The sequence below is a fragment of the Streptomyces sp. NRRL WC-3618 genome (assembly GCF_001280005.1).
Lineage (GTDB): Bacteria > Actinomycetota > Actinomycetes > Streptomycetales > Streptomycetaceae > Streptomyces.
The window spans coordinates 1-102,727 of sequence record NZ_LGDW01000248.1 but is presented as its reverse complement, the minus strand read 5'-3'; the positions used below and the strand labels follow the sequence as shown (position 1 = coordinate 102,727).

Annotated in this window: 93 protein-coding genes, 2 tRNA genes, 3 pseudogenes and 1 riboswitch; of the genes and pseudogenes, 70 read left to right on the top strand and 28 right to left on the bottom strand. The window is 69.9% G+C overall.

All coding sequences use genetic code 11. The features are described from left to right. Nucleotides 1-145: 145 nt before the first annotated feature. The 3 genes from ADL01_RS21920 to ADL01_RS21910 form a co-directional block, all read right to left on the bottom strand. A complete protein-coding gene (locus ADL01_RS21920; RefSeq protein WP_053743737.1) occupies nucleotides 146-883 on the bottom strand; it encodes a hypothetical protein in 738 nt (245 codons plus the stop codon). A gap of 743 nt (nucleotides 884-1,626) precedes the next feature. Continuing rightward, nucleotides 1,627-3,831 carry a transposase gene (locus tag ADL01_RS21915; RefSeq protein WP_053743736.1) on the bottom strand — a complete coding sequence of 735 codons (2,205 nt, stop codon included), beginning with the start codon at nucleotides 3,829-3,831 and terminating at the stop codon, nucleotides 1,627-1,629. Continuing rightward, nucleotides 3,828-4,520, bottom strand: coding sequence for a TnsA-like heteromeric transposase endonuclease subunit (locus ADL01_RS21910; protein ID WP_234354746.1), 693 nt, complete (start codon nucleotides 4,518-4,520; stop codon nucleotides 3,828-3,830). The genes ADL01_RS21915 and ADL01_RS21910 overlap by 4 nt, the downstream gene beginning before the upstream one ends. 452 nt (nucleotides 4,521-4,972) lie before the next feature. Here ADL01_RS21910 and ADL01_RS21905 point away from each other — a divergent pair, with 452 nt between their 5' ends. Next, on the top strand, nucleotides 4,973-5,935 hold the full coding sequence (locus ADL01_RS21905; protein WP_053743735.1) for a GlxA family transcriptional regulator: 963 nt from the start codon (nucleotides 4,973-4,975) through the stop codon (nucleotides 5,933-5,935). A gap of 10 nt (nucleotides 5,936-5,945) precedes the next feature. Next, nucleotides 5,946-6,581, top strand: a complete 636-nt coding sequence (locus ADL01_RS21900; protein ID WP_053743734.1) for a DJ-1/PfpI family protein — start codon at nucleotides 5,946-5,948, stop codon at nucleotides 6,579-6,581. Here the strand turns inward: ADL01_RS21900 and ADL01_RS21895 are convergent. Then, nucleotides 6,568-7,332 carry an enoyl-CoA hydratase/isomerase family protein gene (locus tag ADL01_RS21895; protein ID WP_053743733.1) on the bottom strand — a complete coding sequence of 255 codons (765 nt, stop codon included), beginning with the start codon at nucleotides 7,330-7,332 and terminating at the stop codon, nucleotides 6,568-6,570. The genes ADL01_RS21900 and ADL01_RS21895 overlap by 14 nt on opposite strands. A gap of 243 nt (nucleotides 7,333-7,575) precedes the next feature. Here ADL01_RS21895 and ADL01_RS21890 point away from each other — a divergent pair, with 243 nt between their 5' ends. After that, nucleotides 7,576-8,094 carry an ATP-binding protein gene (locus ADL01_RS21890; RefSeq protein ID WP_053743732.1) on the top strand — a complete coding sequence of 173 codons (519 nt, stop codon included), beginning with the start codon at nucleotides 7,576-7,578 and terminating at the stop codon, nucleotides 8,092-8,094. Nucleotides 8,095-8,100: 6 nt separating this feature from the next. Here the strand turns inward: ADL01_RS21890 and idi are convergent, their stop codons facing one another. Both idi and ADL01_RS21880 read right to left on the bottom strand, forming a co-directional pair. Then, nucleotides 8,101-8,697: an isopentenyl-diphosphate Delta-isomerase gene (gene idi, locus ADL01_RS21885; RefSeq protein WP_053743731.1), complete on the bottom strand. Its 597-nt coding sequence runs from the start codon at nucleotides 8,695-8,697 to the stop codon at nucleotides 8,101-8,103. Between the two features lie 231 nt (nucleotides 8,698-8,928). Further along, nucleotides 8,929-9,867, bottom strand: a complete 939-nt coding sequence (locus ADL01_RS21880) for a cation diffusion facilitator family transporter (protein WP_053743730.1) — start codon at nucleotides 9,865-9,867, stop codon at nucleotides 8,929-8,931. 286 nt (nucleotides 9,868-10,153) lie between these two features. Here ADL01_RS21880 and ADL01_RS21875 point away from each other — a divergent pair, with 286 nt between their 5' ends. The 20 genes from ADL01_RS21875 to ADL01_RS21785 all read left to right on the top strand — a co-directional run bounded on the left by ADL01_RS21875 (nucleotide 10,154) and on the right by ADL01_RS21785 (nucleotide 31,318). Beyond that, a complete protein-coding gene (locus tag ADL01_RS21875) occupies nucleotides 10,154-11,986 on the top strand; it encodes a DUF5941 domain-containing protein (RefSeq protein ID WP_053743729.1) in 1,833 nt (610 codons plus the stop codon). Then, entirely contained in the window at nucleotides 11,983-12,735 is a 753-nt protein-coding gene (locus tag ADL01_RS21870; RefSeq protein WP_053743728.1) for a sugar phosphate nucleotidyltransferase, read from the top strand. The genes ADL01_RS21875 and ADL01_RS21870 overlap by 4 nt, the downstream gene beginning before the upstream one ends. After that, nucleotides 12,723-13,784 (top strand): iron-containing alcohol dehydrogenase family protein, encoded by a 1,062-nt coding sequence (locus ADL01_RS21865; protein WP_053743727.1) that lies wholly within the window; start codon nucleotides 12,723-12,725, stop codon nucleotides 13,782-13,784. The genes ADL01_RS21870 and ADL01_RS21865 overlap by 13 nt, the downstream gene beginning before the upstream one ends. Then, the gene (locus ADL01_RS21860) at nucleotides 13,762-14,544 is read left to right on the top strand and encodes a CDP-alcohol phosphatidyltransferase family protein (protein ID WP_078960684.1); all 783 of its coding nucleotides are present in this window, start codon (nucleotides 13,762-13,764) and stop codon (nucleotides 14,542-14,544) included. The genes ADL01_RS21865 and ADL01_RS21860 overlap by 23 nt, the downstream gene beginning before the upstream one ends. Nucleotides 14,545-14,579: 35 nt before the next feature. Continuing rightward, nucleotides 14,580-15,425 carry a glycosyltransferase family 2 protein gene (locus ADL01_RS21855; protein WP_053743743.1) on the top strand — a complete coding sequence of 282 codons (846 nt, stop codon included), beginning with the start codon at nucleotides 14,580-14,582 and terminating at the stop codon, nucleotides 15,423-15,425. A 99-nt stretch (nucleotides 15,426-15,524) separates the two neighbouring features. After that, the gene (locus tag ADL01_RS21850; RefSeq protein ID WP_053743726.1) at nucleotides 15,525-16,454 is read left to right on the top strand and encodes an ABC transporter permease; all 930 of its coding nucleotides are present in this window, start codon (nucleotides 15,525-15,527) and stop codon (nucleotides 16,452-16,454) included. Beyond that, nucleotides 16,447-17,226, top strand: coding sequence for an ABC transporter ATP-binding protein (locus tag ADL01_RS21845; protein ID WP_053743725.1), 780 nt, complete (start codon nucleotides 16,447-16,449; stop codon nucleotides 17,224-17,226). Before ADL01_RS21850 ends, ADL01_RS21845 begins: the two co-directional genes overlap by 8 nt. Before the next feature lie 383 nt (nucleotides 17,227-17,609). Then, nucleotides 17,610-18,512 carry a squalene synthase HpnC gene (gene hpnC / locus ADL01_RS21840; protein ID WP_053743724.1) on the top strand — a complete coding sequence of 301 codons (903 nt, stop codon included), beginning with the start codon at nucleotides 17,610-17,612 and terminating at the stop codon, nucleotides 18,510-18,512. Continuing rightward, a complete protein-coding gene (gene hpnD / locus ADL01_RS21835) occupies nucleotides 18,509-19,459 on the top strand; it encodes a presqualene diphosphate synthase HpnD (protein WP_053743723.1) in 951 nt (316 codons plus the stop codon). The genes hpnC and hpnD overlap by 4 nt, the downstream gene beginning before the upstream one ends. Beyond that, nucleotides 19,459-19,599 (top strand): DUF6380 family protein, encoded by a 141-nt coding sequence (locus ADL01_RS47845; RefSeq protein ID WP_405774487.1) that lies wholly within the window; start codon nucleotides 19,459-19,461, stop codon nucleotides 19,597-19,599. Before hpnD ends, ADL01_RS47845 begins: the two co-directional genes overlap by 1 nt. Beyond that, nucleotides 19,596-21,014, top strand: coding sequence for a hydroxysqualene dehydroxylase HpnE (gene hpnE, locus ADL01_RS21830; RefSeq protein WP_053743722.1), 1,419 nt, complete (start codon nucleotides 19,596-19,598; stop codon nucleotides 21,012-21,014). The genes ADL01_RS47845 and hpnE overlap by 4 nt, the downstream gene beginning before the upstream one ends. 62 nt (nucleotides 21,015-21,076) lie before the next feature. Then, nucleotides 21,077-22,150, top strand: coding sequence for a polyprenyl synthetase family protein (locus ADL01_RS21825; RefSeq protein WP_053743721.1), 1,074 nt, complete (start codon nucleotides 21,077-21,079; stop codon nucleotides 22,148-22,150). Nucleotides 22,151-22,264: 114 nt separating this feature from the next. Next, nucleotides 22,265-24,262, top strand: a complete 1,998-nt coding sequence (shc, locus tag ADL01_RS21820) for a squalene--hopene cyclase (RefSeq protein WP_053743720.1) — start codon at nucleotides 22,265-22,267, stop codon at nucleotides 24,260-24,262. Next, entirely contained in the window at nucleotides 24,262-24,897 is a 636-nt protein-coding gene (locus ADL01_RS21815) for a 1-hydroxy-2-methyl-2-butenyl 4-diphosphate reductase (protein WP_053743719.1), read from the top strand. The genes shc and ADL01_RS21815 overlap by 1 nt, the downstream gene beginning before the upstream one ends. 5 nt (nucleotides 24,898-24,902) lie before the next feature. Beyond that, on the top strand, nucleotides 24,903-25,925 hold the full coding sequence (hpnH, locus tag ADL01_RS21810; protein ID WP_053743718.1) for an adenosyl-hopene transferase HpnH: 1,023 nt from the start codon (nucleotides 24,903-24,905) through the stop codon (nucleotides 25,923-25,925). Nucleotides 25,926-25,929: 4 nt separating this feature from the next. Further along, complete coding sequence (gene ispG / locus ADL01_RS21805) at nucleotides 25,930-27,087, top strand: flavodoxin-dependent (E)-4-hydroxy-3-methylbut-2-enyl-diphosphate synthase (protein WP_053743717.1); 1,158 nt, start codon at nucleotides 25,930-25,932, stop codon at nucleotides 27,085-27,087. 41 nt (nucleotides 27,088-27,128) lie between these two features. Beyond that, the gene (gene dxs, locus ADL01_RS21800) at nucleotides 27,129-29,060 is read left to right on the top strand and encodes a 1-deoxy-D-xylulose-5-phosphate synthase (RefSeq protein WP_053743716.1); all 1,932 of its coding nucleotides are present in this window, start codon (nucleotides 27,129-27,131) and stop codon (nucleotides 29,058-29,060) included. A gap of 23 nt (nucleotides 29,061-29,083) precedes the next feature. Further along, nucleotides 29,084-30,493, top strand: coding sequence for an aspartate aminotransferase family protein (locus tag ADL01_RS21795; protein WP_053743715.1), 1,410 nt, complete (start codon nucleotides 29,084-29,086; stop codon nucleotides 30,491-30,493). A 64-nt stretch (nucleotides 30,494-30,557) separates the two neighbouring features. Then, a complete protein-coding gene (locus ADL01_RS21790; RefSeq protein ID WP_053743714.1) occupies nucleotides 30,558-31,199 on the top strand; it encodes a helix-turn-helix domain-containing protein in 642 nt (213 codons plus the stop codon). Further along, on the top strand, nucleotides 31,196-31,318 hold the full coding sequence (locus tag ADL01_RS21785; RefSeq protein ID WP_053743713.1) for a DUF6126 family protein: 123 nt from the start codon (nucleotides 31,196-31,198) through the stop codon (nucleotides 31,316-31,318). The genes ADL01_RS21790 and ADL01_RS21785 overlap by 4 nt, the downstream gene beginning before the upstream one ends. A gap of 18 nt (nucleotides 31,319-31,336) precedes the next feature. On the opposite strand, the gene ADL01_RS21780 is transcribed toward ADL01_RS21785, so the two are convergent. Then, nucleotides 31,337-32,134, bottom strand: a complete 798-nt coding sequence (locus tag ADL01_RS21780; RefSeq protein ID WP_053743712.1) for a tyrosine-protein phosphatase — start codon at nucleotides 32,132-32,134, stop codon at nucleotides 31,337-31,339. A 170-nt stretch (nucleotides 32,135-32,304) separates the two neighbouring features. Between ADL01_RS21780 and ADL01_RS21775 the strand changes: the two genes are divergently transcribed. The 3 genes from ADL01_RS21775 to ADL01_RS21765 all read left to right on the top strand — a co-directional run bounded on the left by ADL01_RS21775 (nucleotide 32,305) and on the right by ADL01_RS21765 (nucleotide 36,849). After that, complete coding sequence (locus tag ADL01_RS21775; protein ID WP_053743742.1) at nucleotides 32,305-34,410, top strand: alpha-galactosidase; 2,106 nt, start codon at nucleotides 32,305-32,307, stop codon at nucleotides 34,408-34,410. 303 nt (nucleotides 34,411-34,713) lie between these two features. Continuing rightward, nucleotides 34,714-34,873: riboswitch (cyclic di-AMP (ydaO/yuaA leader) on the top strand. A gap of 3 nt (nucleotides 34,874-34,876) precedes the next feature. Then, complete coding sequence (locus ADL01_RS21770; protein WP_053743711.1) at nucleotides 34,877-35,854, top strand: M23 family metallopeptidase; 978 nt, start codon at nucleotides 34,877-34,879, stop codon at nucleotides 35,852-35,854. Nucleotides 35,855-36,063: 209 nt separating this feature from the next. Further along, a complete protein-coding gene (locus ADL01_RS21765) occupies nucleotides 36,064-36,849 on the top strand; it encodes an SGNH/GDSL hydrolase family protein (RefSeq protein WP_053743710.1) in 786 nt (261 codons plus the stop codon). A gap of 122 nt (nucleotides 36,850-36,971) precedes the next feature. Here the strand turns inward: ADL01_RS21765 and ADL01_RS21760 are convergent, their stop codons facing one another. Together ADL01_RS21760 and ADL01_RS21755 are read right to left on the bottom strand one after the other, a co-directional pair. Next, nucleotides 36,972-37,586 carry a TetR/AcrR family transcriptional regulator gene (locus tag ADL01_RS21760; RefSeq protein ID WP_199834884.1) on the bottom strand — a complete coding sequence of 205 codons (615 nt, stop codon included), beginning with the start codon at nucleotides 37,584-37,586 and terminating at the stop codon, nucleotides 36,972-36,974. A gap of 119 nt (nucleotides 37,587-37,705) precedes the next feature. Continuing rightward, the gene (locus tag ADL01_RS21755; protein ID WP_053743708.1) at nucleotides 37,706-38,896 is read right to left on the bottom strand and encodes a Glu/Leu/Phe/Val dehydrogenase dimerization domain-containing protein; all 1,191 of its coding nucleotides are present in this window, start codon (nucleotides 38,894-38,896) and stop codon (nucleotides 37,706-37,708) included. Between the two features lie 206 nt (nucleotides 38,897-39,102). On the opposite strand from ADL01_RS21755, the gene ADL01_RS21750 reads away from it, so the two are divergent. Then, entirely contained in the window at nucleotides 39,103-40,332 is a 1,230-nt protein-coding gene (locus tag ADL01_RS21750) for an MBL fold metallo-hydrolase (protein ID WP_053743707.1), read from the top strand. Nucleotides 40,333-40,593: 261 nt separating this feature from the next. On the opposite strand, the gene ADL01_RS42385 is transcribed toward ADL01_RS21750, so the two are convergent. Next, nucleotides 40,594-40,983 carry a signal peptidase I gene (locus tag ADL01_RS42385; protein WP_078960682.1) on the bottom strand — a complete coding sequence of 130 codons (390 nt, stop codon included), beginning with the start codon at nucleotides 40,981-40,983 and terminating at the stop codon, nucleotides 40,594-40,596. 573 nt (nucleotides 40,984-41,556) lie between these two features. On the opposite strand from ADL01_RS42385, the gene ADL01_RS21740 reads away from it, so the two are divergent. From ADL01_RS21740 to ADL01_RS21680, 13 genes are all read left to right on the top strand, one after another. Beyond that, on the top strand, nucleotides 41,557-41,796 hold the full coding sequence (locus ADL01_RS21740) for a phosphopantetheine-binding protein (protein WP_053743705.1): 240 nt from the start codon (nucleotides 41,557-41,559) through the stop codon (nucleotides 41,794-41,796). 311 nt (nucleotides 41,797-42,107) lie between these two features. Further along, nucleotides 42,108-43,403, top strand: a complete 1,296-nt coding sequence (locus ADL01_RS21735) for an MFS transporter (RefSeq protein ID WP_078960680.1) — start codon at nucleotides 42,108-42,110, stop codon at nucleotides 43,401-43,403. Beyond that, nucleotides 43,400-44,260, top strand: coding sequence for an isocitrate lyase/phosphoenolpyruvate mutase family protein (locus ADL01_RS21730; protein ID WP_053743703.1), 861 nt, complete (start codon nucleotides 43,400-43,402; stop codon nucleotides 44,258-44,260). Before ADL01_RS21735 ends, ADL01_RS21730 begins: the two co-directional genes overlap by 4 nt. A gap of 85 nt (nucleotides 44,261-44,345) precedes the next feature. Continuing rightward, the gene (locus ADL01_RS21725) at nucleotides 44,346-45,164 is read left to right on the top strand and encodes a transketolase (protein ID WP_199834883.1); all 819 of its coding nucleotides are present in this window, start codon (nucleotides 44,346-44,348) and stop codon (nucleotides 45,162-45,164) included. Next, entirely contained in the window at nucleotides 45,157-46,080 is a 924-nt protein-coding gene (locus tag ADL01_RS21720) for a transketolase family protein (RefSeq protein ID WP_053743701.1), read from the top strand. Before ADL01_RS21725 ends, ADL01_RS21720 begins: the two co-directional genes overlap by 8 nt. Then, nucleotides 46,077-47,810, top strand: a complete 1,734-nt coding sequence (locus ADL01_RS21715) for a thiamine pyrophosphate-binding protein (RefSeq protein WP_078960679.1) — start codon at nucleotides 46,077-46,079, stop codon at nucleotides 47,808-47,810. Before ADL01_RS21720 ends, ADL01_RS21715 begins: the two co-directional genes overlap by 4 nt. Further along, nucleotides 47,803-49,104: a condensation domain-containing protein gene (locus ADL01_RS21710; protein ID WP_053743699.1), complete on the top strand. Its 1,302-nt coding sequence runs from the start codon at nucleotides 47,803-47,805 to the stop codon at nucleotides 49,102-49,104. The genes ADL01_RS21715 and ADL01_RS21710 overlap by 8 nt, the downstream gene beginning before the upstream one ends. A gap of 34 nt (nucleotides 49,105-49,138) precedes the next feature. Beyond that, nucleotides 49,139-50,050, top strand: coding sequence for a phytanoyl-CoA dioxygenase family protein (locus ADL01_RS21705; RefSeq protein WP_053743698.1), 912 nt, complete (start codon nucleotides 49,139-49,141; stop codon nucleotides 50,048-50,050). Further along, complete coding sequence (locus ADL01_RS41090) at nucleotides 50,037-52,532, top strand: amino acid adenylation domain-containing protein (protein ID WP_063783562.1); 2,496 nt, start codon at nucleotides 50,037-50,039, stop codon at nucleotides 52,530-52,532. The genes ADL01_RS21705 and ADL01_RS41090 overlap by 14 nt, the downstream gene beginning before the upstream one ends. Then, nucleotides 52,523-53,530, top strand: a complete 1,008-nt coding sequence (locus tag ADL01_RS21695; protein ID WP_053743697.1) for a zinc-dependent alcohol dehydrogenase — start codon at nucleotides 52,523-52,525, stop codon at nucleotides 53,528-53,530. The genes ADL01_RS41090 and ADL01_RS21695 overlap by 10 nt, the downstream gene beginning before the upstream one ends. Continuing rightward, nucleotides 53,527-54,606, top strand: coding sequence for an N-acetyl-gamma-glutamyl-phosphate reductase (argC, locus tag ADL01_RS21690; RefSeq protein ID WP_053743696.1), 1,080 nt, complete (start codon nucleotides 53,527-53,529; stop codon nucleotides 54,604-54,606). The genes ADL01_RS21695 and argC overlap by 4 nt, the downstream gene beginning before the upstream one ends. 5 nt (nucleotides 54,607-54,611) lie before the next feature. Then, nucleotides 54,612-55,793 carry a phosphoglycerate kinase gene (pgk, locus tag ADL01_RS21685; RefSeq protein WP_234354747.1) on the top strand — a complete coding sequence of 394 codons (1,182 nt, stop codon included), beginning with the start codon at nucleotides 54,612-54,614 and terminating at the stop codon, nucleotides 55,791-55,793. After that, complete coding sequence (locus ADL01_RS21680) at nucleotides 55,783-56,910, top strand: iron-containing alcohol dehydrogenase (RefSeq protein ID WP_053743694.1); 1,128 nt, start codon at nucleotides 55,783-55,785, stop codon at nucleotides 56,908-56,910. Before pgk ends, ADL01_RS21680 begins: the two co-directional genes overlap by 11 nt. Nucleotides 56,911-57,027: 117 nt before the next feature. On the opposite strand, the gene ADL01_RS21675 is transcribed toward ADL01_RS21680, so the two are convergent. Both ADL01_RS21675 and ADL01_RS21670 read right to left on the bottom strand, forming a co-directional pair. Next, nucleotides 57,028-58,248, bottom strand: a complete 1,221-nt coding sequence (locus tag ADL01_RS21675; RefSeq protein ID WP_053743693.1) for a metallophosphoesterase — start codon at nucleotides 58,246-58,248, stop codon at nucleotides 57,028-57,030. 129 nt (nucleotides 58,249-58,377) lie between these two features. After that, complete coding sequence (locus ADL01_RS21670) at nucleotides 58,378-58,941, bottom strand: dihydrofolate reductase family protein (protein WP_053743692.1); 564 nt, start codon at nucleotides 58,939-58,941, stop codon at nucleotides 58,378-58,380. 80 nt (nucleotides 58,942-59,021) lie between these two features. Between ADL01_RS21670 and ADL01_RS47840 the strand changes: the two genes are divergently transcribed. The 7 genes from ADL01_RS47840 (at nucleotide 59,022) to ADL01_RS21640 (ending at nucleotide 64,533) form a co-directional block, all read left to right on the top strand. After that, the gene (locus tag ADL01_RS47840; protein WP_078960677.1) at nucleotides 59,022-59,318 is read left to right on the top strand and encodes an Hsp70 family protein; all 297 of its coding nucleotides are present in this window, start codon (nucleotides 59,022-59,024) and stop codon (nucleotides 59,316-59,318) included. Beyond that, a complete protein-coding gene (locus tag ADL01_RS21665) occupies nucleotides 59,290-59,904 on the top strand; it encodes an Hsp70 family protein (protein WP_053743691.1) in 615 nt (204 codons plus the stop codon). The genes ADL01_RS47840 and ADL01_RS21665 overlap by 29 nt, the downstream gene beginning before the upstream one ends. A 371-nt stretch (nucleotides 59,905-60,275) precedes the next feature. After that, on the top strand, nucleotides 60,276-62,459 hold the full coding sequence (locus ADL01_RS21660) for an ATP-binding protein (protein WP_199834882.1): 2,184 nt from the start codon (nucleotides 60,276-60,278) through the stop codon (nucleotides 62,457-62,459). A gap of 95 nt (nucleotides 62,460-62,554) precedes the next feature. Beyond that, on the top strand, nucleotides 62,555-62,989 hold the full coding sequence (locus tag ADL01_RS21655) for a roadblock/LC7 domain-containing protein (RefSeq protein WP_053743689.1): 435 nt from the start codon (nucleotides 62,555-62,557) through the stop codon (nucleotides 62,987-62,989). A gap of 2 nt (nucleotides 62,990-62,991) precedes the next feature. Next, the gene (locus tag ADL01_RS21650) at nucleotides 62,992-63,363 is read left to right on the top strand and encodes a DUF742 domain-containing protein (RefSeq protein ID WP_053743688.1); all 372 of its coding nucleotides are present in this window, start codon (nucleotides 62,992-62,994) and stop codon (nucleotides 63,361-63,363) included. Then, complete coding sequence (locus tag ADL01_RS21645) at nucleotides 63,341-63,949, top strand: GTP-binding protein (RefSeq protein ID WP_053743687.1); 609 nt, start codon at nucleotides 63,341-63,343, stop codon at nucleotides 63,947-63,949. The genes ADL01_RS21650 and ADL01_RS21645 overlap by 23 nt, the downstream gene beginning before the upstream one ends. Next, complete coding sequence (locus ADL01_RS21640) at nucleotides 63,946-64,533, top strand: GAF domain-containing protein (RefSeq protein ID WP_053743686.1); 588 nt, start codon at nucleotides 63,946-63,948, stop codon at nucleotides 64,531-64,533. The genes ADL01_RS21645 and ADL01_RS21640 overlap by 4 nt, the downstream gene beginning before the upstream one ends. Before the next feature lie 85 nt (nucleotides 64,534-64,618). On the opposite strand, the gene ADL01_RS21635 is transcribed toward ADL01_RS21640, so the two are convergent. Further along, the gene (locus ADL01_RS21635; protein ID WP_053743685.1) at nucleotides 64,619-66,505 is read right to left on the bottom strand and encodes a DUF2264 domain-containing protein; all 1,887 of its coding nucleotides are present in this window, start codon (nucleotides 66,503-66,505) and stop codon (nucleotides 64,619-64,621) included. Between the two features lie 347 nt (nucleotides 66,506-66,852). Between ADL01_RS21635 and tdh the strand changes: the two genes are divergently transcribed. The 4 genes from tdh to ADL01_RS21615 all read left to right on the top strand — a co-directional run bounded on the left by tdh (nucleotide 66,853) and on the right by ADL01_RS21615 (nucleotide 70,537). Continuing rightward, nucleotides 66,853-67,881: an L-threonine 3-dehydrogenase gene (tdh, locus tag ADL01_RS21630; RefSeq protein WP_053743684.1), complete on the top strand. Its 1,029-nt coding sequence runs from the start codon at nucleotides 66,853-66,855 to the stop codon at nucleotides 67,879-67,881. Nucleotides 67,882-67,909: 28 nt separating this feature from the next. Then, complete coding sequence (locus ADL01_RS21625; protein ID WP_053743683.1) at nucleotides 67,910-69,109, top strand: glycine C-acetyltransferase; 1,200 nt, start codon at nucleotides 67,910-67,912, stop codon at nucleotides 69,107-69,109. A 63-nt stretch (nucleotides 69,110-69,172) separates the two neighbouring features. Next, nucleotides 69,173-70,075 (top strand): LysR family transcriptional regulator, encoded by a 903-nt coding sequence (locus tag ADL01_RS21620; RefSeq protein WP_053743682.1) that lies wholly within the window; start codon nucleotides 69,173-69,175, stop codon nucleotides 70,073-70,075. A gap of 102 nt (nucleotides 70,076-70,177) precedes the next feature. After that, nucleotides 70,178-70,537 (top strand): MmcQ/YjbR family DNA-binding protein, encoded by a 360-nt coding sequence (locus ADL01_RS21615; protein ID WP_053743681.1) that lies wholly within the window; start codon nucleotides 70,178-70,180, stop codon nucleotides 70,535-70,537. Nucleotides 70,538-70,552: 15 nt separating this feature from the next. On the opposite strand, the gene ADL01_RS21610 is transcribed toward ADL01_RS21615, so the two are convergent. Together ADL01_RS21610 and ADL01_RS21605 are read right to left on the bottom strand one after the other, a co-directional pair. Continuing rightward, nucleotides 70,553-71,449, bottom strand: coding sequence for a transketolase family protein (locus ADL01_RS21610; RefSeq protein ID WP_053743680.1), 897 nt, complete (start codon nucleotides 71,447-71,449; stop codon nucleotides 70,553-70,555). 157 nt (nucleotides 71,450-71,606) lie between these two features. Next, nucleotides 71,607-72,332, bottom strand: coding sequence for a transketolase (locus ADL01_RS21605; protein ID WP_053743679.1), 726 nt, complete (start codon nucleotides 72,330-72,332; stop codon nucleotides 71,607-71,609). Nucleotides 72,333-72,469: 137 nt separating this feature from the next. Here ADL01_RS21605 and ADL01_RS21600 point away from each other — a divergent pair. The 4 genes and pseudogenes from ADL01_RS21600 to ADL01_RS42365 form a co-directional block, all read left to right on the top strand. Next, nucleotides 72,470-72,564: transfer RNA gene (locus tag ADL01_RS21600), tRNA-Pro, on the top strand. Between the two features lie 89 nt (nucleotides 72,565-72,653). After that, nucleotides 72,654-72,785 carry a transposase gene (locus ADL01_RS42370; RefSeq protein WP_234354745.1) on the top strand — a complete coding sequence of 44 codons (132 nt, stop codon included), beginning with the start codon at nucleotides 72,654-72,656 and terminating at the stop codon, nucleotides 72,783-72,785. Nucleotides 72,786-72,908: 123 nt separating this feature from the next. Next, nucleotides 72,909-73,826, top strand: coding sequence for a DUF6891 domain-containing protein (locus ADL01_RS21595; RefSeq protein ID WP_053743678.1), 918 nt, complete (start codon nucleotides 72,909-72,911; stop codon nucleotides 73,824-73,826). Then, nucleotides 73,825-74,306 (top strand): annotated as a pseudogene (locus ADL01_RS42365) (transposase); the annotation flags it as partial. The gene ADL01_RS21595 and the pseudogene ADL01_RS42365, both read left to right, overlap by 2 nt. Nucleotides 74,307-74,321: 15 nt before the next feature. On the opposite strand, the gene ADL01_RS21585 reads toward ADL01_RS42365, so the two are convergent. Next, nucleotides 74,322-75,059 carry an SDR family oxidoreductase gene (locus tag ADL01_RS21585; protein ID WP_053743677.1) on the bottom strand — a complete coding sequence of 246 codons (738 nt, stop codon included), beginning with the start codon at nucleotides 75,057-75,059 and terminating at the stop codon, nucleotides 74,322-74,324. Nucleotides 75,060-75,275: 216 nt separating this feature from the next. On the opposite strand from ADL01_RS21585, the gene ADL01_RS21580 reads away from it, so the two are divergent. Continuing rightward, nucleotides 75,276-76,082, top strand: a complete 807-nt coding sequence (locus tag ADL01_RS21580) for a helix-turn-helix transcriptional regulator (protein WP_053743741.1) — start codon at nucleotides 75,276-75,278, stop codon at nucleotides 76,080-76,082. A gap of 7 nt (nucleotides 76,083-76,089) precedes the next feature. Here the strand turns inward: ADL01_RS21580 and ADL01_RS46435 are convergent. Continuing rightward, a pseudogene (locus ADL01_RS46435) lies at nucleotides 76,090-76,278 on the bottom strand (glycoside hydrolase); the annotation flags it as partial. A 184-nt stretch (nucleotides 76,279-76,462) separates the two neighbouring features. On the opposite strand from ADL01_RS46435, the gene ADL01_RS21575 reads away from it, so the two are divergent. Both ADL01_RS21575 and ADL01_RS21570 read left to right on the top strand, forming a co-directional pair. Further along, nucleotides 76,463-78,277, top strand: a complete 1,815-nt coding sequence (locus tag ADL01_RS21575; protein ID WP_078960676.1) for an ABC transporter ATP-binding protein — start codon at nucleotides 76,463-76,465, stop codon at nucleotides 78,275-78,277. A gap of 100 nt (nucleotides 78,278-78,377) precedes the next feature. Beyond that, nucleotides 78,378-81,752 (top strand): pyruvate carboxylase, encoded by a 3,375-nt coding sequence (locus ADL01_RS21570; protein ID WP_053743740.1) that lies wholly within the window; start codon nucleotides 78,378-78,380, stop codon nucleotides 81,750-81,752. 133 nt (nucleotides 81,753-81,885) lie between these two features. Here ADL01_RS21570 and ADL01_RS21565 read toward each other — a convergent pair whose 3' ends face one another. Then, nucleotides 81,886-82,413, bottom strand: coding sequence for an NUDIX hydrolase family protein (locus ADL01_RS21565; RefSeq protein ID WP_053743675.1), 528 nt, complete (start codon nucleotides 82,411-82,413; stop codon nucleotides 81,886-81,888). Between the two features lie 186 nt (nucleotides 82,414-82,599). On the opposite strand from ADL01_RS21565, the gene ADL01_RS21560 reads away from it, so the two are divergent. Genes ADL01_RS21560 through ADL01_RS21530 form a run of 7 tightly spaced genes read left to right on the top strand, consistent with a single transcriptional unit; the run spans nucleotide 82,600 to nucleotide 89,622 of the window. Further along, the gene (locus ADL01_RS21560) at nucleotides 82,600-83,241 is read left to right on the top strand and encodes a helix-turn-helix domain-containing protein (protein ID WP_234354744.1); all 642 of its coding nucleotides are present in this window, start codon (nucleotides 82,600-82,602) and stop codon (nucleotides 83,239-83,241) included. A gap of 52 nt (nucleotides 83,242-83,293) precedes the next feature. Next, nucleotides 83,294-84,628, top strand: coding sequence for a M24 family metallopeptidase (locus tag ADL01_RS21555; protein WP_053743739.1), 1,335 nt, complete (start codon nucleotides 83,294-83,296; stop codon nucleotides 84,626-84,628). Beyond that, nucleotides 84,628-85,608 carry a thiamine pyrophosphate-dependent dehydrogenase E1 component subunit alpha gene (locus ADL01_RS21550; protein ID WP_053743673.1) on the top strand — a complete coding sequence of 327 codons (981 nt, stop codon included), beginning with the start codon at nucleotides 84,628-84,630 and terminating at the stop codon, nucleotides 85,606-85,608. The genes ADL01_RS21555 and ADL01_RS21550 overlap by 1 nt, the downstream gene beginning before the upstream one ends. After that, a complete protein-coding gene (locus ADL01_RS21545; RefSeq protein WP_053743672.1) occupies nucleotides 85,596-86,609 on the top strand; it encodes an alpha-ketoacid dehydrogenase subunit beta in 1,014 nt (337 codons plus the stop codon). The genes ADL01_RS21550 and ADL01_RS21545 overlap by 13 nt, the downstream gene beginning before the upstream one ends. Nucleotides 86,610-86,642: 33 nt before the next feature. After that, nucleotides 86,643-88,004, top strand: coding sequence for an amidohydrolase family protein (locus tag ADL01_RS21540; protein ID WP_053743671.1), 1,362 nt, complete (start codon nucleotides 86,643-86,645; stop codon nucleotides 88,002-88,004). Next, entirely contained in the window at nucleotides 88,001-88,936 is a 936-nt protein-coding gene (locus tag ADL01_RS21535; RefSeq protein WP_053743670.1) for a cupin domain-containing protein, read from the top strand. Before ADL01_RS21540 ends, ADL01_RS21535 begins: the two co-directional genes overlap by 4 nt. Next, a complete protein-coding gene (locus ADL01_RS21530; protein WP_053743669.1) occupies nucleotides 88,933-89,622 on the top strand; it encodes an SDR family NAD(P)-dependent oxidoreductase in 690 nt (229 codons plus the stop codon). The genes ADL01_RS21535 and ADL01_RS21530 overlap by 4 nt, the downstream gene beginning before the upstream one ends. Nucleotides 89,623-89,685: 63 nt before the next feature. Here ADL01_RS21530 and ADL01_RS21525 read toward each other — a convergent pair whose 3' ends face one another. The 3 genes from ADL01_RS21525 to ADL01_RS21515 form a co-directional block, all read right to left on the bottom strand. Then, the gene (locus tag ADL01_RS21525) at nucleotides 89,686-90,168 is read right to left on the bottom strand and encodes a Dps family protein (protein WP_053743668.1); all 483 of its coding nucleotides are present in this window, start codon (nucleotides 90,166-90,168) and stop codon (nucleotides 89,686-89,688) included. A gap of 37 nt (nucleotides 90,169-90,205) precedes the next feature. Further along, nucleotides 90,206-90,448 (bottom strand): WhiB family transcriptional regulator, encoded by a 243-nt coding sequence (locus tag ADL01_RS21520; RefSeq protein ID WP_053743667.1) that lies wholly within the window; start codon nucleotides 90,446-90,448, stop codon nucleotides 90,206-90,208. Nucleotides 90,449-90,557: 109 nt separating this feature from the next. After that, complete coding sequence (locus ADL01_RS21515) at nucleotides 90,558-91,424, bottom strand: alpha/beta hydrolase (protein ID WP_053743666.1); 867 nt, start codon at nucleotides 91,422-91,424, stop codon at nucleotides 90,558-90,560. A gap of 222 nt (nucleotides 91,425-91,646) precedes the next feature. Between ADL01_RS21515 and ADL01_RS21510 the strand changes: the two genes are divergently transcribed. Next, nucleotides 91,647-92,429 (top strand): sulfite exporter TauE/SafE family protein, encoded by a 783-nt coding sequence (locus tag ADL01_RS21510; RefSeq protein ID WP_053743665.1) that lies wholly within the window; start codon nucleotides 91,647-91,649, stop codon nucleotides 92,427-92,429. On the opposite strand, the gene ADL01_RS21505 is transcribed toward ADL01_RS21510, so the two are convergent. Both ADL01_RS21505 and ADL01_RS21500 read right to left on the bottom strand, forming a co-directional pair. Beyond that, a complete protein-coding gene (locus tag ADL01_RS21505) occupies nucleotides 92,430-92,966 on the bottom strand; it encodes a hypothetical protein (protein WP_053743664.1) in 537 nt (178 codons plus the stop codon). 166 nt (nucleotides 92,967-93,132) lie between these two features. Continuing rightward, nucleotides 93,133-93,666: a DUF309 domain-containing protein gene (locus ADL01_RS21500; RefSeq protein ID WP_053743663.1), complete on the bottom strand. Its 534-nt coding sequence runs from the start codon at nucleotides 93,664-93,666 to the stop codon at nucleotides 93,133-93,135. A gap of 85 nt (nucleotides 93,667-93,751) precedes the next feature. On the opposite strand from ADL01_RS21500, the gene ADL01_RS21495 reads away from it, so the two are divergent. From ADL01_RS21495 to ADL01_RS21485, 3 genes are all read left to right on the top strand, one after another. Continuing rightward, nucleotides 93,752-93,825, top strand: a tRNA-Pro gene (locus ADL01_RS21495). A 399-nt stretch (nucleotides 93,826-94,224) separates the two neighbouring features. Beyond that, nucleotides 94,225-95,424: a cytochrome P450 gene (locus tag ADL01_RS21490; protein WP_053743662.1), complete on the top strand. Its 1,200-nt coding sequence runs from the start codon at nucleotides 94,225-94,227 to the stop codon at nucleotides 95,422-95,424. 25 nt (nucleotides 95,425-95,449) lie between these two features. After that, nucleotides 95,450-95,650, top strand: a complete 201-nt coding sequence (locus tag ADL01_RS21485) for a ferredoxin (RefSeq protein ID WP_053743738.1) — start codon at nucleotides 95,450-95,452, stop codon at nucleotides 95,648-95,650. A 699-nt stretch (nucleotides 95,651-96,349) separates the two neighbouring features. Here the strand turns inward: ADL01_RS21485 and ADL01_RS21480 are convergent. Continuing rightward, nucleotides 96,350-96,892, bottom strand: a complete 543-nt coding sequence (locus tag ADL01_RS21480; protein ID WP_324614624.1) for a DUF6194 family protein — start codon at nucleotides 96,890-96,892, stop codon at nucleotides 96,350-96,352. Between the two features lie 17 nt (nucleotides 96,893-96,909). On the opposite strand from ADL01_RS21480, the gene ADL01_RS21475 reads away from it, so the two are divergent. Then, on the top strand, nucleotides 96,910-97,617 hold the full coding sequence (locus tag ADL01_RS21475) for a MerR family transcriptional regulator (protein ID WP_053743660.1): 708 nt from the start codon (nucleotides 96,910-96,912) through the stop codon (nucleotides 97,615-97,617). 265 nt (nucleotides 97,618-97,882) lie between these two features. Here the strand turns inward: ADL01_RS21475 and ADL01_RS21470 are convergent, their stop codons facing one another. From ADL01_RS21470 to ADL01_RS46430, 4 genes and pseudogenes are all read right to left on the bottom strand, one after another. After that, complete coding sequence (locus ADL01_RS21470) at nucleotides 97,883-100,981, bottom strand: RICIN domain-containing protein (protein ID WP_053743659.1); 3,099 nt, start codon at nucleotides 100,979-100,981, stop codon at nucleotides 97,883-97,885. A 123-nt stretch (nucleotides 100,982-101,104) separates the two neighbouring features. Then, nucleotides 101,105-101,365, bottom strand: coding sequence for a hypothetical protein (locus tag ADL01_RS21465; protein WP_053743658.1), 261 nt, complete (start codon nucleotides 101,363-101,365; stop codon nucleotides 101,105-101,107). Beyond that, on the bottom strand, nucleotides 101,365-102,432 hold the full coding sequence (locus ADL01_RS21460) for an aldo/keto reductase (protein ID WP_053743657.1): 1,068 nt from the start codon (nucleotides 102,430-102,432) through the stop codon (nucleotides 101,365-101,367). Before ADL01_RS21460 ends, ADL01_RS21465 begins: the two co-directional genes overlap by 1 nt. A gap of 206 nt (nucleotides 102,433-102,638) precedes the next feature. Continuing rightward, nucleotides 102,639-102,727 (bottom strand): annotated as a pseudogene (locus ADL01_RS46430) (2-deoxy-D-gluconate 3-dehydrogenase); the annotation flags it as partial.

Sequence of the window (102,727 nt, the reverse complement as noted above, 5' to 3'; positions counted from 1 at the left end):
CGAGAGCTACGACGCCGGCCTTCACCTCAGGGCCTCCATGATCTGGATCAACGACCTCATACCGACGACCGGGTGATCACGACCTCACACAGGCCCTAGGGCCCGTTGCAAGAGTTCGGGTGGCGAGGGGAGTCTCGGTATCACGCTATTGCGGTCGCATCAGGTGCAGGTCCTCGCCCCATGCGTCCAGCACCGCGCTGTGTCCAGCGCGCCGGGCCGTTGCCTCGACGGAGGCGAAGAGGCTCCGTTGGAGGGATACGTCGCCCGTTGTCGTGATGCGGTCCAAGGCTTCCAGCAGTGAATTGGCGTCCCAGTCGGGCAGAGGGTATCGGGCGAGTTCCCACTCGAGGTACTTGTTGTAGGGGCGGGGGCGGCGGTCGAGAGCGAAGAGCAGTTCTAGGAGGAATCGGATGCTGTCAGCGGCGTCGAGACGGGCGGCGAGTGGATGTCCGTCGCGGTCGTTCTTGACGGAGCGGTAGAGGGAGTTGGCGTAGGCGTCGAGCCACTCACCGGTGTCCTGGAATGCTTCATCGGCATCGAGCCGTGCTTTGTCGGCCAGGATCTGGGCGATGCCTCCGTCGAGCCTGTCGAGCACGATTTGGGCGCGGGCAAGTCCGTAGCGTTCGAAGCCGGGCATTCCGGCTGCCCGGAAGGCAGCGAGAGGGAGAATGACGAGGTCGAGTTCGGCCGTGCGGTGGCCGGCGAACCGAGCGAGATCCGTCGCCGCACCATCAGCGACGACGACATAAAGGTCGTGGTCAGAGTGCTTGGTCGTCATGCCGTCGTGGGCGTGGGATCCCTTGAGGACGAGACCGACGATGGAGGAGTCGGCTGTGGCGAGTTCGACGAACGCGTCATAGGTGAGGTTCTGCTGAGCGGTCATTTGTGCGATCTCCGATGGGATGGCGACGGATATGCTTGCCAGGGCGACCCCGCCTGCCCGGGGGTCGCCCTCACCGTCCGCGACGGCACTTGGCCGCCGCTCAGAAGATCAGCGCATAGGTGGACCGTATCGCTCAGGCCGGCCGACAGGTACTGAATTTGAGACGGTCTTGAGCACGGCCGGTGTTCGCGTTAGTTGGAACTTGGTCGTGGTGGTTGCCACCCGGTGTCGATACGGAGTGCGAGTTCGTGTGCGTATGCCTCGACCTGGGCGCGGAGAATCGGGTAGTGCCGCGAAGAGGTGGGTCTGGTGAACAGGGCCCATCCGTCGTAGCCGGTCCGGCCGTTGGCCCATCTGCGCCTGATGTCGGCGGGCTGTCTGTCGTGGATGGGGCGGGGCGCCAGCCTGAGATCGCCTTGGGTCGTGCGATACCAGACCATGATCGATGCCAGTTGCCTGTTGGCTTCGTGAGGCTTCCAGTGGGATCGGAATTTCCAGGGGAGTGCCAGGACGGGCGTATAGATGGCTTGCCATGCTTCGGGGCTGAGCTCCCAGTCCTGGAGGGCGAGCCGTCGTTGGCGGTAAGGGATCGGTGGCCGGTTTGCGAGGTCTTCCCCCAGTGCCCGGACTGCCGCTTCGAATGCGTCGGGTCCACCGATTCCAGCCCCCGGCCGTCTGCCGGTCCGCAGGCGAGGGCGGCAGGATGAACCGGGCGGTCTGTGCCGCGCTGGGCGGCGGGCCGGTCACCGGGCGGTCTCGGTGTCGTCGGCCGGCGGCAGCACGAACAGATTCCGGCGGCGCACCTCCTCGCCCAGCCGCGGGGGCGGCTCCAACAGGCCCACGACGGCGGCTTCCCGTTTCCTGCGGCGCTCGGTATCGGTCGCGACGACGGGGTGCTCCCGGCTGGAGGGGCGTTCTGACGGGTTGCGGGGCGAGGACGTGGTGGGGCGGTCCGCGGCAGCGGTCCTGCCCATCTCGCGTTCCCGGGCGATCTCGACCCGCTGGGACTTCGTCAACCGGGTGCGCCACCGTCCGACGGGATGGATCGCCCGCATCAACTCCAGCAAGTGCGGCAGGAGTCCGGCGTCCGTGCGGGGCCGCAGTCCGGCCTGCTCGACATGTTGGAGGAGTTCGGTGACGCGTTTGTCGCCGAACGCCGGGACGACTCCGTCGGGCGGCAGGCCGGTCCAGCGCAACGGGTGCCATGCATGGGTGAGCGGGTCCTGGAAGAAGACGGTGCGGCGGTCGCGGGGCTCGCGGTGGACGATCCACTTCGTCTGACGGGTGCCGCCGCGGCTCGACCGCTGTCCCCGGTAAGGGGCGAGTGCAGGGCCGTCATACCAAAGTCCGCGGATCTTCACCCCGTGCCGCTCGTCGATCTTCCTCACCGCGTGCTCGGGCAGGATCTCGTAGTAGAGCTCGGGGGAAGGGATCTCCAAAGCGAATCCACCCTGGTCGAAAGCCGCCGCGATCAGAGAGTTGGGGCTGTGGTCGCCGCCGGGATCCCAGTGCGGCGCAGACTCGCCGAGCCGGCGCGTCTGCCAGATGCCCACCACCCAGGTGGCGATCAGATGCTCCATCTCCGCGATCGTCAGCACCGCGTCGCCCTCCGGGTCGGCGCCCCGGTCGGCGGCATCGATCCCGGTGTAGCCGGGCAGCTGCTCGAACAGCAGCGAGCGAACACTTCCAAATACGCGTTCGACGGCCTGCTTGTCCGTTGGGCGCAGGATGCGAGCAGGAAGGATGTTGCATCCGAGTCTCTGCTGGACCTGGACCAGATGGTGGTTGCGGTAAACGGACCCGTGATCGGTGGTCACCGTCTCCGGTGCGAAGAACGGCAGCCCGGCCACCTCGTGCCCGGCGAACTCGGCGACCACCGCGGCCGGCAGGCCGGGGTAGGGCCATTCCATCTCCTCGTCCCAGTCGTCCCGCATGGGCAGCGGCAGCATCACATCCCGCAGCAGCATCGCAACGTCGACCGAGGTGTGAGAGACCAGCGTGAGACGGAAAGCGCAGATGGAGTGGGTGTAGACGTCCAGCGCGAGGGTGAGGTGGACCTTCACCGCGTCGCCGAACACGCTCTCCCGGACCATCACCGGCAGCACCGTGGTGTCCAGCGCGACCACCTGGCCCGGCCGGTCGATCAGGACGTGCCCGCCCTGGGTGGGCAGTTCGGCCGACCGGGCATAGCGTTGCCGCTGCCTGCCGGAGCCGAACCACTCGATCCAGACCCGCCGCAGCACCGGGTAACTCGGGACGTGGACCTCGTCGCCGAACTGTTCGCGCACGTACTGCCGGATCTTGCGTTCCCGCGTGCGCATGCTGACCTTGGTCCCGTGCAGGGTCTCCTGCCTCACTGCGTGGATGGCCTCGCGGACTTCGGCGGTGATGCTCGGATGGCCGCCGCTTTCCCGCAGCCACCGCTCGTCCGCGCAGCCGACCAGCCCGTCCTTTCGGCGGGCCCGCTCCCAGCGGATCAACGTGCTCAGGCTGACCTTGTCCAGGGCGAGCAGTTTCGCCTCCTGCCGGTTCATGGCCTTCAGCTCCGCCACCTTTGCCAGCCGTCGCTCGGTCACGGTGGTGGTGTCCGGGGCGTACTCCGGCTTCGGCTCGCCCGGTCCCGGCTTGAGCGGGCCGCCGCTGCGGAAGCCGGTGTTGATCTCCATGAGGTGCGCGAATCGCAGCCGGGCCAGCTCCAGTTGGGTGGGCTTCAGGTCGCCCGCGCTCTTTGGCTGACGCCCCCGGTCGGCGCCGGAGGCGATGGTTCGTGAGGAGGACCGGCAGCGCGGGTGGTTGGCGAGGAAACGGAAGGTGAGGCACTGGCGGCTGCCGTCGTGCCCGACCAGGTGGACGCGTCCCGTGTGGGGTTCCCGCCGTTCGACCTGCCACTCGTCCTCGTCCAGCACCAGGGCGGCACCCACCGACAGATCCAGAGCCGCGGCCGTCATCCCCCCATCTCACCGGACACGATCACCGACTGGTCACCCAGCGGCTCCATCAGATCAAGCCCGACCCGGCGATGCCATAACAAGTGCAGTAGATGGGCCCGGGCCACCGGCGGACAGGCACTGGACTCCGCCAGTTCGCCGAACGTCCGGTGCTCGGCCGCCCCCGCCAGCAGGCCCGGTTCAAGGCCGAGCGGGTCCGACAGTGGCCGCCGGCGCGAGGACAGCCAGTCCAGCGTCACCGGCACGTGCCCTCGCCAGCCGGCCGCCACCGCAAAGTGCCAGCCCCAGGCCCCGGCGAGTTCGGCAGCCGCCGCGAACGACTCCCGATCTTTGTCCTCGATCAGCTCGGCCGGGCGGACATCGACCAGCCACATCCCCGTCCGTGTCAGGACCAGGAAGTCCGGCGTGTGCTCGCGCCGCCCCTGCGTGCTGTGGAAACCGAGCCGCAGCGGCTGCGGCAGGACCTCGATCACCTCGCCGGCGAAGTCCAGAGCCAGTAGTAGCCGGGCCTCCTCCAGACTCTCGAAGCCGTGCAGCCTCCCTGTACTGACCAGGAACTTCAGCCCGGGACGGTGCCGCTGGTCACGACGCCAGGAGAACCACCGCAACGGCCCCAGACCGGTCAAGGCGACCCGCGCCAACTCCCCGACCGGGTACGAAACTTCCTCACCATCTCGTCGCCAGGTCACCGACCACCGCTACTGCCACCCCGGACCGACGTCCAGCCCGGTCCGGCCCCCGGCCTCCGACACCGGCTCCAGCAGCGCGTCCCACCGGCACCGGTGAGACCACAACACAGGCTCCGCCGGTGAGGCTCCCCCATCTGCGCCCGGCTGTACGCCCCCACGCAAGTACGTCACCTCACCAGAGAAACCCAAAGGCGTACGCGACAGCACCGAACTTCGAAGCTGGTGTCAACCAGACCGAAAAACGGGCGAACGTGGCAACAAGAATGACCATTCGGTATCAAGTAGAGCGATCAGCTCAGCTATCCAGCCCAGGCCAGCCCACCACTGCGGTGTCACCTACCTCGAAAAGTCGCAGCAGGACACCGGCCACGGGCCGCCGTACACCCGTGGTGGCAGGAAAGGTGGGAAATTCGTCATTGCGGCCATCGGCAGGGGCCGCCCACACTCGGGGCATGGCGCAGCGAACCGTTCTTGTCGTCCTCTTCGACGGCGTCCAGAGCCTTGATGTCACGGGTCCCGTAGAGGTGCTCGCGGGCGCTTCTCGCCGGCACCCGGGCGGCTATCGCATCCGTACGGCCTCACTGAACGGCGAGCCGGTACGCACCTCCGGCGGCCTCACCCTCGTGCCGGACGGCACGCTCGCCGACGCACCCGCACCGCACACCCTCCTGGTCCCGGGCGGCCCGGGTTCGCGTGCCGCCGATCCGCGCCTGGTCGACTGGCTGCGCCTGCGTGGACCGCGCCCCGAACGGTTGGTCTCGGTCTGCACGGGAGCGATCCTCCTCGCCGCCGCCGGCCTCCTGGACGGCCTGCGCGTGACCACCCACTGGGCGTACTGCGACAGGCTCGCCCGCGACCACCCGGCCGTCGAGGTCGACCCCGAGCCCATCTACGTACGCGACGGCCGGGTGGTGACCTCGGCCGGTGTCACCGCCGGGATCGACCTCGCTCTGGCGCTCGTGGAGGAGGACCTCGGGCGGGACACCGCACTCGCCGTCGCCCGGCATCTGGTCGTCTTCCTGCGCCGGCCGGGGAACCAGGCCCAGTTCAGCGCCCAGCTCTCCGCGCAGACCGCCAGCCGTGAGCCGTTGCGCGAGGTCCAGCACTGGATCACCGAACACCCGGACGACGACCTGAGCGTCGAGACCCTCGCCGCTCGCGCGCGTCTGTCACCCCGGCACTTCGCCCGAGCCTTCCGCACCGAGACCGGCATGACCCCCGGCCGGTACGTCGACCGGGTCCGCCTCGAACACGCCCGCCGCCTCCTGGAGGACACCTCCGACGGCATCGAAAAAGTTTCGCGCGCCAGCGGCTATGGCACCCCGGAGGCCATGCGCCGCGCCTTCGTCAGAAGCCTCGGCACGGCCCCGGCCGAGTACCGCCGTCGTTTCGACCCCGCACCCACCGCCCGCTGAGAGGCACCCCATGCAGATCGCCCTGTTGCTCTTCGACCGCTTCACCGCGCTGGACGCCGTCGGCCCCTACGAGATCCTCTGCCGGCTCCCGCGCGCGGAGACCGTCTTCGTCGCCGAGGTGAGGGGGCCGGTCCGCAATGACAGCGGCTCCCTCGCGCTGATCGCCGACCGCACCCTGGCCGACGTACCGCACCCCGACATCGTCGTGGTCCCCGGTGGGCCGGGTCAGTCCGCGCAGATGGGCAACGAGGCCCTGTTCGGCTGGCTGCGCACCGCCGACGCCACCAGCACCTGGACGACCTCCGTGTGCACCGGCTCCCTGCTCCTGGCCGGCGCCGGACTGCTCGACGGCCGCCGCGCGACCTCCCACTGGCTCGCTCTGGAGCAGCTCACGAAGTACGGCGCCGAACCCACGGGGGAGCGGGTCGTGACCGACGGCAAGTACGTCACCTCCGCCGGGGTCTCCTCCGGCATCGACATGGCCCTCACGCTGACCGGCCGGATCGCGGGCGACGAGCACGCACAGGCCGTACAGCTCGCGACGGAGTACGACCCGCAGCCGCCCTACGACGCCGGCGCCCCGCACAAGGCACCCGCACACGTGGTCGAACGGCTCCGGTCCCGCAGCCGGTTCATCGTGGCGTAGGCACCGTCGGCCCGGTCCAGGAGAAGGCCGGCGGCCGGCGCTCCAGGAACGCGGCGACGCCCTCCGCGGCCTCACCGCTCTCGCGTGCCTGTTCGCCCCAGTACGCGTCCCGGTCGGTGCGGCCGTTCGCGAACTCCTTCGCCGCCGCCTGGGTGAGCCGGGAGCGTGAGGAGAGGAGGCGGGCGAACTCCGCGACCCGCTTGTCGAGTTCACCGCCGGGCAGCACCTCGTCGAGGAACCCGGTGCGCAGCGCCCGTTCCGTGTCGATCAACTCGCCCGAGAACAGCAGGTACTTGGCGGTCGCCGGACCCACCAGGGCCGCCAACCGCCGGGTGGACGACGCCGCGTACACGAGGCCGAGCTTCGCCGGAGGCACCCCGAACAGCGCCCCCTCCTCGGCGAACCGCAGATCGCAGGCCGCCGCGAGCTGCGCCCCGCCGCCCACGCAGTGCCCGCGAATCGCCGCGAGCACCGGCTTCGGAAAGGCCGCGAGCGCGTCCTCCGCCAGCACCGAGAGCCGCTGCGCCTCCTCCGGCGAGCCCTGGAGCGTCGAGATGTCGGCGCCCGCGCAGAACGTCCCGCCCGCTCCGGTGAGCACCAGGACGTGGACGTCCGGATCGGCGGCCAGGCCGGCGAGCAGCGGCGGCAGCGCGCGCCACATGCCGGCCGTCATGGCGTTGCGCCTGGCCGGGTGGCGGATGACGACGGTGGCGATCCCGTCGGCGGCACTGTGGGTCAGCTGCGGCTCCATGGGTCGGATCGTATCCGCCGGTGCCGAACGCCCGGCGGCGGGCGGAACCAAACCCGTACAACCCGAATAGTTCAGGAAGTCGGCGCGGCCTGACCAGACTCGGTCGCGGACGGGCTCATGTCGCGTGCCATCCGTCAGAAGCGTTCGATACGTGCTGACTTCTGTTCAGTTGTCCGCTGCGGGCCCGCCCGTACCAACACTCGTCATGTGGTGACTATCGAGCGCGAGGGCGGCGACCGAACGATGGAGAACGATGGGCGAGAGTCCGACTCACGCCCAGCGGACGACGGCCTGCCCGACAGGGTACCCATGGAGCAAAGACCCCCGGATCCGCTTCCCTACGAGGGGGTGTGGAGGTTCACCGCGCCCGCCGCTGACGCCTCCGTCCCGCAGGCGCGGCACGCCGTACGGGACCTGCTGTACCGCCAGGGCGTGCCAGCCTCGCCGGACCTGGTGGACGGGCTGCTGCTGATCGTCTCGGAACTGGCGACGAACGCCGTCCGGCACGCGGCGGTCCTGTCGCCGACGCTCGCCGTGGAGGTCGCCGTCGGCGCCGAGTGGGTGCGGGTGTCGGTGGAGGACAACCACCCCTACCGCCCCACCGCCCTGGAGACCGACCACGGCAGGACCGGAGGGCGCGGTCTGCTCCTGGTCCGGGAGATCGCCAGGGAGGCGGGCGGAGTGTGCGACATCGAGCACACGGCGAGCGGCGGCAAGGTCGTCTGGGCGGCCCTGCCGCTCACGCCCCCGCAGGTGCTGTAGCGGCCGTCACCAGCCGGCCGAGGGGCCCGTCAGCTCCCGGACCGCCGGGCGGGCCGCGTCCAGCACGGTCATGAACCAGGCCGAGAACGGGTCCTTCGCATGCCGCTCCGCCAGCTCGGCAGGGGTCACATAGGCCGTGTCCCCGACCTCCTCGGGGTCCGGCGCGAGCGGCGCCTGCGTCATCCCGACGAACAGGTGGTTGTACTCCTGCTCCACCAGGCCCGACTCCGGATCGGGGTGGTTGTAGCGGACCGTGCCCGCCTCGGCGAGCAACGACGGGGAGACGCCCAGCTCCTCGTACGTCCGCCGGGCCGCCGCCGCGAAGGGCGACTCACCGGGATACGGGTGGCCGCAGCAGGTGTTGGACCAGACGCCGGGGGAGTGGTACTTGCCCAGCGCGCGCTGCTGGAGGAGCAGGCGCCCCTGCTCGTCGAAGAGGAAGACGGAGAACGCCCGGTGCAGCAGGCCCGGTGGCTGGTGGGCGGAGAGCTTCTCGGCGGTGCCGATCGTCGTGCCGTTCTCGTCGACCAGCTCGAGCAAGATCGCTTCTGCGGTGCCGTTCGACGAACTCTCGTGCGTCGCGGTGGCAGGTGTGATCGGCATACCCATCCTTCGCCTCGGTCTTCGAGCCCCAAGTCTGCCGTACGAATCCGGCACTCCCGGCACTTCGCGGCGACCCCCGCATGTCCGGCGCGAAACCGTTCCGAAGGTGACCGGATAGTCCATCGTGCCCTGTCCGCCGGTGCGGGAACCGCCGTTGAGGGGGGCTCGAAGAAGGGGACGCGGGCGCGCGCCGGACGGCTGCGTTCCGTCAAAGACGCGCGCCGAAGGGGCTCAGAGGCAGAGCTTCGCCTCGTGCTCCGCGTGCCCGCCGGGCTCCAGCTGGAAGGTGCAGTGCTCCACGTCGAAGTGGTCGCCCAGACAGCCCTGGAGCTCGTGCAGCATCTTCTCGTGCCCGATCCCGCTCAGCACGTCCGAACCGACGACCACATGGGCGGACAGCACCGGCATCCCGGAGGTGATCGTCCAGGCGTGCAGATCGTGTACGTCCTCCACGCCGGGCAGCGCCACTATGTGGGCCCGCACCTCCGCCATGTCGACCCCCCGGGGAGCCGCCTCCAGCAGCACGTCCAGGGTCTCGCCCAGCAGCTTCCAGGTCCGCGGGACGATCATCAGACCGATGACGACCGAGGCGAGGGGGTCGGCCCGCTGCCAGCCCGTCGCCATGATGACCACCGCGGAGATCAGCACCGCCAGCGAACCCAGCGCGTCCGCGGCGACCTCCAGGAAGGCGCCGCGCACGTTCAGGCTCTCCTTCTGGCCGCGCATCAGCATCGTCAGCGAGATCATGTTGGCGACCAGACCGATGAGGCCGAAGACGACGGTCGTCCCGCCCTCGGTCTGCACGGGGGTCACGAACCGCTGGATGGCCTCGTACAGGACGTATCCGCCGACGCCGAGCAGCAGCAGGCAGTTGGCGAGCGCGGCGAGGATCTCGGCGCGGGCGAACCCGAAGGTGCGGTTGCCGCTCGGCGGGCGGTTCGCGAAGTGGATCGCCAGCAGCGCCATGCCGAGGCCCAGCGCGTCCGTCGCCATGTGCGCCGCGTCCGCGACGAGCGCGAGCGAGTCGGCGACGACCCCGCCGACGATCTCGACGACCATGACGGTGAGCGTGATGGCCAGCGCGACACGCAGCCGCCCGGTGTACGCCGCGGCCGCCGTTCCCGTGGTCGGTGCGCCGTGCGCGTGTCCGTGATCGTGCCCAGCCCCCATGAAAGCCGCCTCCTGGTGTTCGCGCCGAGTCCCGTTCCGAGAGCAGTCAACTACGGGTGGGGGGTATGTGGCAACGCGGCACTGAACACCGTTGTCATATGCCCTGACCTGCGGAAACGAAAATCATGCCGGTCGCACCGGCGCGGCCGTAAACGGCCGGTGAACACAGGCACGGCCCCATCCGATAGCCTCTGCCGACACTGCCCGGCCACCGTGGGTCAGGGTTTGACCCACCAACATGTACAGGACCGGCGTGCGTGCGTCGGTGTCCAGGGAGTGAGTTCGGTTGCCGACCGCCATCCTCACGGGTCAGCCGTTTCCCGGATCGTCGATCGAGAGCGATCTGCGGTCACTCGGCTTCGACGTGCGGAGCGTGAGCGACGTCGCCGACACCGAGACCGTCCTCGCGGAGTCCTCCTGTCGTGAGCGGGTCGCCGTCGTGGACGCCCGCTTCGTCGGCCACCTCCACGCGCTCCGCCTCGGCCTCACCGACCCCCGCTTCCCGCTCGCCGCGGTACCGGGCGCCGTCACGGCACAGCCCGGCGCCGGCCGTACCGCCCTGACGCGCGTACTGGCCCGGGAGATCTCCGATAGCGGCGACACCCCGAGGACGACCCGCCCGAATGACTCCGCCGTCGCCGTGGACAGCCTCGCCGACCGCATCGCCCTCGCCCTGGACGCCGACGGCGTCGCCGTCCACCGCCCCGAGCTGGGCAGCCTGACCGCCACCGTCCCCGCCGACTCCGAGGCCCGCGACGAGGCGCGACAGGCCGTCGAAGCGGTCGACGACGAGGCCGTACGCCTGAAGTCGGCCGTGAAGTCCCGGGACGGCTTCTTCACCACCTTCTGCGTGAGCCCGTACTCCCGCTACCTGGCCCGCTGGTGCGCCCGCCGAGGTCTCACCCCGAACCAGGTCACCACCGCCTCGCTGCTCACCGCGCTGATCGCGGCCGGCTGCGCCGCCACCGGCAGCCGCGGCGGGTTCGTCACGGCGGGCGTGCTCCTCCTGGTCTCCTTCGTCCTGGACTGCACGGACGGCCAGCTCGCCCGCTACTCCCTCCAGTACTCGACGCTCGGCGCCTGGCTGGACGCCACCTTCGACCGCGCCAAGGAGTACGCCTTCTACGCCGGCCTCGCCCTCGGCGCGGCGCGCGACGGCGACGACGTCTGGGCGCTGGCCCTCGGCGCGATGATCCTGCAGACCTGCCGGCACGTCGTCGACTTCTCCTTCAACGAGGCCAATCACGACGCGACGGCGAACACCAGCCCCACGGCCGCCCTCTCCGACCGCCTCGACGGCGTCGGCTGGACGGTCTGGGCGCGGCGGATGATCGTCCTGCCGATCGGCGAGCGCTGGGCCCTGATCGCCGTCCTCACCGCGCTCACCACCCCCCGGACCACCTTCACCGTGCTTCTCGTCGGCTGCGGCTTCGCGGCGACGTACACCACGGCGGGCCGCGTCCTGCGCTCACTCACCCGAAAGGCGCAACGCACCGAACGGGCGACGCGAGCACTGGCGGACCTCGCGGACAGCGGGCCCCTCGCGGAGCTGCTGGCCCGTGCCGCCCGTGGCACAGCCCACCCCGCCGCCGTCACGGTGGCCCTGTCCGGCGCGGTCCTCGTGGTGAGCTCGGCCACGTTGTGGGGTCCCGGATGGCAGACCGTGCTCTGTGGCCTCGGTTACGTTCTCACGTCGTCCATCGCTGTCCTCAGGCCCCTCGACGGCCCCCTGGACTGGCTCGTCCCCCCGCTCTTCCGGGCCGCCGAGTACGGCACAGTCCTCATCCTCGCGGGCAAAGCGGAGGTAAACGGAGCACTTCCCGCAGCTTTCGGCCTGGTGGCCGCCGTCGCCTACCATCACTACGACACGGTGTACCGCATCCGTGGCAACGCCGGAGCCCCCCCGCGCTGGCTGGTACGGGCGAGTGGCGGGCACGAGGGCCGGACACTGGTGGTCGTCGTACTGGCCGCGCTGCTCAGCGCCTCGCAGTTCGTGGTCGCGCTCACGGTCCTCGCCGTGGCCGTGGCCCTGCTGGTGCTCGCCGAGAGCATCCGCTACTGGGTGACCGCCCACCAGGGCGGCGCGCCCGCCGTACACGACGAAGGAGTACCCGCATGATCGGCCTCGTGCTGGCGGCCGGCGCCGGACGGCGTCTGCGCCCCTACACCGACAGCCTCCCCAAGGCTCTCGTGCCGGTCGGCCCCGCGGGCGACGAGGACGGCCCCACCGTCCTCGACCTCACCCTCGCCAACTTCGCCGAGATCGGCCTCACCGAGGCCGCGATCATCGTCGGCTACCGCAAGGAGACCGTGTACGCGCGGCAGGCGGCCCTGGAGGAGAAGTACGGGCTGCGGCTCACCCTCATCGACAACGACCGCGCCGAGGAGTGGAACAACGCCTACTCCCTGTGGTGCGGCCGGGACGCCCTCGCCGACGGAGTCATCCTCGCCAACGGTGACACCGTGCACCCCGTCTCCGTCGAGCGGACGCTGCTCGCCGCGCGCGGCGACGGAAAGCGGATCATCCTGGCCCTCGACACGGTGAAGCAGCTCGCCGACGAGGAGATGAAGGTGGTCGTGGACCCGGAGAAGGGCGTGCGGAAGATCACCAAGCTGATGGACCCGGCCGAGGCCACCGGCGAGTACATCGGTGTCACCCTCATCGAGGGCGGCGCCGCCGCCGAACTGGCCGACGCCCTGAAGACCGTGTGGGAGACCGACCCCCAGCAGTTCTACGAGCACGGCTACCAGGAACTGGTCAACCGCGGCTTCAAGATCGACGTGGCGCCCATCGGCGAGGTTCCCTGGGTCGAGATAGACAACCACGACGATCTCGCCCGAGGACGGGAGATCGCGTGCCGGTACTGACGAGGCTGATCCCCTCGCCGGTCGTCGTCGACATCCGCCGCGGGGCCCTGAACGATCTGGCGGACGTGCTGTTCGACCAGCGGATCTCGCACTCCGGGAAGATCGCCGTCGCGGTCAGCGCCGGCTCCGGCGCCAAGCTGCGCGCGCGGCTCACCCCCGCGCTGCCCGGCGCGAGCTGGTACGAGGTGGCCGGCGGCACCATCGACGACGCCATCCGGCTGGCCGACGCCATCAAGTCCGGCCACTACGACGCCGTGGTCGGCCTCGGCGGCGGCCGGATCATCGACTGCGCCAAGTTCGCCGCCGCCCGCGTCGGCCTGCCCCTGGTCGCCGTCGCCACCAACCTCGCGCACGACGGCCTGTGCTCTCCGGTCGCGACCCTCGACAACGACGCGGGGCGCGGCTCGTACGGCGTACCGAACCCGATCGCCGTCGTCATCGACCTCGACGTGATCCGCGAGGCACCGGTGCGGTTCGTGCGCTCGGGGATCGGCGACGCCATGTCGAACATCTCCGCGGTCGCCGACTGGGAGCTGGCCGGCCAGGTCAACGGGGAGAAGATCGACGGACTCGCCGCCGCGATGGCCCGGCAGGCCGGCGAGGCCGTGCTGCGCCACCCCGGCGGGGTCGGCGACAACGCGTTCCTCCAGGTACTGGCCGAGGCACTGGTCCTCACCGGTATCGCCATGTCGGTGTCGGGCGACTCCCGTCCGTCCTCGGGCGCCTGTCACGAGATCAACCACGCCTTCGACCTGCTGTACCCCAGGCGCGCCGCCAGCCACGGCGAACAGTGCGGCCTCGGCGCCGCCTTCGCCATGTACCTGCGGGGCGCGTACGAGGAGTCGGCGTACATGGCCGAGGTACTGCGCCGGCACGGGCTGCCGGTGCTGCCGGAGGAGATCGGCTTCACCACGGACGAGTTCGTACGGGTCGTCGAGTACGCCCCGCAGACCAGACCCGGTCGCTACACGATCCTGGAACACCTCGACCTCACGAACGACCAGATCAAGGACACGTACGCGGACTATGTCAAGGCCATCGGTAGCTGAACTACGCCCCGTCGTCCACCCCGAAGGGGTGAAGGACCGGCGCAGCGGCGAGCACTGGGCGGGACGCCTCTACATGCGTGAGGTGTCCCTGCGGGTCGACCGCTACCTGGTGGACACCAGGATCACGCCGAACCAGCTCACGTACCTGATGGTCGTCGCGGGCGGTCTGGCGGGCGCGGCACTGCTGGTGCCGGGCCTCACCGGGGCGGTCCTGGCCGTCGTACTGATGCAGCTGTACCTGCTCCTCGACTGCGTCGACGGGGAACTCGCCCGCTGGCGCAACCAGACCTCCATCACCGGCGTGTACCTCGACCGCGTCGGCCACTACCTGTCCGAGGCGGCCCTGCTGATCGGCTTCGGGCTGCGCGGCGCCGACCTGTGGGACGGCTCCGGGAGCCCCGAGTGGCTGTGGGCGTTCCTCGGCACCCTGGCCGCCCTCGGCGCGATCCTGATCAAGGCGGAGACCGACCTGGTGGACGTGGCGCGGGCCCGCAGCGGTCTGCCCGCCGCGAAGGACGAGCTGGCGGTGCCCCGCTCAGAAGGGCTCGCCATGGCCCGTAAGGCCGCCGCCGCCCTCAAGTTCCACCGGCTGATCGGCGGCATCGAGGCGAGCCTGGTCATCCTCTTCGTGGCGGTCCTCGACCTGTTCGGCGGCGACCTGTTCTGGACCCGCCTGGGCATCGCCGTACTGGCCGGAATCGCCCTTCTGCAGACCCTCCTGCACCTCGTGTCCATCCTCGCGTCGAGCAGGTTGCGGTGAGTACCGGCCCGCGGGTCGGCGCGGTCATCATCACCATGGGCAACCGCCCCGAGGAACTGCGCGCCCTCATCGACTCGATCACCAAACAGGAGGGCGACCCGGTCCAGGTCGTCGTGGTCGGCAACGGCTCACCCGTCCCGGACCTCCCTGAGGGCGTACGGAGCATCGAACTGCCCGAGAACCTCGGCATCCCCGGCGGACGCAACGTCGGCATCGAGGCGTTCGGGCCGGCCGGCGGCGACGTCGACATCCTGATGTTCCTGGACGACGACGGCCTGCTCGGCCACCAGGACACTGCCGAACTGTGCCGCGAGGCGTTCGCCGCCGACCCCGAACTCGGCATCATCAGCTTCCGCATCGCCGACCCCGACACCGGCCTCACCCAGCGCCGCCACGTGCCCCGCCCGGGCACCACGGACCCGATGCGCAGCTCCCGCGTCACCAGTTTCCTCGGGGGCGCCAACGCCGTCCGTACCAAGGTCTTCGCCCAAGTGGGCATCCTCCCCGAGGAGTTCTTCTACGCCCACGAGGAGACCGACCTGGCCTGGCGGGCCCTCGACGCGGGCTGGATGATCGACTACCGGGCCGACATGCTGCTCTTCCACCCCGCGACCGCGCCCTCGCGGCACGCGGTCTACCACCGGATGGTCGCCCGCAACCGGGTCTGGCTGGCCCGCCGCAACCTCCCGGCCCCCCTGGTGCCCGTCTATCTGGGAGACTGGCTGCTCCTCACACTCCTCCGCAGACCCTCCCGCCCGGCGCTCAGAGCCTGGTGGGGCGGGTTCAGGGAGGGCCTGACCGCCCCGTGCGGACCCCGCCGGCCCATCCGGTGGCGTACGGTGTGGCGGCTGACCCGACTGGGCCGCCCCCCAGTGATCTGACAAGCTCTCACCGAGAGCTCCCGCGGGCCGACCGGCTTCCACCACGGCCCGCGCTCTGCCCCGTTCAGCTGCGCATATTGAAGACGAAAGTTTCCATTTGTGAGTGAGACAAAGCATGACGGCGGTGTCGCGGTGAGCGACCGACCGTCACCCGACGACGGCCTCTCCGCGGCCCGGCTCGCGGCGAAGTACGGGCTCGCCGTGAGCGGCGCCCGTCCCCGACTCGTCGAGTACGTCCGCCAGCTCTGGGGACGGCGTCACTTCATCCTCGCCTTCTCGCAGGCGAAACTGACCGCCCAGTACAGCCAGGCCAAACTCGGCCAGTTGTGGCAGGTGGCCACACCGCTGCTGAACGCGGCCGTGTACTTCTTCATCTTCGGCGTGATCCTCGAAGCCGACCGAGGCATGCCCAGTGACGTGTACATCCCGTTCCTCGTCACGGGCGTCTTCGTGTTCACCTTCACGCAGAGCTCGGTGATGGCGGGCGTACGCGCGATCTCCGGCAACCTCGGCCTGGTGCGTGCCCTGCACTTCCCGCGCGCCGCCCTGCCGGTCTCCTTCGCGCTGCAGCAGCTGCAGCAGTTGCTCTTCTCGATGATCGTGCTGTTCGCGGTGTCGATCGGCTTCGGCAGCTACCCCACGATGTCCTGGCTGCTGATCGTCCCCGCGCTCGCACTCCAGTTCCTCTTCAACACCGGCCTCGCGCTGATCATGGCCCGATGGGGCTCGGCGACCCCGGACCTCGCGCAGCTGATGCCGTTCGTGATGCGGACGTGGATGTACGCGTCCGGCGTGATGTTCTCCATCCCGGTCGTGCTGGCCGACAAGCCCCAGTGGCTCGCCGACGCCTTGCAGTGGAACCCGGCCGCCATCTACATGGACCTGATGCGCTTCGCGCTCATCGAGGGCTACGGTTCGGAGAACCTGCCGCCGCACGTCTGGGCGGTCGCGGGCGGCTGGGCCGCGCTCTTCGCCGTCGGCGGATTCGTGTACTTCTGGCAGTCGGAGGAGAGGTACGGCCGTGGCTGACCCGATTCCCGGGGAGAAGATCCCCACCGTCATCGCTGACCAGCTCCACATCGTGTACCGCGTCAACGGCGCCAAGACCGGCAAGGGCAGTGCCACCTCCGCCCTCAGCCGCATCGTCAGACGCGGTGACTCACCCGGCGTGCGCAAGGTCCACGCCGTACGGGGCGTCTCCTTCGTCTCCTACCGTGGTGAGGCCGTCGGCCTCATCGGCTCCAACGGCTCGGGCAAGTCGACTCTGCTGCGCGCCATCGCGGGCCTGCTGCCCGCCGAGAGCGGCCATGTGTACACGGACGGGCAGCCCTCCCTCCTCGGCGTCAACGCCGCCCTGATGAACGACCTCACGGGCGAACGGAACGTCATATTGGGCGGTCTCGCGATGGGTATGACCCGCGAGGAGATCAAGGAGCGCTACCAGGAGATCGTCGACTTCTCCGGCATCAACGAGAAGGGCGACTTCATCACCCTGCCGATGCGCACCTACTCCTCCGGGATGGCGGCGCGACTGCGGTTCTCCATCGCCGCCGCCAAGGACCACGATGTCCTGATGATCGACGAGGCCCTGGCGACCGGCGACCGCTCCTTCCAGAAGCGCTCCGAGGACCGCATCCGGGAGCTGCGCAAGCACGCCGGCACGGTGTTCCTCGTCAGCCACAACAACAAGTCGATCCGCGACACCTGCGACCGCGTCCTGTGGCTGGAACGCGGCGAACTGCGCATGGACGGACCGACGGACGAGGTGCTCAAGGAGTACGAGAAGTTCACCGGCAGGTAGCCGGAACCTTGACCGGTGGTCAGCCGGGCGAATCGGGGCCCCGCCGGAACTGTTCCGGCGGGGCCCCGATTCCGCAAAAGAAACGTCAACTCCGGCCCGCCCCAGGAATCTTGACGCCAATCGGTGTGTTCTTGTGATGCGCCGGACACCCCGACGGACCACGCCGCGTTGTACAACGTAAGCTGTACCGGTGCTGAATCGCGGCAAGTAGGGCGATAACACGCGACACCCGGCATCGGAAACCGCCGTGTGGAGGTCTGGGCGGCGTGTCCGAAATAGTGCCTATTGGGTCCGCAGTGTAGAACGGGAGATGTGACGGCGATGGCTACGGAAACTCCCCAGTACCCCACATCACGTGCCGTCCCCGCCCCGGGCAGTGAACGGTGACGGCTACCGGTCACACGCGCCCCGGTGACCTGGAGCGCGGCACGCTCGACAAGGCCGCGGACGAGAACTTCCCCGTGGCCCCGTTCTTCCTGCCCGCGGCCTGGCGCACCGACCTCATGGCCGTCTACGGCTTCGCCCGTCTCGTCGACGACATCGGCGACGGCGACCTCGCCCCCGGCGGCGCCGACGCCCGGCTGCTGGGCGTCGCCCCCGAGGACGCCGACGACCGGCTCGTCCTTCTCGACGCCTTCGAGGCCGACCTGCGCAGGGTCTTCGACGGCGTCCCGCACCACCCCCTGCTGCGTCGGCTCCAGCCGACCGTGCGCCGCCGCGCCCTCACCCCCGGGCCCTTCCTCGGCCTGATCGCCGCCAACCGCCAGGACCAGCTGGTCAAGCGGTACGAGACCTTCGACGATCTGCTCGCCTACTGCGAGCTGTCCGCCAACCCCGTCGGCCGTCTCGTCCTCGCCGTCACCGGCACCGCGACACCCGAGCGCATCCGTCGCTCCGACGCCGTGTGCACGGCCCTCCAGATCGTCGAACACCTCCAGGACGTCGCCGAGGACCTCGGCCGCGACCGGATCTATCTGCCCGCCCAGGACATGAAGCGCTTTCACGTCCAGGAGCGGGATCTCGCCGTCCCCACGGCGGGCGCGTCGGTGCGGGCACTGATCGCATACGAAGCGGAACGCGCACGTGGCCTGCTGAATGAAGGCACCCCTCTGGTGGGTAGCGTCCACGGCAGGCTGAAGCTGCTGCTCGCGGGTTTCGTGGCGGGGGGAAAGGCGGCGGTCCGAGCGATCGCCGCCGCCGAATACGACGTACTTCCCGGCCCGCCCAAGCCCGGCAGGATCCAGTTGCTGCGCGAGGTAGGCACGACCTTGCGAGGAAAGGGGTGATCCGGAGCGTGGAGTCGCAACCACACGTGTCCGCACCGGTACTCGCCGCCTACAGCTACTGCGAGTCCATCACCGGGCAGCAGGCCCGCAACTTCGCGTACGGCATCAGGCTGTTGCCGACGCCGAAGCGGCGTGCGATGTCCGCCCTGTACGCGTTCTCGCGGCGCGTCGACGACATCGGCGACGGCACGCTGGCCCCCGAGGTCAAGGCGGCGCGGCTGGAGGACACCAGAGCACTGCTGACCCGGGTGCGCGAGGGCGCGGTCGACGAGGACGACACCGACCCGGTCGCGGTCGCCCTCAGTCATGCGGGGACATACTTCCCGATCCCGCTCGGCGGCCTCGACGAACTCATCGACGGCGTCGTGATGGACGTACACGGCGAGACGTACGAGACCTGGGACGACCTGAAGGTCTACTGCCGTTGCGTGGCCGGGGCCATCGGGCGGCTCTCGCTCGGCGTGTTCGGCACGGAGCGGGGCGCGCGCGGTGTGGAACGCGCCTCCGAGTACGCCGACACGCTGGGGCTCGCACTCCAACTCACCAACATCCTCCGGGACATCCGTGAGGACGCCGAGGGCGGGCGGACCTATCTGCCCGCCGACGACCTCGCCAAGTTCGGCTGCTCGGCCGGGTTCAGCGGGTCGACCCCGCCGGAGGGCTCCGACTTCGCGGGCCTCGTCCACTTCGAAGTGCGGCGCGCCCGCGCCCTGTTCGCTGAGGGCTACCGGCTGCTGCCCATGCTCGACCGGCGCAGCGGCGCCTGTGTCGCCGCCATGGCCGGCATCTACCGACGCCTCCTCGACCGCATCGAGCGCGAGCCGGAGGCCGTACTGCGCGGCCGGGTCTCGCTGCCCGGACACGAGAAGGCGTACGTCGCGGTGCGCGGCCTGTCCGGTCTGGACGCCCGGCATGTCTCCCGACAGACCGTCAGGAGGCGTACCTGATGGGCGATTCGGTTCAGGGAACCGGGCCCGCGGCGCAGCGGCGTGCAACCCTCCGGTCGGGGACGGCGTCCCTGACTTCGACGGCTCGACGTGCGGCGTTCGTCCGGCACGGCGGGTGCACAGGGGGGAATGCGCGATGAGCGAGGGTACGCGGGCCGGGGAACGCAGGGACCACCGCGGTGAGAAGACCGCGGTGGTGATCGGCGGCGGGCTGGCAGGCATCACCGCGGCGCTCTCGCTCGCCGACGCCGGGGTCCGCGTCACGCTGCTCGAAGGCAGGCCGCGGCTCGGCGGCCTCGCCTTCTCGTTCCGGCGCGACGGCCTCACCGTGGACAACGGCCAGCACGTGTACCTGCGTTGCTGCACCGCCTACCGCTGGTTCCTCGACCGCATCGACGGCGCGGCGCTCGCACCGGTGCAGGCCCGTCTCGACGTGCCGGTGGTCGACCTGGCGAAGCCCGCGGGACGGCGCCTCGGCAGACTCCGGCGCGACGCGCTGCCCGTACCTCTGCATCTCGGGCGCAGCCTTGCCACGTATCCGCACCTCTCGCTCACCGAGCGCGCCAGAGTCGGGCGCGCCGCACTCGCGCTCAAGGCACTGGACCTCGCGGACCCGGCGCTGGACGCACAGGACTTCGGCAGCTGGCTGGCCGCGCACGGTCAGTCGGAGCGTGCCGTCGAGGCACTGTGGGACCTGGTGGGGGTCGCCACCCTCAACGCGGTGGCCGGGGACTCGTCCCTCGGGCTCGCCGCGATGGTGTTCAAGACCGGTCTGCTGTCCGACCCGGGCGCGGCCGACATCGGCTGGGCGCGTGTCCCGCTGGGCGAACTGCACGACACTCTGGCCCGCAAGGCGCTCGACTCCGCAGGCGTGCGCACCGAAGTCCGTACACGCGTCACCTCCCTCCGACACCTCGAGAACGGCCGCTGGAGCGTGTCGGTTCCCGGCGAGACCCTCGACGCGGACGCCGTCGTGCTCGCCGTCGCGCAGCGCGAGGCGCACGATCTCCTGCCGGCGGGAGCGCTCGACGCCCCCGAACGGCTGCTGGAGATCGGCACCGCACCGATCCTCAATGTGCATGTGGTGTACGACCGCAAGGTGCTGAACACACCGTTCCTCACGGCGCTCGGCAGCCCGGTGCAGTGGGTCTTCGACCGGACCGAGGCATCCGGGCTCGGCGGCGACGGCCAGTACCTGGCGCTGTCGCAGTCGGCCGCGCACGACGAGATCGACGAGCCCGTGGCGTCGCTGCGGGAGCGGTACCTGCCCGAACTGGAGCGGTTGTTGCCCCGCGCGCGGGGCGCCGGAGTACGGGATTTCTTCGTCACCCGGGAGCGGACAGCGACGTTCGCCCCCACCCCAGGCGTCGGGCGGCTGCGGCCCGGCGCCCGCACCAGAAGCCCCGGCCTGTACCTGGCCGGCTCGTGGACCGCCACCGGGTGGCCCGCGACCATGGAGAGTGCGGTCCGCAGCGGAGTCAGTGCGGCCGGCGCCGCGCTGGCCACCCTGGGCCGGCCCCGCCACCACCTCTTCGACGTCGAGGAGGCGGCTTGATGCTCGACCATCAGCACACGGCAGGTCCCCGCACCCCCAGCACCGGAACAAGAGGAGAGACTGTGCCCACTGTGCCCCCGGCCCCGAAGGCCGCTCGAGGGACCGCGGTGGACGTGACCGCGCTCCTGGAGCGCGGCCGGACCCTGGCCACTCCGGTACTGCGGACGGCGATCAACCGTCTCGCGGCGCCCATGGACACCGTCTCCGCTTACCACTTCGGCTGGATCGACGCCCAGGGCAGGCCCGCCGCCGGCGACGGCGGCAAGGCCGTACGCCCCGCGCTCGCCGTGCTGTCCGCCGAGGTCACCGGCGCCGACCCCGAGGTCGGCATCCCCGGCGCGGTCGCCGTCGAACTCGTGCACAACTTCTCGCTGCTGCACGACGACCTCATGGACGGCGACGAACAGCGCCGCCACCGTGACACCGTGTGGAAGGTGTACGGCCCCGCCCAGGCCATCCTGGTCGGCGACGCCCTGTTCGCGCTGGCCAACGAGATTCTCCTGGAACTCGGCACCGTCGAGGCCGGCCGCGCCACCCGCCGCCTGACCACCGCCACCCGCGCCCTCATCGACGGCCAGGCGCAGGACATCTCGTACGAGCACCGCGACCGTGTCACCGTCGAGGAGTGCCTGGAGATGGAGGGCAACAAGACGGGCGCCCTGCTCGCCTGCGCCAGCTCCATCGGCGCGGTCCTCGGCGGCGCGGACGACCGCACCGCCGACACCCTGGAGAAGTACGGCTACCACCTCGGCCTGGCCTTCCAGGCCGTCGACGACCTCCTCGGCATCTGGGGCGACCCGGAGGCCACCGGCAAGCAGACCTGGAGCGACCTGCGCCAGCGCAAGAAGTCCCTGCCCGTCGTCGCCGCCCTCGCGGCGCGCGGCCCGGCCGCCGAACGGCTCGGTGAACTGCTCGCCGCCGACGCGCAGAGCAGCGAGTTCGAGAACTTCTCCGAGGAGGAGTTCGCCGTCCGCGCCGCCTTGATCGAACAGGCGGGCGGCCGGGAGTGGACCGCCGAGGAGGCGCGCCGGCAGCACACCATCGCCGTCGACGCACTGAGCGCCATCGACATGCCCGACCGGGTGCGTGCGCAGTTCACGGCGCTCGCCGACTTCGTCGTCGTACGAAAGAGATGATCACTATCGGCCGAATAAGCCTCGCGTAGTCGCCGGCCGGCGCCGCGTTCAGCGGCGCACCGGCCGACGGCGGACCCACACAGCAGAGACATGCCACTGCACGAAGGGGAAGCCATGACAGCGACGACCGACGGAAGCACCGGGGCCCTGCCGCCCCGCGCTGCCTCGGCCAGCGAAACCGAAACCGGCACCGACGCCCCAGTGGCGGCAGGGGTTCAGGATGCCGCCGCGCATGCCATGAGGCATGCCATCGATCATCTGCTCGCGCGGCAGGACGAGCAGGGCTGGTGGAAGGGCGACCTCGAGACCAACGTCACGATGGACGCCGAGGACCTCCTGCTCCGTCAGTTCCTGGGCATCCGGGACGAACAGACCACCCAGGCAGCCGCGTTGTTCATCCGTGGCGAGCAGCGTGCCGACGGCACCTGGGCCACCTTCCACGGCGGACCCGCCGAACTCTCCGCCACCATCGAGGCGTACGTCGCCCTGCGGCTGGCTGGGGACGCCCCCGAAGCGCCGCACATGGCGCAGGCGTCCGCCTGGATCCGCGACCGGGGAGGCATCGCCGCCGCCCGGGTCTTCACCCGGATCTGGCTGGCCCTGTTCGGCTGGTGGAAGTGGGACGACCTGCCCGAACTCCCGCCGGAACTCATCTACTTCCCGACGTGGATGCCGCTCAACATCTACGACTTCGGCTGCTGGGCCCGGCAGACCATCGTGCCGCTCACCGTCGTCAGCGCGAAGCGCCCGGTCCGCCCGGCGCCCTTCCCGCTCACCGAGCTGCACACCGACCCCGACCTGCCGAACCCGGGCAAGTCCTTTGCTCCGATCGCGAGTTGGGACGGCGTCTTCCAGCGTCTCGACCGCATTCTGCACGGCTACCGCAAGGTGGCGGTGCGCCGGTTGCGCACGGCGGCGATGAACGCCGCCGCCCGCTGGATCATCGAGCGTCAGGAGAACGACGGTTGCTGGGGAGGCATCCAGCCGCCCGCCGTCTACTCGTTGATCGCCCTGCACCTGCTCGGCTACGACCTGGAACACCCGGTCATGCGGGCCGGGTTGACGTCCCTTGACCGCTTCACGGTGTGGCGCGAGGACGGGGCCCGGATGATCGAGGCCTGCCAGTCACCGGTGTGGGACACCTGCCTCGCCGTCATCGCCCTCGCCGACGCCGGCGTGCCCGCCGACCACCCCCAACTGGTCAAGGCCGCCGACTGGATGCTGGGCGAGCAGGTGGTCCGGCCCGGCGACTGGTCCGTACGTCGGCCCGAACTGCCGCCCGGCGGCTGGGCGTTCGAGTTCCACAACGACAACTACCCCGACATCGACGACACCGCCGAGGTCGTCCTCGCACTGCGCCGCGTCAAGCACCACGATCCGAAGCGGGTCGAGAAGGCCATCGAGCGCGGGGTCAACTGGAACCTCGGGATGCAGTCGAAGAACGGTGCCTGGGGCGCCTTCGACGTCGACAACACCAGCACGCTCCCCAACAAGCTGCCGTTCTGCGACTTCGGCGAGGTCATCGACCCGCCGTCCGCCGACGTCACCGCGCATGTCGTGGAGATGCTCGCCGTCGAGGGCATGTCCCACGATCCGCGCACCCGGCGCGGCATCGAGTGGCTGCTCGCCGAACAGGAGCCGGGCGGCGCCTGGTTCGGCCGCTGGGGCGTCAACTACGTCTACGGCACCGGCTCGGTGGTGCCCGCGCTGACCGCCGCCGGCCTGCCCGCCACGCACCCGGCGATCCGGCGCGCGGTGGGCTGGCTGGAGAAGGTCCAGAACGACGACGGCGGCTGGGGCGAGGATCTGCGCTCCTACCACGACAGCGCGGGCTGGAGCGGCCGGGGCGCCTCGACCCCCTCCCAGACGGCCTGGGCGCTCCTCGCCCTGCTGGCCGCCGGGGAGCACGACTCGAAGGCCGTCGAACGCGGCGTCGGGTGGCTCGCGGCGACCCAGCTGCCGGACGGCTCCTGGGACGAGCCGTACTTCACCGGCACCGGCTTCCCCTGGGACTTCTCGATCAACTACCACCTCTACCGCCAGGTCTTCCCGCTCACCGCGCTCGGCCGGTACGTCCACGGGGAGCCCTTCGCCGACGTCAAGGGGGGCTGATGGCCAGGCAGCCCGAGCCGGCCCCGCTGCTGATCGCCTGCGCGCTCGGCATCGAACGGCTCGCCCTGCGCCGGGGCGCACGCGGCGCGGGACCCGTCACCGTGCTGCGTACGGGAATGGGGCCCGAGGCGGCTCGGGCGGCCGTCACCCGGACCCTCGCCGACCCGCTCTTGCGCGACGCGGCGGTCCTGGCCACCGGCTTCTGCGCCGGACTCGCGCCCGGCATGCACCCCGGTGACCTGGTGGTCGCCGAGGAGACCAGGGACCCGCGCGGCGTCACCCGCTGCGTCGGCACGGAACTGCTCGTCAAGGAACTGGTGCGCGCGGTACCCGGGCGCACCGTCCACACAGGGCCGCTCACCGGCTCCGACCATGTCGTACGCGGTCACGAACGGTCGGAGCTGCTCGCGACCGGCGCCATCGCGGTCGACATGGAGTCGGCGGCCACGCTCCTCAGCGCCGTGCGCACGGGCGTGCGCCCGGTTGCGGCCGTACGGGTGGTCGTGGACGCTCCAGAGCATGAACTCGTCCGGATCGGCACGCTTCGCGGTGGAATATCGGCCTTCCGCGTTCTTCGTTCGGTCCTTCCCGCTTTTGTCGAATGGCACCGTTCCTTGCTGCTCCCCAGGAGGTGAGCCAGATGGCCATGCCGCTCCGCCAGACCATCAAGGTCGCTACGTATTTGGCCGAACAGAAAATCCGTAAGCGGGACAAGTTCCCGCTGATCGTCGAACTCGAGCCGCTCTACGCCTGCAACCTGGCGTGCGAGGGCTGCGGCAAGATCCAGCATCCGGCCGGTGTGCTCAAGCAGCGCATGCCGGTCGCCCAGGCCGTCGGGGCGGTGCTCGAATCCGGGGCCCCGATGGTGTCCATCGCGGGCGGCGAGCCCCTGATGCACCCTCATATCGACGAGATCGTGCGGCAGTTGGTGGGCAGGAAGAAGTACGTCTTCCTCTGCACCAACGCCGTGCTGCTGCGCAAGAAGCTGGACAAGTTCACGCCCTCGCCGTACTTCGCGTTCGCCGTGCACATCGACGGCCTGCGGGAGCGGCACGACGAGTCCGTGGCGAAGGAGGGGGTGTTCGACGAGGCCGTGGCCGCCATCAAGGAGGCCAAGAGGCGCGGTTTCCGGGTCACCACCAACTCGACCTTCTTCAACACCGACACCCCGCAGACCGTCATCGAGGTACTCAACTACCTCAACGACGAGCTCCAGGTCGACGAGATGATGATCTCCCCTGCCTACGCCTACGAGAAGGCCCCCGACCAGGAGCACTTCCTCGGTGTCGAGCAGACCCGCGAGCTGTTCAAGAAGGCTTTCGCGGGCGGCAACCGGCGGCGCTGGCGGCTCAACCACTCCCCGCTCTTCCTGGACTTCCTGGAGGGCAAGGTCGACTTCCCGTGCACGGCGTGGGCGATCCCGAACTACTCGCTGTTCGGCTGGCAGAAGCCCTGCTATCTGATGAGCGACGGGTACGTGACGACGTACAAGGACCTCATCGAGAAGACCGACTGGGACTCCTACGGCCGTGGCAAGGACGACCGGTGCGCCAACTGCATGGCGCACTGCGGCTACGAGCCGACGGCCGTCATGGCCACCATGGGGTCCCTGAAGGAGTCCCTGCGCGCCATGCGCGAGACCGTCACCGGAAACCGGGAGTGACGTCGTGACCGCCGTCTCCCTGGGCGTCCCCGAGATGCCGCTCCGCCCGATCGCCGAGCGCCGGGTCACCCGGCGTATCGAGGTCGGGCCGGTGGCGGTCGGGGGCGGGGCCCCGGTGTCGGTGCAGTCGATGACGACGACGCGTACGTCGGACATCGGCGCCACGCTCCAGCAGATCGCCGAACTCACCGCGTCCGGCTGCCAGATCGTCCGCGTCGCCTGCCCCACGCAGGACGACGCGGACGCGCTGGCGACCATCGCGGCCAAGTCGCAGATCCCGGTGATCGCCGACATCCACTTCCAGCCGAAGTACGTGTTCGCCGCGATCGACGCCGGCTGCGCCGCCGTCCGCGTCAATCCCGGCAACATCAAGCAGTTCGACGACCAGGTCAAGGAGATCGCGCGGGCCGCGGGGGACCACGGCACGCCGATCCGGATCGGGGTCAACGCGGGTTCGCTGGACCGGAGGCTGCTCCAGAAGTACGGGAAGGCGACCCCGGAGGCGCTCGTGGAGTCGGCGTTGTGGGAGGCGTCGCTGTTCGAGGAGCACGGCTTCCGGGACATCAAGATCTCGGTCAAGCACAACGACCCGGTGATCATGGCGAACGCCTATCGGCTGCTCGCCGAACGGTGCGACTACCCGCTGCACCTGGGCGTCACCGAGGCGGGTCCCGCCTTCCAGGGCACCATCAAGTCGGCGGTCGCCTTCGGGGCGTTGCTCAGCGAGGGCATCGGCGACACGATCCGGGTCTCCCTGTCCGCGCCGCCGGTCGAGGAGGTCAAGGTCGGCATCCAGATCCTGGAGTCGCTGAACCTGCGGCAACGGCGGCTGGAGATCGTGTCGTGTCCGTCGTGCGGACGCGCCCAGGTCGACGTCTACAAGCTCGCCGACCAGGTCACGGCCGGCCTGGACGGCATGGAGGTGCCGTTGCGCGTCGCTGTCATGGGGTGTGTGGTCAACGGCCCCGGCGAGGCACGGGAGGCCGACCTCGGGGTCGCCTCCGGCAACGGCAAGGGGCAGATCTTCGTGAAGGGCGAGGTCATCAAGACCGTGCCCGAGTCGAAGATCGTGGAGACCCTGATCGAGGAGGCGATGAAGATCGCCGAACAGATGGAGCGTGACGGCGTCGCGTCGGGGGAACCGGCGGTCACCGTGAGCTGAACAGCACGGCTGACGAGTACGGAAGAAGAGGGGGCCCGAGCGTGACGATTCTGGAGAACATCCGGGGACCACGTGACCTGAAGGCGCTGTCCGAGGCGGAACTCGGTGAACTGTCCGACGAGATACGAGAGTTCCTGGTGCATGCGGTCGCCAGGACCGGCGGCCATCTCGGGCCCAATCTGGGGGTGGTGGAACTCTCCATCGCGCTCCACCGGGTCTTCGAGTCACCGGTCGACCGCATCCTGTGGGACACCGGCCACCAGAGCTACGTACACAAACTTCTGACGGGACGTCAGGACTTCTCCAAGCTGCGTGGCAAGGGTGGCCTGTCCGGCTATCCCTCGCGTGAGGAGTCCGAGCACGACGTCATCGAGAACAGTCACGCGTCCACCGCGCTGGGCTGGGCCGACGGGCTCGCCAAGGCCCGCCAGGTGCAGGGCGAGAAGGGGCATGTCGTCGCGGTCATCGGCGACGGCGCGCTCACCGGCGGGATGGCCTGGGAGGCGCTCAACAACATCGCGGCGGCCAAGGACCGGCCTCTGATCATCGTCGTCAACGACAACGAACGCTCCTACTCGCCGACCATCGGGGGACTCGCCAACCATCTCGCGACCCTGCGCACGACGGACAGCTACGAACAGGTGCTGGCCTGGGGCAAGGACGTGCTGCTGCGGACCCCGCTCATCGGCAACACCCTGTACGAGTCGCTGCACGGCGCGAAGAAGGGGTTCAAGGACGCGTTCAATCCGCAGGGCATGTTCGAGGACCTGGGGCTGAAGTACGTCGGCCCGATCGACGGACACGACATCGGGGCGGTGGAGTCCGCGCTGCGGCGCGCGAAGCGCTTCCACGGGCCCGTGCTCGTGCACTGCCTGACGGAGAAGGGGCGCGGCTACGAGCCCGCGCGCTCGCACCAGGAGGACCACTTCCATACCGTCGGGGTGATGGACCCGCTCACCTGCGAGCCGCTCGCGCCCTCCAACGGGCCTTCCTGGACATCGGTGTTCGGCGACGAGATCGTCAGGATCGGGGAGGAGCGGGACGACGTCGTCGCGATCACCGCGGCCATGCTGCACCCCGTGGGCCTCGGCAAGTTCGCCGAGCGGTTCCCCGACCGGGTGTGGGACGTCGGGATAGCCGAGCAGCACGCGGCCGTGTCGGCGGCGGGGCTGGCGACGGGCGGTCTGCATCCCGTCGTCGCCGTGTACGCCACCTTCCTCAACCGTGCCTTCGACCAGCTGCTGATGGACGTCGCACTGCACCGCTGCGGGGTGACGTTCGTGCTGGACCGCGCCGGAGTCACGGGAGTTGACGGAGCGTCACACAACGGTATGTGGGACCTGTCCATCCTCCAGGTCGTACCCGGCCTGAGGATCGCCGCGCCCCGCGACGCTGCCCAACTCCGCGCCCAGCTACGGGAGGCGGTGGCCGTCGACGACGCGCCCACCCTGATCCGGTTCCCCAAGGAGTCGGTGGGGCCGGCCATCGAGGCGGTCGGCCATGTCGGCGGGATGCATGTGCTGCACCGGTCCGAGGAGGCCGCCGACGTGCTGCTGGTGGCGGTCGGCGTGATGGCTCCGGTGTGTCTGCGGACCGCCGAACTGCTGGCGGCGCGCGGCATCAACTGCACGGTCGTGGACCCGCGTTGGGTCAAGCCCGTCGATCCGGCGCTGCCGGGACTGGCCGCCGGGCACCGCATGGTGGCCGTCGTCGAGGACAACAGCCGCGCGTCGGGCGTCGGCGCCGCGGTCGCGCTGGCGCTCGGCGATGCCGAAGTCGACGTACCCGTACGGAGATTCGGCATCCCGGAACAGTTCCTCGCGCACGCCAAGCGCGGTGAGCTGCTCGCCGACATCGGCCTGACACCCGTCGAGATAGCCGGACGGATCAGCGCCGGGCTGGCCGCCCAGGAAGAGCTGTCCCAGGGACTGCCTCAGGGCCTGCCCCAGGGGCAGGCCACGGGGAAGTCTTAGGGGAAATCTTAGGAGAGGCACGAATGACAACCGCTGAACCCGGTTCCCCGTCCGGGGAGTTCGACCTCGGCGCGCTGCTGGCCGAGCGCGGCGCCGAACGCTACGAGCTGCACGCCAGGTACCTCAACCACCAGCTCCCGCGCATGCTGCACACCATCGGCTTCGACAAGGTCTACGAACGGGCCGAGGGCGCGTACTTCTGGGACGCGGACGGCAACGACTACCTCGACATGCTCGCCGGGTTCGGGGTGATGGGGCTCGGCCGCCATCACCCCGTCGTCCGCAAGGCGCTGCACGACGTCCTCGACGCCCAGCTCGCCGACCTCACCCGCTTCGACTGCCAGCCGCTGCCCGGGCTGCTCGCCGAGCGCCTCCTCACCCACAGTCCCCATCTGGACCGGGTGTTCTTCGGCAACAGCGGCACGGAAGCGGTGGAGACCGCGCTCAAGTTCGCCCGGTACGCCACCGGGAAGCCACGCGTCCTGTACTGCGCGCACGCCTTCCACGGCCTGACCACCGGGTCCCTGTCCGTCAACGGCGAGGACGGCTTCCGGGACGGCTTCGCCCCGCTGCTGCCCGACACCGCCGTCCCCCTCGGTGATCTCGACGCCCTGGCACGGGAGGTGAAGAAGGGCGACGTGGCAGCCCTGATCGTCGAGCCGATCCAGGGCAAGGGCGTGCACGAGACACCCCCCGGCTATCTGCGCGCCGCCCAGGAACTGCTGCACCAGCACAAGGCGCTGCTCATCGCGGACGAGGTGCAGACCGGACTGGGACGGACCGGCGACTTCTACGCCTACCAGCACGAGGAGGGGGTCGAACCCGACCTGGTGTGCGTGGCCAAGGCGTTGTCCGGTGGGTATGTGCCGGTGGGCGCCACGATCGGCAAGGAGTGGATCTTCAAGAAGGTCTACTCGTCGATCGACCGCGTCCTCGTGCACTCGGCCAGCTTCGGGGGCAACGCCCAGGCCATGGCGGCGGGACTTGCCGTGCTGTCGGTCATGGAGAACGAGCAGATCGTCGCGGGCGCCCGGGCGACAGGGGAGCTGTTGAAATCCCGGCTGGCGGCGCTGGTCGACAAGTACGAGCTGCTGGCCGACGTACGCGGCCGGGGTCTGATGATCGGCATCGAGTTCGGGAAGCCCAAGTCTCTGGCGCTGCGCGGTCGTTGGACGATGCTCCAGGCCGCCCGGAAGGGGCTGTTCGCGCAGATGGTCGTCGTACCGCTGCTGCAACGGCACCGGATCCTGACGCAGGTCTCCGGCGACCACCTGGAGGTGATCAAGCTGATTCCGCCGCTGGTCGTGGGGGAGCGGGAGGCGGACCGGTTCGTGGACGCCTTCACCGCCGTGATGGACGACGCGCACGGCGGGAGCGGGCTGATGTGGGACTTCGGGAAGACCCTGGTCAAGCAGGCGGTGGCCAACCGATAGGACCGCTTTTGCCTCTGAGGCAAGAAAGTTGCCTCAGAGGCAAGCCTGCGGCTGAATGGAAGGCATGAGCTTTCCCGAAGCCGAACCGGTGCGGACGCCCGGAGAGGCCACCGAGCCGGTCGAGGATCTCCCCATTCTCGCACCGCGGCTGCGCGTGCTGCGCCGTCGGGCCTCCCTCACCCTGGAGGCCGCCGCCCGTGCCGCCGGGCTGTCGCCCGCACACCTCTCCCGCCTGGAGACCGGGCAACGCCAGCCCTCCCTGCCGATGCTGCTCGGGCTCGCCCGTATCTACGGCACGAGCGTCTCCGAACTGCTCGGTGAGACCGTCGCCGACCGGGACGCCATCGTGCGCGCCGCCGACATGGAGCCGACCGCCGCGGGCGGCTGGTCGTACTGGCAGGCCGGCGCGTCCGGACGCGGCATGCAGGCCCTGCGCGTCCATGTGCCGCACGGGGCCCAGGGCGACATCGTGCGCGTTCACCCGGGCGAGGAGTGGCTGTACGTCCTCACCGGGCGGCTGCGGCTGCGCCTCGGGGACACCGCGCACGTCCTCGCCCCCGGCGACAGCGCGCACTTCGACTCGCTGACCCCGCACCGCCTCGCCGCCGACGGCCCCGACGGCACCGATCTGCTCTTCGTCCACACCCTGCTGCAGAGCCCCACCACCGCTCTCTGCCTCGGCCCGACCACTGGAGTGACGCCATGAAGGACATGGAAGAGAGATTCCCCCGGGCCCTGTGGGTGCGGCTGATCATCTACATCGCGGTCGGGCATCTCTTCGCCGCCTTCATCTTCCTGCTCTTCGAGGTGGGCGCGAAGAAGTAGCGGCCGCGGACGGAGGGTTCAGTCGAGGAACCGCTCCCGCAGCCGCTCCCGTGTCTCGGGGGTGACGCCCAGCCCCCGTTCCAGATAGCGGTCGACACCGCCCCAGGTCTCCTCGACCATCTCCATGGCCGCCGTCAGATACTCGGGGCGGGTGCCGAAGAGCGGGTTGAGCAGCTCCAGGACCTCGGGGCTGTAAGCCTTGGCCGCGGAGCCGTTGCGGCGCACCTTGTAGCGCCGGTGCTGCGCGTCCGACTCCATGTAGTCGGCCACGATCGCGTCGCGCTCCACCCCGACGGCGAGCAGCGTCACCGCGATGGACAGACCGGCGCGGTCCTTGCCGGCCGCACAGTGCATCAGGGCCGGGACACTGTCCTCGGCCAGCGCGTGGAGCATCCGGGAGTGCTCGGCCGTGCGGTCCCTGACGATCTCGCGGTACGAGTTGATCATCCGCTGCTCGCCCTTGCCGTCGGCCAGGGCGCCGCGCAGCTCGTCGAGATCGCCGTCCCGGACCATCTTCCAGAACTCCGCCCCGTGCGCCGGGTCGGACAGCGGGATGTTCACGTTGCGCACGCCCGGCAGCTCGACGTCCGGCCCCTCCAGCTCGATGTCCGCCGCGTTGCGGAAGTCGAAGATCGTGTGCAGCCCGAGGGAGCCGAGAAACACCGCGTCCTCATCGGTCGCGTGGGCGAGATGACCACTGCGGAACAGCCGTCCGGGGGCCACGCGCCGACCGTCGACGGTCGGTAGTCCGCCCACATCACGGAAGTTTCGTACGCCGCCCAGCTCGGGCTCGGTCGACGGGACCTGCTGCGTCACGGGGGCTCCCCTCCCACGCCGCCCCGCGGACGCTGCTCGTCGACGGGCGCGCTTCGACGATACGACATGGGTGAGCAGGCCAAGGAGTTTTCCACAGGCGTTGCCGTCGGGTGCCCGAGCACTGATGATGTTGACGCTTGAGCGCGCCTGTTCGGATCTGTGGGGGCATGATGCTGGAAATCGCCGGAACCGGTCGTACCTGGCTTCTCTCGGGGCCCACGAGCAGTTACGCCGTCCATCTCACCGAGGACGACGAGCTGCTGCACCTGCACTGGGGCCCGCCCATCGCCCTCGCCGACGCGGAGGCGCTCGCCGTCCGGCCCCTGTCGCACTACTGGCCCTTCGAGGCGCCGCTCGACGGCCGTGAGGAATACCCGGTCGAGGGCGGCCCCCGCTTCGTACGCCCCGCCCTGTCCGTGCGGACCGAGGAACGCCGGGGCACCGAGTGGAGCTTCGAGTCGTACGAGACCGAGGGTGGCGCCGAGGGCGGCAACGAGGGGGAGGAACTGCGGCTGCGGTTCCGTGACGCCGGGCTGGCGATCACGCTGCACTACCGGATGCGCCATGACGTGGTCGAGCGCTGGGTGACCCTCACCCATGACGCGCCCGACACCACCGGCCCGCTGGAGCTGCTGCGCGCGGACTCCGCCACCTGGACGCTCCCCGAGCGCGACGGCTGGCACCTCTCCCAGCTGCACGGACGCTGGGCAGCCGAGTCCCGGCTCGTGAGAACGGACCTCACCTACGGTGAGAAGGTCATCGGCAGCCGGCGCGGTCACACCGGGCACCAGCATCTGCCCTGGGTGGCGCTCGACACCGACGCCACCGAGGAGCACGGCGAGGTGTACACGTGCGCGCTCGGCTGGTCGGGGTCGTGGCGGATCGCCGTCGCCCAGCTGCCGGACGCGCGCGTGCAGGTCACCGGCGGTGCCGGATACGACGACTCGGGTCTGCTGCGCCTGGCGTCGGGCGAGTCCTTCACCACGCCCGTCTTCGCGGGGCTGTGGACCGACGCGGGGTACGGCGGGGCCAGCCGGGCGTGGCACGCGTACCAGCGCGCGTACGTCGTGCCGGACGCGGACCGGGACCGGCCGGTGCTCTACAACTCGTGGGAGGCCACCGAGTTCGACATCTCCGAGGAGCAGCAGGGGACGCTGGCCCGGCGGGCCGCAGCGATCGGTGTCGAGCTGTTCGTCGTGGACGACGGCTGGTTCGGGGCCCGCACCAGCGACCGGGCCGGCCTCGGCGACTGGACGCCCAACCCGGACCGCTTCCCGGCGGGGCTGAGGCCGCTCGCCGAGTACGTGCACGCGCTGGGGATGCGGTTCGGCATCTGGGTCGAGCCGGAGATGGTCAACCCGGACAGCGACCTGTACCGGGCGCACCCCGACTGGGTGCAGTTCCAGCCGGGACGCAAGCGGACGGAGTTCCGCAATCAGCTCGTACTGAACCTTGCCCGCGAGGATGTCCGGCAGTACCTCTGGGAGCAGCTCGACGCGATGCTCTCCAGTGCCCCGATCGACTACGTGAAGTGGGACTTCAATCGCTGCTTCACCGACGCCGGCTGGCCCGGTGAGGACTACCCGCAGCGTCTGTGGGTCGACCACGTGCGCGGTCTGTACGCCCTGCTGGACCGGCTGAGGGCGGCGCACCCCGGTGTCGCTTTCGAGTCCTGCTCGGGCGGGGGCGGCAGGATCGACCTCGGGATCCTCGCCCGTACGGACCAGGTGTGGACCTCCGACAACACCGATCCGCTGGACCGCCTCGCGATCCAGGAGGGCTTCAGCCAGATCCACCCGGCGCGGGTCATGGCCGCCTGGGTCACGGACAGTCCGAACACGCAGCTCAACGGCCGGGTCAGCTCGTTGCGGTTCCGCTTCGTGAGTGCGATGGCCGGGGTGCTCGGCGTCGGCGGCGACCTCGCGAAGTGGACGGAGGAGGAGCTGGCCGAGGCCGGACGGTGGGTGGAGCTCTACAAGGAGATCCGGCCCGTCGTGCAGCGCGGCGACCTCTACCGGCTGCGGCGCCCGACCGGTGGACTGAGCGCGGTGCAGTACGTGCTCGGGGACGAGACCGTCGTCCTCGCCTGGCTCCAGGCGCAGCACCACGGCGAGCCGGTACCGGCGCTGCGACTGCGCGGACTCGACCGGTCGGCGACCTATGAATGTCGCGAAACGGGCGAAATCCACCAAGGCGCCGTGCTGTTGCACCACGGCTTGCGCACCGGACTCAAGGGTGACCTTGATGCGGCAGTTATCCGACTGCGTCGCATCTGATGCTTCTGTCCCTTATGGGGCCTTCGTTGCAACTCGCTCCGGAAGGAGGGTCGCTGTGAATCGGGCGAGTGAGCAGCGTCATATTAGTGACCGCGTGTCTCCGTCATGTGCACGTAATTTCAGCGTGTTGTAAGGGAGTTCGCGAGCCGAAAAGATCCAGAATTCACGGACGGTGACCGGGAATTCCGGGAAGGATCAACGGAAACCCGGACACAGGGAACCCGAGGCTTGTCTCCCTGCGTCGTGGTCGCTTACGTTCGCCACCCATCCGGACGGACGCCCAATCCTGCCGCCGCCCGGATCCCGCCTCGAACACCCGACCACGGCAGGAGCGGGGGACCCACAGGTAGAACGCCTGCTCCGGTCTCCGGAACAGGCTAGGGGTCAAGTCACGTCCAGGCGTGACCGGACATCTCCAGTCCGCACCCGACAGCTCACCTCGCAGGCGCCGGAGAAAGAATTCACCATGCCCGCGAAGGGTAAGCACCGCCGTCCGAAGTCAAAGCGTTTCACCCGTTCGATAGCAGTTGCCGGAACCGGCGGCGCGGCTCTCGCCCTGCCGTTGCTGGGAGCCACCGGCGCCCACGCGGCCACGGCGCAGTCCACGACCCAGTCCGTGTCGTCCCTTTCGGGAACAGCCAAGTCCATAGCCGCCGAAGCCGTTTCCGTGAAGACGGAAAAGGCCGCGAAGAGGTCGGGCGGCAGGACTTATTCGGTCCAGGCCGGCGACTGCCTCTCGAAGATCGCCCAGGAGCAGAGCGTCCGTGGCGGCTGGAAGAAGCTCTACTCGGACAACCGCACCGCCATCGGCGCCGACCCGGGCCTGATCCACCCCGGCCTGAAGCTGACGATCGGCAAGAAGGCCGCGTCGACCTGGTCGCACACCTCGACCTCCTCGCCTTCGACGTGGTCCACGAAGTCCTCGACGCCCACGCCGACGGAGACGTCCACGCCGACGCCCACGCCGACGGAGGCGCCCAAGCCGGCCACCGCGACCTCGACAGCGGCCGAGACCACCGACACCGGCAGCTCCAGCGGCTTCAACCTCCCCGTGGAAGGTGCCACCATCGGCACCGGCTACCACGTGGCCGGCAGCATGTGGGCCAGCGGTTACCACACGGGCGTCGACTTCATCGTCCCCACCGGCACCTCCCTCAAGGCTGTCGGCGCCGGCACGGTCGTCTCCGCCGGCTGGGGCGGCGCGTACGGCAACCAGGTCGTCATCCAGCTCGCCGACGGCTACTACGCCCAGTACGCCCACCTCTCCCAGCTCTCCGTCTCGGCCGGTCAGACCGTGACGGCGGGTCAGCAGCTCGGCCTCTCCGGCGCCACCGGCAACGTGACCGGACCGCACCTCCACTTCGAGATCCGCACCACCCCGGACTACGGCTCCGACGTGGACCCGATCGCGTACCTCCGCTCGAAGGGCGTCGCCGTCGGCTGACGCACGCTCACCGCGCGAACATCCACTGAAGGCCGGACCCCGATCCAGGAGTCCGGCCTTCGGCGTCTTCGCGTTATTCCGGATTGACCAATACTTGACGAGTGGCCTATCTCACCGCTAGTCAACCCCTTCCTACGGTCGCGTAGCTCACATCGGAAGGTGAATCATGGGCCGATGTGGCAGACGATTCGAAGAATGACAGCAGAGCAGTGATCGGGTCGTACGTGGCGGTGGGGGACAGCTTCACCGAAGGCGTCGGCGACCCAGGCCCGGACGGGGCGTTCGTCGGCTGGGCCGACCGGTTCGCGGTACTGCTCGCGGACCGGCGCCCGGAGGGCGACTTCCACTACACGAACCTCGCGGTACGCGGCAGGCTCCTCGATCAGATCGTGGCCGAGCAGCTTCCGCAGGCCAGGGAGCAGGCGCCGGACCTGGTCTCCTTCTGCGCGGGCGGCAACGACATCATCCGGCCCGGCAGCGACCCGGACGAGGTCGCCGAGCGCTTCGAGCGAGCGGTGATCAGCCTCACCTCGGTGGTCGGCACGGTCATGGTGACGACCGGCTTCGACACCCGCAACGTCCCGGTCCTGAAGCACATGCGCGGCAAGATCGCCACGTACAACGGGCATCTGCGGGCCATCGCCGACCGGTACGGCTGCCCCGTGCTCGACCTGTGGTCCCTGAAGACCATCCAGGACCGCAGGGCCTGGGACGGCGACCGCCTGCACCTGTCGGCGGAGGGGCACACGCGCGTGGCGCTGCGCGCGGGGCAGGTGCTGGGCCTGGAGATCCCCGCCGATCCGGACCAGCCGTGGCCTGCGCTGCCCCCGCGCGGCACGCTGGAGATCCGCCGCGACGACGTCCAATGGGCCCGCGAGTACCTGGTCCCGTGGATCGGGCGGCGCCTGCGGGGCGAGTCGTCAGGAGACGCCGTGACGGCGAAGGGCCATCTGTCGCCGGACGACATCAAGAGCCGCATCGAGCGAGTCGCCTGACACCCTCCGTCCAGCGCCGGGCGGGCGGGCATTTCAGCCCGTCCGGCGTTTGAGGACAAGGCCCGTTTCAGGGCCGGAGCGGGGGTCCGGGGGCGCAGCCCCCGGTCGACGACCACACCAACTCACCGACCCGAGGTCAACGCCCCCCGCTCAACCCCCAGTTCCCCAGCCAGCGCAGCGTCCACCCATTGCTCGGCCCGCGCCCGCGACACCCCGTCGTACGCCGTCATCTGGACCGCAAGCCCGTCCAGCAGCGCCGTGAGCCGCAGCGCCGTGCCCGTGGGGTCGGGGCACTCGAACTCGCCCGCCGCCACCCCCTCCGCGATGACCTCGGTGATCGCGGCCTTCCACCGCCGGTCCAGGTCGCCGGCGACCTCCCGCAGCGCCGGGTCGCGCAGGGACACCGCCCACCCCTCGATCCACAGCCGCCAGCCCTTGGCCTGCCCGGTCGGCGCGTACCAGCGCACGGCGGACCGCAGTCGGCGCAGCGCCGGGGAACGGCGGCCGAGCAGCTTGCCCAGGTGGGTGAGATCGGCCTCGGCCGCGTACCGGAAGGCGGCGGCGACCAGCTTCTCCTTGGTCGAGAAGTGGTACAGCACCAGCGCGTTGCTCACGCCGAGCACAGCGGCCACGTCGGCGATCCGCACCGCCGCCACGCCCCGCGCCTCGATCTGCTCGATGGCCGCGCGCAGCAACTCCTCGCGCCGCTCGGCCACGCTCAACCGCACTCTCGCCACCCGGCCACACTAATCCGCCGCCGGACACGATGTCGGGGCAGGTCGGGCAATGCCTGTAAACCAAGCCAATACGGCTGGTTCGCAGGCGAGGCCCTCCGTCGGACACCGTCACACCGTCATCACCGGTACCACCCGAACCGCTCCGCGATCACCGGCAGCCGGTCCTCGACGATCGCGTGCGCCGCCGCCCGCGGAGTCGTCCCGTCGGCCTCCGCGCGGGCGAGCACCTGGTCGATCAGGGCGCGCATCGAGCGCCGGGTGTACGCGAACGCCTCCTCGGCGTCGGCACCGATGTCCCCGAACAGCGTCCACCACCACCAGGCGTTCGTCCCGGAGTTGACGACCACGTCGGGCAGTACGACGATCCCGCGCGCGGCGAGCAGTTCCTCGGCCTCCGGCAGCACCGGCATGTTGGCGGCCTCGACGATCCAACGCGCGCCGATCTCCCGCTGGTTCACGGTGTCGACGGCGTACGAGACGGCCGCCGGCACCAGCACCTCCGCCGCCACCGACAGCCAGGCCTCGCCGGACAGTTCGCGGTCGTCGGCCCGCAGCACCGCGCGGTCCACCGTGCCGTACGCGTCCCGGGCCGTGAGCAGCGCCTCGATGTCGAGGCCCGCCGGGTTGGCGATCGTGCCCTTGACGTCGGCGACGGCCACCACCGTGAGTCCCGCGCGCGTGAGGAAGCGTGCCGTGGCCCCGCCCATCGTGCCGAGCCCCTGTACGGCGACCCGCGTCCCGGCGTACGGCACCCGGGCCCGGTCGAGCGCCGCGAGCACGGATTCCGCGACCCCGCAGCCGCCGACCAGCTCGTCGAGGCCGATGCCGTCCACCTCGACCGCGAACGCGTCCGCGAGCCGCTCCCGGGCCGCGTTCTCGTCGTCCAGCAGCGGATAGACGGCCTGGATCGACGACACGAGCCCGGCCTCGGCCGCCGCCCGGTCGACGAGATCCTGGGTGAGGCCCAGGTCCTCGCCGGTGGTCCAGACACTCTCGACGTACGGCCGCATCGCGCGCAGGTAGCGCACCAGCACGCCGTACGCCGCCGGGTCCCGGGGGTCGCAGTCGACACCGCCCTTGGCGCCGCCCAGGGGGACGTAACGGCCCTCGGGGTTGTAGTGCAGGGCCTCTTTCATGGTCATGCCCCGGGCGAGACCGGTGACCTCGTCCAGGGTGCAGCCCTCGCGCATACGCAGCCCGCCGCTGGACACGCCCCGCACCAGTGTGTCCACGACGAGGAAACCCTGACGGCCAGTGAGGTGGTCGGTCCAGGTGAGGGAGAGCAGGGGAGCGTCCTGAGGGGTTGCCATGCGCGCAATATACTGACTCGCCGTTCAGTTGAGTCCGTGGATGCGCCGCACGTGTGCGTGCGGCCACGTCGCGTCGCCTTCCGGAGCCGTTCGGCGTCGGAACCTTGGTCTTTCCTTGGAAAGACCCGGCTGCCCCGCGCATTCCTCCGGAGTGTCGTAGGCGGCGACCATAATGGAAATCCTGACCGACTCCACCTGGAGGTACCGTGACCGGATTTCCCCCTCCGAACTCCAGGCTGCGCGCACTGCGGCCCGAGGCCTTCGGTGCGGACCCGAATGGGGAGCGCCTGGCGCGGATCCGCAGATCGCCGCATTTCGCGGACGGTGTGTTCCAGAACCCCCCGGGCACCCCGAGGCCCGACGGCGCCATGCTCGAGTTCGCCAAGTCCTCCCTGCGTAAGGAGGACCGGGTCGGCCGCGCCCCGGCCGGCACGGTGCCGGTGCACGCCACGACGCTCGCCGACCTCGCCAAGCCTCCCGTCAGCGGTCTCCGGCTGACCTGGATGGGTCACTCCAGCGTGCTCACCGAGATCGACGGACAGCGCGTGCTCTTCGACCCGGTCTGGGGCGAGCGCTGTTCGCCGTTCGCCTTCGCCGGGCCCAAGCGGCTGCATCCGGTGCCGCTTCCGCTGGCCGCGCTCGGCCCGGTCGACGTCGTCGTCATCTCGCACGATCACTACGACCATCTGGACATGCCCACGATCAAGGCGCTGGCCGGCACGGACACGCTGTTCGCGGTGCCCCTGGGGGTCGGCGCCCACCTGGAGCGCTGGGGTGTGTCGGCCGGCCGGCTGCGCGAGCTGGACTGGCACGAGGCGACGAAGGTCGGCGGACTCACCCTGACCGCCACCCCGGCCCGCCACTTCTGCGGCCGTGGCCTGCGCAACACCCAGCACACCCTGTGGGCCTCCTGGGTCGTCGCCGGTGCGGAACACCGCGTCTACCACAGCGGCGACACCGGGTACTTCGAGGGCTTCCGGGACATCGGCGCCGACCATGGTCCGTTCGACGCCACGATGATCCAGATCGGGGCCTACAGCGAGTTCTGGCCCAAGGACCGCACGGACCGCACGCCGCTGCCGGGAGCCTGGCCGGACATTCACATGTCGCCGGCCAACGGGGTCCAGGCTCATCTTGACCTGCAGGGAGGCGGACCGGGCGGGGTTCTGCTGCCGATCCACTGGGGGACCTTCAAGCTGGCGATGCACGCCTGGGCGGAGCCGGGGGAGTGGACGAAGGACGCGGCCGAGGAGGCCGGCCAGGCGGTGGCGCTCCCGCGGCCGGGTGAGCCGTTCGAACCTGCGGGGAAGCTGCCCTCCGACCCTTGGTGGCGTGGGGTGTCCTCTCCTCTCGCTCACCCGTGGCGCCGGCCCCGGTCGACGCAGGCTGCCGCCGAGGCCCCCAGGCACGATCTCGACCTTGCGGGCGATCGATGACAGCGAGCGAGGAAGAGCGGCTCGTCGACTTCGTCCGGGACCCGCGTCAGTGGAACAGGCCCGAGGGCTTCGTGGCGACTTGGAGGACCATCGAGCAGCTCGTCCCTGCGCCTGTCGCGACAGTTCCGGTTCGCGATGTCGGGCTGATGCCCGCCGCGTGACCCGCCAGGCGCTCGGCCCCGCGTCGCCGCTGCCTCCCGCGCCCTGCTCCCGCGCGTAGGAGGCAGCGGCTCGGCATACGGTGGCGGACCGGGACCATGATCAGGTCTGCGGGCGCCCCTGATTCTGCTCTGTCACCGCGTAGCCGGGCACGGACGGCCACCGAACGGTCAGCACCACCGATTCTTCCTCTGCAAACCATGAGTGGTCGACTCCGCGCCCCCATACGACGTAGTCACCTTGCTGCTCCAGAAGGACGTTCCGGCCCGGGAGTTCGACACGGAAGCGCCCACTGATGAGAACAAGGAGAGCTGTGCGTTGCTCACCTTTCACCCACTGCGGGCGTTCATCGCCACGGCGGTGGACACCCCACTTGATCTCCACCGCCTCGCAGTGACGCGGATCGTCGACGTCCTTGAAGTGCCCCAGGAGCCACCCTCGGTCCAGTACCGCATCTTTGCTTGCGTTACCCACGTACACGCTGTCATTCACGTGGCGGGACGCTAGCAGCTGTTCTCGTGCGCGACTTCAGCGCTGTCGAAACAAACCGCGCCTGAAGGGAACCAGGAGGGGCGGAATTCCATCCGAGCCATTGCCGGTGTAATGACCTTCTGGCCATCCATCCGAAGCGATTAGGCCATCATCCCCAAAGCGGACATCGGATTCAAACACCTCCTTCCGTGCAAATGCTTTTTTGCGTTCAGCCAGCCCAACCTTTGCCTGAAGTTTGTTTTCTTGACACCTTCCAGATTTCTGGTCAGGATCGATCTCGACCGGTGGGGGCTTGCCGGCCTGGCGATTGACATTGCAAAGGCTCTTCGTTTGTGGTGCGAATTCGGGGGTGTTAGGAAAAGGGGTGAGCTGTGCGAATCGGACACTTCGGAGCTTATCTGGTGGCTGTCTTGTGTCTGGATTATGCCAGTGGCATCATCTCGCAGTAGCTTCGGTTTACCGTGAACGGTCATTCATGCGATCAATTTCCGTCGGCAGTCCAACCCGAAAGCACGTACACCATCGACCTGGGTACGCACTTGCCCCGGCGGCGGATTCGAGAGGATCGACATATTGAACGAGAGCATTGTCCAAACGCTTTCCCGCCTCTGGGAAGAAGCTCTCGGCGAGCCTGTCACCGATATTGACGCCGATTTCTTCGATCTCGGCGGTGATTCGCTCATGGCGCTGACAATCGCGACCCGCGCGATCGATGCGGGCCTGCCCATGCCGCGTTCCGGAGTTCTTCGGCGGAGCACTGTCAGACAGCTCGCGGAGGCGGTGGAAAAGCCGGAGCTCTTCGAAGAGGTCTGACCGAGGAGTTGCCGCGCAGGGGCGGACCCGCACCGCTACGGGGACTGTGTGTCGGTGGAGAGTGCCGGCAGATCGCGATGGAGCGGAATGCCCGGCCGGGCGAACACGTCCGGGTGGATCTGCTTCCGGCTCAGCACACCGGGCCCCACCGAGCGCTGCCCCCCCCCACAGCATCAACGGCGTGACGGGGTCAGGGCGTTGCCCGAAGTCAGCCTCTTTCGTCCGTCGGTCCGTCCCGGAGCCACCGTCCGCCAGGGAACTCCTCGCGGTCGGCTGATCCGTAACCCTCCCGCTGTGAACGGGGATCCCTCATGCCCAGAAGCCCCCTGCCTGCCACACTCGGCCTATCCCTCGACCTCCTGCGCGACCTGGTCCCCGAGCCTGGCGCGGCCCGCCCGATGGCCGCCCTGACGCTCGCTCAGTCGCTCGGCACAGGTCTGTTCCTCACGTCCAGCGTGATCTTCTTCACCCGGACCGCGGGATTCTCCGCAGACCAACTGGCATTCGCCATGTCGATCGCGGGCGTCTGCGGTTTCCTCTGCTCGATGCCGGTCGGCCGGATCGCCGATCGGTTCGGGGCAGGCGTTCCGCTGGCCATCAGCTACGCGTTGCTCGGCCCCCTGTTCTTCGTCTACCCCTTCGTTGACAACGTTGCCGAGTTCGCTGTCGTCGCGGCCCTGATCGGGGTCTGTGAAACCGGGGCCGGCGGCCCGCTGCGCGGCGCCCTGATCCACGCTCTGTTCGGCAAGGCCAAGGCCTCAGGGGTGCGCGCCCAGATGCGCAGCCTCTTCAATCTCGGCTTCACCGGCGGGGCGGCCATGGCGGGCCTGGCGCTGGCCGACGGCAGCCGATCCGCCTTCATCGCGGTCACCACGGCGAACGCGGTACTGCAGTTGAGCTGTGCCGTCATCGCCTTCCGGCTTCGGCAGCCGGCCGGGACGGAGCCCGCTCCGACGGCGCCCGCCAAACGGTCCTGGGCCGCGATCAGGGACCGGCGCTTTCTGCTCGCGACCGGGCTCAGTGGTCTGCTGGAGTTCTATCTGCCGGTCCTGACGGTGGGCATGCCGTTGTGGATCGTCCACCGGACCGGCGCCCCCGGAGCCCTGACGGCCGTTCTGATCGCGCTCAACACGATCATGGTGGTGCTCTTCCAGAGCGTCGCGAGCAGGGGCTCGGAAACCGTGCATGGCTCCGGTCGCCTGCTCGTACGGGCAGGAGTGCTGCTGGCGGTCGCCTGCGTGCTGTTCGCACTGTCCGGGGGCAGAGGAGCGATCTGGGCCACCGTGTTCCTGGTGCCCTCGCTGATCGCGCTCACCCTGGGCGAGCTGGCCCAGGCATCGGGCAGCTGGGGACTGGCCTTCGCCCTGCCACCCCCCGACCGCATGGGCGAGTACCAAGGCGTGTTCGCTCTCGCGCGGGGCCTCCAGCAGTTTCTGGGCCCCGCTCTCATCACCGTGCTCACGATGAGTCTCGGCGCCACCGGCTGGCTGATCCTGGCCGCGCTGTTCCTCGTCACCGGCCTTGGCGCCGGGTGGGCCTTCACCCGAAACACCCCATTGGACCCGGCGGCATCCCTTGATGTCGCCGTACCGGAGGAGACCTTATGATCCGCAACAGCTACCCGTCGTTCCGGCAGGTCCTGGCCGACAACCCCCTCACCAGGATCGCCGGTGCGCACTCCTCCCTGGGGGGCCGCATCGCCGAGCAGAGCGGCTTCCAGGCCGTGTGGGCGTCGAGCTTCGAGATCTCCGCGGCGCGCTGCCTCCCCGACGCCAGCCTCCTGAGCATGACGGACTATCTGGAGGCGGCCGCCCACATCCAGAAGGCGCTCTCCGTGCCGGTCGTCGCCGACTGCGACACCGGCTTCGGCAACAGCATGAACGTCGCCTACATGGTGGCCGAGTACGAGAGCGCCGGCATCACCGCGGTGAGCATCGAAGACAAGATCTTCCCGAAGATGAACAGCTTCGCCACCGCCGATCACGCTCTGCTGGACGTGAGCGCCTTCGCCCACAAGATCGAGACGGCGAAGAAGGCCCAGCGGACCGACGACTTCTTCGTCATCGCCCGCACGGAGGCGATGATCAGCGGACTCGGTGTCGACGAGGCCCTCGAGCGGTGTAGCGCCTACGCCGACGCCGGCGCGGACGCGGTGCTCGTCCACTCGAAGCAGAAGACCAAGGACCAGGTCCTCGAATTCCTCGGCCTCTGGAACGACCGGCTGCCCGTCGTCGTGGTACCCACCACCTACCCCGACTGGCACGCGGACGACGCCCGGGCCGCGGGTGTCTCGGCCGTCATCTACGCGAACCAGGGGCTGCGCGCGACGATCACCTCGCTGCGCTCCACCTTCCAGTCGATCTACGAGACGGGCCACACCGCTCACCTGGAGGACAACATCTCCGGGGTCAAGGACGTCTTCGACCTCCAGCAGCTCGACGAGTGGCAGCAGCTCGGCGTCTGACAGCCGTATTCCCCCACTCGTATTCCCCCACTGCCCGACGTTCCATCTGACGTTCCATCAGGCATGACCAGAAAGGGACATAGTGTTGTTGCAAGACGTGGCGCTGGTGCGATCTCAGGCGGCGCGGGCCCGCGCGCTCGCGCTGACCACCGTCAGCCAGGCCGGCATCGGCCATATCGGTGCGGATCTGTCCGCCATGGACATCCTGTGCGCCCTCTACTTCGGCGTGCTTCGTGGCGGACCCGACGACGCGGACCGGGACCGGTTCATCCTCAGCAAGGCACACGCCTCCGCCGCCATGTACAGCGTGCTGGCGTTGAAGGGCCTGCTCCTGCAAGAAGAACTGGCGACCTTCGGCGGCCGGAACTCGCGCCTGAGCACCGTGGTTTCCACCCGAGTGCCCGGCATCGAGTTCAACACCGGCTCACTCGGCCACGGCCTCTCCCTCGGCGTCGGCTCCGCACTCGGCGCCCGTATCCAGGGCTCCACCCGACGAACCTTCGTCCTGACCGGCGACGGCGAACTCCAGGAAGGCAGCAACTGGGAAGCCGCCATGCTCGCGGCCTCCCGCAACCTCGACACCCTCGTCGCGGTCGTCGACCGCAACCTCGCCCAAAAAGGCGCCAGCACCGAAGACGTCAACGCCCTGGAACCCCTCGACGAGAAATGGCGCTCCTTCGGCTGGGAGGTACGCACCGTCGACGGACACGACATGCACGCCCTGCTCGACGTGTTCCGCTCCGCGCCGCTCACCGCCGGCAAACCGACCTGCGTCATCGCCTCCACCACCAAGGGCAAGGGCGTGTCCTTCATGGAACGCAACCTCGAATGGCACAGCCGCCGGATCACGCCGGAACTTCTACAGCAAGCGCTCCAGGAGCTTGAGGAGGCCCCCAATGACTGACTGCGCCACCGCGTTCTCCGCCGCCCTGCTCGAGCTGGCACACAAGGACGAGCGGATCTGCGTCGTCAACAACGACTCCGCCGAGACCCACTCCGCACTCGGCTTCCAGGCCGAATTCCCCCACCGCTTCATCGACGTCGGTATCGCCGAACAGAACCTGGTCGGCGTCTCGATCGGCCTCGCCAACAGCGGCTTACGCCCGTTCGTCTACTCCGCCTCCTGCTTCATGGCCTCACGAGCCCTCGAACAGATCAAGAACGCCGCCTACACCAACGCCAACGTTGTCTTCTGCGGCTTCGTCAGCGGACTCGCCTACGGCGCACTCGGCGGCACCCACCACGCCGTCGAAGACCTGGCGTGGATGCGCGCCATCCCCCGTATGAAGGTCCTCGCACCGGCAACCCCCCGCGACACCGTGGCCGCACTCGACGAAGCCCTCACCCACGACGGCCCGGTCTACATCCGGATCGTCAGCAAACTCCACACCCCCGAACTGTTCCCGCCCGACCACACCTTCAGCTTCGGCGGATCAGCCCAGCTGCGTGACGGCACCGACGTCACCCTGATCGGCAGCGGCCTGCTCACCACCAGACTCGTCGAGGCCGCCCACCTCCTCGCCGAGGACGGCGTCGACGCCCGCGTCCTGCACCTGGGCTCCATCGAGCCGATCGACGCCGAGGCCATCGCCACAGCGGCCCGCGAGACAGGCCGACTCGTGGTCGCCGAGGACCACGTCATCAACGGCGGCCTCGGCGGCGCGGTCGCCGAAGTCGTCGTACGCACCACCCCCGTACCCGTCCTGCAGATCGGCATACCGCAGGTCTTCGCCCCCATCGGCCCCGCCGAATTCCTCTACGAGCACTTCGGGCTGACGGCACAGGCACTGGCGCAACGGGTACGGCAGTGGTTGCGATGACCATGCGCGTGGCCGACTACGTGGCCTCCTACCTGCATTCGCTGGGTGTCCGCACCTGCTACAGCCTCTCCGGCACCGGCTCCATCCACCTCGACCACGCCTTCGCCCGGCAGCCCGACCTGCTCTGCGTCTGCGCCCGGCACGAGACCGCGGCCGCCCTGATGGCCACCGGGGCGGCCAAACTCACCGGCGACCTCGCAGTCGCCCTGGTCACCAGCGGCCCGGGCGCGGTCAACGCCCTCGCCGGACTCGTCGACGCCTACGCCGACGGCGTCCCCGTCCTGGTCATCTCCGGCCAGGTCGAAACCCGCCACATCGACGACGACGCCCGGTCCTTCGGCGTCCAGGGATTCGCCGTCGTCAACAGCGCCCGCAACATGACCAAATACGCCGCGGTGGTCGAACAACCCTCCGACATCCGGGCCCACCTGGACCGGGCGGTCCGTGAAGCGCTCGCGGGCCGGCCGGGCCCGGTCTGGCTGGACATCCCGCTCGACGTGCAAGCGGCCCAGATCGACCCGGCGGCCCTGCGCGAGGCACCGTCCGCCGCGGACGAACCGAGGGGCGCTGGTGCGCGGCAGGCCGCCCGGCAGATCATGGCCATGCTGCGCTCCGCCGAACGGCCGCTGGTCATCGCGGGCCAGGGGATCAGGCAGGGCGCGGCCGAGGAGCAGTTCCGGACGCTGATCGAGCGGCTGCGGCTGCCGGTGGTCGCCTCCCGGCTGGGCAATGACCTGCTGCCGTACGACTCGCCGCTGTGGTTCGGCCAGGGGGGCATCCGAGGGCGCCTCTACCCCAACCTGATCATGGCTCAGGCGGATCTGGTCCTCACCCTCGGGTCCAGCCTGTCGACCGCGTTCGTCGGCGAGGACGCCGACAGCTTCAACCCCGACGCGACGGTCGTCGCGGTGGACATCGACCCGTCCCAGTTGAAGAAGAAGGGCGTACGCATCGACTTCCCGGTGTGCATGGACGTACGCGACCTGCTCGACGCGCTGCTCATCGAGTCGGCGGAGTCGACCGAGCCGGCCGCGAGCGAACCCTGGCTGGCCACCTGCGCCGAGCTGAAGGAGGCGCATCCCACGATCGCCGGCGGCGAGCTGCGGGAACCCCTCAACTCGTACCGCTTCGTCGAGCGGCTGGACGCGCACACCGGCCCCGGCCATGTCTTCGTGGTCGACACCGGAAGCGCCTACTACGTGACCGGCCAGACCCTGGAGTTCGCCGCCTCGCAGCGGGAGATCACTTCCGCGGCGTTCCTCAACATGGGCGCGGCGGTACCCATGGCGGTGGGTGCGGCGTTCAGCAGGCCCGACTGTCAGGTGCTGGTGCTCGTGGGTGACGGAGCGATCGAGCTCAACATCCAGGAGCTGGCGACCATCAGTCAGTACTGCCTGGACATCAAGGTGTTCGTGTTGAACAACGGAGGTTACGCCTCGATCCGGGAATCGCACGAAGCCCTGTCCGAGGGCCCCGCACCGGAGGAGCCGGAGGCGCTGGACTTCCGCGTCGTGGCGAAGGCGTTCGGCCTGCCGTACCGCAAGCTGGAGCGCGCCGCCACGCTCGACGCCGACCTCGCCGGGCTGTTGGCGCACCGGGGCCCCGAGCTCATCGAAGTGATGTGCGACCCGAAGCAACTGCTGCTGCGCCCCCTGCGGGCCGACGGCGGCGTACGGGCCCATGACGGCGCCTCCCGCGTACGACCGGTGGGGGAGCTCAATCATGCGTGAGTCGATGCCGGTCTCCTGGAACCAGCGGCACCGCCTGGGCCAGACCCTGGAGGATGCCGAGGGCGGGGTCTTCAACCCCCACCACGCCACCCTCCCCATGGCGTTCACCGGGCCCCTGGACCTGGCCGCCATGAACAGGGCCTGGCACGCCCTGCAGCGGCGCCACCCGGTGCTGCTCAGCGGTTTCGACCTGGACGCCATGGTGTGGCACATCGGGCTGGCCGATCCGGTGGACCTCCAACAACTGGCCACCACCGGGACCGAGGACGCCGATGTGGCGGCTCTGAGGGCGGCCTGCGCGGCCCCCTTCGACCTGGAGCGGGGCCCGATGGCCCGGCTGCTGGTGATGGGCCGCCCCGACGAGGAGACGTACTTCGCCTTCGTCGCCGAACACCTGGTGAGCGACGGGTGGTCGCTCAACGTGCTGATGCGCGACCTGTCGGCGCTCTACGCCGCCGAGCGCGACGGCTCGGGGCTCGAACTGCCGCCCGCCCAGATGACCTTCCCCGACTTCGTCCGGCGACAGAACCGGATGATGGACTCCCCTGACGGGAAGCAGGCCCTGGAACGGCTGGCAGCGAGGCTGAGCGGAGTCGGGGCGATCCCGGTCATGCCGATCTCCGGTTTCAGCGGGCACTCGCCCGTCCGCTACGAGGCGAAGGACGGGTTCAGCCGCCGGTTGCCGCTCGACGTCTGCCAGAGCCTGGGTACGGTGGCCAGGCCGCTGCGGATGACCGCCCTGAACCTCATGCACGCCGCGCTGCACCACTCGCTGTTCACCCTTTCCGGCAGCGAGTCGGTGGCCACCACGCTCTCGACCGCCAACCGGGAGCTGCCCGAACTGCACCAGACCACGGGCTGGCTGGCGAGCAAGGCCGTCCTGACCAGCGAGCCGGGGAGCCGGCCCGACGCGGACGACTTCCTGCGGCACTTCCGCCGGCGGATGCTCGCCACCCTGGACGACGGCCACGTGCCCTGGCCCGCGCTGATCGACCGGATGGACCCGGACGCCGTGGGACGGCAGTCCCGCGTCCCGTACGTCACCTTCAACGCCCGCCCCCTCGGCATGCGCAAGACGGTGGGCACCGTCCAGATGCCCGGAGTGCGGAGCCGGCCGCTGCCGATCTCCGTGGGCTGGCACGACGCCTCGATCGCCACCTTCTGGGTCGAGGACGAGGACGGCGTGACGGCGACCGTCAACTTCAAGACCGACTGGTATGCGCGAGGAGACGTCGAGGCCCTGTGGGACGGCGTCGACGCCCTGCTGCGCACCTGGTCCACCCAGCGCCGCTGACGGCGCGTTCCCTGTTCCGTAGAGAGGATCCCTCATGATGCACGTTTCGACCATGCGCGACTCCACGTTGGTGACGCAGCGCGAGCGCGACTGGAAGCCGCTGACGGAGGAGCAGTTCGAGAGCTACGAGCGCGACGGCTACCTCCACCTCAAGGGCGTCTTCAACCAGGACGAGGTGGCCCGGGGCCTCGAACTCATCGACGACGTGGTCGCCAAGGGCGCCCCGACGATCGAGAACCATGCGAGCTTCACCGACCGCAGCCACACCGTCCGCGTCCGCGACGCGGTCAGCCGCACCGCGGAGATGGACTACTTCCTCGACCACCCCAAGCTGGTCGGGCCCCTGATGACCTTGCTGAACGGCAGCGTCCAGATCCTGGGGACCGAGATATTCGTCCGGTCCTTGCAGGAAGAGGCTCTGGAGTACTGGCACACCGACGGCGGCGAGTACCTGCAGCGGATCCAGCTGACCCCGGGCAGCCCCGGCCTCCAGGTCAAGGCACAGATCTTCTTCACCGACGTCACCGAGTCCCACAGCGGCAACTTCCTGCTGATCCCCGGCAGCCACCGCACGCTGCCCACCAGCAACAACGCGCTGTGCTACATGGAGGAGCTGGACGAGCCGCTGCGCCGCGGTGTGCTGCCGGACAACGCCGTCGAGGTCAAGGCCGCGCCGGGCGACGTACTCCTCTTCCCGTACTCGCTCTGGCACGCCGTGGCGCCGAACACCCACCGTGAGCGCAAGACGTTCATCCTCCGCTACGGCCAGCTGTGGCACCGTCCGCACGACTACTTCAGCCAGCCCCAGGAGATCCTGGACCGCATGTCGCCCCGACTCCGGCGCATGTTCGGCGACTTCGGCGGCGAGGCGCACCCCACCGACTACTACAAGCCGGTCGACCAGGGCGACGTCATGGCCGCCGGAGGCACCTATGGCCAGCGCTGACCCACTGGTCGGCGCCCGCAGCCTGACCGACCTGTTCGCCAGGTCGGTCAGGCTGCGGGGCCAGGCCGCCGCCCTCTCCGAGAGCGGCCGGGAGATCACCTACAGCGAGCTCGACGAGGCGTCGGACGCCGTCGCCGCGCTGCTCACCGACGCCGGGGTGGGCCGTGGTGACCTGGTGGGCGTGCTCCTGGAGCGCTCCCACCGGGTGCCCGGCTGGATCCTCGGCATCCTCAAGGCGGGAGCGGCCTACGTACCGCTCGACCCGACCTATCCCCGCGAGCGGCTGCACTACATGGTCGTCGACGCCCAGCTGAAGATCCTGGTCGGCGACCCGGAGCAGGCGGCCGCCTGCGGGCTCGACGGCGTCGAGGTCATCGACCCCCGCACGCCCGCGCCCCCCGTCACGCCCGCCGGCCCGCCGGACCCCCAGGACCCGGCGTACGTGATCTACACCTCGGGGTCCACCGGGCAGCCCAAGGGCTGTGTCGTGACCCACGCCAACGTGCTGGCGCTCCTCGAAGCCACGCTCCCGCTGTTCGACTTCGGACCGCGGGACCGCTGGTCGCTCTTCCACTCCTTCAGCTTCGACTTCTCCGTCTGGGAGCTGTGGGGGCCCCTGGCCACCGGCGGTACCGCCGTGGTGATTCCCACCGCGGCGGCCCGCGCGACCGAGGACTTCCTGCGGCTGCTGGCCGACGACGGTGTCACCGTGCTCAACCAAGTACCCTCCGTCTTCCGCTTCCTGGCCCGTGAGTACGTCGACTCCGGCGCGCCCGACCTCGCCCTGCGCTATGTGGTCTTCGGCGGCGAGAACGTCGACCTGGACGTCGTCAGGGCGTACACGGACGCAGCCGGGGACCGGGCACCGGAGTTCGTCAACATGTACGGCGTCACCGAGACCACCGTGTTCACCACGGGCAGGACGCTCACCCCCGAGGACCTCGCCGGCGCCGTGCGCTCGCCCATCGGCGTACCGCTTCCCCACCTGTCGGTCCAACTCCTCGACGGGGACCTTGCCTTGGTGCCCGACGGCGAGGCCGGCGAGATGTGGGTGGCCGGCACCGGGGTGACGGCGGGCTATCTGAACCGCCCGGAGCTCACCGCCGAGCGCTTCCGCACGTTCGACGGGGCGCGCTGGTACCGCACCGGCGACCTCGCCCGTCGGCTGCCGGACGGCGCCCTGGAGTACCTGGGACGCAACGACCAGCAGGTCAAGATCCGCGGCCACCGGGTGGAGCTCGCCGAGGTGGAGGAGGCGCTGCGGGCCGACACGGCCGTCCACGACGCGGCCGCCGCGGTGACGTACGACGCCGACGGCACCGCCGTGCTCATGACGCTGGTGGTCCCGGCGGACGACGGCGCTTTCAGCGTCGCCGCGCTGCGCCGCCACGCCCGCGCCACCGTGCCCGCCTACCTGGTGCCCAACCGCTTCCTGCGGGTGGACACGCTGCCGCTGACCCCCTCCGGCAAGCTGGACCGGCGCGCGGTCCAGGAACTCGCCGAAGCCGGCGGCGCCCCGCTGTCCGCGCCCGCCGCCGCACGCACCCGGGTGCTGGTGGTGGACCCCATCCACGAGAGCGCCCTGGCCGAACTGCGCCGCACCTACGACGTCCAGGTCGAGCTGCGGCCTCCGGCCGACCGCCTGGCGCGGCTGGTCGAGGACGTCGAGGTCATCGTGGTGCGCAGCGGTGTGCGCATCGACGCGGACGTCATACGAGCGGCGCGGCGGCTGAAGGTCGTGGCCCGGGCGGGCTCGGGGGTGGACAACATCGACCTCGACGCCGCGGGGGCCGCCGGGGTGGCCGTGTTCAACGTTCCCGGAGTCTCCGCGCCGGCCGTCGCCGAACTGGCCCTGGGGCTCATGCTGTCGGCCGCCCGCCACATCGTCCTGGCCGACCGCCAGGTGCGGGCCGGAGTCTGGAACAAGGCCGCCCTGGCGGGCATTGAACTCGGCGGGAAGACCCTCGGCCTGGTGGGGCTGGGCCAGATCGGCTCGCGCCTCGCCCAGTTGGCGCACGGCTTGGGGATGCGGGTGGTCGCCACCGTCGACCGGGACACGCCCGAGCGCCGGGTGGAGCTGCGTGGGCGGGGAGTCGAAACGGTGGCCCTGGACGAGCTGTTGGCCACCGCCGACGTGGTGTGCCTGGCCGTGCCGCTCACCGACCGTACACACCACCTGATCGACGAGCGCGCACTGCGGGCCATGAAGCGTTCGGCGCTGCTGGTGAACATCTCACGGGGGCCCGTGGCCGACGAGGAGGCCTTGTACCGGGCGCTCACGGACGGCGAGATCGCGGGCGCCGCACTCGACGTGGTGGCCGAGGAGGGCAACCCCGGTCGCCTCGCCGAGCTGGACAACGTCGTGATCACGCCGCACATCGGCGCGATGTCGGCGGACTCCCAGCAGCGCATCGGCCGGATCCTCCTCGACTCGCTGCACGAGGTGCTCGCCGGACGGAAGGTGGCCACCTCATGCCCATGAACAGCGCCGTGCTCACCGAGTACGGGCGTATCGAATACCGGAGCACTCCCGTGCCCGCCGCCGACCGGGAGGAGCTCCTGGTCCGGGTGCTCGCCACCGGCGTGTGCGGGTCGGACCTCGCCACGTACCGGGGCGCGCACCCCTACAAGACCGCGCCGGTCGTCCTCGGCCACGAGCTGTGCGGCGTCGTGGAGCGGGCGGCGGGCGGCTTCGCCGTCGGCGACCTGGTCTGCGCGGCGGCCTACGCGCACTGCGAGAGCTGCGAGCGGTGCGCTCAGGGGCTCACCAACCTCTGCCGGGACAAGCGGAACCTGTGCCACCTGGGGTGGGAGGGATCCTTCGCGGAGTATGTGACGCTCCGGCCACACATGACCTTCGCCCTGCCCCCGGGGCTCGATCCGGAGCTCGGCGCGCTCGTCGAACCGCTCTCCATCGGTCTGCACGCCATCCGGCTGGCCGGCCCGGCGCGGGGGAGAACGATGCGCGTCATCGGATCCGGCAGCATCGGCCTGGCCTGCCTGATCGCGGCACGCCGGCTCGGCTTCACCCGGATCACCTGCACAGACGTCGGCCAGGAGAAGGGCGAGCGCGCCCTGGCTCTTGGCGCGGACGCGTACGCCGACGTCCTCGCCCCGGCCGGGCCGTCCGCCGAGGCGGACGTCGTCGTGGTCGCGGCCGGCCACCCCGACGCGCTCGACGAGGCGGTCGGCGCCGTGCGGGCGGGCGGCACCGTGATCGTGGTCAGCTTCTTCGACGGCCCCGTGCCGCTGGCGGCCAACGCCCTCGTCGGCCGGGAGGTGACGGTCATCGGCTCCTCGTTGTCGACGGCCGCGGACTTCCGCACCGTGATCTCCTGGCTGGCCGCCGGGGAGATCGACCCCCGCCCCATGGTCACGCACCGTTTCGCGCTGGCCGACACCGCCGAGGCCATGAGCCTGATGGCCGAGGGCAAGCCCACCACTGGCAAGATCATCCTTACTCCGCGAGGTGACGCATGACGCTGTGTATCGGCATCGTGGGAGGCACCGGCCACGCCGGCGGCGAACTCGCCCGGCTGCTGCTCAACCACCCCGGCGTCGGCTCCATCACGCCCACGGCCCGGGGCGGGGAGGAGTTCGACCGGGTCCACCCCAATCTGCTCGGCTGCGGGCTGAGCTTCGTCGACGCGGAGGAACTCCGGCGCCGCGCGGACGACCTCGACGTGGTGTTCTTCTGCACCCCGTCGGGCGAGGCGATGCGCTCGGCGGCCTTCTTCCTGGACCGCGGGGTGAAGGTCATCGACGTCAGCGCCGACTTCCGCTTCCGCGACCCGCAGCGGTACGCCGAGGTCTACGGCGCGCCGCACGCCGCCCCTCACCTGCTCGACGAGGCCGTCTACGGGGTGACCGAACTCCACCGCGAACAGGTCGCCGGAGCCCGGCTGGTGGCCAACCCCGGCTGCTACGCCATCACCACCGTGCTCGGACTGGCTCCCCTGCTGTCCAGCGGCCTCGCCGACCTGGACATCCCCGTCCACCTCGCCGCCGTCAACGGCACCACCGGGGCCGGGAACAAGCCGCTCACCGAGATCATGCACGCTGAGGCGTTCGGTTCCATGCTCCCGTACAGCCTCGAAGGGCACCGCCACGCCCCGGAGCTGGAGAATCATCTCGCGCCGCTGGCCGGCCGGGAGTTGTGCGTCGACATGACCACGGCACACGGCAACTTCGCCCGGGGCATCTACATCCAGGCGAGCCTGGCCGTCCGTCCGCAGGAGCGCGAGCGGATCGACCGGGCCGCGCTGCTGGACCTCTACGAGCGCTACTACGCCGACGAGTTCTTCGTCCGAGTCAACAGCGCACCCAAGAAGGCCGGGCTCAACGCCAAGGAGTACGGCGTCTATCCGAGGCTGACCGCCGTCACCGGCTCCAACTTCTGCCACATCGGCGTGGATTACGACGCGGACCGGGGCTTCGTCAAGGTGATCGCCGTGACCGACAACCTCGTCAAGGGCGCGGCCGGATCCGCGATCCAGAACATGAACGTGATGTTCGGCCTCGACGAGCGGACCGGCCTGTGCCAGTACGGGCTGTGAGCACCATGCGGCTGCTGCGCGATCACCCCGTCGTGCCCGGGGAGCGCTGGGTCTACTCTGCCGGGTTCAACGTCGGCCCCGCGCTGACGGACACCGGCCGGATCGACACCGAGCTTGACGACCTGCGCGGCCTGGCCGTGGCGGGCGCCCGGGTCGCGCTCCTCAGCCACCAGGGCAGCGCGAAGGACGGCACGGCCCGGCACCTGGACTATCTGGCCGGGTACCTCGGCCGGTGCCTGGGCCAGGAAGTCCGCTATCTGCCGGCATGCTCCTCACGGCAGGCCCAGAGCTGGGCGGCTGAGCTGCGCGACGGGGAGATCGCTCTGTTCGGCAACGTCCGGCTGGAGGCGGGCGAGGAACGCGGCGACCGCGAACTGGCCGCCGCGCTCGCCCGCCTGGGCGACCGGGTGGCGGTCGGCGGATTCTCCAAAGCACACCGCCGCCACGCCTCCAACGTCGGCATCCTCGCGTTCCTGCCGGGCTACGCGGCCTCCAGTCTCCTGGGTGAGACCGAGCTGCTGCGACCGTGGGCGGCCGGTGGCGGGGCGGCAGGTGGCCGGACGGCAGGTTCGGTGGCCGTGCTGGGCGGCGTCAAGGCGGAGAAGACGGCGGTGGGGCTGGAGAGCCTGACGCGCGCGTACGACGTGGTGATCCCCGGCGGGGCGGTGCTCAACACCCTTCTGGCGGTCAGCGGTCACGCCATCGGCGACTCCGAGCTGGGCACCGAGGCCGAGCGCTGCGCCGCCGTGGCACGCACCGTACTCGGCCGCCGGAACCGGGCTCGCATCCACCTGCCGCGTACGGTCCTGATCGCCGGCCCCGAAGGCGCCACCCGGACGGTGGACGTCGAGAAGGGGGTCCCGGACGGCTGGGCCATCGTCGACTTCGACCTCGAACGGTGGGCGGTGGACGCGGTACGGGAGGCCGACCGGGTCCTGATGGCCGGTACGCCCGGCCGACACGCCGAGGGAAACCACCGTGCGGCGGCAGCGGTGCTCGGCGCCCGTGAACCCGGCGAGCCGCACACCCTGCTGCTCGGCGGCGACACCGTCGCGGAGCTTCCCTGGACCGGTCCCCGGTCCACCGGCGGCGGCTCCGCACTGCACTACCTCGCAGACGGCACCTGCGCCGTCATCGAGGCACTCGAGGACAACCGGAAGAACGGAGTCGGTGACCATGCGGCTTGAGTTCCCCGTACCCACCCACGTGGTCTTCGGGAGCGGCACCCTGGACCAGGTCGGCGCGCTCTCGGCCCAGTGGGGCGGGCACGCGCTGATCGTGTGCGGGCGCACCGCGATGCGCCGCCACGGCTTCCTGGACCGGGCGGCGGACTCGTTGCGCCGGGCGGGCCTGTCGGTGACCGTCTTCGACAGGATCAGCGCCAACCCCCGGTCCGACGAGATCGACGAGGCCGTGGCGCTGGCGAAGTCGCGGTCCTGCGACGTCGTGATCGGCCTGGGCGGCGGCAGCGCCATCGACGCGGCCAAGGCCGTGGCCGTGGCCGGCCCGTACGACACCGTGCGCGACATCATCGGCGAGACGCTCACCGCCTCCCCGTCCGCCCTCCCCGTCATCGCCGTGCCGACGACGGCCGGCAGCGGGTCGGAGGTCACCAAGGGGGCCATCGTCACCGACGTGGTGCGGGGCTTCAAGTCCGGCATCCGGGGCGACGACGTCTTCCCCAAGGTCGCCGTCGTGGACCCGGACCTCACCGCGCCGCTCCCGGTCGCGGTCGCCGTCGAGACCACCTTCGACGCGCTCGCCCACGCGATCGAGGGCTATGTGGCGGCCCGCGCGACCGACGAGAGCCGGTCCCACGCGCGGTACGCGATCGCGCTGATCCGCGACCATCTGCCCCTGGTCGCCGCCGGGAGCAGCAGCCCGCAGATCCGGGAGTCGATGGCCCACGCCGCACTGCTCGGCGGCGTCAACGTCGCCTGCGCGAGCACCTGTCTGCCGCACCGCCTCCAGCAGGCGATGGGCGCGGTCCGGCGGATCGACGTACCGCACGGCAGGGGCCTGGCCCTGCTCTACCCGGCCTGGCTGCGCACCGTCCAGCCGCACGCCAAGGACGGCTTCGCCGACGTCGCCGAGGCCCTGGGTCACCACGACATCCACCAGGCGGTCTCCGGCGTGCTGGCCACGGCGGGGCTGGCGACCGGACTGGAGAGCTGGGGGTTCACCGCCCGCGACATCGACACGTTCGTCGACGGCATCAGCGGAAACCTCGACAACGATCCGACTCCGGACATCGACACCGACCTCATCCGGCACATCTACGCGGACTCCTTCCGCACGCCGTAGGACGCACCAAGGCGGCGGGCACGGTCCGATTCTGACGGCCGGTCACACCGCGAGCCCCCAGCCTGACCTTTGGTCCGGCCGAGGGCTTGCGGAGTCGTACGAATGGTCAGCCCGGTGTTACGGCGAGGTGGACTGCTGTGGGGAGCGGAGTACGAGCAGGGTGATCTCGCTGGGGGCGAAGATGCGGAAGGGCGGGCCCCAGAAGCCGGTGCCGCGGCTGGTGTAGAGGAGGGTGCGGGGGCTGTGGTGGCTGAGGCCGGCGAGGGCGGGCTGGTCGATGCGGACCAGGTGGTGGAAGGGCCAGATCTGGCCGCCGTGGGTGTGGCCGGAGAGCTGGAGGTCGATGCCGGCGGCTGCCGCCCTGTCGATGAACTTGGGCTGGTGGGCGAGGAGCAGGACGGGCAGGTCGGGGTCGGCGCCGTTGAGGGCTCCGGCGAGGTGGGCGCGGTGGCCGGTCAGGCCGGAGGATTCGGCGGTGACGTCGTCGACGCCGGCGACCACGAGGGTGTCGCCTCCGCGTTCGAGCAACAGATGGCGGTTGCGCAGCGGCTCCCAGCCCAGCTCGTCCATCAGGTCGACCCAGCCCTGGGCTTCGCTGTAGTACTCGTGGTTGCCGGTGACGTACACCCGGGCCCGGGTGGCCCGCACGGTGGCGAGGGGGGCGGCCTGGGCACGGCGGCGTTCGGCCGTGCCGTCCGCGATGTCGCCGGTGTGGCAGACCACGTCGGCTTCCAGCGTGTTCACCGTCTCGCACACCCGTGCCGACCAGCGGGCGCGGTCGAGCGGGCCGTAGTGGGTGTCGGTGATCAGGACGACCCGGATACCGTCCAGGCCGGCACCCAGCCGTGGAAGTTGCACGTCGAGTCGGCGCACGCGTGGCACGCGGCGGGCCTCGGCGTACCCCCACGCGAGCAGTACGGCGGTGACGCCGAGGACGGCCCAGGTGACGATCCGGGCCCGGTCCTGACCCTCGCCGACGCCGGCCACGGACAGCGCGAGCCGCAACAGGACGCCGAGCAGAACGGACCAGGTGAACAGAACCCAGCTGGTGCCCAGCAGGGTGTCCCCGACGATCGCCGCCCGGTCCTGCTGACGCCGGCCGTGGCCGCGCGCCATCGCGAGCGGCATCGTGATGAAGCCGAGAAGGAACAGGGCGGTGCCGGGCAGGGTGACGGGCAGGGGCCAGTGCTGGCCCGTGTGCAGGAGCAGCAAGCAGGGCACGGTCCACAGCAGGACGGGGGCGATCAGGGGGAGGTAGCGCATCAGACGGTGCAGTCGGCTCTGCTGAGTCGCCCGCGCCGCACTGCCGGCGGATCGGGTTTCGCTGGCGTCGGTCACGCGTCCCCTCCTTGAGTAACCAGGCTGCCGTTGCGCGCACTGTATCCGGCTGTCCCGAGCCGGTCGGACGGGGACAGGCGCTACGAGATCCTTGCCGCCCGAAGCCCGCGCTGATCCGACGTCGGGCAGTCAGCGCCTGGTCGCGTACCTGGTCAGCATCACGCCGTCAGGAAACGTCCGGGTCTCCACCAGGCTCAGGTTCACCCAGTTGTCCAGGGCCGTGAAGAACGGCGTGCCGCCGCCCACCAGGACCGGATGGGTGACGATCGCGTACTCGTCGATCAGCCCGGCCCGCATGGCCGCTGCGGCGAGTGTGGCGCCTCCGATGTCCATGGGGCCGCCGTCCTGGGCCTTCAGCCGGGCGATCTCGGTGACCGCGTCGTCGGTGACCAGGCGGGTGTTCCAGTCGACCGTGCTGGCCGTCGACGAGAACACCACCTTCGGCATGTTCCGCCAGCGGCGGGCGAACTCGACATGCGCCGGTGTGACGCCGGGCTGCTGGTCGGCGGTCGGCCAGTGGGAGCTCATCGTCTCCCACAGTCTGCGCCCGTACAGCGCCAGGCCCGTCGCCCCCACCCGGTCGGACCACCACTGGAACAGCTCGTCGCTCGGCACGCTCCAGCCGAGGTCGTCGCCGGGCGCGGCGATGTAGCCGTCCAGGCTCTGGTTCATGCCGAAAGTCAGTGTGCGCATGGCGTCAACCTCCCGTGAATCGGGTGACCGGGCAAATCTGTCGCGGTTGGACTGTCGCGTCGTCCGTCTACTGAAGAGCCATGTGCGAATTGGCCGGATATGGAAACCTGACGGTGGGTAAGTTCACGCGGGGCTGTCGCCGCGGCGGCTGGGGGGAGCGCACGGTGGCTCGTGCTGTAGGGATCGACCTTGGTACAACGCATTCTGTGGTGAGTGTCCTCGAAGGCGGGGAGCCGACCGTCATCGCCAACGCGGAGGGGGACAGGTCCACGCCCTCTGTCGTCGCCTTCACGAAGGACGGTGAGGTGCTGGTCGGTGAGGCGGCCAGGCGGCAGGCGGTGACAGACGGTGCTGGAGATCAAGGTCTACGAGGGTGAGCGCGAGATCGCGGCGTACAACAAGATGCTCGCCACGATCCAACTGACAGGTCTGCCTCGGGCGAAGGCCGGCGAGCCTCAGATCGAGGTCGCCTTCGACATCGACGCCAACGGGATCATGGACGTCTCCGCCAAGGATCTGGGCACCGGCGAGGAGCAACGTGTGACGGTCACCGGCGGATCCGCACTGCCAGGGGCCGACCTCGAACGCATGGTGCGTGAGGCCCAGCGGTACGCGGAGCGGGAGTGCCTGCGCCGTGAAGCCGCCGAGACGCGCGACCGGGCCGATCAACTCGTCCACGCCACCGAGAAGTTCGTTCACGACCACGAGGACACGATGCCGGGCGACGTCAGGACCGAGGTCGAGGCAGCGGTCGGCGAGCTCAAGGAAGCCCTGCGGAACGGGGACGACGTGGCCGTCCGCGAGGCCATGCGGAAGGCTGCCGCCGGTGTGGCCGCGGCCTCTCGTACGGCCGATGTCACTCGTACGGCTGATGTGGACGACGCCCGGACCGACACGGCCGGTGACATTCAGGGGGGTGCTGCCGACGGCAGCGGAGAGCCCAGGGTGGTGTCCGGGGGCTGACCGCGAAGGGCGAAAACAGACGACGATCGGACAGTCGTACGGACGGCGAGGGCCGGGGAGCAGGTGGCTTCCCGGCCCTCGCCGTCTGTTCGTGAGCGGCTCTGACCAGGTCTGATCGATTCGGTCCGGCGGGGGAATACGTGTCCGAATGATTTATCGGTCTGCCGTGCGAGGTCTCATACCAGAGCGGGACGCCGTGTGGGGGAGTTTGTCAACTGCCCACCGCACATGATGCCTTGCCGACTACTGTGAGTGGCCGCCGGGCGACACAGGGCCGTTTTCTTCGGCCCCCGACCGGCAATGCGATGGCACACGCCCGAGTCGCGCAGACGCGCGATCCCAGGTCCCGACGCACCAGTACGAGGACGAAGATGTCTCACCTCCGAGCACCGGCCCCCCGCGCAGACCGCCGTGAGGGCGGGCGGCACGGTCGGCCGGTCGCCCGTGCCGTCCCCTCGCTGCCCGAGACCCACATACGGCCGCAACTGATGCGGCTCGCCGTGCTGCCGCCGCTCGCGGTCGCCCTCAGTGCCTGCGCGGCGGTCCTGTTCCTCATCCGCTCCAGCGGGGTGCGGCCCACCCTCACCCTCTTCGCCGTGCTCGCCGGGGCGGTCGGCGTGGCTCTCGTCGGCATCGTGATCGCTCTGGTGGCCGCCGACCGCACCGCCAGATCCGTACGCGAACGCCTCGGTGCCCTGCGCCAGACCAGCGTCCGCGGTGAAGCCGACCTGGGCGCCCTCGTGGAGGCCCTGCGGCGCGGCGACCCCCTGCCGGCCCGCCGGCCGCGTGGTGAACCGGCGGCCGACGCCGACGACTTCGAGCTCCTCGGCGCCGACCTCGCCCGCGCCCACGACGGCGCCGTGACCGCCGTCGTCCAGGCCTCGCAGCTCTCCAGCCAGGCGGGCAGCGAACAGAAGGTCGAGGTCTTCGTCAACCTCGCCCGGCGCCTTCAGTCGCTCGTGCACCGCGAGATCTCCATCCTCGACGAGCTGGAACACGAGATCGAGGACCCCGACCTGCTCAAGGGCCTCTTCCACGTCGACCACCTCGCCACCCGCATCCGTCGCCACGCCGAGAACCTCGCCGTCCTCGGCGGCGCCGTCTCCCGCCGCCAGTGGAGCAACCCGGTCTCCATGACGGAGGTGCTGCGCTCGGCCATCGCGGAGGTTGAGCAGTACTCGCGGGTCAAGCTCGTGCCCCCGATCGACGGCACCCTGCGCGGACACGCCGTCGCCGACGTCATCCACCTGCTCGCCGAACTCGTCGAGAACGCCACCCTGTTCTCCGCCCCGCACACCCAGGTGCTGCTGCGCGCCAACCTCGTGACCTCGGGGCTCGCCATCGAGGTCGAGGACCGCGGCCTCGGTATGCCCGTGGAAGAACAGCACAAGATGAACGCCCTGCTCACCGATCCCGACCAGGTCAACGTGGCCAGCCTGCTCCAGGACGGCCGCATCGGACTCTTCGTCGTCTCCCAGCTCGCCCGCCGGCACGGCATCCACGTCCGCCTGCAGACCAACATCTACGGCGGCGTGCAGGCCGTACTCGTGGTGCCGCAGGGGCTGCTGGGCACGGAGCCGGGACAGGGCGCATCCGGAGTCGTCCCGCAGCCGCGCCTCCAGACGACGCCTCAGCCCCAAAGCCGCGCCCAGGCCCAGATCCACGAGACCGGGGGCATGCGCAGGGTGGCCGAGCCGCCCCAGCAGCGTCCGTCGGCCGCCGGCCACGAGGAACGGCCCCCGGCGCCCCGCCCGCAGACCGGCGGCTCGCCGGCGCGCCGGCCCCAGGCGCCCCGGCCGGCCATACCGGCGCCGAACGGCCGGGGCCCCGCCCCACTGCCCGTACGCGGGGCGCACCCGGAGCGGCCCAACCCGGCGGAGGCGATGCCCGGCATCCGCCCCGACGACCGGCGCACCGTCACGGACAACGTGGCCGCGCCGTCCACGCCCCGCAACAGCGCCGTGCGCGGCACCATGGGCAAGCCCCAACTGCCCCGCCGCCGCGCCCAGGAACACATCGCGCCCCAACTGCGCGGCGGCCCGGCGGCTCCCCGCCCGGAGAGCGACGACGTCGTAGAACACGACCCCGGCCTCATGGCCGCCTTCCAGCGCGGCATCGGGCTCGCCGAGGCCCGCCAACTGGAGGCGGACTACACGGACCCGGCCATCGCGGCGATGGAGAGGGAGTACGAGGCGCGGTACGGAGAGCGGGCGCGCACGGAGGCTGCGGCCTCCGGACAACCGGCGCCCTCGGAACGGACGTACACGAAGCCCGCGTACCCGACCGCCTCGGAGACCGCCCATCAGGAACCGGGGTCCATGGAGCGGATCTCCACGAGGCCACCCGGACCGGGCCTGTCCCCGGTGGCCCCGGACGGGGGCCGCACCGATGCCGCCGCGTACCCCACGGCCCCCAGGGACCACAGGGACTCTCCGGATTCCAGGGCCGTACCGCCCGGGGACACCTCCCCCATACCCGAGGCGCACCGACTGCGCGCGCCCGGCCACGACCTGGACCTCACCACCCGGCACGACGGGAGCGCACCTGCCGGATGACCACCCCCCACAGCACCACCACCCGCAGCAGCACCAGTGCTGCCCCCACCCCCAGCGCTCCCGCAGACCTTCGTACCCCAAGGAGTCGATCCACCATGGCGAGCGATCTGCCGACCGGCCATGTATCCGACCTCGACTGGCTGATGAGCGGCCTCGTCCAGCGCGTACCGCACACCACGAGCGCGGTACTCCTGTCCTGCGACGGACTCGTCAAGTCCGTGCACGGACTCGACCCGGACAGCGCCGACCACATGGCCGCCCTGGCCTCCGGTCTCTACTCCCTCGGACGCAGCGCGGGCATCCGGTTCGGAGACGGAGGTGAGGTCCGGCAGGTCGTCGTCGAACTCGACTCGACCCTGCTGTTCGTCACCACCGCGGGCTCCGGCACCTGTCTCGCCGTGCTCGCGGGCCGGGAGGCCGATGCCGCGGTGCTCGGGTACGAGATGGCGATGCTGGTCAAGAGCGTCCGCCCGTACCTGATGACCGCGCCCCGGCAGTCCGCCGTCGAACCGTCGGCGATGAGGCCTTGAGCGTGACGGCGGCCGGCGACGGGCCCTGGCTCGACGACGCGGCCGGACGGCTCGTGCGCCCCTACACCGTCAGCAATGGCCGGACCCGGCCGTCCACCGCCCTCGACCTCATGTCCCAGGTGATGGCCACCGGGGCCACCCCGCTCGGCTACCTCGGCCCCGAACACGAACAGGCGCTCGAAATGTGCCGGTTGCCCGTGTCGGTCGCCGAGATGGCCGCCCAGCTGAAGTTGCCGGCGGCGGTCACCAAGGTGTTGCTGTCCGACCTCGTCGACTGCGGCGCGCTCACCACCAAACCGCCCGAGTTCTCCCACAACCCCACTGACAGGTCTCTTCTGGAGGCAGTGCTCGATGGACTACGACGACAGCTCTGATCCCTTTCCCACCGCCTTGAAGATCCTGGTGGCGGGAGGGTTCGGAGTCGGCAAGACGACCCTGGTCGGCGCGGTGAGCGAGATCGCGCCGCTCAGCACGGAGGAACTGCTCACCACGGTGAGTGCCTCGACCGACAGTCTCGAAGGCATCGAGAACAAGGTCGAGACCACCGTGGCGATGGACTTCGGTCGCATCACCCTGGATCCGCAACACGTCCTCTATCTGTTCGGCACGCCCGGACAGGAGCGGTTCTGGTTCATGTGGGACGAGCTCTCCGAAGGCGCGCTCGGCGCGGTGATCCTCGCCGACACCCGGCGCCTGGAGGACTGCTTCGCGGCCGTCGACTTCTTCGAACAGCGCGGCCTCGGCTTCATCGTCGCGATCAACGAGTTCGACGGTTCCTACCGCTACGACCCCGAAGAGGTGCGCGCCGCGATCGACCTCGACCCCGCCATCCCGATCGTGCGCTGCGACGCCCGTATCTCCAGTTCGGGAGTGCAGACCCTGCTCACGCTCGTACGGCATCTGCTCGCCCACGCGCCCGCGTCCGCGCCCAGCGCCCACAGTGAGGGAGCCCGCCCATGAGCTACGACCCGCCCCGCCCGGCCGGTCGTCTGCTGCTGACCCCCGAGGACAGCGACGCCCCCGCCCGCACCCGGCGGCTGCACGGACTGGGCCTCGGGGAACGGCCCGAACCTGCCCTGGACGCCTTCGCGGACCGCCTCGCGGAGCTGGTCGGCGCGCCCTACGCGATGGTCAACTTCATCGGCGAGGAGCGGCAGTTCTTCGCCGGGCTCCATGTCCCCGGCGACGCCGACACCGGCAGGCGTCGGGACGCCGGCGCCGACTCCGAGGAGGTGAAGCCGCGCGTGGGCCGCCGGCTGCCGCGCGACCACGGGTTCTGCCCGCATGTGGTGGTCCGGCGCAAGGCACTGGTCCTGGAGGACGTCCGGGACTATCCGCGGTTCGCGGGCAACCCGGTCGTCGACGAGTTCGGTATCCGGTCGTACCTGGGCGCGCCGCTCATCGACACGGCGGGCATGGCGCTGGGCACGGTGTGCGTCGCCGACTTCGAGCCGCGTCCCTGGGGGAGGGCGGGGCTCGAGACGATCAAGGCGATGGCGGCGGAACTGGTCGGGCAGCTCGTGCCGGGGGAAGGCACCCTCTGAGGGAGCCCGATTCCAGGGGGATTCGTTCCCGGGGGACTGCGTCCGCGTCACACGCGCGTCTTCGGCATCGTCGTCATCGCCTTTGTCATACGGAGACCGTCTCGCCGTCCGGGAACATGATCAGGGCGCGGCCCTCCTCCGTCACCGCGCACGACACCGCCTCGCGCAGGGCCTGCGGATGCACGGCGTCCCGGGTCAGCGCGACCAGGGTCACGAACAGCCGGGTCGCTCCCGGGGCTTGGGCCGAGCACCGCAGGTAGGGCGTCGCCGAGTGCGGGCCGAAGGCGTTCGAGTCGACCTCGCGGGCCACGCCCGTCACGTCGTCCCAGCCGTGCAGCGCGACGACCACGCTGGTCAGCCCCGAGCCGGTACGGGTCAGGGCCCAGCCGTCGCCCCGCTCGGCCTCGGGCACGGCGGTGTCGGCCACCGCGTAGCCCCCCTCGCGGACAGCCACGTCGGCCGGTGCCTGGACACGGTGCGCACGGATCTCCCACGAACCGTGCAGCAAGCTCGTCGACTCGACCCGGAACTCCCCATCGACACCGGGGAGTTCGGCTTCGTACCAGGAGGCGGCGACCCGTCCCGAGCAGTGCAGCGGAACGATTCTGCGTCGGCGCGACGCCGTGCCGTCGGGCGCGAGGAGCGCCAGGTGGCCGTCCACGTTCCGCTCCCAGGCCACCGAGCCCGTCTCCGGTGCGGTGGCCGTCGAGTATCCGAACTTGGCGTAGTGCGGATCGTCGTCGGCGGGTCCCTCCATCGGGTTGTGGTCACTGCCGTGGTTGACGAGACGCACGATGCCGTCGTGCCGGGTGCCGTGCAGCAGCCACCCCGGTCCCGGCAGCGCCGTGTACTGGTCCGACTCCTCGACGGGCAGCGGGCGTTCACGGGCGGTCCACACCGCGTGCTCCGGGGGCAGCAGCAGGCCCAGGAAGGCCATGCTCGACCAGTACGGGGATCCCGGCCCCGAGTTCGCCTGGGTCGCGGGCAGAAACGTGCCGTACCAGCCCAGCGGCAGCAGCCCGCGCTCGTCGGGCACCCCGCGCTCCACGAAGTGCGCCACCGCGCCCGAGGCCAGCCGCCGGGTCAGCCCCGGCGCCAGCGGAGTGCACCGGGCCAGCGCGCCCAGCCAGACGGGAGCCGTCGCGGCGAAACGGTACGTCAGGGAGCGGCCCTGGTGGACGGGGGCGCCGTCCGCCCCGAAGAAGTGCGGATAGGAGGTGAGGAACTGAGCGAGCCGACGCCGGTGCACCCGGCCGCGCCCGCCGTCCGCACCGCCCGTCATCCGGCTCCAGAGCAGCGGATACAGATGCAGCGCCCAGCCGACGTGGTAGTCGAACGTACGGCCGTCGCCGTCGCTGTACCAGCCGCCGCCGACATACCAGTCGTCGATCCGGTCGAGTCCGCTGTCGATGTCCTCCTGGCGGTGCGGCGCGCCCACGGAGGCCAGGAACTGCTCGGCGACGACCTGGCACAGCCGCCCGCTGTCGTCCCGGGTGCGGCGGCCCACGAATCCCCACAGCCAGTCGACGATCCGCTCCTGGACGTCCACGTCGAGCCGGTCCCAGATCCAGGGGCGGGTCTCGTGCAGCCCGATGGCGATCGAGGCCGCCTCGGTCATCGGCTGGGAACAGTCGGTGAGTTCGGGCCAGGCCTCGCCGCTGTCACGGTCCGTGCCCGTTGTCAGACCCTGCGCGTAGCGTTCTACGAGACGGGCGTCCACCTCGCCCGCCGCTCCCGCGATCCGGAAGGAGGCCAGCAGAAATGACCGTGCGAAGCCCTCGAGTCCGTCCGACACCACGCCCGCGGAGGAGTTCCGGCCCGGCAGCCGGTACTGCGCGAGACCCGGCGTCGCGTAGGGGACCAGCGCCGCCAACTGCCGGTCGGCGAGCGCCTCCCAGTGTGCCCGGGTCCAGCCGGTGAACAACGACAGGACCCGGTCGTTGGGCGGGAGCGCCAAGTGCGGTGCGGGCATGATGGTTCCTGGCTCCTTCGACGGGCCCGGCGGAGCTGGGCTGTCAGTCCGTGGGTCGGTTCACCCATGGGTTCGCGCGGTTTCTCAGAAGGGATACGGCTGACGGTTCCGGTCGGATCAACAGGCGGTCGGCTGTTCTCGTTCATCCGGCCAAGGGGGATGTGCCGGTCGACCTGCGCTCCTCGTACGGAGGGCGTGAAGGAAAGCTGCGGCGGCGCTTAAGAAAACCTCGATGGACCGGGGCGTCGCGGTACGGCAGATTTCTTGCCGACGACGTCACCACTCTCCCCGGCACGGGCTCCTTCGGCGTGCCCTGGACCGGGGCCTCACCCACAGGAGCCGCTGCGTTGAAAGCGCTGGTCAAGGACAAGGCGGAGCCCGGGCTGTGGCTCGCGGACGTACCGGAACCGGCCGTCGGCCCCGGTGACGTACTGATCAAGGTGCTCAGAACCGGGATCTGCGGCACCGACCTGCACATCCGGGCCTGGGACGGCTGGGCGCGGCAGACGATCCGTACGCCGCTCGTACTCGGGCACGAGTTCGTCGGCGAGGTCGTCGGGACCGGACGCGATGTCACCGAGATCGGTGTCGGCGACCGGGTCAGCGGCGAGGGGCACCTCGTGTGCGGCCGGTGCCGCAACTGCCTCGCCGGGCGCCGTCATCTGTGCCGGGCCACGGTGGGGCTCGGTGTCGGCCGCGACGGTGCCTTCGCGGAGTACGTGGCGCTGCCCGCCGCCAACGTGTGGGTGCACCGGGTGCCCGTCGACCTCGACGTGGCGGCGATCTTCGACCCGTTCGGCAACGCCGTGCACACCGCCCTGACCTACCCGCTGGTGGGCGAGGACGTCCTGATCACCGGGGCCGGCCCGATCGGGCTGATGGCGGCGGCGGTGGCCCGGCACGCGGGAGCGCGGAACGTCGTCGTCACCGACGTCAGCGAGGAACGGCTCGAACTGGCGCGAAAGATCGGCGCGAGTCTGGCGCTGAACGTCTCCCGCGCGACCGTCGCCGACGGCCAGCGTGCCCTCGGGCTGCGCGAGGGCTTCGACATCGGCCTGGAGATGTCCGGCCACCCCGAGGCCCTGCGCGACATGATCGCCAACATGACGCACGGCGGACGGATCGCCATGCTCGGCCTGCCGTCCGAGGAGTTCCCGGTCGACTGGTCCCGGATCGTCACCTCCATGATCACGATCAAGGGCATCTACGGCCGTGAGATGTTCGAGACCTGGTACGCGATGTCGGTGCTGCTGGAGGGCGGCCTCGACCTCGCCCCGGTCATCACCGGCCGCTACGACCACCGCGACCACGAGGCCGCGTTCGCGGACGCGGCGAGCGGCCGGGGCGGCAAGGTCATCCTCGACTGGACCACGTAACTCCCTCACAGCCTCAGGAGCTTCTGTCATGTTCGACTCCGTGCGCGACGACCTGCGCGCCACCCTCGACGAGATCCGCGCCGCCGGTCTGCACAAGCCCGAGCGTGTCATCGGCACCCCGCAGTCCGCGACCGTCTCCGTGACCGCGGGCGGGCGCCCCGGCGAGGTGCTCAACTTCTGCGCGAACAACTACCTCGGCCTCGCCGACCATCCCGAGGTCGTCGCCGCCGCCCACGAGGCACTCGACCGCTGGGGCTACGGCATGGCCTCCGTGCGCTTCATCTGCGGTACGCAGGAGGTGCACAAGGAGCTGGAGGCCCGTCTTTCGGCGTTCCTCGGCCAGGAGGACACGATCCTCTACTCCTCCTGCTTCGACGCGAACGGAGGCGTCTTCGAGACCCTCCTCGACGCCCAGGACGCGGTGATCTCCGACGCCCTCAACCACGCCTCGATCATCGACGGCATCCGCCTGTCCAAGGCCCGCCGCTTCCGGTACGCCAACCGCGACATGGCCGATCTGGAACGGCAGTTGAAGGAGGCGACGGAGTCCGGCGCGCGCCGGAAGCTGATCGTCACCGACGGCGTGTTCTCCATGGACGGCTATGTGGCCCCGCTGCGCGAGATCTGCGACCTCGCCGACCGCCACGGCGCGATGGTCATGGTCGACGACTCGCACGCCGTGGGCTTCGTCGGGCCCGGCGGCCGGGGCACGCCCGAACTGCACGGCGTCATGGACCGCGTGGACATCGTCACCGGCACGCTGGGCAAAGCGCTCGGGGGCGCGTCCGGGGGGTACGTGGCCGCGCGCGCCGAGATCGTCGCTCTCCTGCGGCAGCGCTCACGGCCCTACCTGTTCTCGAACACGCTTGCCCCGGTGATCGCCGCCGCCTCGCTGAAGGTGCTCGACCTGCTGGAGTCCGCGGCCGACCTGCGGACCCGGCTCGCCGAGAACACCGCACGGTTTCGCCGCCGGATGACCGAGAGGGGCTTCGACATCCTCCCCGGCGACCACGCCATCGCGCCGGTGATGATCGGTGACGCCACTAAGGCGAGCCGGCTGGCGGAACTGCTGCTGGAGCGCGGTGTGTATGTGATCGGCTTCTCGTACCCGGTCGTGCCCCAGGGGCAGGCCCGGATCCGCGTCCAGCTGTCGGCCGGGCACTCCACCGAGGACGTGAACCGTGCCGTGGATGCCTTTGTCGAGGCCTGGGCGGAGCTGGAGCGCTGACGGAACCGTCGCGGGCATGCCTTCCCGGGCATACCGTTCCGGACGTACTGGATAATCGATCGCGTGATCGAAGCACGGCGGCTCCACATCCTGCGTGCGGTGGCCGACCACCGCACGGTGACGGCGGCTGCCGCCGCGCTGTACCTCACCCCCTCCGCCGTCTCCCAGCAGCTCACGGCCCTGGAACAGGAGACCGGCCGCCGGCTCGTCGAGCGCGGCGCCAAGGGCGTACGGCTGACCCCGGCCGGCGAGATCCTGCTCGCGCACACCAACGTGGTCCTCGCCCAGCTGGAGCGGGCCGAGGCCGAGCTTGCCGCGTACGACTCCGGCGCCGCCGGCACGGTCACCGTCGCCGCCTTCGCGACCGGCATCGCGCTGGTCGTCGCCCCCGCCCTGGCCCGCCTCGCGGAAACCGCCCCCGGCATCCGGATCCGCGTCCAGGACGCCGAGGGCGACGCCAGCCTGCCGATGGTGCTGGACCGGCAGGTCGACGTCGCGGTGGCCGTCGAGTACCGGGGAGCGCCGCCCGCCGACGACCCCCGGCTGACCCACGTCCCCCTCTACGCCGAGCCCTTCGACGCGGTCGTCCCGGTCACCCACCGTCTCGCCGACGCCCACGAGGTGCCGCTCGCCGAACTGGCCAAGGACCCGTGGATCGGGCCGTACCCCGGCAATCCCTGCCACGAGGTGGTCGTCCTGGCCTGCGAGAACGCCGGTTTCCGGCCCCGCCTCGAACACTCCTCGGACGACTTCCGCGCGGTCGTGGCCCTCGCCTCGGCCGACGCCGGCGTGGCCCTCGTACCGCGGTCGGCGCTGCGCGGCATGGACCTGACGGGTGTGGTCGTGTGCCCGGTCGACGGGATCGCCCCCACCCGGCGGGTCTTCGCGGCCGTCCGCAGAGGAGCAGAGCAACACCCGTTGATCCGCCCCGTGTTGGACGCGCTGGGCGCAGCCGCCGAGGAGTAGCCGTGTCTCCCGGCGCGGGGGCGGAGCTCCTCACGCCGGTGATCGCGGACCGTCGCGGATCGTCGTGGGTGAATGTCAGTGGCATTGGCTACGGTGCGTTGTATGCCCGAAGCCGAAGACGTACGCCGTATCTCCCTCTCCCTGCCGGACACGACGGAGAAGATCGCCTGGAGCATGCCCACGTTCCGGGTCGCGGGGAAGATGTTCGCCACGCTGCCCGAGGACGAGACGTCCATCGCCGTGCGCTGCCCGAAGGACGAGCGCGACGAACTGGTCCTGGCCGAGCCGGAGAAGTTCTGGATCGCCGACCACGAGGCGGGCTTCGCCTGGGTCAGAGTGCGCCTGGCCGCACTGGAGGACGAGGGCGAACTGCGTGACATCCTCGCCGACTCCTGGCGCCAGGCGGCTCCGCCCCGACTGGTCGACGCCCACCCGGAGTTGGGGATGCCGCAGGTCGGCTGAACGCGAACGGCGCGCTCAGGCCACGAATCCCCGGATCCGCTCGCGGAGCGTCGGCGCGTCGAGCCCGTGCGCGGCCACGTGCTCCTCGACGTCCCCGTAACGGCGCAGTTCGCGACGTCCCACGCCGAGGCCCAGAACGCGGTGGGGCACGTCGGCGAGAGCGTCGTTCACGACGGCAGTCGACGTGCCCGCGAGATACGGCTCGACGAGGACGACGTCGGTGCCCGCCGCCTCGGTGGCCCGACGCAGCGCGGCCGTGTCGAAGGGCCGTACGGTCGTCGCGTACAGGACGGTGACGTCGAGCCCTTCCGTGGCGTCAAGGACCGCGTCGAGCATCGGCCCGACGGCGATGACGACACCGGAGCGGCCCGCGCGGAGGGTGCGGAACCGTGCGCCGTCGACCGGGAACCCCTCCCTGTTCGACTGCAACGACAGCCGTACGTACACCTTGTCGTCACCGGCGGCGACCGCGTGCCGCAGCAGCGTCTCGGCCTCGTCGGGGTGGCCCGGCACATGCACTGTCCAGCCGTCCAGGGTGTCGAGGAGGGCCACGTCGCCCGGCGCCATGTGCGTGAAGCCGCCGGCGGGCCAGTCGAAGGAGGCGGCGGCGCTCACGAGGACCGCACCGACGTCCTGGTGCCCGAGGTCGAGCTTGACCTGCTCGAAGGGCCGCTCGACGAGGAAGCTCGCGAAGGTGTGCATGACGGGGCGCATACCGGTGAGCGCCAGGCCCGCGCCCGCACCGATGAGCAGCTGCTCACGGATGCCCACGTTGATCACCCGGTCGGGGTGCCGGGCCTGTGCCTGAGCGAACTGGGCGGCGCCGATCTCGGCGAGTACGACGGCGACGCGTTGGTCTTCGTCGAGCAGCTGGGAGAGGACGGGGGCGAAGCGGTCACGCATGGTGTCCATGGGGGGAGTGGTTCCCTTCAGGTCGGTCAGACCAGTTGGATCGGTCAGATCGGTCGGTCCGGATGGGCGGGTTGATCGAGTCGATCGGGTCGATCGGGTCGATCGGGTCGATCGGGTCGATCGGGTCGATCGGGTTGGTCGGGTTGGTCGTGCCGGGTCAGTCGGACTTCGGTTCGACTCGCGCCACGACGGCGTGGGGTCGGCCGGGATGGGGGGTGGTGAAGGCGCTGTACAGGGCCTCGTGGTCACGGCCGTCGACGGTTGCCGTGGACCAGCCCGCGGCCTCGAAGCGGGCGGCGATGCCACCGGGCCGGCCATGGCTGGCGGACGCGTTGTCGACGACGACCGTGTGGAGGCGTTCGAGGCCTGCGGGACCGGCGAAGGCGATCGCCTCGTGGTTGCTGCCCTCGTCCAGTTCGGCGTCGCCGATCAGCACCCATACCGCGGGCTCGCCGAGCCGCTGGGCGCGCAGCCCCAGTGCTGTGCCGACCGCGATCGGCAGACCGTGCCCGAGCGAGCCGCTGCCGATCTCGGCCCCCGGCACGAGCACGCGGTCGGGATGGTGGCCCAGTGGCGAGTCGTATGAGCCGAAGCCGGGCAGCCAGGCCATGGGCAGGAAGCCCTTCGCGGCGAGTACCGCGTAGTACGCCATGGGCCCGTGCCCCTTGGACAGCAGGAACCGGTCGCGCCCGGGGTCCGCCATCCGGTCCGGGCCGACCCGCAGGACCTTGTCGTAGAGGACCCAGAGCACGTCCAGCGTGGAGGTCGCCGCCGGACCGTGCTTCTCGTCGCCGGTCATCAGCCCCATGAGCCCGGTCAGCTCGGCGTACTCGTAGGTGTCGTGTGTCTGGTTCGGATCGATGTGCGTGGCCGTGGTCGTCATGGAGACGATCGTGTGACCTCAACCAAACTTGAGGTCAAGCGGTGGGTGGGTGAACAAAGTGGTGCGCGACCATCGACCCGAGTGCGGTATTGTTTCCATGCGTGTTCGGCCAGGGGAAACCCCAGGTCAGACAGCATCGGGACGTGGCGCAGCTTGGTAGCGCACTTGACTGGGGGTCAAGGGGTCTTGACTGGGGGTCAAGGGGTCGCAGGTTCAAATCCTGTCGTCCCGACTGGAGACAGTCGCAGGTGAGGGCCGGTTTCGGAGATATCCGAAACCGGCCCTTGGCCGTTCTTGGGGACCAGTTGGGGACCGGCGTTCTTGACCGGCGATGTGCCGGAGCGGTACGGACCCTGGGACCGGGTCTATGACCTGTTGAGACGCTGGCAGCGGGACGGCACCTGGGGGCGGATCGTCACCCGGCTCCAGGCGAGGTCGATGCGGGTCATCTGACGAAGACTACGGAGCTGGCTGGCTCTGCAGGTCAAGGGCCAGGGCACTTCCGCGACAGGCCCCTTGCCGTTTAACCGCTGAGGCAGTGGGCGCCGCTGTCAGGGGGTGTGTCAGAGTCTGTGGATGCTTGAGATCGTGGTGAAGACGGAGACCGGGGAACGGCACGTCTGCGTGTCTGTCGAGGACTTGGCCGAGCTGGTTCGGCGTATCGGCGGCGGCGGTGACCGGTTCCTGGTCGTCCAGCGGGTACCCGACCTGCCGGACGTCTTCGCCCAGATATGGCACGAGTCCGGCGGCGACTATACGCTGGAGCACCGCGACGGCGCCGCCGACCGGCACTTCCAGGCGATGGTCGACGACGTCGAGGCCGTGATCGCGGCGATGACCGGCTGGGCCAGCCGGAAGTCCGGTTGGGATGCCGGTCTGGACTGGTCGTTGGTGGACATGGGTCCGGCCGGTGAGGTGCCGCCCCTCGACCTCGCCGAAAGCGAGCGCGAGGAGTTGGAGCAGCGGATCCGTGAGGTGTTGGTCGGGGGTTACGCTTCCCGTGCCGAACTGGCGGAGCTCGCCGAGGAGTACTTGGTCACAGAGGATCGCCGGCCCGTCTCGCGGGAACAGGCGACTGCGCTGGCCGACCGGATGTGGCTGGAGCGCGTCGCGGAGCAGACCGAGTGGCAGGGCGAGACTGACCCTGAACGGCTCGCCCGCGCGTTCACCGCCCTGCAGGGGGCCGGCATCACTGCCCGCGAGAACTTCACCTGCTGCCGCAGCTGCGGCCAGTCCGAGATCGGCGGCGAAGGCGGGCCCGACACCCGCGGCTTCGTCTACTTCCACACGCAGTGCACGGACTCCGCCGTGGCCGGCCACGGATTGATGCTGCTCTACGGCGGCTTCGACGGCTCGTCCGTGACCACCGCAGCCATCGGCCACGAGGTCGTGGCCGCCCTCGAAGCGGTTGGCTTCCCTGTCGAGTGGGACCGCGACCCCGACCGGGCCATCACCATCACGTCCCTGGACTGGCGCCGCCGCCTGGTCGGATAACGTCTCGCCCTGGCTGCGGCCGGACGCCGCCACCGCGCCGGACCGCTCGTTCTGCCACACCTACGGCCGGGGCAAGGGCGAGCACCGGATGATCCCGGTCTGGCCGTACTCGGCCGTTGCCGCGCTGGAGACCGGTCGCACCTCCTGGGCCGCGATCCTGGACGCGGGCCGGTTGGAGCCCGGCGCGGACGTCCCCGCCCTCACCGCCGGCCAACTCGGTTACGTGGTTGAGGGGTTGCCTGCCGCCGGTCAGTGACGCGCGGGTGATCCGGAGATCCTGGTCGTCCTGGACGCCGGGTACGACGCGCCCCCCGGATCTACCACCTGCTGGCCGGTCTGCCGGTGCAGGTCCTGGGACGGCCCTGCTCGGACCGGGTGATGCGCCGTCCGGCACCCACCCGCGCGGAGTTCGCCCTGGCCCACCCGGCCGGGGGCCGTCCGCCCAAGCACGGCGGTGAGTTCGTCTTCGGTAGCGCTGCGATGTCGCCGCGGAGGTCAGTTCTGGGCGGTGGGCCGCACGACGATCTCGTTCACGTCGACCGCGGCGGGCTGTTCGCTCGCGAAAGCGATGGCCCGGGCGATTGCGTCGGGCGGGATTGCGATGTGGTCTCTCATCCTCGTGATCTCTGCTCTGACCTGGCTGTTGGTTGACGCCTCCGCGAAATCGGTCACCGTTGGACCGGGCGACACAGTGGTCACTCTCAGGGAGTCGCCGGCTTCCTGGCGCAGTCCTTCGCAGAGGGCCCGGACCGCGAACTTGGTGCCGGCGTAGACCGCCATTGTCGGCACGATGCGAAACGCGGCCGTGGAGGCTGTGGTGATGAAGTGCCCGGCGCCCTGTGCCCGGAAGACCGGCAGCGCGGCCCCGATTCCGTGCAGCACACCCTTCACGTTGACGTCGACCATGTGGTCCCACTCTTCGACGCGCAGATCGTCGAGAGGCGAGATCGTGCCGACTCCAGCGTTGCTGACGAGTACGTCGAGTCGGCCGAATCGCTCACCGGCCAGCGCGACCAGAGCGTGCAGGTCGTCCCGCCGGGTCACGTCGGTGCGGATCTGTACGGCAGCGCCACCAGCCTTCTCGATCCGGGCCACCAGTTCCGACAGGCGCTCGGACCGGCGGGCGCCGAGGACAAGTCGCGCGCCCCGTTCGGCGAGCATCAGCGCGGTCGCCTCGCCAATGCCGCTGCTGGCTCCGGTGATCGCCACCACTTTGCCTTTGATTCCGGACATGAAGTCGCCCTCTCCGTCCTTGACACCGGGCCGGGGTAGTGAGCGGCAGCAGGTCCTGGTGGAGCGTACGGAAGCTGTTGCGCACTGGACGGCCGGGGGCAGGTGTGACTGTGTGAGGCAGTCGGCACTGCCGAGGCCTTGTGCTCGCACATCAGTCTTCAGGAGCTTTAGCCTGGTATCCAGACCGTACTTATTCTGGAACTGAAGGTGCCCGTCATGCCCACGCCGCCGGACCAACGCCGTCAGTTGAGTGCGTTTCTGCGCAGCCGCAGAGAGCGCCTCACCCCTGACGAGGTGGGCCTGCCGCAGACCGGCCGCCGCCGGACTCCGGGACTTCGCCGGGAGGAACTGGCGCTGCTGGCCGGGATCAGCGCCACCTGGTACACATACCTGGAGCAGGGGCGGGACATCCGCGCCTCCGAACAACTGCTCAACGCCCTCGCCGCGGCGCTGCGGCTCGACCGTCATGAGCGCCATCACCTGCTCCAGCTTGCCGGTCACGCGCCTGCGGCCGAAGTCGAGGAACGCGAGCCGCTGACGGTCGAGGCGGGGGCGGTCCCCCTGTTGCTCCAGCCGCACCCGGCGTACATCATCGGCGGCAACTATGACGTCCTCAGTCACAACCGGGCGGCCGACGAACTGTTTCCGAAGCTCATCACCGAGGCGGGTCGACCGGACAACTTCGTCCGCTGGGTCTTCCTCGAACCGGTGTCCCGGGAGGTTCTGCTCGACTGGGAACCCGAGGCACGCGGCCTGCTCGCCCGACTTCGGCCGCTGGCCGCACGCCATTCCGGCGACCCGCGGTACACCCGCCTGATCGAGGAACTGCACGACGGCAGCCCGGAGGTGCGGGAGTGGTGGCCCCAGTACGAGGTGCAGGCCCGGCACAGCGGTCGGAAACGGCTACGACACCCGCAGCGGGGGGTGGTCGACTATGTGTACACCGCTTTTCACCTGGCCGAACAGCCCGAGCAGACGCTGGTGGTCTATTTCGACAGCACTGAACTGCCCGACGGCGCGTAGCAATCAGCTGCTCGGCAGCCAGGAAGACCACGACGGGGCGTGTCCAGGCGCGCAGGTCGTGGCTGCCGTAGACCATCGTGGCGGTGCCGTCCACGCCCGATATCGACGGGTCGTTGGAGGTGCGGAGGTGGTGGACGCGGCTGTGCGGGTCGGCTACGACGAACGGATCGTGCAGCGGCATGTCGGGAAGCCGCATCGGCTCGGAGTCGGCTCCGGTCGGCGCCGAAGAATGCGCCAGCCCCCCCTGCAAACAGGCCGTTCGGCCGGGAAAAAGGCTTGGACTGCGTGAGCGGCGGCGCGGGACACTGCGGTTGCTTGAGTGTGTGCGTCTTCTGCGGCACACGTATGGCGGGGCTGCTTTTCGACAACACAGGGCTGGCATGGAATCGCCTGAATCGCGCGAGGCTACACCCGGCAAGGGGTCGGTGCTCCTCGCACTTCGTTATTACGGACGGGAGTTGGCCAGACTTCGGCGGCTGACGGTACCCGCGATGCTGCTCCCGGCGCTGGGCAACATCGGCATCAACTACATCGCGCCGCTCGTCGTGGCGAAACTGGTCGGCCGTATCGCCGGCGAGGACGGAATGTCCGTCCGCTCGGCGCTGCCCTACGTCCTCGGCTTCGCCGGCGTCCTGCTGCTCGCGGAGGTGCTGTGGCGCGTGGGCCTGCACTGTCTGAACCGTGTGGACGCCCGTGGCATCGAGCACCTGTACGTGATCGGCATGGACGAACTGTTCGCCAAGGACGCCGCGTTCTTCCACGAGAACTTCGCCGGGTCGCTGACCAAACGGGTGCTGAGCTTCGCCTCCCGGTTCGAGGAGCTCGTCGACACCCTGACATTCCAGGTCGTGGGCAGTCTGGTGCCGCTCGTGTTCGGGTCGGTGGTGCTGTGGCGCTACGAACCGCTGCTCGTCGTAGGCCTGTTGGCGATGATCGCACTGACCGCGTTCTGCGTGGTGCCCCTGATCCGGCGCCGCCAGACGCTCGTCGCCAAGCGAGAGGAGGCGATCGCCCGGGTGTCGGGCCATGTCGCCGACAGCCTGATGAACATGGACACGGTCCGCGCGTTCGCCGCCGAGGAACGGGAGGCCGCCGAGCACCGGTCACGGGTCGAGGTGTCGCGGCGGCTCACGCTGAGGTCGTGGGACTACGGCAACCTGCGCATCGACACACTGGTGGCGCCGCTGTCCGTACTGACCAACGCGCTGGGCCTGCTGCTGGCGGTCGCCCTCGGTGGGGGTGAGCACGGCGTGGAGGCGGTCGTGGTCGCGTTCACGTACTACTCGAACGCCACCCGGATCATGTTCGAGTTCAACCAGATCTACCGCCGTCTGGAGAGCTCGATGACGGAGGCCGCGCAGTTCACCGAACTGCTGCTGACCCCACCGACCGTGCTCGATCCCACGTCGCCGGAAGCACTCCAGTCCCGGGCCGCCGACGTCCGCTTCGAGAACGTCACCTTCGCCCACGCGGGCGCCGAACCGCTCTTCCGGGAACTCGACCTGGCGGTGCCCAGCGGGGCCAAGATCGGTCTCGTCGGCCGTTCCGGCGGCGGCAAGACCACGCTCAGCAGGCTGCTGCTGCGGATGACGGACATCGACGCCGGGCGGATCCTGATCGGTGGCCAGGACATCAGCCGGCTGCGCCAGACGGACCTGCGCAGCCTGATCGCCTACGTGCCGCAGGACCCGGCGATGTTCCACCGCACCCTGCGGGACAACATCGCCTTCGCCCGGCCCGACGCCACCGACGCCGAGATCCGCCGCGCGGCCGAGGCCGCGCACGTCACGGAGTTCGCCGACGCCCTGCCGGACGGCTTCGACACCATGGTGGGCGAGCGCGGAATCAAACTGTCCGGCGGACAGCGCCAGCGGGTCGCGCTCGCCAGGGCGATCCTGCGCGACGCCCCGATCCTGCTGCTCGACGAGGCGACCAGCGCCCTCGACTCCGAGAGCGAGATCCTCGTCCAGGAGGCGCTGTGGCGGCTCATGGAGGGGCGGACGGCGCTGGTGGTGGCGCACAGGCTGAGCACGGTCGCCACCATGGACCGGCTCGTCGTCCTCGACCGCGGCCGGATCGTCGAGCAGGGCACGCACCAGGAACTGCTCGCCACGGACGGCGCGTACGCGAAGCTGTGGCAGCACCAGTCGGGAGGGTTCCTCGACGACAGCTCCGAGCGGGCCGGCCTGCACTGAGCGCGGCACTTGGTGGGTATGAGTGGCCCGGTTCACATGGCGCGAGCCGGGCCGTACCGACACCATGGTGCGCGTCACCGGCAGGCTGAAGGGATCCAGGATGTTCCGCAAGGTGCTGGTCGCCAACCGTGGTGAGATCGCGATTCGGGCGTTTCGTGCCAGCTATGAGCTGGGCGCGAGGACCGTGGCTGTCTTCCCGCACGAGGATCGGAATTCACTGCACCGGTTGAAGGCTGACGAAGCATATGAGATCGGCCTGCCCGGACACCCGGTGCGCGCCTACCTCTCCGTGGAGGAGATCGTCCGTGCGGCCCAGCAGGCGGGTGCGGACGCGGTGTACCCGGGCTACGGGTTCCTGTCCGAGAACCCCGACCTGGCGCGCGCCTGCGAGGAGGCCGGCATCACCTTCGTCGGACCGAGCGCCGACACACTGGAGCTGACCGGCAACAAGGCGCGCGCGGTGGCCGCCGCCCGCGCGGCCGGCGTACCGGTGCTGGGCTCCTCCGCGCCCTCCGACGACGTCGACGAACTCGTCCGCGCCGCCGAGGAGGTCGGCTTCCCGCTGTTCGTCAAGGCCGTCGCCGGCGGTGGCGGGCGCGGTATGCGGCGGGTCGAGGATCCCGCTCTGCTGCGGGAGTCCATCGAGGCGGCGTCCCGTGAGGCGGCCTCCGCGTTCGGCGACTCCACGGTTTTCCTGGAGAAGGCCGTCATCGAACCACGCCATATCGAGGTGCAGATCCTCGCCGACGGCCAGGGCAACGTCATCCACCTCTTCGAGCGCGACTGTTCGGTGCAGCGACGCCACCAGAAGGTGATCGAGCTGGCCCCCGCGCCGAACCTCGACCCGGAGCTGCGGGACCGGATCTGCGCCGACGCCGTGCGGTTCGCCCGGGAGATCGGCTACCGCAACGCGGGCACCGTGGAGTTCCTCCTCGACCGCGACGGCAACCACGTCTTCATCGAGATGAACCCGCGCATCCAGGTCGAGCACACGGTGACCGAGGAGGTCACCGACGTCGACCTCGTGCAGTCGCAGCTGCGCATCGCCTCCGGCGAGACCCTGGCCGACCTCGGACTCTCGCAGGAGACCGTCACCCTGCACGGCGCGGCCCTGCAGTGCCGTATCACCACCGAGGACCCGGCCAACGGCTTCCGCCCGGACACCGGCAGGATCAGCGCCTACCGCTCACCGGGCGGCTCGGGCATCCGGCTGGACGGCGGCACCACCCACGCCGGTACGGAGATCAGCGCGCACTTCGACTCGATGTTGGTCAAACTCACCTGCCGGGGCCGCGACTTCGGGACCGCGATCGGCCGCGCCCGGCGTGCCGTGGCCGAGTTCCGGATCCGCGGCGTGGCCACGAACATCCCGTTCCTGCAAGCGGTGCTCGACGACGCGGACTTCCGGGCCGGCCGGGTCACGACGTCGTTCATCGAGCGGCGGCCGCACCTGCTCACCGCACGTCACTCCGCCGACCGCGGCACGAAACTGCTCACCTATCTCGCCGACGTCACCGTGAACAAGCCGCACGGCGAACGGCCCGAGACGGTCGACCCGGTCAGCAAGATCCCGCCCCTGGCGAACGGTGAGCCGCCCGCGGGTTCCCGGCAGCGGCTCGTCGAACTGGGCCCGGAGGGCTTCGCCCGGTGGCTGCGCGAGTCACCGACCATCGGCGTCACCGACACGACGTTCCGTGACGCCCACCAGTCACTTCTGGCCACCCGGGTCCGTACCAAGGACATGCTCGCCGTCGCCCCCGTGGTGGCGCGGACCCTGCCCGAGCTGCTGTCCCTGGAGTGCTGGGGCGGCGCCACCTACGACGTCGCGCTCCGCTTCCTCGCCGAGGACCCCTGGGAACGCCTGGCCGCGTTCCGTGAGGCGGTGCCGAACATCTGTCTCCAGATGCTGCTGCGCGGCCGCAACACCGTGGGCTACACGCCCTACCCGACCGAGGTGACCGACGCCTTCGTACAGGAGGCCGCGGCCACCGGCATCGACATCTTCCGGATCTTCGACGCGCTCAACGACGTAGGGCAGATGCGGCCCGCGATCGACGCCGTACGCGAGACGGGCACGGCCGTCGCCGAGGTCGCCCTGTGCTACACCTCCGACCTGTCCGATCCGTCCGAGCGGCTCTACACCCTCGACTACTACCTCCGGCTGGCCGAGCAGATCGTCGACGCGGGCGCCCATGTCCTGGCCGTCAAGGACATGGCGGGCCTGCTGCGCGCCCCGGCCGCCGCGACCCTCGTATCGGCGCTGCGCCGCGAGTTCGACCTGCCGGTGCACCTGCACACCCACGACACCGCCGGCGGCCAGCTCGCGACCTACCTCGCCGCGATCCAGGCCGGCGCGGACGCGGTGGACGGCGCGGTGGCGTCGATGGCGGGGACCACCTCGCAGCCGTCGCTGTCGGGCATCGTCGCCGCGACCGACTACTCCGAGCGGCCCACCGGGCTGAGCCTGAAGGCCGTGGGCGACCTGGAGCCGTACTGGGAGAGCGTCCGCAAGATCTACGCACCCTTCGAGGCGGGCCTCGCCTCACCGACCGGGCGCGTCTACCACCACGAGATCCCGGGCGGCCAGCTGTCCAACCTGCGCACCCAGGCGGTCGCGCTGGGCCTCGGCGACCGCTTCGAGGCGATCGAGGCGATGTACGCCGCCGCCGACCGGATCCTCGGCCGGCTGGTGAAGGTCACCCCCTCGTCGAAGGTGGTCGGCGACCTCGCGCTCCACCTGGTGGGCGCCGATGTCTCCCCGGCGGACTTCGAGGCAACGCCCAACAGGTTCGACATCCCCGACTCCGTCATCGGTTTCCTGCGCGGCGAGCTGGGCAACCCGCCCGGCGGCTGGCCGGAACCGTTCCGTACGAAGGCGCTGGAGGGCCGCGCCGCACCCAAGCCCCCGGCGGAACTGACCGCGGACGACCGGACGGCCCTGGCGAAGGACCGCCGGGCGACTCTCAACCGGCTACTGTTCCCCGGCCCGACGCGCGAGTACGAGACGCACCGGCAGACCTACGGCGACACCAGCGTGCTGGACAGCAAGGACTTCTTCTACGGGCTGCGACCGGGCAAGGAGTACGCCGTCGACCTCGAACCGGGCGTACGGCTGCTCATCGAGCTGGAGGCCGTGGGCGAGGCCGACGAACGTGGTATGCGTACGGTGATGTCGACCCTGAACGGCCAGCTGCGGCCGATCCAGGTGCGCGACACCGCCGTGTCATCCGACATCCCCGCGACGGAGAAGGCGGACCGGGCCAATGCCGGGCACGTCGCCGCGCCGTTCGCCGGAGTGGTGACACTGGCCGTCGCGGAGGGGGACGAGGTGGCGGTCGGCGCCACGGTCGCCACCATCGAGGCGATGAAGATGGAAGCCGCGGTCACCGCCTCGAAGGCCGGGAAGGTGACGAGGCTGGCCATCAACCGGATCCAGCAGGTGGAGGGCGGCGATCTGCTGGTCGAGATCGCCTGACTCCAGGGATGACAGACGTCGGGAGGGCCGATGGAGAACACCATCGGCCCTCCCGTGTGAGCAGGGGGCGGTACGCCAGTCGGCGAATCCTGATTTCTGAATGTTCCGTATATCCCGTATGTTCCGTCCTGTTTCAGGACAGGCGGCCGACATGGGCCAGGGCCTGCTTGAGGAGGACTCCCTGACCGCCCGGCATCTCGTTCTGGACCACGGGGGAGGAGGCCTCCTCCGGGCTGAACCACACCAGGTCCAGGGCGTCCTGGCGGGGGCGGCAGTCGCCGGCCACCGGGACGATGTAGGCGAGGGACACCGCGTGCTGGCGGGGGTCGTGGAACGGGGTGACCCCCTGCGTCGGGAAGTACTCCGCGACGGTGAAGGGCTGCGGCGACGCCGGGACCCTGGGCAGCGCCACCGGGCCGAGGTCCTTCTCCAGATTGCGCAGAAGAGCGTCGCGCACCCTCTCGTGGAGCAGGACGCGGCCCGACACCAGCGCGCGGCTGACCGTGCCGTCCGATCCGATGCGCAGGAGCAGACCGATGCTGGTGACTTCGCCGTTGTCGTCGACGCGCACCGGTACGGCCTCGACGTACAGGATCGGCATCCGTGCGCGAGACTGCTCGAGCTCGTCGGGTGCCAGCCAGCCGGGCGTGGTTTCGATCATGTCAGACATTGGCTGATCGTACTTTCAACTCGTCCTGTTTCCGCATAGCTGCTCCACGTCGAACGCGCCACATCTCTGGTGGCGTGCCCGAGATCTGCTGTTCAATGTGACTGCACATAATCGGAAGCCACCCGGAAGAATCCCGGGAAGGGACCCGGACCGAGCCGGGAGCGAGAGGAGCCGTTCGTGTCATCCGCCGTGCCGCCCATGGGGGCGCGGATCCGGCAGGCGCGCCTCGAACGGGGAGTGAGTCTGCGCGGGCTCGCGCGCGAGATCGGGGTGTCCGCCAGTCTCGTCTCCCAGATCGAGACCGGCAAGAGCCAGCCGTCCGTGAGCACGCTGTACGCGATCACCACGGCCCTCGCCCTCTCCGTCGAGTCGCTCTTCGACGCGTCGCAGGACACCGTGCGGGAATCCCCTTCGGTCGTCGGCGCCACGGTGACGCACGCTCTCGCCGCCTTCGCCGCCGACCCCGGCCGGCGGATAGGACCGCTGGTGGGGACGGGTGAGCGGGAGACGATCGAGCTGGACAGCGGGGTGATGTGGGAGCGGCTCGGACACGTTCCGGGTACGGATGCCGACTTCCTGCTGGTGACCTACCGGCCCGGCGGCTCGTCGTCGAGCAGCGGCGGGCTGATGCGGCACGCGGGCACCGAGTACGGCTATCTGACCGGCGGTGAACTGGTCCTCACCCTCGGTTTCGACGAGCACGTGCTGCGCCCCGGGGACGCGGTGTGCTTCGAGTCGACGACCCCGCACCGGTACCGCAACGACAGTGCGGAGCCGGCCGTCGGCGTGTGGTTCGTGGTCAGCCAAAGTGTTCAGTAGAGGTTGACACTCGCGCCGTGGAGTCGTTCACTCCGAAGTGGGGGTGGTCGCCATGGCGATCCGCACTTACGGACCCAACGCCGTCGACTGGGAACAGCGCGTCGACCTGGAACGGCTGCGCACGGCGCGGCTGGCCCGGCTGAACCAGGCCCTGAACCGATCCGAGCTGGGTGCCGTGCTCAGCTTCGACTTCGCCAACATCCGCTACCTGACGTCCACCCACATCGGCACGTGGGCCATGGACAAGCTGATCCGCTTCGCACTGCTGGTGCGCGGCGGGCAACCGGTCCTCTGGGACTTCGGCTCCGCCGCCCGCCACCACCAGCTCTACAACCCCTGGCTCGACTACAGCGACGGCAAGGACGGACCGCCCACCGGCGCCCGCGCCGGGATCTCCACCCTGCGCGGCGCCTTCCACCCGGACGCGGGCATCGCCGAGGACGTGGCCCGCAAGATCGCCACCGAGCTGCGCGCCCACGGCCTCGCGGGCGAACCGCTCGGCGTCGACCTCGCCGAGATGCCGATCCTGATGGCGCTGCGAGCCGAGGGCATCGACGTCGTCGACGGCCAGCAGGTCTTCCTCGAGGCCCGCCGTACGAAGACCCCGGACGAGATCTCCCTGCTCACCCAGGCCTGCGCCATGGTCGACGCGGCGTACGAGGAGCTGTACGGGTTCCTCCGTCCCGGTGTCCGCGAGAACGAGTGCGTCGGGCTGGTCAGCAAGGTCCTGTACGACCTCGGCAGCGAGTACGTCGAAGGCGTCAACGCCATCTCCGGGGAGCGCTGCTCACCGCATCCGCACGTCTTCAGCGACCGGCTGATCCGCCCGGGCGACCCCGCCTTCTTCGACATCCTGCACAGCCACCTCGGCTACCGCACCTGCTACTACCGCACCTTCGCCGTCGGCAGCGCCTCCTCCGCCCAGCGCGACGCGTACGTCCGCTGCCGGGAGTACATGGACGAGGCCATCGCCCTGGTCCGGCCGGGCGCGACCACCGCCGACATCGTCCGGGTGTGGCCGCGCGCCGAGGAGTTCGGCTTCCCGGACGAGACGGCGGCCTTCGCGCTGCAGTACGGCCACGGCGTGGGCCTGTCCATCTGGGAGAAGCCCATCTTCAGCCGCCTCGTCTCCCTCGACCACCCCGAAGTCCTCGAAGAGGGAATGGTGTTCGCGCTGGAGACCTACTGGCCGGCCGCCGACGGCTGGTCGGCGGCGCGCATCGAGGAGGAGATCGTCGTCACCGCGGACGGCTGCGAGGTCATCACCAAGTTCCCGGCCGAGGAACTCCTCGTGGCGGGCCGCAAGTACTGGACGGTCGGCGGCGAACTCAACACCCGACGCGAGGCCCAGTCCCATCTCAACACCCGCAAGAACGGCGGCGGCTGATGGTCACCCGGGACGAACTCCTCACCCTGTACGAGCAGATGGCCGTCATCCGCCGTACCGAGAAGGCCGCGCACGACCTGTTCCTCTCCGGTCTGGTCAAGGGCACCACCCATCTCGCCGCCGGGCACGAGGCGATCGCCGTCGGCGCGAGCGCCGCCCTGCGCGACGACGACTACGTCTTCGCCACCTACCGGGGCCACCACCACGCCCTGGCGCGCGGCGCCACCCCCGAGGAGTGCCTCGCCGAGCTGATGAGCCGCGCCACCGGCCTCTGCGGTGCCAAGGGCGGCTCCATGCACCTCACCAAGGCGTCCAAGGGCATGCTCGGCTCGTACGCCATCGTCGGCGCCCATCTCCCCATGGCGGTCGGCGCCGCCTGGTCGGCCCGGCTGCGGGGCACCGACCAGCTCGCGGTCGCCTTCTTCGGTGACGGCGCGACCAACATCGGCGCCTTCCACGAGGCGCTCAATCTGGCCGCCGTGTGGAAACTGCCGGTGCTGTTCGTCTGCGAGAACAACCTCTACATGGAGTACACGGCGATCGCGGACGTCACGGCGGTGCCCCGGCCGGCCGCCGACCGGGCCCCGGCCCACGGTATTCCGGGCGATGTCGTCGACGGCAACGACGTGGTGCTCGTCCAGGAGGCCGTGGACCGGCTCGCGCGGCGGGCCCGGGCAGGAGACGGGCCCGCCGTCCTGGAGGCCGAGACGTACCGCCACTACGGACACAGCCGCACCGACCCGGCCGCCTACCGGCCCCCCGAAGAAGTCGAACGCTGGCTCAAGCACGACCCGTTGGACGTCGCGCGCGGCCGCCTCGCCGAACTGGGCGTGACAGCGGCGGAGATGACGGCGGCCGACGAGCGGGCAACTGCTCTCGTACGGGCGGCAGTCGAGGCCGCGAAGGCGGCACCCGCCCCAGATCCGGCCGAGGCGCTGACCGACGTATGGGCGGACGGAGGTGCGGCATGGCGGAACTGACGGACACTCAGGAAGCGGCTGGACAGCGGCAGATCACCTATCGAGAGGCGGTCGCCGAGGGCATCGCGCGGGAGATGCGACGCGATCCGGCGGTCGTGTGCCTGGGGGAGGACATCGGGGAGGCCGGCGGCGTGTTCAAGACGACCGCCGGGCTGTTCAAGGAGTTCGGGCCCGGACGGGTGTGGGACACGCCCATCTCCGAACAGGCCATCGTGGGCGCCGCGATGGGCGCCGCCATGACCGGGATGCGGCCGGTCGCCGAGATCATGTTCTCGGACTTCCTGGCCTGTTGCTGGGACTACCTGGCCAACGAGATACCGAAAGTACGGTATATGACGGGTGGTCAGGTGACCGTGCCCCTCGTCGTCCGCACCGCGAACGGCGGCGGCCTCGGCTTCGGGGCGCAGCACTCGCAGGCCACCGAGAACTGGGCGTTCACCGTGCCCGGACTGAAGATCGCGGCACCGTCGACACCCGCCGACGTCATCGGCATGATGGCGTCCGCGATCCGCAGCGACGACCCCGTGGTCTTCTTCGAGCACAAGGGGCTGTTCGCGAGCAAAGGCGCGCCCGCACCCCCGGATCACGTGGTGGAACTGGGAAAGGCGGCCGTCGTCCGCGAGGGCGCCGACATCACGCTCGTGGCCCTCGCCTCGATGGTCCCCCTCGCGCTCACCGCCGCCGAACAGCTGGCCGGGGAGGGCATCGACGCGGCGGTCGTCGACCTGCGGTGCCTGGTACCGCTGGACGTCAGCACCGTTCTCGCCTCGCTGGGCAAGACCTCCCGACTTACCATCGTCGAGGAGAACCCGTACCAGGGCGGATGGGGCGCGACGCTCGTGTCCGTCGTCGCTGACGAGGGGTTCCGACTGCTCGACGCACCGGTGCGACGGGTGGCGGGGGAATGCGTGCCGCTGCCGTTCGCCGACGCGCTGGAGCAGCGGGTCATCCCCACCGTGGACAAGGTCGTGGCGGCCGTACGCGAACTCTCGGCCTACTGACATGCGGACCGACTCTCCCTGGGAGGAAGGGCGATGACTGATCGACTCCTGTTGCGCTCCGGCCATGTGATCTCCATGGACCCCGACATCGGGGAACTGCCCCAGGGCGACGTCCTGATCGAGGACGGGAGGATCGTGGCGGTCGAACGCGAGATCGGCGCGGACGCCGAAGTGCTCGACATGACCGGTCGCATAGTGATCCCCGGCTTCGTCGACACGCACCGCCACACCTGGGAAGCGCCGATCCGCGGTTGCGCGCCCAATGCCACGCTCGACGACTACTTCGTGGACGTCCTCGACACCTTCGCCCCCGTCTACACCCCCGAGGACGTGTACGCGGGCAACCTCGCGGGCGCGCTGGAGTGCCTCAACGCGGGCATCACCACCCTGGTCGACTGGTCCCACATCAACAACACCCCCGGGCATCCGGACGCGGCCGTACGGGCCCTCGCGGAGTCCGGAATCCGCGCCCAGTACGCCTACGGCAGCGCCAACACCTCCCTTTCCGACTACTGGTTCGAGAGCAAGATCGCGATACCCGGTGACGACGTACGGCGCATCCGTTCCGAGTACTTCGCCTCCGACAGCGGCCTGTTGACGATGGGGCTGGCCACGCGTGGACCCGGCTTCTGCACCAACGACGTCGTCACCGCCGAATGGGCCCTCGCCCGTGAACTGGGCATCCCGATCACCGTGCACGTCGCCATGGGCCGGCTGGCGGGCCGTTTCGGCATGGTGAGGCAACTCCACGAGCTGGGCCTGCTGGGCTCCGACACCACCTACGTCCACTGCTGCTATCTCAGTGAGGAGGAGTGGCGGATGGTCGCCGACAGCGGCGGTACGGTGTCGATCGCGCCGCAGGTCGAGACCCAGATGGGGCACGGCTGGCCGCCCGTGATGAAGGCGATCGAGCACGGACTGCGGCCGTCGCTCAGCATCGACGTCGTCACCACCGTGCCCGGCGACATGTTCACCCAGATCCGCGCGGCCTTCGGCGCCGAGCGGGCCCGCGTGAACGCGGCGTCCTGGCAGACCGACACCCCGGTCCCCGCAACGATGTTGACGGCCCGTCAGATGCTGGAGCTGGCGACCGTCAACGGCGCCCATGTCGCGGGCCTCGAAGACCGCACCGGCTCCCTGACCCCCGGCAAACGCGCCGACGTCGTCGCGCTCGACGCCACCGCCCTGAACATGGCGCCGGTGCACGACGCCACCGCCGCGGTGACCCTGTCGGCCGATGTGTCCAACGTCGAGACGGTGATCGTCGACGGCGCCGTGGTCAAGCGCGACGGGAAGCTGCTCGCCGACACCGGACGGGCCCGGCGGCTCGTCGAGGAATCCCGCGACCGGCTGCTGGCGGCGACGGCGGAACACGCGGCGAGGCGCGAGGGATGACCGGCTTCGTGGTGCGGCGCGCGGCGGACGCACCGCAACTCCCGTACGACAGGGGCGGCTTCCGGCGCCGCACGGTCATCGGCGAGGAGGACGGGAGCGTACACACCGGTTTCGGGCTCTGCGAGTTGCGGCCGGACGGGAGGGTGGGCGCCCATGTGCACTCGTACGAGGAGAGCTTCCATGTGCTCGACGGGACCGTGATCCTCGACGTGCCCGAGGGCTCCTACCTCCTCGAAGAGGGCGACTACGGGCTCCTTCCCACGGGCGTGCCGCACGGCTGGCGCGGCGCGGACTCCACTGGGACGGCGGCCCGTTGGGCCGACATGCTCGCACCCGTGCCGCGCGCCCGCTACGGCTACGACACCTGGTCCGTGCCGGCACTGCCGGAGCGCGAGCGCGTCCGGATCGACGTACGCGACCCGCGCACCCGGTCGTTCGGCCACTTCGAGCCCGCTCAGATGGACCCCGGCAAGCAGTCCCAGGACCTGTTGGCCGTGTCGGTGAGCATGCGCACCGCGCTGCTCGTCTACAGCGGGATCACCGTGAAGATGATGGTCGACAGCGACCTGGGCGCCGTCGCCTCGACGATGTTCATGGTGCGGTACGCGCCCGACGGCGTCGCCGGAACGCACGACCACCCCTTCGAGGAGACCTATCTGATCCTCGAAGGGGTCGTCGACGCCACCTTCGACGGCGAACGCCACCGGCTCGGCCCCGGCGACGCCGCCTGGGCGGGCGCCGGTTGTGTCCACGGTTTCACCAACGCCGGTGACGGGCCCGTCCGTTGGCTGGAGACACAGGCACCGCAGCCACCGCCGCGCCACTCCTACCGGTTCACCAGGGACTGGGACCACCTCAGGGACGTAACGCGGAACGCGCGGGACGAGGACAGGGACGAGGACAGGGACAGAGACAGGAAGGGCTGGGCATGAGCAGTGTGGTCGTTGTCGGCGGTACGTCCGGAATCGGCCGTGAGTTCGCCCGGGCCCGAGTCGAGTGCGGCGACGACGTCGTCCTGACCGGGCGGGAGGCGCGGCGCGCCGACGCGGTGGCCAAGGAGATCGGCGCCCGGGGTCTGGCCCTCGACCTCTCGCGGCCCCATGACATCGCCGCCGCGCTCGCCGGAGTCGGGACGGTCGACCATCTCGTCCTCGCGGGCGTCTCGCGCGACGAGAACCGGGTCACCGCGTACGACATCGACACGGCCCTGCATCTCGTCACCCTGAAACTCGTCGGCTACACCGAGGTCGTGCACACCCTGCGCCCACGTCTCCACGACGCCAGTGCCATCGTGCTGTTCGGCGGCCAGGCCAAGGAACGGCCCTATGCGGGCGCGACGACGGTGGCGACCGTCAACGCGGGCGTGACCGGCCTCGTCCGCACTCTTGCCCTTGAGCTCGCGCCGGTCCGGGTCAACGCCGTGCACCCGGGAGTTGTCGGCGACAGTCCGTACTGGCGCGACAAACCCGCGGAGGTACTGGCGGACCTGCGGGCCCGGACGCCGTCCGGCCGACTGGCGACGATGGCCGACATCGTGGACGCCGTCGACTTCCTGCTGCGCAACCGGTCCGTCAACGCGATCGACCTGAGCGTGGACGGGGGCTGGGTGCTCGGGTGAGGGGGAGGAGAGCGGGACGGCCTGAGGACTTGCAGGATTTGCAGGACTTGCACAGGGACCGTGTCAGCCGCCGTGGGTCGTGTTCTCCGCCTCGAACATCCAGCGCTGCTTCTCCAGTTCGGCAGTGATGCCGATCAACAGGTCCTGGGTGACCGGATCCGCCTCCTCCGTAGCCTCGATGCGCTTGCGCAGACGTTCGATCGCCGTCGCCAGGGCCTCGACGAGAAGCTGTACGACCTGCGTGTCCTGAATCCAGCCGTCCTTCGGGCCCTGGAACACGGAGGCCGAGGCGACGGTCTCGGGGCGGCCGTCCGGCGGTACGCCGAGGGCCGACGAGCGCTCGGCGACCGTGTCGGAGAACGCGCGGGCCGCCGACACCACCTCGTCGAGCTGCAGATGGATCGAACGGAACCTCGGCCCCACGATGTTCCAGTGGGCCTGCTTCCCGATCAGCGACAGCGCCAGCAGATCCACCAAGGTCTCCTGCAGGGCGTCGCCGGTGATCCGGCGCTCCGGCTCCGGCAGGCTGCTCTTCACGACAGTCATGGGGTGGCTCCTCCTCGTGACTCGGCCCGGATTCCCGCTACCGGACCCGTTCTCTCGCGGTACGGAGCAGCGCGGCGCGCTCGTCCTCGCAGGTGCCGCCCCACACGCCCGAGGTCTGACCGCTGCGCAGGGCCCAGTCCAGGCACTGCGGGGTCACCGGGCAGTGGGCGCACACACGCTTCGCAGCGGCGATGTCCCGCACCGCCGGCCCCGTCGTGCCCACGGGGAAGAAGAGCTCCGGGTCCTCTCCCGCGCAGGCCGCTCGCCGCAACCACTCCATGGGGACGCGGGTGCCCAGGTCGGAAGGGGGGAAACGTGACGGAATCGGCCACGGGAATCGCCGGGTGTGTTCAGCCCGTACGTTCAGTCCACGCGTTCAGTCCACGCGTTCACTTCGGGCTTTCGGATCGAGCCGCGAGCACCCGGTCCACGAATGCGGTCAGTTCGGCGAAGGCCGCGGCCTTGTCCGCCTCCAGTTCCAGGAAGATGTCGTGCCGGGCGCCCGGAAAGATTCGCTCGGTCCAGTCCGTGCCGCGCAGTTCCTCGACGCCGACGCGGCTACCGGCGAGCGGCACCAGCCGGTCGTCGTCGCCGTGCAGCCACAGCAGCGGCAGCGGGCCGACGTCACCGCTCTTCGCCACGGTGTCCAGCGTCCGTACGAACGCCTTCAGCGTCGGCCGCTTCATCGGACCGTGCCACACCAGCGGGTCCGCCGTGTACGCCGCCCCGACCGCGGGGTCGCGGGACAGCGTGGCCGGGCTGATGGGCCGGTCGGGGATCTCGTCGAGCGCGAGCAGGCGCCCCGGCAGGTCCCAGTTGCCGAGCACGGGCGCGGACAGGACGAGCGCAGCGAGTTCGTCGCGGTACCGCTGCGCGAAACGGGCCGCGACCAGGCCGCCGGCGGAGTGGCCGATCAGGACGACCGGTACGTCCGGACGGGCTGCCCGGGCGACGGCGACGGCGCTGTGCAGATCGGTGACGACGTCCTCGAAGTCCGCGATCACCGCCCGTTCGCCCGCCGACCTGCCGTGTCCCTGGTGGTCGGGGCCGAGGACGGTGGCGCCGTGGGCCACGAGAACCTCGGCGAGCTCCTCGTAGCGGCCCATGTGCTCGGCGTACCCGTGCGAGAGGACGGCGAGGTAACGGGGCGCTTGTTCGATCGGGCGGCCGAGATCACCGTGGGTGGGGCGGTGCCACTCGCGGACGGCGATCGTGCCCCGGGTGCCGGTGAGGACGTACTCGCGGGTCTCGGCCATGGCTTCTCCGGGGGCGTCGTTGAAGGTGTGCGAGGCGTGGTGGCGTGGTGGTGGGTGGCGTCTGCTCCTCTGTCCGATCCTCCCAGGGGTCGGGGTGGCCGGTCCACGGTGACGCGTCGGGGAGGTCGGTGACCCCGGTGCGGGGCAGGGATCAGCCGGCGCGACGGTCGCTATGACCGCAGTTCAGGGGGCATAGCGTCGGGGCATAGCATCAGTGTCCGCATGAACACGATGACGCTCTGGCACATAACGCACTGGGAATTCGCCGCGCTCGCCGCGGCGGCCGTACTCGTCGGCTTCTCCAAGACCGCCGTCAGCGGGGCCAACACGGTCAGTCTGGCGATCTTCGCGGCCGTCCTGCCCGCCCGCGAGTCCACCGGCGTACTGCTGCCGATCCTGATCGCGGGCGATGTACTCGCCGTCCTGACCTACCGCAGACACGCCCACTGGCCGACCCTGTGGCGGCTGTTTCCGGCGGTCGCGGTGGGCGTGGTCGTCGGCACGGCGTTCTTGGTGTGGGCGGACGACGAGGTCGTACGGACCTCGATCGGGGCGATCCTGCTGCTGATGACCGGGGTGACGGTGTGGCGCCGGCGGCGCGCGGAGGCGGAGTCGGAGGACGACGAACCGGACGCGGTGAGTACACCCGCAGGCCGTCTCAAGGCCCGCTCGTACGGGATCCTCGGTGGCTTCACGACGATGGTCGCCAACGCGGGCGGCCCGGTCATGTCGATGTATCTCCTGTCCGCCGGATTCCGCAAGCTCGGCTTCCTGGGAACGTCGGCGTTCTTCTTCCTGATCGTGAACGTCTCGAAGGTCCCCTTCAGCGCGGGCCTCGGCCTGATCGACGGCCACTCGCTTCTGCTTGACGCGGCGCTCGTGGTGTTCGTGGTCCCCGGAGCGTTTCTGGGCAAATGGGCTGTGAACCGAATCAACCAGCGGCTGTTCGAACGGCTGGTGATCGCGGCGACGGTGGTGGGCGGCGCACAGCTGTTGTTGCGCTGATCAGCGGCCGTCCGGAGGCCGGCTCGCGCTGAGCGTGGTCTGGATCCGGTCGACGGCGCGCAGGACCTCGGTCCGGTTCTTGGCGCTCTTGACCCACACCGGCAGCCGGGCGACCAGGGTCATCTTCCGCCCGGTGTCGTCGCACCACGGCGCACGCTCGCGCAGGGAGGCCGCGACGAACTGCCTGATGCTGGTCAGGTGCTCGAGGTTGTACGCCCACAGCCAACCGTGGCGGGTCTCCGTCTGCAGCCACACAGGGAGCCGGAAGTACGGGTCGCACGCCGGGACGGCGGTGCCGACCGAGAACTCGACCGACCCGCCGGACCACATACGGGACAGACCACAGCCTCCGCACACCAGGCGCCGCGACGCGAAGAACACCGAGGGGGTCTTGTGGTGCGCCCTGTGAGGGTCCCGCTGGACATACGCGGCCCGCTCACAGCGCGGACAGCGCACCAGAACCGAACCGAGGAAGTCGTACACGGTACTGCGGGGGTCACGGAAACGGGCCGGGGCTGGGGTCGGGGCCGGGGACATGCCAGGAGTGTGGCAGCGGCCCGGGTGGCGGGGCACCTGGTTTCTCGCTTGGCACGACGGCCTTCAGTGGGCGCCCCGTCATGTTTTCCGCAGTCCTGCCGACGGGCGCCGGCTCGCACGTCCCCGAGTCTGCCGAACCCCGCTGACAACGGGCCCTCGGACCGGATCAGCCGCCGGCGCCGCGGCTCGACAACCGTGGCGCCCGAGCCGCCGCGTCGACGGGCAGAGCCTCCCGCTCCACCTCCGACGCCAGCCCCCGCGCCCACTCGACGACCCCCGCGAGGTCCAGCCCGTACGGGTGCGGTCGCGCGTCCACGGCTGCCCACTCCTCGATCGCACCGGCCCCGCGCCGCAACAGCCGGACGCCGCCTGTGACGTTGCCGCGCGCGGCATGCGTGAGCCCCACGGCCAGTTGGGCGAGCCCCCGCCACAGGTGACGCTCCCCTTCCGGCCCCGACTTCCAGGCGTCCTCGAAAACCTCGTGCGCATGGAACGGTTTCCCGGCGTCCAGCAACGCCTGTGCCTCGACGACGCTGTCCTCGGGACGGCGTACGACCCCTTCGGGCTGCCGGGCCACCCCGGGATCGCCGTACGGCAGCGGGCGCCCGAGCCCGTCCCGGGGCCGCGCGTTGCGCGCGCGCCCCTCCTTGTCCCGATCCCGCCCGCCCATGACTGCCCGGCCCTCCGACGCGCTGCTCATACCCCGATTGTCGCGCGCCCCCGGCCGTCTTCGGGCAGCCCCTGACGTGCGGTAAGGTTCTGTTCGCGTGATCACGTGGACGCACCGGGACGTGGCGCAGCTTGGTAGCGCACTTGACTGGGGGTCAAGGGGTCGCAGGTTCAAATCCTGTCGTCCCGACTGGAGACAGTCGCAGGTCAGGGCCGGTTTCGGAGAGATCCGAAACCGGCCCTTGGCTATTCTTGGGGACCCGTTGGGGACCGGCGCCCTTGACCGGCGTCAGCGAGCGCTCCGTGTCGACGATGCGTATGGCGAGAACGGTGGTGGCGGTCGGCGGCAGGAGGGCTTCGGTCGTCAGTATGGCCAGATAGCGGGGGTGGCGGGCGGACTGTGGCAACCGGATTTCCGAGGTACGGCTGTCCCGTGGTGAATCCCACCAGCCGTTTCCCCGCTCCGGGGCGGCGATCCCCGGCCAGATTGCTCCCGACGCCGATCTGGCCGAACTTGCCGTCGCCATATAGGTGCCTAGGGCATCTAATGAAGGTCCGCACCACGCACCCTTCGCCTGCGAGGACTTCCATGATGGAAACGGAACCTGTCGCCTTCCCTCAGGACCGGACCTGCCCCTACCAGCCACCCGCCGCCTACGCACCCCTGCGCGCCACCCGCCCGCTGTCCCGGGTCACCCTCTACGACGGGCGTCCGGTCTGGCTGGTCACCGGCCGGGACACCGCCCGCGCCCTGCTCGCCGACCCCCGTCTGTCCAGCGACCGCACCCGCGACGACTTCCCGGCGCCCACGGCACGGTTCACGGGGTTCAAGAAGCGGAAGTCCGCGCTGCTGGGCCTCGACGGTGCGGAGCATCGCGTCCAGCGACGCATGATGGTTCCCAGTTTCACGCTTCGGCGGGCCACCGAGATGCGCCCGCGCATCCAGAGGATCGTGGACGAACGCATTGACGCGATGATCGCCCAGGGGCCGCCCGCCGAGCTGGTGAACGCCTTCGCGCTGCCGGTCCCCTCGACCGTGATCTGCGCCCTGCTCGGGGTGCCGTACAGCGACCACGACTTCTTCGAAGGGCAGTCCAGGCGGTTGCTGCGCGGCCCGAAGGCCGAGGACGTCGTCGACGCCCGGGATCAACTGGAGGAGTACTTCGACGACTTGATCGACCGCAAACGCAAACAGCCGGAGCCGGGCGACGGCGTGCTCGACGAACTCGTGCACCGGCAGCTGCGGGACGGGGAGCTGAACCGTGAGGAACTGATCGCCCTGGCGATCATCCTGCTGGTCGCCGGCCACGAGACGACCGCCAACATGATCTCGCTCGGCACCTACACTCTCCTCCAACACCCCGACAAGCTCGCGGAGTTGCGCACCGACCCCGCGTTGATTCCGAACGTGGTCGAGGAGCTCATGCGGTTGCTGTCGATCGCCGACGGACTGCTGCGGATAGCACTGGAGGACATCGAGGTGGCCGGGACGACCATCAGGGCGGGCGACGGCGTCGTCTTCTCGACCTCGGTCATCAACCGCGACGAGGATGTCTACGCCGACCCGGACACCCTGGACTGGCACCGGCCCACCCGCCACCACGTCTCGTTCGGCTTCGGGATCCACCAGTGCCTCGGCCAGAACCTCGCCCGCGCCGAACTGGAGATCGCCCTGCGCACCCTGTTCGACCGGCTGCCCGCCCTCCGCCTCGCCGCCCCGGCCGACGAGATCCCCTTCAAGCCCGGCGACACGATTCAGGGGATGCTGGAACTCCCCGTGACCTGGTAAGAGGCTCTGTTTCATGTCTGACGACATCCACATCGAGATCGACCAGGACGTCTGCATCGGGGCGGGCCAGTGCGCCCTGACCGCCCCGGGCGTCTTCACCCAGGACGACGACGGCTTCAGCACCCTCCTGCCCGGCCGAGAGGACGGCGGCGGCGACTTCCTGGTCCGGGAGGCCGCCCGGGCCTGCCCCGTCGCCGCCATCACGGTGTCCGGGACGCTCGGCTGACCGCCGCCTGGTGACCTGCGCGAAACCGGGCTCTCCTCGGCCACGCTGGAGACGCGCCTGCTCGAGCTGTGCGACCTCGGCAGCGGTTACCTGCGCATGGCGGAGCGCCCTGCCCAGCACGACGGTGTCACCGTCATCGGCTGCCCGGCCCTGGGCGAGCTGGCGGCGACGCTGCCACCGGCAGCACGCTCCACACCAATGCGTATGTACGTTCTCGTGGAACCAAGCTCGCAACGCTGACGATGTCGATCGGTGCCCCGCAGGAGGCTGTGTCGATCGCTCATAAGGCGCTGGACGGGTCGGCCAACTTCGCTCCAAGCGTGCCGTCACCGATCTTCAGGATCTCGCGAAGGCATCCTCCAGGTACGCCCGAAAGCCAGAGGTGACGGAATGCGCGAGCGGCTCAGGGCTACCGACGGAGCAACCTGTGCAAGCCTGCGGCTCCGCTGTCACCGCTGCCCTGGGGACCAGATGGGGACCACACGGTGCTCGCGACCCTGAACAATACGCGCGAGAACGCACGTCCTTCACCCTAGTTCCGCCTGATATGTGCAGGTAATTTCGACGGCCCTCACTCCTGGGGGTCAAGGGGGCGCAGGTTCAAATCCAGTCGTCCCGACAGTTCGCTGGACTGTCGTAGCAGGCCAGGGCCGGTTTCGGAGACATTCGAAACCGGCCTTGAGCCGTTCTTGGGCTTCATCATGCTGTGGGTTCAGCACGTCGCTCATGGCGCAAGCGTGCGAGGTGATGGGCTGCTTGCAGCAGCTCACGTGTTGACGCCTCAGTACGCTCGCCCGGGTTCACCACGGCCAGCCAGCCGACGCTGCCGTAGACGGGGTGCGCGATCACGGTGTCGGTGGTGCTGGGATCGACCTCGGTGGAGGCCGGTTCTCGCGGTGCGTGACCGGTCCACCGGATGAACGCTTCCTTCCCAGCCGCGATGTTCACGCGGAAGATGTCCGGCTGGTCCAAACGCGATGCCTCGTCGCCGGGGTAGTTCTTGGTCACGACAGTTGCGAACGGCTGGGCCGCCGTCGGAGTGACACCGTCAGGCGCGTAGTAGAAGAACGTGTCGCCCCAGCTGATTTCCGGTGAGCCGTCGCCGGGTGCGGGCCTGAGGGTCAAGACGTCGTCGAGGGCGTCCACGAAGCTGATGATCTCTTCACTCGTCATGTGCTCCAGCGTTCCATTAAAGTCCTTGTGGAGACTTCGTGGCTCAAATAGAGGGATGTCCGATGGCAAGTCTCAAATCAGGGAGTATGCGCACCGCTGATGTCGCGCGTCGCGTCGGGTGCTCCGTTCAGCACGTTCGCAACCTTGAGCGCGACGGTGTGCTGCCACCAGCGACGCGCACGGCCACGGGCTACCGAACTTATGGCGAGGGACATCTGCAGTCCGCACTGGCCTACCGGGGCCTCGCCGCCGCTGTGGGGCCTGTTGAGGCCAAGAAGATCATTCGGGCCTTCCACCAGTGCCCCGCCTCGCAGGCCCTGGCCCTTCTCGACTCGGCGCACGCCCGGCTCGACACAGAGCGCAGGGATCTGAGGCAGGCCAAGGAAGCCGCCCGCACGATCTCCAGCGAGCCGATCGACGACGTGCGTGCTTCCGACTCGATGAGCATCTCCGAACTCGCCGCCGCCCTCGGCGTGCGCCCGTCGACGCTGCGGCACTGGCATGCGGAGTCTCTCGTCATCCCCGACCGCGACCCCGTGCGCAGAACGCGACGCTACACACCTGCTCAGGTGCGCGATGCGCGGATCGTTCACCAACTGCGCAAGGCCGGATACCGCATCACCCCCCTTCAAGCCCTCATGCCGCAGCTGCGGCGCGCCCGCCGATCGGAGGACATCGATTCGGCGCTGGCTGCCAGGGACATCAGCATCACCACGCGGTCCAGAGCCCTTCTCGACGGCGCCTCGGCACTCAGCGCTGTGCTGTCCCTGCGCGACGAATCGGACTGCGGCTGAGGTGCGTGCAGGCCACGGACCGGAAGTAGTGCGGCTGAGCGGCCGCGTCGTTCCGGGCTGGGATCAGAGGCGTTCTTCAAGCTGCTCGGCGGCCCAAGTGGCCCAGTCCGCTGAGGTCTTCGAGCCGCGGAGGCCGTATTCGAGGATGAGCCAGCCGCAGACCTGGACGGGGTCGCCGATCCATCGTCGGCGCCGCCTCTCAGATCCTTCGCCACCCTCCGTCCGCCCCAGCAGCGTGCCGGGGCGGACCGAGGCGCCGAGGGAATCAGTCCACGTTCACCGCCTGCCACAGCTGGCTGTCGGCGTTCGTGTCCGTCGTCTGGACGAGCTGAGCGCTTGCCGTCGACGTCGCGAGCAGCTTGCCGCTGTTCACATTCTTGATCTTGTAGTAGCCGTTTCCGTTGGCGACCAGTGTCCAGTGCTGGCTCGCACCGTTGTTGTCGGGCTGCTGGACGATGGTCGCGCCGTCCGCGGTGGACCCGATGGTGACGTCCAGCAGTTGACCGCTGTTCTGGTTGACGATCTCGTAGCTGCCGTCACCGACCGCGACCCACCGCCAGTGCTGGTTCTGCGCGCCGGTGTCGTTCCACTGGATGATGCTCACCCCGGCGGAGGTCGATCCGCCCGAGACGTCGATCGCCTTGCCGCCGCTCTTGTTGAGGACCTTGTAGAACGCGTTCTTGGCGGGGAAGGGCATGGAGGCGAACGCGTCCAGCGCACAGACCGTGTGGGAGGAGGCAGCGTTCTTCGTTCCGGTGCACACGACCTTGATCGTGTGGGGCCCCGCGGCGAGATCCGTCCTCTCGAACAGCGGCACCTGCTTCGTCACCGTCGGGGCATAGGCGTCGACGCCCGACTGCACGAGGGTGCCGTCGATGTAGACGTCGGCCTTCCCCATGTTCGGCTGCTTCATGCCGAGGTAGCGAACGCCCGAGCCGGTGAACGAGTACTGGACGGAGTCGCCCGCCCTGCTCGTGTAGTTCTCGGACCCCTTGAAGTCCTGCGCGTCGTTCCAGTTCGACCAGCCGGAGGAGTAGGTGAGACCGGAGTCCTTGTCATCGACGTACGCCCAACGCTGGCGTACGAGCGACTTCGACGCGGCGGACGCGTTCCCCTGGGTGTCCACGACGTAGAGGCGGTAGTCGCCGACCGTCGGCGGGACGTTGATGGTGGTCGCCGTTCCGGCCGCCTTCGTCATGGTGGGGCCGACGGCGAACGTCGTCGTACCGGAGGGAGCCAGCCAGAGAGTCCTGGTCGCGTCACCGATGGTGCGGACGGGGAGGGACGACACGCCCTTGCCGGTGAAGGTGCTCGCGGGCAGGGCGTAGTCCTGAAGGCTCAGGTTGCTCTGCGGGACGATGTCCTTGTACGCGTCCTCCAGACCGGAGTTCACGGCGATGCCGTACGCCTGCGACGGCCAGACACCGTCGGCATACACGCGCACGTCCTCGATGGTGCTGTTCGGGACGTTCTTGTCGAAGATCTTGTTGACGGTGCCGTAGGTGTTGGTGAGGCTCAGGTCGTGCTGCCTGCCCCACGTGCCGGAGTTGATGGCGTAGGCGACATTCTGGTCCAGGTCGAGCACGTTGTCGTGCTCGTTGAGGAAGGCGGAGCCTTCATCGGGGTGCATGCCGTACTTGTGGCCGGCCGGAACGCCCTGGATGTAGTTGTTGCTGATCTCGGTTCCCGGCTGGCTGCCCAGCGTGTAGATGGGGGCGGAGTCGCCGAGCACCTGCATCGTGTCGACGAGCTGGTTGTAGCTGATGGTGTTGTTCTTCGCCGTGGTGGTCGGCACACCCGGGCGGATCGAGTTCGTCGAACCGTCGAAGTTCCACCATCCCCAGCCGAGGGTGATGCCCGCCCACGGGGACTTCTCGATCCGGTTGTGCCGCACGGACAGGGAATCGACGAAGTACGCCGACACGGCGCTGGATCCCTGGAACAACACCGCGCTGTCGTACAGGTAGTTGTCCGTGATCGAGATGTTCTTGTCGACTCCCTCGACGTTGACCGGGTACTTCTCGTTGTTGGTCGAGGTGTAGTCCCCGAGGTACACGTGCTGGGGGTGTCCCACGGTGATGGCGGATCCGGCGATGTCGTTCGTGACGTTGCCGGTCAGCTGCGAGTCCGTCACGTCGTTGACCATGTTGATTCCGTCGGCGCCGGTGTGCTGCACCGTGTTGCGCTGCAGGGTGATCCCGTCGGCGTTCTCGATCTGGATGATTCCCGGCGGCAGGTCGACGTTGCGGTAGGTGTACGCGTGGAAGTTCTTCCTCGCGTACACGGTCGAGCCGGCGTTGCCCTGCTGGCCCTGCCGGAAGACGGAGCCCGCGACATTGAACAGGTTCCAGTCGGAGTGTTCGACGGTGAGCCCGGAGAACGTGATGTTCCGCGCGTGGTTCGTCGTGGACGTGCCGGCGATCTTGATGAGGGTGGACACGTTGTTCGGCGCGAAGACCTGCGCCGTGGCCATGTCCTCGGAGCTGGACTTGTAGTAGTACAGCTCGTGATTCGTCTTGTCGAAGTAGAACTCGCCCGGCTGGTCCAGGAATTCGTACGCGTTCATGAACGTGTGGGAGCCGTTGGGGTTGAAGTTGCCGTTCGGCGGCCCCTGGGCGATGGCCGCGCCCGGCTGCTGGAACAGGGCCACGCGATTGGCGCCGTCCGAGCTCGTGGTGATCTGGCGGACTCCCACGATGGCCGTGGTCCAGGTCGTCGCCGACTTGATTTCGACGTCGTCCTGGTTGGCGGCGACGGCGGGCAGATCGGAGAGGCTGTACTTGGCTCCGTCGCACTGCGAACCCGACTCCCAGGCCCAGGGAGCCTGGCCGGCCGTGACGGTATAAGTCCCGTAGCATCCGGCCGAGTTGATCGTCTTCGAGGCCATCTGGGCGCGCTTGTTGTTGACGTAGAGCGCACGGAGCTTGTTGTCGCGGTTCAGCGGGGCCTTCCAGATGTTCCCGCTGTGCTGGGTCCAGCCGCTCACCTGAACGCCGCCGTTCAGGACGGGCTTCTCGTCCTGGTAGGCGGCGTACACGACACGGTGACCGTTCGTTCCGGAGTCCGCTGGTGTGTAGCTGATGGTGCTGCTCACCGGGTAGTCGCCGCCGCGGAGATAGACGTTGATGTCTCCGGTCATGTTGCTGTTGACCGTGCGCACGACGTCCCGTGCGTGTTGCAGGGTCTTGAACGGCGCGGTGATCGTCCCGGCGTTGGTGTCGCTGCCGTCGGGGGCGACGTAGTAGGTCGCCTGAGTCGCGGCCGAGGCCGGGATCGGCGTCGCGAGGGATGTCAGCAGCACGGCGGAGAGCGACATCGCAAGGCATGCTGACACCTTGCCTATGGGGGAGGTGACGGGCTTCATCGTCTGCCCCTCCTGCTGGTTCGGACGGTCGGGAAAGCGTTCATGCGGCGGCTCCGGAAGTGTTGTCAGTGCGGATGACGTGGATCTTCATCGCCCCCCCCGGGTCCCTGAGTGTCCCGAGACTCAGGAGCGTCGGTGAGCGGCACGGCCTCGCGGATCGGGGGTGACGTCGCAGCGACAGAAGCGGTGCGGGCTTCCCTCGCGACGGACGCGGTGTGGCCTGCGTAATCGACCGGTCGGGCGGCAGAAGGCGGTCGGGCGGCGGAAGACGGTCGTGACGCCTTCGCCGGTCGGGAGCGCCTGGATCATGTCCTCCACGAGGTCGTGAAGCAGTTCGTCCACGGTGGCTGCCCCGTCGTGGTCGCCCTTGGCGATCAGCGGCATCAGAAACTCGCCCCGCGAGTGCCGTCGCCAAGTGCAGCGGGCCGTCCATCGGGCGCGGGGCGGTCGGCCGTGCCCTGAATACCGCTGGTGGTGGGGACGTCGGGCCTGATCAGCCCTTGGCACCGGAGGTCGTCCCAGAGGTCCGGGGGTACGGCGCTTCGCTGGAGTTCCGCGTTGCGTGTCACTTGTGAGCGGTCGCGCATGCCCAGCGTGATGTTGACGGTGCTGGGGTGGGTGGTCGGGAAAGCGATGGCGGCGGCGGGGAGGGTGGTGCCGTGCCCCTTGCAGACCTCGGCGATCGCCCGTGCGCGGGCGACCAGTTCGGGTGGGGCGTCCTGGTAGTCGTACTTCATGCCTTCGGCGGGCCACTCACGGGAGAGCAGGCCGGAGTTGAAGACGCCGACCGCGACGACACTCTTGCCGTGTCGCTGTGCGGCAGGCATGACGTCGTCCAGCGCGGACTGGTCGAGGAGTGTGTAGCGGCCGGCGAGCATGACCACGTCGGCGGCGGTTTCGTGGAGGAAGCGGGCGAGCATGGCGGACTGGTTCATGCCGGCGCCGATGGCTCCGACGATTCCTTGGTCGCGGAGGTCGGCGAGTGTGGGCATGGCTTCGTCGGCGGCTTGTTGCCAGTGGTTGTCGGGGTCGTGCAGGTAGACGATGTCGAGGTGGTCGAGGCCGGTACGTTCCAGGGTTGCTTCGATGGAGCGCAGTACGCCGTCGCGGCTGAAGTCCCATTGGCGGCGCAGGTCGTCGCGGACGACGAAGCCTTCGGCGTCGATGCCTTGTGGGTGTTCGTTGGGGACGAGGAGGCGGCCGACCTTGGAGGAGACGACGTATTCGTTACGGGGTCGGTCGCGTAGCGCTGCGCCGAGGCGGTGTTCGGAGAGGCCGAGGCCGTAGTGCGGTGCGGTGTCGAAGTAGCGGATGCCGGCGTCCCAGGCTGCGTCGATCGCGGCGGTGGCGTCGGCGGCGGGGGTGGTCCGGTAGAGGTTGCCGATGACGGAGGCGCCGAAGCCGAGTTCGGTGAGTTCGACGGAGGTGTGGTGGATCTTCCGGCGTTGCATGACGTCTTCCTCGGGGATGTCGATCGGCGTGCGGCGGCGTCGTATGGGGGCCGGGGCGCCCGTGATGGGTGGGAGGGCGCGTTCCAAGGGAGGTGCCGGGGAGCAGGCCGTGGATCAGGTCGGCGGCGAGGGCGTCGCCGGAGCCGATGTGGTTCGCAGGGCGCGCATCTGCTCGGTGGTGGCCCGCTGTGCCTGCTCGGTGTGGGTTATCTGCCGAGCCATCCGCCGTCGATGGGGAGGGTGGTGCCGTGGATGTAGGTGGCGGCGTTGGAGGCGAGGAAGACGGTGGCGCCGG

Coding starts and splice junctions, on each gene's coding strand:
- ADL01_RS21920 (WP_053743737.1), bottom strand. CDS start 883: ATGACCGCTCAGCAGAACCTCACCTATGACGCGTTCGTCGAACTCGCC.
- ADL01_RS21915 (WP_053743736.1), bottom strand. CDS start 3,831: ATGACGGCCGCGGCTCTGGATCTGTCGGTGGGTGCCGCCCTGGTGCTG.
- ADL01_RS21905 (WP_053743735.1), top strand. CDS start 4,973: ATGGCGCAGCGAACCGTTCTTGTCGTCCTCTTCGACGGCGTCCAGAGC.
- ADL01_RS21900 (WP_053743734.1), top strand. CDS start 5,946: ATGCAGATCGCCCTGTTGCTCTTCGACCGCTTCACCGCGCTGGACGCC.
- ADL01_RS21895 (WP_053743733.1), bottom strand. CDS start 7,332: ATGGAGCCGCAGCTGACCCACAGTGCCGCCGACGGGATCGCCACCGTC.
- ADL01_RS21890 (WP_053743732.1), top strand. CDS start 7,576: ATGGAGAACGATGGGCGAGAGTCCGACTCACGCCCAGCGGACGACGGC.
- idi (WP_053743731.1), bottom strand. CDS start 8,697: ATGCCGATCACACCTGCCACCGCGACGCACGAGAGTTCGTCGAACGGC.
- ADL01_RS21880 (WP_053743730.1), bottom strand. CDS start 9,867: ATGGGGGCTGGGCACGATCACGGACACGCGCACGGCGCACCGACCACG.
- ADL01_RS21870 (WP_053743728.1), top strand. CDS start 11,983: ATGATCGGCCTCGTGCTGGCGGCCGGCGCCGGACGGCGTCTGCGCCCC.
- ADL01_RS21860 (WP_078960684.1), top strand. CDS start 13,762: ATGTCAAGGCCATCGGTAGCTGAACTACGCCCCGTCGTCCACCCCGAA.
- ADL01_RS21855 (WP_053743743.1), top strand. CDS start 14,580: ATGGGCAACCGCCCCGAGGAACTGCGCGCCCTCATCGACTCGATCACC.
- ADL01_RS47845 (WP_405774487.1), top strand. CDS start 19,459: ATGGGCGATTCGGTTCAGGGAACCGGGCCCGCGGCGCAGCGGCGTGCA.
- hpnE (WP_053743722.1), top strand. CDS start 19,596: ATGAGCGAGGGTACGCGGGCCGGGGAACGCAGGGACCACCGCGGTGAG.
- shc (WP_053743720.1), top strand. CDS start 22,265: ATGACAGCGACGACCGACGGAAGCACCGGGGCCCTGCCGCCCCGCGCT.
- ADL01_RS21815 (WP_053743719.1), top strand. CDS start 24,262: ATGGCCAGGCAGCCCGAGCCGGCCCCGCTGCTGATCGCCTGCGCGCTC.
- hpnH (WP_053743718.1), top strand. CDS start 24,903: ATGGCCATGCCGCTCCGCCAGACCATCAAGGTCGCTACGTATTTGGCC.
- ADL01_RS21795 (WP_053743715.1), top strand. CDS start 29,084: ATGACAACCGCTGAACCCGGTTCCCCGTCCGGGGAGTTCGACCTCGGC.
- ADL01_RS21790 (WP_053743714.1), top strand. CDS start 30,558: ATGAGCTTTCCCGAAGCCGAACCGGTGCGGACGCCCGGAGAGGCCACC.
- ADL01_RS21785 (WP_053743713.1), top strand. CDS start 31,196: ATGAAGGACATGGAAGAGAGATTCCCCCGGGCCCTGTGGGTGCGGCTG.
- ADL01_RS21775 (WP_053743742.1), top strand. CDS start 32,305: ATGCTGGAAATCGCCGGAACCGGTCGTACCTGGCTTCTCTCGGGGCCC.
- ADL01_RS21770 (WP_053743711.1), top strand. CDS start 34,877: ATGCCCGCGAAGGGTAAGCACCGCCGTCCGAAGTCAAAGCGTTTCACC.
- ADL01_RS21755 (WP_053743708.1), bottom strand. CDS start 38,896: ATGGCAACCCCTCAGGACGCTCCCCTGCTCTCCCTCACCTGGACCGAC.
- ADL01_RS21735 (WP_078960680.1), top strand. CDS start 42,108: ATGCCCAGAAGCCCCCTGCCTGCCACACTCGGCCTATCCCTCGACCTC.
- ADL01_RS21730 (WP_053743703.1), top strand. CDS start 43,400: ATGATCCGCAACAGCTACCCGTCGTTCCGGCAGGTCCTGGCCGACAAC.
- ADL01_RS21720 (WP_053743701.1), top strand. CDS start 45,157: ATGACTGACTGCGCCACCGCGTTCTCCGCCGCCCTGCTCGAGCTGGCA.
- ADL01_RS21715 (WP_078960679.1), top strand. CDS start 46,077: ATGACCATGCGCGTGGCCGACTACGTGGCCTCCTACCTGCATTCGCTG.
- ADL01_RS21710 (WP_053743699.1), top strand. CDS start 47,803: ATGCGTGAGTCGATGCCGGTCTCCTGGAACCAGCGGCACCGCCTGGGC.
- ADL01_RS21705 (WP_053743698.1), top strand. CDS start 49,139: ATGATGCACGTTTCGACCATGCGCGACTCCACGTTGGTGACGCAGCGC.
- ADL01_RS41090 (WP_063783562.1), top strand. CDS start 50,037: ATGGCCAGCGCTGACCCACTGGTCGGCGCCCGCAGCCTGACCGACCTG.
- ADL01_RS21695 (WP_053743697.1), top strand. CDS start 52,523: ATGCCCATGAACAGCGCCGTGCTCACCGAGTACGGGCGTATCGAATAC.
- argC (WP_053743696.1), top strand. CDS start 53,527: ATGACGCTGTGTATCGGCATCGTGGGAGGCACCGGCCACGCCGGCGGC.
- pgk (WP_234354747.1), top strand. CDS start 54,612: ATGCGGCTGCTGCGCGATCACCCCGTCGTGCCCGGGGAGCGCTGGGTC.
- ADL01_RS21680 (WP_053743694.1), top strand. CDS start 55,783: ATGCGGCTTGAGTTCCCCGTACCCACCCACGTGGTCTTCGGGAGCGGC.
- ADL01_RS21670 (WP_053743692.1), bottom strand. CDS start 58,941: ATGCGCACACTGACTTTCGGCATGAACCAGAGCCTGGACGGCTACATC.
- ADL01_RS47840 (WP_078960677.1), top strand. CDS start 59,022: ATGTGCGAATTGGCCGGATATGGAAACCTGACGGTGGGTAAGTTCACG.
- ADL01_RS21660 (WP_199834882.1), top strand. CDS start 60,276: ATGTCTCACCTCCGAGCACCGGCCCCCCGCGCAGACCGCCGTGAGGGC.
- ADL01_RS21655 (WP_053743689.1), top strand. CDS start 62,555: ATGGCGAGCGATCTGCCGACCGGCCATGTATCCGACCTCGACTGGCTG.
- ADL01_RS21645 (WP_053743687.1), top strand. CDS start 63,341: ATGGACTACGACGACAGCTCTGATCCCTTTCCCACCGCCTTGAAGATC.
- ADL01_RS21640 (WP_053743686.1), top strand. CDS start 63,946: ATGAGCTACGACCCGCCCCGCCCGGCCGGTCGTCTGCTGCTGACCCCC.
- ADL01_RS21635 (WP_053743685.1), bottom strand. CDS start 66,505: ATGCCCGCACCGCACTTGGCGCTCCCGCCCAACGACCGGGTCCTGTCG.
- ADL01_RS21625 (WP_053743683.1), top strand. CDS start 67,910: ATGTTCGACTCCGTGCGCGACGACCTGCGCGCCACCCTCGACGAGATC.
- ADL01_RS21615 (WP_053743681.1), top strand. CDS start 70,178: ATGCCCGAAGCCGAAGACGTACGCCGTATCTCCCTCTCCCTGCCGGAC.
- ADL01_RS21610 (WP_053743680.1), bottom strand. CDS start 71,449: ATGGACACCATGCGTGACCGCTTCGCCCCCGTCCTCTCCCAGCTGCTC.
- ADL01_RS21605 (WP_053743679.1), bottom strand. CDS start 72,332: ATGACGACCACGGCCACGCACATCGATCCGAACCAGACACACGACACC.
- ADL01_RS21595 (WP_053743678.1), top strand. CDS start 72,909: ATGCTTGAGATCGTGGTGAAGACGGAGACCGGGGAACGGCACGTCTGC.
- ADL01_RS21585 (WP_053743677.1), bottom strand. CDS start 75,059: ATGTCCGGAATCAAAGGCAAAGTGGTGGCGATCACCGGAGCCAGCAGC.
- ADL01_RS21580 (WP_053743741.1), top strand. CDS start 75,276: ATGCCCACGCCGCCGGACCAACGCCGTCAGTTGAGTGCGTTTCTGCGC.
- ADL01_RS21575 (WP_078960676.1), top strand. CDS start 76,463: ATGGAATCGCCTGAATCGCGCGAGGCTACACCCGGCAAGGGGTCGGTG.
- ADL01_RS21570 (WP_053743740.1), top strand. CDS start 78,378: ATGTTCCGCAAGGTGCTGGTCGCCAACCGTGGTGAGATCGCGATTCGG.
- ADL01_RS21565 (WP_053743675.1), bottom strand. CDS start 82,413: ATGATCGAAACCACGCCCGGCTGGCTGGCACCCGACGAGCTCGAGCAG.
- ADL01_RS21555 (WP_053743739.1), top strand. CDS start 83,294: ATGGCGATCCGCACTTACGGACCCAACGCCGTCGACTGGGAACAGCGC.
- ADL01_RS21550 (WP_053743673.1), top strand. CDS start 84,628: ATGGTCACCCGGGACGAACTCCTCACCCTGTACGAGCAGATGGCCGTC.
- ADL01_RS21545 (WP_053743672.1), top strand. CDS start 85,596: ATGGCGGAACTGACGGACACTCAGGAAGCGGCTGGACAGCGGCAGATC.
- ADL01_RS21540 (WP_053743671.1), top strand. CDS start 86,643: ATGACTGATCGACTCCTGTTGCGCTCCGGCCATGTGATCTCCATGGAC.
- ADL01_RS21535 (WP_053743670.1), top strand. CDS start 88,001: ATGACCGGCTTCGTGGTGCGGCGCGCGGCGGACGCACCGCAACTCCCG.
- ADL01_RS21530 (WP_053743669.1), top strand. CDS start 88,933: ATGAGCAGTGTGGTCGTTGTCGGCGGTACGTCCGGAATCGGCCGTGAG.
- ADL01_RS21525 (WP_053743668.1), bottom strand. CDS start 90,168: ATGACTGTCGTGAAGAGCAGCCTGCCGGAGCCGGAGCGCCGGATCACC.
- ADL01_RS21520 (WP_053743667.1), bottom strand. CDS start 90,448: ATGGAGTGGTTGCGGCGAGCGGCCTGCGCGGGAGAGGACCCGGAGCTC.
- ADL01_RS21515 (WP_053743666.1), bottom strand. CDS start 91,424: ATGGCCGAGACCCGCGAGTACGTCCTCACCGGCACCCGGGGCACGATC.
- ADL01_RS21510 (WP_053743665.1), top strand. CDS start 91,647: ATGAACACGATGACGCTCTGGCACATAACGCACTGGGAATTCGCCGCG.
- ADL01_RS21505 (WP_053743664.1), bottom strand. CDS start 92,966: ATGTCCCCGGCCCCGACCCCAGCCCCGGCCCGTTTCCGTGACCCCCGC.
- ADL01_RS21500 (WP_053743663.1), bottom strand. CDS start 93,666: ATGAGCAGCGCGTCGGAGGGCCGGGCAGTCATGGGCGGGCGGGATCGG.
- ADL01_RS21490 (WP_053743662.1), top strand. CDS start 94,225: ATGATGGAAACGGAACCTGTCGCCTTCCCTCAGGACCGGACCTGCCCC.
- ADL01_RS21475 (WP_053743660.1), top strand. CDS start 96,910: ATGCGCACCGCTGATGTCGCGCGTCGCGTCGGGTGCTCCGTTCAGCAC.
- ADL01_RS21470 (WP_053743659.1), bottom strand. CDS start 100,981: ATGAAGCCCGTCACCTCCCCCATAGGCAAGGTGTCAGCATGCCTTGCG.
- ADL01_RS21465 (WP_053743658.1), bottom strand. CDS start 101,365: ATGCCGCTGATCGCCAAGGGCGACCACGACGGGGCAGCCACCGTGGAC.
- ADL01_RS21460 (WP_053743657.1), bottom strand. CDS start 102,432: ATGCAACGCCGGAAGATCCACCACACCTCCGTCGAACTCACCGAACTC.